Annotated in this window: 94 protein-coding genes, 1 tRNA gene and 3 pseudogenes (1 of these 98 running past the window's edge); 45 read left to right on the top strand and 53 right to left on the bottom strand. The window is 70.6% G+C overall.

What is annotated here, in order from left to right; all coding sequences use genetic code 11:
• A protein-coding gene (locus tag ACIBJB_RS04945) for a hypothetical protein (RefSeq protein ID WP_398926520.1) crosses the window boundary here: on the top strand, positions 1 to 291 show its 3' portion. Its footprint begins 162 nt before the window's first position; the window shows 291 of its 453 coding nt (coding positions 163–453); its start codon lies off the left edge, out of view; the stop codon is at positions 289 to 291.
• Positions 292 to 562: 271 nt separating this feature from the next.
• Entirely contained in the window at positions 563 to 1330 is a 768-nt protein-coding gene (locus ACIBJB_RS04940; protein ID WP_398926518.1) for a hypothetical protein, read from the top strand.
• A gap of 713 nt (positions 1331 to 2043) precedes the next feature.
• Here ACIBJB_RS04940 and ACIBJB_RS04935 read toward each other — a convergent pair.
• Positions 2044 to 2358: a hypothetical protein gene (locus ACIBJB_RS04935; protein ID WP_398926516.1), complete on the bottom strand. Its 315-nt coding sequence runs from the start codon at positions 2356 to 2358 to the stop codon at positions 2044 to 2046.
• A 211-nt stretch (positions 2359 to 2569) separates the two neighbouring features.
• Complete coding sequence (locus ACIBJB_RS04930; protein WP_398926514.1) at positions 2570 to 2899, bottom strand: hypothetical protein; 330 nt, start codon at positions 2897 to 2899, stop codon at positions 2570 to 2572.
• Between the two features lie 108 nt (positions 2900 to 3007).
• Here ACIBJB_RS04930 and ACIBJB_RS04925 point away from each other — a divergent pair, with 108 nt between their 5' ends.
• Positions 3008 to 4390 (top strand): HEPN domain-containing protein, encoded by a 1383-nt coding sequence (locus ACIBJB_RS04925; RefSeq protein ID WP_398926512.1) that lies wholly within the window; start codon positions 3008 to 3010, stop codon positions 4388 to 4390.
• A 107-nt stretch (positions 4391 to 4497) separates the two neighbouring features.
• Here the strand turns inward: ACIBJB_RS04925 and ACIBJB_RS04920 are convergent, their stop codons facing one another.
• Positions 4498 to 6105 carry a hypothetical protein gene (locus ACIBJB_RS04920; RefSeq protein WP_398926510.1) on the bottom strand — a complete coding sequence of 536 codons (1608 nt, stop codon included), beginning with the start codon at positions 6103 to 6105 and terminating at the stop codon, positions 4498 to 4500.
• Between the two features lie 357 nt (positions 6106 to 6462).
• Between ACIBJB_RS04920 and ACIBJB_RS04915 the strand changes: the two genes are divergently transcribed.
• Entirely contained in the window at positions 6463 to 6978 is a 516-nt protein-coding gene (locus ACIBJB_RS04915) for a hypothetical protein (protein ID WP_398926508.1), read from the top strand.
• A 218-nt stretch (positions 6979 to 7196) separates the two neighbouring features.
• Here ACIBJB_RS04915 and ACIBJB_RS04910 read toward each other — a convergent pair.
• Positions 7197 to 7269 (bottom strand) — tRNA-Arg (locus ACIBJB_RS04910).
• Between the two features lie 322 nt (positions 7270 to 7591).
• Here ACIBJB_RS04910 and ACIBJB_RS04905 point away from each other — a divergent pair.
• Together ACIBJB_RS04905 and ACIBJB_RS04900 are read left to right on the top strand one after the other, a co-directional pair.
• Positions 7592 to 9199, top strand: coding sequence for a dynamin family protein (locus tag ACIBJB_RS04905; RefSeq protein ID WP_398926506.1), 1608 nt, complete (start codon positions 7592 to 7594; stop codon positions 9197 to 9199).
• A gap of 3 nt (positions 9200 to 9202) precedes the next feature.
• The gene (locus ACIBJB_RS04900) at positions 9203 to 11248 is read left to right on the top strand and encodes a GTP-binding protein (protein ID WP_398926504.1); all 2046 of its coding nucleotides are present in this window, start codon (positions 9203 to 9205) and stop codon (positions 11246 to 11248) included.
• An 80-nt stretch (positions 11249 to 11328) separates the two neighbouring features.
• Here the strand turns inward: ACIBJB_RS04900 and ACIBJB_RS04895 are convergent.
• Positions 11329 to 12140, bottom strand: a pseudogene (locus ACIBJB_RS04895) (transposase family protein).
• A 289-nt stretch (positions 12141 to 12429) separates the two neighbouring features.
• On the opposite strand from ACIBJB_RS04895, the gene ACIBJB_RS04890 reads away from it, so the two are divergent.
• The 3 genes from ACIBJB_RS04890 to ACIBJB_RS04880 all read left to right on the top strand — a co-directional run bounded on the left by ACIBJB_RS04890 (position 12430) and on the right by ACIBJB_RS04880 (position 14976).
• Positions 12430 to 12897: a single-stranded DNA-binding protein gene (locus ACIBJB_RS04890; RefSeq protein WP_398926502.1), complete on the top strand. Its 468-nt coding sequence runs from the start codon at positions 12430 to 12432 to the stop codon at positions 12895 to 12897.
• A 267-nt stretch (positions 12898 to 13164) separates the two neighbouring features.
• Complete coding sequence (locus ACIBJB_RS04885; RefSeq protein ID WP_398926500.1) at positions 13165 to 14577, top strand: TQXA domain-containing protein; 1413 nt, start codon at positions 13165 to 13167, stop codon at positions 14575 to 14577.
• Positions 14578 to 14610: 33 nt separating this feature from the next.
• Positions 14611 to 14976: a hypothetical protein gene (locus ACIBJB_RS04880; RefSeq protein WP_398926498.1), complete on the top strand. Its 366-nt coding sequence runs from the start codon at positions 14611 to 14613 to the stop codon at positions 14974 to 14976.
• 158 nt (positions 14977 to 15134) lie between these two features.
• Here ACIBJB_RS04880 and ACIBJB_RS04875 read toward each other — a convergent pair whose 3' ends face one another.
• On the bottom strand, positions 15135 to 15962 hold the full coding sequence (locus ACIBJB_RS04875) for a hypothetical protein (RefSeq protein WP_398926496.1): 828 nt from the start codon (positions 15960 to 15962) through the stop codon (positions 15135 to 15137).
• A 464-nt stretch (positions 15963 to 16426) separates the two neighbouring features.
• Here ACIBJB_RS04875 and ACIBJB_RS04870 point away from each other — a divergent pair, with 464 nt between their 5' ends.
• Complete coding sequence (locus ACIBJB_RS04870; RefSeq protein WP_398926494.1) at positions 16427 to 16963, top strand: hypothetical protein; 537 nt, start codon at positions 16427 to 16429, stop codon at positions 16961 to 16963.
• A 1249-nt stretch (positions 16964 to 18212) separates the two neighbouring features.
• Here ACIBJB_RS04870 and ACIBJB_RS04865 read toward each other — a convergent pair.
• Positions 18213 to 18632: a hypothetical protein gene (locus ACIBJB_RS04865; RefSeq protein WP_398926492.1), complete on the bottom strand. Its 420-nt coding sequence runs from the start codon at positions 18630 to 18632 to the stop codon at positions 18213 to 18215.
• On the bottom strand, positions 18632 to 19147 hold the full coding sequence (locus tag ACIBJB_RS04860; protein ID WP_398926490.1) for a hypothetical protein: 516 nt from the start codon (positions 19145 to 19147) through the stop codon (positions 18632 to 18634). The genes ACIBJB_RS04865 and ACIBJB_RS04860 overlap by 1 nt, the downstream gene beginning before the upstream one ends.
• 529 nt (positions 19148 to 19676) lie before the next feature.
• Here ACIBJB_RS04860 and ettA point away from each other — a divergent pair.
• Genes ettA through ACIBJB_RS04845 form a run of 3 tightly spaced genes read left to right on the top strand, consistent with a single transcriptional unit; the run spans position 19677 to position 22422 of the window.
• A complete protein-coding gene (gene ettA / locus ACIBJB_RS04855; protein ID WP_079162876.1) occupies positions 19677 to 21341 on the top strand; it encodes an energy-dependent translational throttle protein EttA in 1665 nt (554 codons plus the stop codon).
• A gap of 2 nt (positions 21342 to 21343) precedes the next feature.
• Positions 21344 to 21757: a thioesterase family protein gene (locus ACIBJB_RS04850; RefSeq protein ID WP_057609559.1), complete on the top strand. Its 414-nt coding sequence runs from the start codon at positions 21344 to 21346 to the stop codon at positions 21755 to 21757.
• Positions 21754 to 22422 (top strand): hypothetical protein, encoded by a 669-nt coding sequence (locus ACIBJB_RS04845; protein ID WP_398926487.1) that lies wholly within the window; start codon positions 21754 to 21756, stop codon positions 22420 to 22422. The genes ACIBJB_RS04850 and ACIBJB_RS04845 overlap by 4 nt, the downstream gene beginning before the upstream one ends.
• Before the next feature lie 11 nt (positions 22423 to 22433).
• Here the strand turns inward: ACIBJB_RS04845 and ACIBJB_RS04840 are convergent, their stop codons facing one another.
• The 4 genes from ACIBJB_RS04840 to ACIBJB_RS04825 all read right to left on the bottom strand — a co-directional run bounded on the left by ACIBJB_RS04840 (position 22434) and on the right by ACIBJB_RS04825 (position 30107).
• Positions 22434 to 23396 (bottom strand): ABC transporter ATP-binding protein, encoded by a 963-nt coding sequence (locus ACIBJB_RS04840; protein WP_398926485.1) that lies wholly within the window; start codon positions 23394 to 23396, stop codon positions 22434 to 22436.
• 139 nt (positions 23397 to 23535) lie between these two features.
• Positions 23536 to 26310 (bottom strand): ABC transporter permease, encoded by a 2775-nt coding sequence (locus tag ACIBJB_RS04835; RefSeq protein WP_398926483.1) that lies wholly within the window; start codon positions 26308 to 26310, stop codon positions 23536 to 23538.
• Entirely contained in the window at positions 26303 to 29527 is a 3225-nt protein-coding gene (locus ACIBJB_RS04830; RefSeq protein WP_398926854.1) for an FtsX-like permease family protein, read from the bottom strand. Before ACIBJB_RS04830 ends, ACIBJB_RS04835 begins: the two co-directional genes overlap by 8 nt.
• A gap of 166 nt (positions 29528 to 29693) precedes the next feature.
• Positions 29694 to 30107, bottom strand: coding sequence for a globin (locus ACIBJB_RS04825; protein WP_398926481.1), 414 nt, complete (start codon positions 30105 to 30107; stop codon positions 29694 to 29696).
• Between the two features lie 68 nt (positions 30108 to 30175).
• On the opposite strand from ACIBJB_RS04825, the gene ACIBJB_RS04820 reads away from it, so the two are divergent.
• Entirely contained in the window at positions 30176 to 31162 is a 987-nt protein-coding gene (locus ACIBJB_RS04820) for a methyltransferase domain-containing protein (protein WP_398926479.1), read from the top strand.
• A gap of 13 nt (positions 31163 to 31175) precedes the next feature.
• Here ACIBJB_RS04820 and ACIBJB_RS04815 read toward each other — a convergent pair whose 3' ends face one another.
• From ACIBJB_RS04815 to ACIBJB_RS04785, 7 genes are all read right to left on the bottom strand, one after another.
• The gene (locus ACIBJB_RS04815; RefSeq protein ID WP_398926477.1) at positions 31176 to 33014 is read right to left on the bottom strand and encodes an FHA domain-containing protein; all 1839 of its coding nucleotides are present in this window, start codon (positions 33012 to 33014) and stop codon (positions 31176 to 31178) included.
• 49 nt (positions 33015 to 33063) lie between these two features.
• Positions 33064 to 34410 (bottom strand): VWA domain-containing protein, encoded by a 1347-nt coding sequence (locus ACIBJB_RS04810; RefSeq protein WP_398926475.1) that lies wholly within the window; start codon positions 34408 to 34410, stop codon positions 33064 to 33066.
• A gap of 110 nt (positions 34411 to 34520) precedes the next feature.
• The gene (locus ACIBJB_RS04805; RefSeq protein ID WP_398926473.1) at positions 34521 to 35822 is read right to left on the bottom strand and encodes a PP2C family serine/threonine-protein phosphatase; all 1302 of its coding nucleotides are present in this window, start codon (positions 35820 to 35822) and stop codon (positions 34521 to 34523) included.
• A complete protein-coding gene (locus ACIBJB_RS04800; protein ID WP_398926471.1) occupies positions 35823 to 38354 on the bottom strand; it encodes a tetratricopeptide repeat protein in 2532 nt (843 codons plus the stop codon).
• A 25-nt stretch (positions 38355 to 38379) separates the two neighbouring features.
• Positions 38380 to 39711, bottom strand: coding sequence for a hypothetical protein (locus ACIBJB_RS04795; protein WP_398926469.1), 1332 nt, complete (start codon positions 39709 to 39711; stop codon positions 38380 to 38382).
• 66 nt (positions 39712 to 39777) lie between these two features.
• Entirely contained in the window at positions 39778 to 40842 is a 1065-nt protein-coding gene (locus ACIBJB_RS04790) for a glutamate ABC transporter substrate-binding protein (protein ID WP_398926466.1), read from the bottom strand.
• 14 nt (positions 40843 to 40856) lie between these two features.
• Complete coding sequence (locus ACIBJB_RS04785) at positions 40857 to 42266, bottom strand: hypothetical protein (RefSeq protein ID WP_398926463.1); 1410 nt, start codon at positions 42264 to 42266, stop codon at positions 40857 to 40859.
• A 272-nt stretch (positions 42267 to 42538) separates the two neighbouring features.
• Here ACIBJB_RS04785 and ACIBJB_RS04780 point away from each other — a divergent pair, with 272 nt between their 5' ends.
• Entirely contained in the window at positions 42539 to 43108 is a 570-nt protein-coding gene (locus tag ACIBJB_RS04780) for an AAA family ATPase (protein ID WP_398926852.1), read from the top strand.
• Here the strand turns inward: ACIBJB_RS04780 and ACIBJB_RS04775 are convergent.
• The 8 genes from ACIBJB_RS04775 to ACIBJB_RS04740 form a co-directional block, all read right to left on the bottom strand.
• The gene (locus tag ACIBJB_RS04775; protein WP_398926461.1) at positions 43096 to 44067 is read right to left on the bottom strand and encodes an N-acetylglucosamine kinase; all 972 of its coding nucleotides are present in this window, start codon (positions 44065 to 44067) and stop codon (positions 43096 to 43098) included. The genes ACIBJB_RS04780 and ACIBJB_RS04775 overlap by 13 nt on opposite strands.
• Positions 44058 to 45323: a 6-phospho-beta-glucosidase gene (locus ACIBJB_RS04770; RefSeq protein ID WP_398926459.1), complete on the bottom strand. Its 1266-nt coding sequence runs from the start codon at positions 45321 to 45323 to the stop codon at positions 44058 to 44060. Before ACIBJB_RS04770 ends, ACIBJB_RS04775 begins: the two co-directional genes overlap by 10 nt.
• A 6-nt stretch (positions 45324 to 45329) precedes the next feature.
• Positions 45330 to 46223 carry a carbohydrate ABC transporter permease gene (locus tag ACIBJB_RS04765; RefSeq protein WP_398926457.1) on the bottom strand — a complete coding sequence of 298 codons (894 nt, stop codon included), beginning with the start codon at positions 46221 to 46223 and terminating at the stop codon, positions 45330 to 45332.
• Positions 46224 to 46225: 2 nt separating this feature from the next.
• A complete protein-coding gene (locus tag ACIBJB_RS04760) occupies positions 46226 to 47167 on the bottom strand; it encodes a carbohydrate ABC transporter permease (protein WP_398926455.1) in 942 nt (313 codons plus the stop codon).
• Between the two features lie 2 nt (positions 47168 to 47169).
• Positions 47170 to 48513, bottom strand: coding sequence for an ABC transporter substrate-binding protein (locus tag ACIBJB_RS04755; protein ID WP_398926453.1), 1344 nt, complete (start codon positions 48511 to 48513; stop codon positions 47170 to 47172).
• 55 nt (positions 48514 to 48568) lie between these two features.
• Positions 48569 to 49762 (bottom strand): ROK family protein, encoded by a 1194-nt coding sequence (locus ACIBJB_RS04750; protein ID WP_398926451.1) that lies wholly within the window; start codon positions 49760 to 49762, stop codon positions 48569 to 48571.
• A 193-nt stretch (positions 49763 to 49955) separates the two neighbouring features.
• Positions 49956 to 50795 carry a hypothetical protein gene (locus tag ACIBJB_RS04745; RefSeq protein ID WP_398926449.1) on the bottom strand — a complete coding sequence of 280 codons (840 nt, stop codon included), beginning with the start codon at positions 50793 to 50795 and terminating at the stop codon, positions 49956 to 49958.
• A 144-nt stretch (positions 50796 to 50939) separates the two neighbouring features.
• Positions 50940 to 52043, bottom strand: coding sequence for a mechanosensitive ion channel family protein (locus tag ACIBJB_RS04740; protein WP_398926447.1), 1104 nt, complete (start codon positions 52041 to 52043; stop codon positions 50940 to 50942).
• Positions 52044 to 52325: 282 nt separating this feature from the next.
• Here ACIBJB_RS04740 and ACIBJB_RS04735 point away from each other — a divergent pair, with 282 nt between their 5' ends.
• The gene (locus ACIBJB_RS04735) at positions 52326 to 52862 is read left to right on the top strand and encodes an HNH endonuclease (RefSeq protein WP_020116449.1); all 537 of its coding nucleotides are present in this window, start codon (positions 52326 to 52328) and stop codon (positions 52860 to 52862) included.
• A gap of 88 nt (positions 52863 to 52950) precedes the next feature.
• Here ACIBJB_RS04735 and ACIBJB_RS04730 read toward each other — a convergent pair whose 3' ends face one another.
• Genes ACIBJB_RS04730 through ACIBJB_RS04720 form a run of 3 tightly spaced genes read right to left on the bottom strand, consistent with a single transcriptional unit; the run spans position 52951 to position 55576 of the window.
• Complete coding sequence (locus ACIBJB_RS04730) at positions 52951 to 54351, bottom strand: ABC transporter permease (RefSeq protein WP_398926445.1); 1401 nt, start codon at positions 54349 to 54351, stop codon at positions 52951 to 52953.
• Entirely contained in the window at positions 54348 to 55046 is a 699-nt protein-coding gene (locus ACIBJB_RS04725) for an ABC transporter ATP-binding protein (RefSeq protein WP_398926443.1), read from the bottom strand. The genes ACIBJB_RS04730 and ACIBJB_RS04725 overlap by 4 nt, the downstream gene beginning before the upstream one ends.
• Positions 55043 to 55576: a PadR family transcriptional regulator gene (locus tag ACIBJB_RS04720; protein ID WP_398926441.1), complete on the bottom strand. Its 534-nt coding sequence runs from the start codon at positions 55574 to 55576 to the stop codon at positions 55043 to 55045. Before ACIBJB_RS04720 ends, ACIBJB_RS04725 begins: the two co-directional genes overlap by 4 nt.
• Positions 55577 to 55743: 167 nt before the next feature.
• Here ACIBJB_RS04720 and ACIBJB_RS04715 point away from each other — a divergent pair, with 167 nt between their 5' ends.
• From ACIBJB_RS04715 to ACIBJB_RS04705, 3 genes are all read left to right on the top strand, one after another.
• Complete coding sequence (locus ACIBJB_RS04715; RefSeq protein ID WP_398926439.1) at positions 55744 to 55956, top strand: hypothetical protein; 213 nt, start codon at positions 55744 to 55746, stop codon at positions 55954 to 55956.
• Complete coding sequence (gene malQ / locus ACIBJB_RS04710; RefSeq protein ID WP_398926437.1) at positions 55957 to 58011, top strand: 4-alpha-glucanotransferase; 2055 nt, start codon at positions 55957 to 55959, stop codon at positions 58009 to 58011. It abuts the gene before it with no gap.
• A gap of 101 nt (positions 58012 to 58112) precedes the next feature.
• Complete coding sequence (locus tag ACIBJB_RS04705; protein WP_398926435.1) at positions 58113 to 58409, top strand: hypothetical protein; 297 nt, start codon at positions 58113 to 58115, stop codon at positions 58407 to 58409.
• An 81-nt stretch (positions 58410 to 58490) separates the two neighbouring features.
• On the opposite strand, the gene ACIBJB_RS04700 is transcribed toward ACIBJB_RS04705, so the two are convergent.
• Complete coding sequence (locus tag ACIBJB_RS04700) at positions 58491 to 59084, bottom strand: TetR family transcriptional regulator (protein WP_398926433.1); 594 nt, start codon at positions 59082 to 59084, stop codon at positions 58491 to 58493.
• 117 nt (positions 59085 to 59201) lie between these two features.
• Between ACIBJB_RS04700 and ACIBJB_RS04695 the strand changes: the two genes are divergently transcribed.
• Complete coding sequence (locus ACIBJB_RS04695) at positions 59202 to 60641, top strand: FAD-dependent monooxygenase (protein ID WP_398926431.1); 1440 nt, start codon at positions 59202 to 59204, stop codon at positions 60639 to 60641.
• On the opposite strand, the gene ACIBJB_RS04690 is transcribed toward ACIBJB_RS04695, so the two are convergent.
• A complete protein-coding gene (locus ACIBJB_RS04690; protein WP_398926429.1) occupies positions 60638 to 61150 on the bottom strand; it encodes a MarR family winged helix-turn-helix transcriptional regulator in 513 nt (170 codons plus the stop codon). The genes ACIBJB_RS04695 and ACIBJB_RS04690 overlap by 4 nt on opposite strands.
• A 115-nt stretch (positions 61151 to 61265) precedes the next feature.
• On the opposite strand from ACIBJB_RS04690, the gene ACIBJB_RS04685 reads away from it, so the two are divergent.
• The 3 genes from ACIBJB_RS04685 to ACIBJB_RS04675 all read left to right on the top strand — a co-directional run bounded on the left by ACIBJB_RS04685 (position 61266) and on the right by ACIBJB_RS04675 (position 64620).
• A complete protein-coding gene (locus tag ACIBJB_RS04685) occupies positions 61266 to 62219 on the top strand; it encodes an EamA family transporter (protein ID WP_398926427.1) in 954 nt (317 codons plus the stop codon).
• 247 nt (positions 62220 to 62466) lie between these two features.
• A complete protein-coding gene (locus ACIBJB_RS04680) occupies positions 62467 to 63777 on the top strand; it encodes a sigma-70 family RNA polymerase sigma factor (RefSeq protein ID WP_398926425.1) in 1311 nt (436 codons plus the stop codon).
• Positions 63778 to 63861: 84 nt separating this feature from the next.
• Positions 63862 to 64620, top strand: a complete 759-nt coding sequence (locus ACIBJB_RS04675; protein WP_398926423.1) for an SDR family NAD(P)-dependent oxidoreductase — start codon at positions 63862 to 63864, stop codon at positions 64618 to 64620.
• Between the two features lie 153 nt (positions 64621 to 64773).
• On the opposite strand, the gene pepN (ACIBJB_RS04670) is transcribed toward ACIBJB_RS04675, so the two are convergent.
• Positions 64774 to 67350 carry an aminopeptidase N gene (pepN, locus tag ACIBJB_RS04670; RefSeq protein ID WP_398926421.1) on the bottom strand — a complete coding sequence of 859 codons (2577 nt, stop codon included), beginning with the start codon at positions 67348 to 67350 and terminating at the stop codon, positions 64774 to 64776.
• Between the two features lie 108 nt (positions 67351 to 67458).
• Here pepN (ACIBJB_RS04670) and ACIBJB_RS04665 point away from each other — a divergent pair, with 108 nt between their 5' ends.
• Positions 67459 to 67689: a ribbon-helix-helix domain-containing protein gene (locus ACIBJB_RS04665; RefSeq protein ID WP_398926419.1), complete on the top strand. Its 231-nt coding sequence runs from the start codon at positions 67459 to 67461 to the stop codon at positions 67687 to 67689.
• Complete coding sequence (locus ACIBJB_RS04660; RefSeq protein WP_398926417.1) at positions 67676 to 68023, top strand: type II toxin-antitoxin system PemK/MazF family toxin; 348 nt, start codon at positions 67676 to 67678, stop codon at positions 68021 to 68023. The genes ACIBJB_RS04665 and ACIBJB_RS04660 overlap by 14 nt, the downstream gene beginning before the upstream one ends.
• Before the next feature lie 61 nt (positions 68024 to 68084).
• On the opposite strand, the gene ACIBJB_RS04655 is transcribed toward ACIBJB_RS04660, so the two are convergent.
• Positions 68085 to 69104: an aspartate-semialdehyde dehydrogenase gene (locus tag ACIBJB_RS04655; RefSeq protein ID WP_398926415.1), complete on the bottom strand. Its 1020-nt coding sequence runs from the start codon at positions 69102 to 69104 to the stop codon at positions 68085 to 68087.
• 206 nt (positions 69105 to 69310) lie between these two features.
• Between ACIBJB_RS04655 and ACIBJB_RS04650 the strand changes: the two genes are divergently transcribed.
• Positions 69311 to 69832, top strand: a complete 522-nt coding sequence (locus tag ACIBJB_RS04650; RefSeq protein WP_398926850.1) for a sigma-70 family RNA polymerase sigma factor — start codon at positions 69311 to 69313, stop codon at positions 69830 to 69832.
• Position 69833: 1 nt separating this feature from the next.
• On the top strand, positions 69834 to 70529 hold the full coding sequence (locus tag ACIBJB_RS04645) for a hypothetical protein (RefSeq protein WP_398926413.1): 696 nt from the start codon (positions 69834 to 69836) through the stop codon (positions 70527 to 70529).
• A gap of 90 nt (positions 70530 to 70619) precedes the next feature.
• On the opposite strand, the gene ACIBJB_RS04640 is transcribed toward ACIBJB_RS04645, so the two are convergent.
• Complete coding sequence (locus ACIBJB_RS04640; protein WP_398926411.1) at positions 70620 to 73913, bottom strand: S8 family serine peptidase; 3294 nt, start codon at positions 73911 to 73913, stop codon at positions 70620 to 70622.
• Positions 73914 to 74141: 228 nt separating this feature from the next.
• The gene (locus ACIBJB_RS04635) at positions 74142 to 74684 is read right to left on the bottom strand and encodes a CGNR zinc finger domain-containing protein (protein WP_398926409.1); all 543 of its coding nucleotides are present in this window, start codon (positions 74682 to 74684) and stop codon (positions 74142 to 74144) included.
• A gap of 123 nt (positions 74685 to 74807) precedes the next feature.
• Between ACIBJB_RS04635 and ACIBJB_RS04630 the strand changes: the two are divergent.
• From ACIBJB_RS04630 to ACIBJB_RS04605, 6 genes and pseudogenes are all read left to right on the top strand, one after another.
• Positions 74808 to 75246 (top strand): annotated as a pseudogene (locus ACIBJB_RS04630) (VOC family protein).
• Positions 75247 to 75266: 20 nt separating this feature from the next.
• The gene (locus ACIBJB_RS04625; RefSeq protein ID WP_398926407.1) at positions 75267 to 76166 is read left to right on the top strand and encodes a pyridoxamine 5'-phosphate oxidase family protein; all 900 of its coding nucleotides are present in this window, start codon (positions 75267 to 75269) and stop codon (positions 76164 to 76166) included.
• Between the two features lie 9 nt (positions 76167 to 76175).
• Complete coding sequence (locus ACIBJB_RS04620; RefSeq protein WP_398926405.1) at positions 76176 to 76622, top strand: NUDIX hydrolase; 447 nt, start codon at positions 76176 to 76178, stop codon at positions 76620 to 76622.
• 231 nt (positions 76623 to 76853) lie between these two features.
• Positions 76854 to 78617, top strand: a complete 1764-nt coding sequence (locus tag ACIBJB_RS04615) for a TIGR03767 family metallophosphoesterase (protein WP_398926403.1) — start codon at positions 76854 to 76856, stop codon at positions 78615 to 78617.
• A 99-nt stretch (positions 78618 to 78716) separates the two neighbouring features.
• Entirely contained in the window at positions 78717 to 79859 is a 1143-nt protein-coding gene (locus ACIBJB_RS04610) for a serine hydrolase domain-containing protein (RefSeq protein WP_398926401.1), read from the top strand.
• 143 nt (positions 79860 to 80002) lie between these two features.
• Complete coding sequence (locus ACIBJB_RS04605; RefSeq protein WP_398926848.1) at positions 80003 to 81187, top strand: glycosyltransferase; 1185 nt, start codon at positions 80003 to 80005, stop codon at positions 81185 to 81187.
• Between the two features lie 86 nt (positions 81188 to 81273).
• Here ACIBJB_RS04605 and ACIBJB_RS04600 read toward each other — a convergent pair whose 3' ends face one another.
• Together ACIBJB_RS04600 and pepN (ACIBJB_RS04595) are read right to left on the bottom strand one after the other, a co-directional pair.
• Complete coding sequence (locus tag ACIBJB_RS04600) at positions 81274 to 82332, bottom strand: hypothetical protein (RefSeq protein WP_398926399.1); 1059 nt, start codon at positions 82330 to 82332, stop codon at positions 81274 to 81276.
• 206 nt (positions 82333 to 82538) lie between these two features.
• Positions 82539 to 85127 (bottom strand): aminopeptidase N, encoded by a 2589-nt coding sequence (gene pepN / locus ACIBJB_RS04595; protein WP_398926397.1) that lies wholly within the window; start codon positions 85125 to 85127, stop codon positions 82539 to 82541.
• Between the two features lie 136 nt (positions 85128 to 85263).
• On the opposite strand from pepN (ACIBJB_RS04595), the gene ACIBJB_RS04590 reads away from it, so the two are divergent.
• Positions 85264 to 85926 carry a DsbA family protein gene (locus tag ACIBJB_RS04590; protein ID WP_398926395.1) on the top strand — a complete coding sequence of 221 codons (663 nt, stop codon included), beginning with the start codon at positions 85264 to 85266 and terminating at the stop codon, positions 85924 to 85926.
• On the opposite strand, the gene ACIBJB_RS04585 is transcribed toward ACIBJB_RS04590, so the two are convergent.
• The 3 genes from ACIBJB_RS04585 to ACIBJB_RS04575 form a co-directional block, all read right to left on the bottom strand.
• The gene (locus tag ACIBJB_RS04585) at positions 85927 to 86133 is read right to left on the bottom strand and encodes a hypothetical protein (protein ID WP_398926393.1); all 207 of its coding nucleotides are present in this window, start codon (positions 86131 to 86133) and stop codon (positions 85927 to 85929) included.
• A gap of 85 nt (positions 86134 to 86218) precedes the next feature.
• On the bottom strand, positions 86219 to 87643 hold the full coding sequence (locus tag ACIBJB_RS04580) for an FGGY family carbohydrate kinase (protein ID WP_398926391.1): 1425 nt from the start codon (positions 87641 to 87643) through the stop codon (positions 86219 to 86221).
• Positions 87644 to 87661: 18 nt separating this feature from the next.
• The gene (locus ACIBJB_RS04575; protein WP_398926389.1) at positions 87662 to 88705 is read right to left on the bottom strand and encodes a 2-hydroxyacid dehydrogenase; all 1044 of its coding nucleotides are present in this window, start codon (positions 88703 to 88705) and stop codon (positions 87662 to 87664) included.
• A 97-nt stretch (positions 88706 to 88802) separates the two neighbouring features.
• Between ACIBJB_RS04575 and ACIBJB_RS04570 the strand changes: the two genes are divergently transcribed.
• The 3 genes from ACIBJB_RS04570 to ACIBJB_RS04560 all read left to right on the top strand — a co-directional run bounded on the left by ACIBJB_RS04570 (position 88803) and on the right by ACIBJB_RS04560 (position 91896).
• Positions 88803 to 90233, top strand: coding sequence for an FGGY-family carbohydrate kinase (locus ACIBJB_RS04570; protein WP_398926846.1), 1431 nt, complete (start codon positions 88803 to 88805; stop codon positions 90231 to 90233).
• A 244-nt stretch (positions 90234 to 90477) separates the two neighbouring features.
• Positions 90478 to 91107 (top strand): histidine phosphatase family protein, encoded by a 630-nt coding sequence (locus tag ACIBJB_RS04565; protein ID WP_398926387.1) that lies wholly within the window; start codon positions 90478 to 90480, stop codon positions 91105 to 91107.
• Between the two features lie 12 nt (positions 91108 to 91119).
• Positions 91120 to 91896, top strand: a complete 777-nt coding sequence (locus ACIBJB_RS04560; protein WP_398926385.1) for an SAM-dependent methyltransferase — start codon at positions 91120 to 91122, stop codon at positions 91894 to 91896.
• Positions 91897 to 91961: 65 nt separating this feature from the next.
• On the opposite strand, the gene ACIBJB_RS04555 is transcribed toward ACIBJB_RS04560, so the two are convergent.
• The 6 genes from ACIBJB_RS04555 to ACIBJB_RS04530 form a co-directional block, all read right to left on the bottom strand.
• Positions 91962 to 92858 (bottom strand): TauD/TfdA dioxygenase family protein, encoded by an 897-nt coding sequence (locus tag ACIBJB_RS04555; RefSeq protein WP_398926383.1) that lies wholly within the window; start codon positions 92856 to 92858, stop codon positions 91962 to 91964.
• A 24-nt stretch (positions 92859 to 92882) separates the two neighbouring features.
• Entirely contained in the window at positions 92883 to 94256 is a 1374-nt protein-coding gene (locus ACIBJB_RS04550; protein WP_398926381.1) for an LLM class flavin-dependent oxidoreductase, read from the bottom strand.
• Positions 94253 to 94978 carry an ABC transporter ATP-binding protein gene (locus ACIBJB_RS04545; protein WP_398926379.1) on the bottom strand — a complete coding sequence of 242 codons (726 nt, stop codon included), beginning with the start codon at positions 94976 to 94978 and terminating at the stop codon, positions 94253 to 94255. The genes ACIBJB_RS04550 and ACIBJB_RS04545 overlap by 4 nt, the downstream gene beginning before the upstream one ends.
• Entirely contained in the window at positions 94954 to 95802 is an 849-nt protein-coding gene (locus ACIBJB_RS04540) for an ABC transporter permease (protein WP_398926377.1), read from the bottom strand. The genes ACIBJB_RS04545 and ACIBJB_RS04540 overlap by 25 nt, the downstream gene beginning before the upstream one ends.
• Positions 95799 to 96866 (bottom strand): ABC transporter substrate-binding protein, encoded by a 1068-nt coding sequence (locus tag ACIBJB_RS04535; protein ID WP_398926375.1) that lies wholly within the window; start codon positions 96864 to 96866, stop codon positions 95799 to 95801. The genes ACIBJB_RS04540 and ACIBJB_RS04535 overlap by 4 nt, the downstream gene beginning before the upstream one ends.
• Before the next feature lie 169 nt (positions 96867 to 97035).
• A complete protein-coding gene (locus ACIBJB_RS04530) occupies positions 97036 to 98259 on the bottom strand; it encodes an ROK family protein (protein ID WP_398926373.1) in 1224 nt (407 codons plus the stop codon).
• Positions 98260 to 98678: 419 nt separating this feature from the next.
• Here ACIBJB_RS04530 and ACIBJB_RS04525 point away from each other — a divergent pair, with 419 nt between their 5' ends.
• Entirely contained in the window at positions 98679 to 99254 is a 576-nt protein-coding gene (locus ACIBJB_RS04525) for a biotin transporter BioY (RefSeq protein WP_398926371.1), read from the top strand.
• Here the strand turns inward: ACIBJB_RS04525 and ACIBJB_RS04520 are convergent.
• On the bottom strand, positions 99244 to 99537 hold the full coding sequence (locus ACIBJB_RS04520) for a hypothetical protein (protein ID WP_398926369.1): 294 nt from the start codon (positions 99535 to 99537) through the stop codon (positions 99244 to 99246). The genes ACIBJB_RS04525 and ACIBJB_RS04520 overlap by 11 nt on opposite strands.
• Positions 99538 to 99755: 218 nt before the next feature.
• Positions 99756 to 100484 (bottom strand): LPXTG cell wall anchor domain-containing protein, encoded by a 729-nt coding sequence (locus ACIBJB_RS04515; protein WP_398926844.1) that lies wholly within the window; start codon positions 100482 to 100484, stop codon positions 99756 to 99758.
• 239 nt (positions 100485 to 100723) lie between these two features.
• Between ACIBJB_RS04515 and ACIBJB_RS04510 the strand changes: the two are divergent.
• A pseudogene (locus ACIBJB_RS04510) lies at positions 100724 to 101482 on the top strand (serine/threonine-protein kinase); the annotation flags it as partial.
• 2577 nt (positions 101483 to 104059) lie between these two features.
• On the opposite strand, the gene ACIBJB_RS04505 reads toward ACIBJB_RS04510, so the two are convergent.
• The gene (locus ACIBJB_RS04505) at positions 104060 to 105472 is read right to left on the bottom strand and encodes an amino acid permease (protein ID WP_398926367.1); all 1413 of its coding nucleotides are present in this window, start codon (positions 105470 to 105472) and stop codon (positions 104060 to 104062) included.
• Positions 105473 to 105677: 205 nt separating this feature from the next.
• Here ACIBJB_RS04505 and ACIBJB_RS04500 point away from each other — a divergent pair, with 205 nt between their 5' ends.
• Positions 105678 to 106163, top strand: a complete 486-nt coding sequence (locus ACIBJB_RS04500) for a ribose-5-phosphate isomerase (protein ID WP_398926365.1) — start codon at positions 105678 to 105680, stop codon at positions 106161 to 106163.
• Between the two features lie 197 nt (positions 106164 to 106360).
• Positions 106361 to 107170: an Fpg/Nei family DNA glycosylase gene (locus ACIBJB_RS04495; protein ID WP_398926363.1), complete on the top strand. Its 810-nt coding sequence runs from the start codon at positions 106361 to 106363 to the stop codon at positions 107168 to 107170.
• A 41-nt stretch (positions 107171 to 107211) separates the two neighbouring features.
• On the opposite strand, the gene ACIBJB_RS04490 is transcribed toward ACIBJB_RS04495, so the two are convergent.
• Positions 107212 to 108441 carry a GNAT family N-acetyltransferase gene (locus ACIBJB_RS04490; protein WP_398926361.1) on the bottom strand — a complete coding sequence of 410 codons (1230 nt, stop codon included), beginning with the start codon at positions 108439 to 108441 and terminating at the stop codon, positions 107212 to 107214.
• Between the two features lie 168 nt (positions 108442 to 108609).
• On the opposite strand from ACIBJB_RS04490, the gene ACIBJB_RS04485 reads away from it, so the two are divergent.
• On the top strand, positions 108610 to 109791 hold the full coding sequence (locus tag ACIBJB_RS04485; RefSeq protein WP_398926359.1) for a PP2C family protein-serine/threonine phosphatase: 1182 nt from the start codon (positions 108610 to 108612) through the stop codon (positions 109789 to 109791).
• A 173-nt stretch (positions 109792 to 109964) separates the two neighbouring features.
• Complete coding sequence (locus tag ACIBJB_RS04480) at positions 109965 to 110423, top strand: HD domain-containing protein (protein ID WP_398926357.1); 459 nt, start codon at positions 109965 to 109967, stop codon at positions 110421 to 110423.
• Here ACIBJB_RS04480 and ACIBJB_RS04475 read toward each other — a convergent pair.
• Positions 110420 to 111538: an acyltransferase family protein gene (locus ACIBJB_RS04475; protein WP_398926355.1), complete on the bottom strand. Its 1119-nt coding sequence runs from the start codon at positions 111536 to 111538 to the stop codon at positions 110420 to 110422. The two genes, ACIBJB_RS04480 and ACIBJB_RS04475, sit on opposite strands and share 4 nt — an antisense overlap.
• A gap of 365 nt (positions 111539 to 111903) precedes the next feature.
• Here ACIBJB_RS04475 and ACIBJB_RS04470 point away from each other — a divergent pair, with 365 nt between their 5' ends.
• Positions 111904 to 112098, top strand: coding sequence for a hypothetical protein (locus ACIBJB_RS04470; protein ID WP_020136157.1), 195 nt, complete (start codon positions 111904 to 111906; stop codon positions 112096 to 112098).
• A 31-nt stretch (positions 112099 to 112129) separates the two neighbouring features.
• On the top strand, positions 112130 to 112540 hold the full coding sequence (locus ACIBJB_RS04465; RefSeq protein ID WP_398926353.1) for a hypothetical protein: 411 nt from the start codon (positions 112130 to 112132) through the stop codon (positions 112538 to 112540).
• 18 nt (positions 112541 to 112558) lie between these two features.
• Here the strand turns inward: ACIBJB_RS04465 and ACIBJB_RS04460 are convergent, their stop codons facing one another.
• Positions 112559 to 112879, bottom strand: coding sequence for a DUF6083 domain-containing protein (locus ACIBJB_RS04460; RefSeq protein WP_398926842.1), 321 nt, complete (start codon positions 112877 to 112879; stop codon positions 112559 to 112561).
• Positions 112880 to 113165: the final 286 nt, after the last annotated feature.

Genomic DNA, 113165 nt, shown 5'->3' with positions numbered 1-113165 from the left:
GAGCGCGTCGCGGACACGTACGTGAGCCTCTACTTCGGAGGGGCCGGGGAGGGGGCGTACGCCTTCCTGTCGAAGCGCTGCCGCGCCAAGGCAGACCCGGCCACGTACGCGGCCACCGTGGATCAGACAGCGAAGGACTACGGGCCCGACCATCCGGCGACGGATGTGCACGCCACCGTCTCAGGGGCCATGGGCCGCGTCTCGTACAAGGTGAAGGGCCTGCCAAAGTTCGACCAGCAGGGACAGCCGTGGACGGTTGAGGGCGGCGCCTGGAAGTACGACGCTTGCTGACGCCGCGCCCCCCGGGCACCGTCGACCAGCGTCGGCGGTGCCCCTATCGTGCCCGGCGGATTGCAGCCCTCAAGATCCTGCCGCGCCCGGCCCACCGACGACAGCCCGCCACGACGGCGGGTGCGCCGACGGACAGGCGGGCCCGTATGTCTCGCTGCACCCCCACCGGCCTCAGCCACGCTGTACCCCATCAACTGACCGGCGTAGCGGACCTGTTGTCAGTGCCCATCTCTATCGTTCCGAGTAGTTCCGTCGACTAGAGGGGGGCACCATGGCCGAGGAGACGCACAGGAAGTACGACAACACCACCATCGCCGCGCTCATGACCTTAGCGAGGGGCGGCTGCTACGCCCCCAGGTGTGGGGCACCGACGGTACGCATCATCGACGGCAAGCCCGTTCTCAACCTGGACATTGCCCATATACGCGCTCTGAAAGCTGGCGGGAAGCGGTACGACCCCTTGTGGAGCGTGGAAGAACGGAACAGCTTCGCCAACCTGCTGTTGTTGTGCAATGTGCACCATAAGCGCGTAGACGGTGTGGACGGCGACAGGTACACCGTAGACATCCTTGAGGGATGGAAGCGTGTTCGCGAAGCCGAGGGGCAGGACGCCCTTGCAGGACTAAGTGGACTGACCGAAGCTCGGCTAGTCAAGATGATCCAGGAAGCGCAAGATCAGTATGTTGATCGGCTTGCTCCGGTGTTGGGCACTCTCGCGGAGCGAGTGCCGGAGCTGTCGTCACTCCTCAGGGTCCTCAAGTCAGATCTTGAGCGCACACAGGGCCGGACTCCCGGCATCTCAGAAGACATGGCCTGGATGGTCTACGAAGCCAGCCGTAACCTGGCGCATCTCCGGGACAACGCACCGCTACTGATGGAGGCGGGAGACGATCTTGCGCACCTGCAAGACAACGTCAGCCTGTTGGCCTCAGCCGCTCAGGCGTTGATGCGTGTGGCAGAACTGCCGGCCCATCTGCACGACGCCGCTGACGACCTCAGGAGTGCTGCGGCTTCCCTCTCGGACGCAAGGAGGTTCTGAGCGAGGCAAGCGCCAACTGGCTGGGCCAGAGCTCCCACTTGGACCCGCAGCTGAGACCCAGGTGGATCAATCAAGGTCGTTACGAGGAGGTTCGCCTGTCAGGGCTGGGGAGTTTGAACCGATGACCTCTTCGTCCCGAAGCAACTTGGGTGGGGGCTTTGCCTGGGGCTGGTGCGCCTCTCGCCTGCCCTGATGGTCCGCAGGCGTCCGTGCTTGTTCGCCGTTGTGCGTGGGCGTTGTCACGCAGTTAGACACTCACCGCGTGACTGCGAGACACAGGTTGCCGTCGGCCCACCTAAGTGACTGGACAGTCGTGGCGCTTGCAGAGTTACCGCTTGCAGTGTCCACAGGCTGTGAGCTCCTGCTTTTTGGCCTCCTCCTCGGGCATCGACTCCTGACCCGCGTAGGTGTCCCGCTTCCCGTTCAGTGACGGACAGTCAACGTCCGTGTGATAACTGGTCCGGTGGTCCCCGATGCGTACGTAGACGGTGCTCATACAGTTCCTCGGTTGGCTTGCCTCGGCGACAGGTGATCTACTCACGGTAAGAAACACCCCATCTTGCCTGACGTCCACCCTCGGGTGGTAACCCGTTTGGTCGGGGGGCTGTGACCTGGGGGTTCGTCGTCGGCGGCTGTAGATCGACTGTCACTGCCGGTTGTCGTCGAGTGACCTCGGGGGGCGTCGGACGGCCCAGGGACGGCCCAGGGAACGATCACTCCGCAGACGTCCGCCACCCATCCAGCCGGACCCTCACCTGGTGGTTGTGGGCGTGCCAGAAGACTTCCCCCTCGACGGAGGCCCCGAGAGCGGGCAGCTCCATCCCCAGTGGCATGGCCGTGATCTCGGCCAGCGCCACGGCGTTGGGCACACCGTCGATGCGCATGAAGACGCCAAAGGGCTGGCGGCCGATGACCTCTCCGGTGATGTGGGTTCCGACTGGCAGAGCTGCGACGATTGCCGCCCAGCTCCCGAGAACTACGTCTGCGGCCGGCAGGTCCGGGCCCGTGGGCCACGCGTACTCATCCATCAACAGATCATGACCTAGTGAGCGACCTGAGGCTTAGAAGGCGCCTGGTGTTTGGGGGGCAGCAGGCTTCTGACCTGCGGGGCTGTTCGCGGGCAGCCCTACGATCGCCAACTTCGACACACATTCGACAGCGGCAGCCGACTGACGCGTTGTAGTGGTCCCCTGAACTGGCGGGCCACGGCGGGACCTTGGTGGCCTCGGCCAGGTCTTCCTAACTCTCGGGCGACCCGCAGCGCCAGCACGGCCGATAACCCACCGCCTGAGCGTCGCCCACCAGCATCCAACTGGCGTCATCCAATCGCCGGCCTTCGCCGACGATCAGCCCGCACTGTTCGTCGCTGTGGAACACCGCGCGGTTACCTGGAGCGCTCGCGCGCACCAGCACTGCGGGCTCCTCGGAGCGGTCGACACCCTCATCCGCGAAACACTCCTGCATCCACTGCGCCGCGTCCTCCTGACCGATCCCGTCTGGGTACGGCAGCTCTCTACCGCGCATCTCTGTCCCCAACTCCTCGGCCCAAGTGCTGTCGTGCTCGCTCAAGCAGGTGTACATGAAGGAGTGCCTCTCGCCAGCCGTTTCCGCGAAACTGAGTAACTCGAAGGAGGCTGCCTCTTCTGCTCTGGCTCCAGTCTCGGGCAGACTGCCACGATGGACTACCGCGAGATAGAGGGTTCCTGGTGGCTACCAGGGAATTCGAACAAAATACCGGGGGCGCTGGTGTACTCCGCAGAGGGGATCTCTCTGAGGGTTTTTGGGGCACTGCGGCCGATGGAAGAAGATAGTTCCGGGATAACCCTCGGATTCGCTAAATGGGTCATCACGCCTTTGGTTTACGGAGAGTCTAGAGATGGCAAGGAAATCACTCTAGTTGAAGTAAGCGGACTTTCCACAACGCTGCCCCCGCGGGAAGAGACGCATCGAGTGGGTCTGGCGGTCCTAGGGCAGCACCTTTCAGAGCCGAGTTTCACCGGGATTAGAGTTAACTTTGATTACCTGGCGGAATGGGCAGGAGCGCCATCGATTCACACCTATTCCAAAGCGGCAGATCCAGTACTGCATCCGAATACTGTTGAGCTCGCAATTGGTTCATGGGGTAACGTCGAACTGGCAATCAAGAGTGGCGCAGAGGGGCGCATGAATGAATCTAGTGTCCACTTTGAGAGGTGGTGTTCATTTTACGCTCAAAGTCAACATGTATGCGAGTGGCGTGAGCTGTTTGAGCGGTATGCGCGGCCGTTCCATGATCTGTTGATTGTCTCCCTGGGGAGGCCGCTCTCCATGACGAAAGTTGCTCTCAAGCCGTATGGCTCGGTTGAATGGTGTGAGGCTTATTTCGAAACTCGGCAGTCAACTGCCCCGGTAAATGAACACAAAATCCACAGCTACAGCGCGCCGACTCTACTGCTTCTCCATACTGCGACCATGCTCGCCGGTGAATTGCTGCCTAAATGGTTTGACCTTCGGCAGGAACTCCGCGAGAGTCTAACGCTGCTCTTGGCACCGTTCTATGCTCCATTCACGTACGAGGAGCACCGGTTCGCCTCCTACTTCCAGAGCATGGAGGCATATCATGGGGCACGCAAGGCGACATATGGTAGCGCAGAATTGCCGAAAGCTGACCATAAGCAGCGTGTTGCAGCGGTCGTTTCTGCGCTTGAAGATGCCCACCTGACCGATGATGTGACGCAGTGGGCGAAAAATGTGATCCAAGGGAGAAACGATAAGCCGCTATCGAAGCGCGTAGAAGATGTGGTGCGCTCGACAGGGTCGCTGGGGCAGGAGCTCTTGAGTGCGGCTCCAGACTTCTGTAAGAATGTCGTATGGGCTCGAACAGGTGTCTCTCATGGTGGGGCGAACGGAGGCCTGAGCTCGGCGAGTCGTCATTGGCATGGCGAGATCCTCTTGTGGATTATGAGGGCGCGAATCTTGCAAGATCTCGGAGTGCACGATGCGTGTGACCGAGTCAGAAAGCGCGACGCGTATCAATTTGCCCTCAAGCAAATTCGAGATGAGGAATCCCCTACGGGGTAAGTTGGGCGCTAACTGGCGTTCGCAGGTCTCTGGAGTGTCAACGTCAGATTGAAGCTAGCGGGGCGCCGTTCATCGATTGAGAACAGCGTCCCGCATGTAGGATCGGTTCACGTCCATCCGTCGGCACGTCGTCGGCCAAGCGGAGGACCTGCTGGGCGAGGCTTCATTATTCTGATGGTTCGCACATGGATTAGATGCTGGCCAATCCTTACCTTTTCCCACCCGAGCCGAAAATCCTCGCCTTCCCGAGGCAGCGTAAGGTTTTCCAATGCATCGAAAAATTCTTGCAATGAGTTTACAGGTAGGAGTGATTCGACTAGGCGCAAGCTGGTGGAAGGGACGGTCGATTTGATTCGTCGCGAATCCAGAAATCGAGCTGTCCCGACAATCCATTTCCACTGAACATCGTGGAAGTTAGGCCATCCGGGGGGAAATCTGACTTTGACGTCGCTTCCCATCTGTGCCTGAAGCCTTTCGATTTGCAGCCGCCCTTTGTCTATGGCGTCTTCTTGCTTTCGGGCATCATTCAAGGTCCTGGCGTCGACGGGCCACTTGGCCTCGACAATCAGTCCCTGCATTTTGCTTCTGTCGAGCACGACGATGTCGAGGTCGCCCAACTTCTTGTTTCCAGCGTCGGAGATTTTTACCTCTTCCCTAACCTCGACGCCTGGGATATCGCGCAAGCGAACTGCCCATCGACTGCATAGATCACCAAGAGCTATGCCCAGCTTTCCGGAAGTGGCAGGGTCTGCCGACGCGCCACGAAGGACCAGTCGCTCCGTCAAAGAGTCGTGTAGCAAATGCGGAGTTACGATCAGCAAGCCATTCCACTCGATGAGTGGTGCTGAGAGTGGAGATCTGCCGTTCTGGCCGCGATAGATGAAAAGTTCCAGGAAACGTTCGATCTTGTCGCAATCCGGATTGTAGCGAGCGATCATCTGGGCGAGATCACTCCGTTGGAAGGTTGGATTGGCCATGGTCAGGCTTGGAGAGCGGATGAACACTTCCCAGCTAACGTGGGAGATTCCACGCAGGGTCCCGAACAGAGGGATGACTTCATCGAGAGTCATGCCTCCGATATCGGTAGATCCTGGTATCTCCCAACGCTGGGCGCGCAGCTGGTTTTTCGAATGCTGCACGAATAGGCCAACTACCCATTTGGGGACTGCGGCCGATTCATCGGGGCCTGAAACGCATATGGAATTGAGATGAGTAATTGCAGGGCTCAGATCAGGACCCACGGTAAGATTTGGCTCGGCGAGAGTGTCGACCCCCTCCAAGAGGATATCCAAGACTTCCATTCGTGGATCATTGAAGGGATCAACCCAAAACCCTCGCTTCGGCTGTGAGATCTTCGCGCGATCTGCCTTCCCGGCGTTAAGGGCGATATCAAGCGCCTTCCACTTCTCGGCTAGGTTGACGGCAGCGACTGCGTCTTGTTCGGTCGGCTCTCTTCCCTCTTCAGCCTGATCGCCATAACGGAAAGCCCACTCCGTCAAGTGGCTCGCCGCTGAGGCCCACTTGCCTCCGATCTCCCCATCGTCATCCGGGGAGCCACCGGCTTTGATTCGCTTGAATTTATCGGAGAGTCGCCGTTTGGAAACCTCAAACAACGCGATGGGCAGCGCAAACTGTCCTGATTTCCATATCGCCAAATCAGATGGAGCTGAAGTCGCGATCTTCCGGAGGTGCTGATACGGGCTTTCCTGCGTCATCTTGGCTCGGAACCTCCCCCAACGGCATGTAAGTCACTAGCGGGAAAGCCTAGCTGTGGCCACAGGTCGGTGTAGCGACTTTGGCCGGGAGCTGCTTTGGCGCGAGTGATCATGGCCCCGTAAGCTTCCGGCGCGTCGGGCAGTCTGTGGACCTGCCCAACCCCCTCCCCAAGGGCAAAGAGGTGACGACTGCTACCAAGACGAGCAACGCCGTGGACAAGCGCAGTTTGATGAACTCCGAGCAGGCAGCGGCGCTCCTCGACTGGATTCGCCGGCGTCCCCGGGGAGGAAAGCGACTGCACGCCTTCTTCGCCACGCTGTACTACTGCGGGCCGCGCCCCCGAAGAGGCTGTCGCCATGCACGTGCGGGATGTGCACCTGCCCGACATCGACGCTGACGACCAGTGGTGCGAACTGATGATCCACACCGCGACACCCGAGGTTGGCAAGCAATGGACCGACACGGGTGAGATTCACGAACGGCGCGATCTCAAGGGCCGCGCTGAAGGCGACACACGATCCGTGCCGGGGCATCCCGCCCTGACTCGCGTCCTGCGGCAGCACATTGAAGACGAAGGGCTCAAGCCGGGTGAACTGCTGTTCCAGGGCGAGAACGGCGGCATCCTCGCTGGCTCCGTGATCCGCCGTGCCTGGCGTAGTGCTCGTCAGGCGGCCTTGGCTCCGCACGTCTTCGACTCGCCGACCGGGAAGCGGGTGTACGACAACCGGCACACCCGCCTCACCAAGTGGCTCAACGACGGCTTCCCGCCCGCCCAGGTGGCCGAGTGGGCCGGCAACAGCGTGCCCGTGCTGCTTGGCCACCTACGCCCGGTGCGTCGACGGGCAACTGCCGGACCTGAAGAAGCGGCTTGAAGCCGCCGGAGACCTCCCCGAGCCGCCCGACTCTGGTTGATCTTCAGCCAAAGAACTTCGACACGTATTCGACACAGCCACCCGCAAAACCCCGGTGACAGCCGGACAGCCCCGGAGTCCTCCCTTGATCGTCAGGGGAGTGTCCGGGGCTTCGTCGTACCGAGCGATCCCCGCTCTGAGCAGCAAAAACGCCCTCCCGAAGGAGAGCGAGGAAAGAGCGCCCCCGGCAGGACTCGAACCTGCGGCCAAGCGCTTAGAAGGCGCCTGCTCTATCCACTGAGCTACGGGGGCCGGGTGTGGTGGCCTCTGTCTTGGGTGCCCGGGTGTGGGCCGGTCCGTGACGTTGCCGGGGACAAGGATAGGGCTCCCGTGTCCTCGTCCCTGTTGCTTCGCCTCCGTGGCTCGATGTGGAGGTTCGGTGAAGCGGTCCTGATAATCGCAGGCAGGTACGAATCGTGCACCGATTTTGGCCGCTTGCGCCCCGGGTGTTGTGCACTCGTTATGCCTGGACTGTGCCCGTGTCCCAGTCGCCCCTTCCGTCCGATGTGTTCCGTCGGCGCGCAGACATGCTCATATGCTTCAGAATTCCCCTAAAATTGGGCATTCTTCACATGTGGTGACCTTGGACGTACGGCCTCAGCTGCTCGACGCACTCTCCGCCCTGCGCGACCGTGTCGCCGCCGCACGCTTTCCGCTGCCCCTGCCGGGGGCCCCACGCGCGCGTGCCAACCGCGACGAACTGCTCGCCCAGCTCGACGACTATCTGGTGCCCCGGTTGAGGGACCCCGAAGCGCCGCTGCTGGCCGTGGTGGGCGGTTCCACCGGGGCCGGCAAGTCGACCCTCGTCAACTCCCTTGTGGGACGGCGGGTGAGCGAGGCGGGTGTGCTGCGGCCGACCACGCGGACACCGGTGCTGGTCTGCCATCCGGAGGACCATCACTGGTTCAGCGGAATGCGCGTACTGCCCGACCTCACGCGCGTGTGGGTGCCTCAACAGGAGGCGGGGGACGAGCTCCTGCTGCCCGGCGAGGACCCCACGCGCGTGCTCCGCATCGAGACCGCCGACACCCTCCCGCCGGGTCTCGCGCTCCTGGACGCCCCCGACGTCGACTCCCTGGTCGCCGACAACCGCTTCCTCGCCGCCGAACTGATCTGCGCGGCCGACGTCTGGATCATGGTCACCACGGCCGCCCGCTACGCCGACGCCGTCCCCTGGCATCTCCTGCGCACCGCCAAGGAGTACGACGCCACGCTCGTGACCGTGCTCGACCGGGTGCCGCACCAGGTCGTGTCCGAGGTCTCGCGGCAGTACGGCGCCCTGCTCACCAAGGCCGGCCTCGGCGACGTGCCCCGGTTCACGGTGCCGGAGCTGCCCGAGTCCGCCTGGGGCGGCGGGCTGCTGCCGGCCACCGCCGTGGCCGCTCTGCGGACTTGGCTCGTCCACCAGGTGCAGGATCCCGCGGCCCGGCAGCACGCCGTCGCCCGTACGGCCCGCGGGGTGCTTGCCTCCCTCAAGTCCCGGATGCCCGAGCTGGCCGCCGCGGCCGCCGCGCAGTACGCGGCCTCCCTGCGGCTCACCGCGGCCGTCGAGGGGGCGTACGACAGCGAGTACGCGCGCCTGCGGGGGCGGCTCCAGGCCGGTGCCGTGCTCGCCGGTGACGCCCTCAAGCGTTGGCGGGCCTTTCCCCTGGACTGCACCGCCGCCGAGCTGCTGGACGCCCTCGTGGAGAGCCTGGGCGCCCTGCTGCTGTGCTCGGTGACCGCCGCCGACGAACGCGTCGACGAGGCCTGGCGGCGCGAACCGGCCGCGGCCGCGCCGGAACTGACGGACCGCGATCCGACCCCGGAGAGCGCCGAGCACCGGATCGGGATGGCCGTACGGCGCTGGCGGCGGGAGCTGGAGGAGTACGCCGAGGAGGAGATCCGCGACCTCGACCGCGGGGTCGCGCCCGACCCGGAGACGGTCGCCGCCCTCGTCGCCACCGCGCTGCTCGGCGGACGCCGGGCGCGGGTCGCCGGTGAGGGGCTCGCCGAGCGGATCGGCGCCCACGGAGCCCTGCGACTGCGCGACCGGGGCGGACGGCTGCTCGCCAAGCACCTCGACCGGGTCGTGCACACCGAACGCGAACGCCGGCTCGCCCCGCTCGACGCACTCGACGTACACCCCGAGCCCCAGGCCGAACTCATCGCCGCGCTGTCCGTACTGCAGAAGGAGAGGTGACCGATGACCGCCGTCACGGATCAGGACCACACGGAGCAGGCGGGGGACGCCGTATCGGGGGAATCGAGGGACGGGCAGAGAGACGGGGAGAGGCCGGTCGAGGAGCCCTTGCCCGAGGCCGAGGTGGAGGCCGAGGTGGAGGCCGAGGTGGAGCCGGAGGGCGAGGACGAGCACGCGCGCGTGGAGACGGTGTCGGGGTCGGAGAGCGGTCCTGAGCGGGACGAGGAGGGGAACGTGAGCGAGGCTCCGGGGCGGGCGCCCGCCGACGGCCACGCGCGTGCGGGGGCGGGGCGCGGGCGCAGGGACACCGGCAGCGGCTCCCCGGAGCCGGTCGGTGCCGCTGCACCCGCTGACGACGACTCCGGGGACGCCTGGGACGACGGCCTCATCGCGCGCCGGGTCACCGCCGAGACCGAGCAGGCCGCCGCCATGGAGGCCCGTGGGCACAACGCACCGCCCGCAGCCCCGCTCACCTACGACGGCCCCCTGCGTTCCCGTCTGGAGGCGCTGCGGGAGCTGGTCGGGCTCTCGCGGGCCCGGCTCGACAGCCGCACGCTCGCCGAAGCCGGCCAGGTCCTGGACGAGGCGGCCGCACGGCGCAGGCTCTCCGGGCAGCACACCGTGGTCGCCATCGCGGGTGCGACGGGCAGCGGCAAGTCACAGCTGTTCAACTCGCTCGCCGGAGTGGCCATCTCGGAGACCGGCGTACGACGGCCCACCACGGCCGCGCCGGTCGCGTGCAGTTGGAGCGACGGTTCGGCCAGTCTCATCGAACGTATGGGCATCCCGCCCCGGCTGCGGCGGCGCCCGCTGCAGAGCGCCGAGTCGGAGGCCCAGCTGCGCGGGCTCGTCCTGGTCGACCTGCCCGACCACGACTCGGCCGCGGTCCAGCACCGCGAGCACGTGGACCGGATCCTCGCGCTCGTCGACGCCGTCATCTGGGTCGTCGACCCCGAGAAGTACGCCGACGCGATCCTGCACGAGCGCTATCTGCGGCCCATGGCGGGCCACGCGGAGGTCATGTTCGTCGTGCTCAACCAGATCGACCGGCTGCCCGGGGAGGCCGCCGAGCAGGTCCTCGACGATCTGCGGCGACTGCTGGACGAGGACGGGATCGCCCTCGGGGAGTACGGCGAACCGGGCGCCACGGTGCTCGCGCTGTCGGCGCTCACCGGGGACGGTGTCGGTGAACTGCGGGAGGCACTCGGCCACTTCGTGACGGAGCGCGGCGCTCCCGCGCGGCGGATCGCGGCCGATGTGGACGCGGCGGCGTGGCGGCTGCGGCCTGTCTACACGACGGGCCGCCGCACCGGGCTGAGCGAGGAGGCGCGCGACGACTTCGCCGCCCGGCTCGCGGACGCGGTCGGTGCCACCGCAGCGGGCGAGGCGGCCGAACGCGCCTGGCTGCGCAACGCCAACCGTGCGTGCGGTACGCCCTGGTTGCGGCTGTGGCGCTGGTTCGAGGACCGGCGCGAACCGTCCACGGGACGACTGCCGGTGCGTGCCCAGCCCGACGAGGAGGCCACCGCGCGCCAGCGGGTGGAGCAGGCCGTACGGACGCTCGCCGACCGGGCCTCGGCGGGGCTGCCCGCGCCGTGGGCACAGGCGGTGCGCGAGGCGGCCGTACGCGGCTCCCAGGGACTGCCCGAGGCGCTGGACCAGTTGACGGCCCGAGCCGGGCTGCCACCGGGCCGTCCGCCGCGTCCGGGCTGGTGGCCGGTGGCCGTACTGGCGCAGGCGTCCATGACGCTCCTTCAAATCATCGGCGGGCTCTGGCTGGTGGGCCAGATCGTCGGGGTCATGGCGCCGAACCTGGGGGTCCCGGTGCTGCTGATGGTGGCCGGCATCATCGGCGGCCCGATCGTCGAGTGGAGCTGCCGGATGGCGGCACGGGGGCCCGCGCGGCGGTACGGCGTGGAGGCGGAACGGCGGCTGCGGGAGGCGGCGTCCGGGTGCGGGCGGGCGCGGGTGCTGGACCCGGTGGCGGCGGAACTGCTGCGCTACCGGGAGGTCCGGGAGCAGTACGGCAGGGTCGTCGGGGTGGGGTGAGGAGCGTGACGGCGGTGGGGTGAGGAGCGTGACGGCGGTGGGGTGACGGGCGGGTCCGTGGAGCCGTTCACTGAGCTTCTTCAGCGTTGCCGCTCCAGTGTGAGGATGGCCTTGGCGATTGACGTCATTCGATTCGGGCTGCACCGGGACCTGCGGAAGATGCGCCAGGACTTCAAGCGCGCGACGCCGCGCTCGACCGGCGCTCGTGCAGCGGCCAGCGCCCGGTTGAGGGTCTTTCCGGTGGCGGTGAGTGTAGAGATGGCGGCCGATCATGTCGATGTCGACGGCCTCGGCGAGCTCCTCCATCGAGGTGTTCCTGCAGGGGCTTGCGTTTGATGCCGGTGGTCAGCCAAGGGCCGCCGCCCTGGTAGGCGAGATCGGCCAGGATGGGAACACCCTGGCGCTCGCAGGTCCGGATGATCCGGTGGGTGCGGGCGGCGGTCAGGTCGTGAGTGCGGCCCGGCAGAGCGGGCGAGAGCCACAGCAGCCGGCCGCCAGGGTCGGTGACGACCTGCACGTTCACGCCGTGGCGCCGGTGTTTGTGGGAATAGTCGGCCCGGCCGTCGCCGACCCGGTCGCACTCGGCGAGCGTGCCGTCCAGCAGGACGAAGTCCGCCTCGGTCTCGCGCAGGACCTTCAGCAGACCCGGTGCTCGTTCGGCGAGCAGGTGGACGACCCGGCTGGTGTAGGCGTGAGCGGTGGACTCGCTGATCCCGAACCCGGAAGCGATCTTCGCCAGGGTGGTGTGCTCCCGCAGGTACACCAGTGCCACCATCGCTCGCTGGGACGGGCGGAGCTTGCAGCGCCGGTCGCCCTCACGGGTGACGATCAGTATCGTCACCCACTCCACGAGCGCATGCGGCAGGTCGAGTGCGGCAGGATAGATGACCAACGAGGCCCCCGAGCAACGTGATTGAGGCGTCAGACATCTCGATCAACAGCCCGGGGGCCTCGCCCGTTGCGCTTCGCCGGCCGTCACCTGATCGGTGGCCAACTCGAAGAAGCTCACTCATTCGGGTGGCGGAGTTCTCCACAACCCGTGGACCGTCCACAGGGCCCAGCGGGCTCGGCCCGGCGGAGGCAGTCTGGCTTCGCGGCGATCGCGGTGACGCGGTCGGCACGCAGACAGCAGCAGCCGTACGGGACGGGCCCGTACGCATGTCCGGGAGGGGATCCCAGCGATGAACGAGACGATGATCTGCGCGGTGGGCAACGTGGCGACACAGCCGGTGTACCGGGAGTTGCCGACGGGCGCATCGGTGCGGTTCCGGCTGGCGGCGACCGCGCGCTATCTGGACCGCGAGAAGAACGAATGGACGGACGGGCACACCAACTTCTTCACGGTGTGGGCCAATCGCCAGCTCGCCACCAACGTGTCGGGGTCGATCAACGTGGGTGATCCGGTGGTCGTCCACGGCAGGTTGAAGGTGCGCTCGGAAGGGCGCGAGGGGCAGCCGGCCTGGACCTCGGCCGACATCGACGCGGTGGCGATCGGCCACGACCTCGCGCGCGGCACCTCGGCCTTCCGCCGCACACAGCGGCCGGAGAACACCGTCGCGGGTTCGTCCGCCCAGCCCGAGCCGTCCTGGGAGACACCGCCGCGTGAGTCCGAGTCCGTGGACCGACAGGAGGCCGTCGCGGTGACGTGACGTCGGCCGGGGGCGCGGCGCTCCTGACCGAAGTGCGGCTTATCGGCGAATGTGTTCCGGATGCCTCTGGTCGATTTGTCGATAAGCCATGCGCGTTGACCTGTCTCGCGATAACGATTCCGAGTCGGATCGATCTTCCGACCGCATCCCCGGGAGGAGGGGGGTGGCCGCGTCCCTAGGATGCCGAACACAGCTCCCGGGGCTACTGATTCTGCTGGTGGGACCGCCACCCCGCTGGTCAACGGGTCCTGTTCGAAGGGGAATTCCGTGTTTTCTGCGTTCTCTGCGCTGTCCGTGCGCGGACGGGGGGCGGCTCGCCTCGCGGCCGTCACGTTCGTCTCCGGCCTGCTCGCCGCCGGTGCGACGGTGGCCGTCGCCGACACGGCGTCCGCGGACGAGGCGGCGCCGAACCAGAGAGGGGCGACGGCCACCATAGGGGGCCTGAAGACCTACGGCGACGCGGTGATACACGACACCGACAGTGATCTGCGAGTGCCGGCCGGGCTGTTCGAGATGTCCGTCGAGGGCGGCGGAACCCTGCAGACGTACTGCGTCGACCTCTACAACCCCACGCAGAAGGACGCCAAGTACCACGAGACCGACTGGAGCGGCACCTCACTGGGCGCCAACAAGGGAGCGGGCAAGATCCGTTGGATCCTGCAGAACTCCTATCCCCAGGTCAACGATCTCGCGGCGCTCGCCGCCAAGGCCGGTATCGCCTCGGGCCTGACCGAGCAGGACGCGGCGGCCGGCACCCAGGTGGCGATCTGGCGCTACTCGGACCACGCCGACGTCGACGCCGTCGACCCGCAGGCCGAGAAGCTCGCGGACCACCTGGAGAAGAGCGCCCGTGACCTCGTGGAGCCGGCGGCGTCGCTGACGCTCGACCCGCCCGCGGTCTCCGGCCACCCCGGCGAGCTGCTCGGCCCGGTCACGGTGCACACCAACGCGGCCGGCGCGACGGTCACCCCGCCGGCCGACGCGGCCACGAGCGGCGTGCGGATCGTCGGCAAGGACGGCAGGCCGGTGACCTCCGCGAGCAACGGCAGCGAGCTCTACTTCGACGTTCCCGAGGACGCGGCGGCCGGCTCGGCCGACCTCACCGTCCAGGCCTCGACCACGGTGCCGGTCGGCCGTGCGTTCGCCTCCGAGAGCCGGAGCCAGACGCAGATCCTCGCCGGCTCCAGCGAGTCGACGGTCTCGGCGACGGCGAGCGCGACCTGGGCGAAGGAGGGCGCCGTACCGGCCCTCTCCGCGGCGCGGAACTGCACCGAGGGCGGCCTGGACATCACCGCGGTCAACCAGGGCGACGAGGAGTTCGCGTTCGAGCTGATGGGCACGGAGTACGCCATCGCGGCGGGCGAGTCCCGCACGGTGACGGTCCCGCTCCAGGAGGACCAGGCGTACGACTTCACGATCACCGGCCCCGGCGGTCTCGCCAAGCGCTTCACCGGCGTCCTCGACTGCCGCACCCGCAGCAGCGAGACGGGCGCCACGACCCAGACGCTCAGCGAGCCCAGCCCCGCCACGGTGGCCGTCCCCACCACCGACGTCAACCTCGCCGAGACCGGCGGCTCCGCCACGACCCCGCTGATCGCCGGTACCGCCATCGCCCTGGTGGTGATCGGGGGCGCGGCCCTGGTCCTCACCGGAAGAAAGCAGAACGGGGCACAGGACTGACCGCGGCGTGTCGGTGACGGGCACAATGGCGTCATGACCAAGCCATTCGCGTCACCGGCGCGTCACACCCCCTCTGACTCGGTGCTGTCCCTGTGGTCGCAGGACTCGGTGCTGTCGATCGGCTCGGTGGGCTCGGTCCTGTCCATCGGTTCCGTGGGCTCGGCACTCTCGGTCGGCTCGATCGGCAGCGCCCTGTCCGTCGGCTCGATCGGCTCGGCCCTGTCCCTGATCTCGGCGGGGTCCTGGCTGAGTACGGGGTCGCTGCTGTCGGCACAGTCGAAGTGGTCGGTGCTGTCGTGGCGCACGTCCCACGGGCCGATGCGGTCCGCGGGTGCGGTGGGGGCGGTGGCGATTGGCGCCGCCGTGTTGCTGGCGGCGCGGCGCGGCTCCGACGCCTAGGGGCGGCCCGGCGGGGTTTCCGGGGCGGCTCGCGTGTCGCGGCGAACCGGGTTACCAGATCTGGGCGGCGCGGAAAGCGACGGCCCAGGCGGCGCGCTGCGGGGCGGCGTCGAGATCACTCGGACCGGGAATGAGCGCGTCCCTGATGAGCAGGCGCGTCAAGAATGATCGTTCAGGAGGTCGGCGTAGCCGCGGGCCTGTTCGGAGGCGTTGCGGTGCCAGTCGGACTGGGTGCGGTGTTCCTCGGCCAGGGAGGGCTCGGCGGTGACGAGCTGGTCGTAGACGGTGGCGATCTCCGCGTGTACGGCCGCGATGGCGAGCCGGTTGGCGCGGACCGCGTCCGCATGCCCGCGGTGCGTGTCGATGGCGCGGGGATCGTCACCGATGGGCGCGTTGGCAGGGCCGTGCGCATGCAGCGCGCTGTACGCCTCGTTGAGCTTCGTGGCCCGCGCGTCCAGTTTCGTGCGCCGGGTGTGCAGGGCGGAACCGCGGACCCGCAGGCTGGCCTCGTAGGCGTGGGAGCCGGGAAAACGGACGGCGTCCAGCCCTGAGGTCACCGCGTGCGGTCGGTCGGGACGCAGCCCGGCGTACCGGGCGTCGGCCTCGGCCGCCACCTCGAGTGTCTTCAGGTGCGGCGGCAGGGCGCTACGGCCGATAGCCGCCCAGGCGTGCACATCGCCGTACCACTTCTCGTGGGCGGACTGCCGGGTGATACCGGCGACCTCCCCGATCTCGGCCCAGGTGGTCCCACGCTCCCGCTCGGCGACCACGGCCTCCCGCACCACGTCCTCCGTCCGGCGCTGGAGCTTCAGCGCGGTACGCAGCAGATCCCCGGGCTCGGTCTCCGGTTCGACGGGTACGGCGTCGAGTACGGCATCGGCAGCCCCGGCTGCGCTCCGCTCCGCCGGGCGCGCTTCCCGGCTCCGCTGCGGGCGCCGCTCCTGCCTTCGGCCCGCTCGGCGCTGCCGCCGCCGACGCGCGCCCACATGTGGATAGGACCGGTGGCCATGAGTCGATCACCGCATTGCACGGCCCACGGTCAAGACGATGCCTCCGGCGGGGGATCGGCCGGCACCGGGATGGAGGGGGCGCCGTTCCCGACCGCGAGTCCGTAGTGGCGTGCGCGGGGTACTCCCATCCCGACCACCATCGACCCAGGCAGAGCCGAGCAGACGCGGCCCATGGCGTCCAGGTCGTTCGTACAGTGGCGCGCTCCACCTGGACGCCATGAACCACGCCCGCTCCACGGTGTGTGGGTCGACGGCGGACGGGATGGGAGCTGGGCAGAGTGGTGGGTTGAGGTTGTGCATGGGGAGGCTCCGCTTCACACCGATCCAAGCAAAAATCACGAAATCGCAAGAAAGTCATGAGAGATGCCGTCCGGCACCTAGTCTCTTTGGGTGAGGGGGAGGCGTGCAGCGACGATCCCACCGGTGCGCGACCTATAAAGATGATCAATTTGCTGATAGCGGCATTGGCTGGGGCGTTGAGCACCATCCTTGTGTCCGCCTGTGCTGCGTGTACCCGTAGCGGACAAAAACTCTTGACCTCGTTACTGTCCTATCCGGAACGGCGGCGAGTAAAAACCGAAGCTCAGGCAGGGTCGGGACAAGGGAGCCGGGCCTGGCTCACCGGCCCGATCGAGGGCGATACCTTCGACACTGAGATCAATGTCGAAGGCAGAGCCCTTGACCTGCCTCAAGATCATGAAGTGTGGATCGTTCACCGCATTCCCAACGGCACTGAGATCTGGCCGAAGGAGAAGCTGACCTTGGACGCCGGTGGGTGGTTCAAGGTGACCACGTTGGAAGGCGGAAGGTCCCGTTCGATGACTGTGGTTGTGTTGCTGACGTCGAAGCAGGTGAGCCAAGAGTTCGACGCGTGGTTTCAGCGAGGACGACGAACCGGCCGTTTTCCGAGCGTTCAGCTTCCGTCCTCTGCTCGCGTGCTGGCCAGCGCTATCGTTCGCAGCCAACCTGTGCGATAGCGTGCTGAGCCGAAGCTGTCAAGGGCGGCCCTGGTTCCTGACACCAATGCTTGACACCAACAGAGGCGTACGCCAGCGATCGAAGCCGCATCGCGGCGAACGACCTGCACTGCTCTGGAGCGGGTTGTGCGAGGGCAACGGTGTCCCATGATCGACCTGATAAGGATGAGGCCAGATCGCAAAGCCTGTGCATCGCGCGGGGCGCCGTTTCCGGCTGCGGACTCATCGTGGCGTGCGCGGGGAGCTCGGCGCGAGGCTTGAGGAGGGGGGTGGATGCCGCGGCCTTAAGCTCACAGTCCCGAGGCGAACCCGGGGACCTTTGTGCCCACCCCCCTTAACCGCGGACCTCAAGGGTTCTCTGACCGGTCTTGACGAGCAAGCTAGCAAGAGGCACTGACAGTTCGGGTGTGGCTGATCAAACGGGAATCCAGTCAGGCCACTGTGGAGGGACGTTACTCACGGGGCATAGTCCGGAGTCGCCGGGATAGCCGTCCAGCGTCCCTCGGGTCGTGAAGAGCCACCATGCCAACGACACCGTCGCGACGACCACCAGCAGCGTCGGCAGTGAGACGCGGACCGTCGTTGGCGCGCGAACCACCAGGCGTCGACCAATGGCCCGCGCCACGAGTCCAACGAGTGCTTCGCCTCCCACGACAAGAGGGAGCAGGAGGTTGAGTTCCAAGCGTCCGCCGGCGTCGTAACCCGCGTCGCAGTATGCGCGCGCCCAGACGGTCAGCGACCAGGCGACGCAGCCCATGGCAGCTCCAAACAATGCGGAGCCTGCCCAGGGGAGACAGGAGGTGGATCTCTGCTCGGCTATGTGCACGACATGACACGACATCGAACGCACCATCCACGGTTCCGAGATGGGCGGGTGAGTGTCTCACTGCGTGACAATGCCGACGGGCAGCAGCGAACAAGCGCGGACGCCCACGGACCATCAGCACAGGTGAGAGTCACGCCAGCCCAAGGCAGCGCCCCCACCCCAGTTGCTTCGGGGCGAAGAGGTCTCTCGACCAGGCGGATGCGCAAGCAGTACAGCAGCCAAGTGCAGCAACCACAGCAACCGACCCCGCCCGGCAGCGTCCTTGAAGGGCCCAAGCGCAACCGGTATGACCGCCACTGACCGAGCCGCATAGAGCTACGGATCAGAAGGTCTCTGGCATCCACGGCGCCGGATGGCGGCGTACCCCAGCGTCGTGTCGGTGAGCGATGGCAGCCGGCCCGGACCAGACTCTTAATGCGGTGGTCACTGACCGTTTTGGAGGCGCTCGCTTAGTTCGCACTCCCGCAAGATGCGACGCAGCACCGACGGATACTCTTGCAGGTTCGGATACTCAGTGATCGCGTTCCTGCCGAAGGCTTGATGAACATTCGTGCCAGCTATGGCGATCAGGGCTACACGGACGCCCAGAGCTTGAGCGAGTCCAAGTTCGTAGTAGCAGCTCGGCCGTTCAAGCGATAGGTCTGCGATTACCAAGGCTGCTTGTTTCATCTCGCCAACAACTCGTGCCAGGTCGAACTCCTCACCGGGGTTCGGCAGGCCGCGATCCAGGGGAAAATGAACCGTCAAATTGAATTCGCTAGACACGGTGCTCATGCCAGCCCGCTTTTGCGTGAATTCCTTATCGGAAGACACGGGCATGATTGAATAGATGTAGCCTTCCATTATTTAGTCTTCTTTTCCACTTGTTCTGACTTGCTGAAGGGGGATGGGTGATCGGTTACGTCTCCCCAGCTCAGTATTGAAAACGTTAGTACAGAAATGAAAACCAAGGCGAAAATTAAGCCGAAAGCCCTTGGGATAAAACGCTCCGCGCCGGAAGATCGTAGGCCGCGCACAAATGTGCGCGATGAAGCGGACTGGAGGGCGTGAGCGGCGGATAGCTCCCGCCACTCTTTGTCGAAACAGTTGTAAGATTTAGCTTGAGATGGCCCGTTTGGTCCTTCGAATGTTACCAACGGTGCCATTTTGTTCAATACTGCGAATTTTGCTGTATTTAGCGCCTTGAAGTCGTCGATCTGCTTTAGCCAGTAAAAGCACATGAAGCAGGCAACGGCACTCAAGACAAGTATTCCCACGATTCCGGCCAGCAGGAAAGTATCGTGCGACGAAGCCCACCCTAGGATGACTCCGATCGCCAAAAGGCTCGCCGTTAGAACCGAGTAGTTCCAGCGATTCATGGCCAACCGACGCTCCGTAACTCTTTCGGTCGATTCGTAGTAGAGGCGGTACTCCTCAAACGAAACGGACGGCTGACTCGGCGGAGAGGACATGTTGACCTCGTCATCGAAGGGCGGTTGCTAAGCGTGACCGGTCGAAGACTACTGACGGTTGTCGCTGGGTGCTCGGCTGTTGCCAAAGATCGTGACCGCCGCCCGCTCCTGAGGCTGCGTCCGGGACAGAGGCGGGTACGCCGGGAGAAACATGGACGTGCCGGTTTGCTCCGAAGGCCACGGTCTGCTGCCCAACCGGGCGCGTGGCTGATGATCGCGCGATCCCTTGGCGGCCATTCCTGGGCCGTCCCTGGGCCGTCCGAGGCTGCCCGAGGCCACTCGACGACGACTGGCAGTGACAGTCGAGCCACAGCCGCCAGACACGAACCCCCAGGTCACAGCCCCCCGACCAAACGGGTTACCACCCGAGGGTGGACCTCAGGCAAGATGGGGTGTATCTGCCCACTCCAGATCTCAAGTTGCCGGACGGTTTCTCTTGGCTGAGTACATCTACACCATGCGCAAGACGCGTAAGGCGCACGGAGACAAGGTGATCCTTGACGACGTGACGCTGAGCTTCCTGCCCGGCGCGAAGATCGGTGTGGTCGGGCCCAACGGTGCCGGTAAGTCCACCGTTCTCAAGATCATGGCGGGTCTGGAGCAGCCGTCCAACGGTGACGCGTTCCTGTCGCCCGGCTTCAGCGTCGGCATCCTCATGCAGGAGCCGAAGCTCGACGAGTCCAAGACGGTCCTGGAGAACGTCCAGGACGGCGCCGCCGAGATCATGGGCAAGCTCAACCGCTTCAACGAGGTCGCCGAGCTCATGGCGACCGACTACTCGGACGCGCTGCTGGACGAGATGGGCAAGCTCCAGGAGGACCTGGACCACGCCAACGCCTGGGACCTGGACGCGCAGCTGGAGCAGGCCATGGAGGCGCTGGGCTGCCCGCCCGGCGACTGGCCCGTCACCACCCTCTCCGGTGGCGAGAAGCGCCGCGTCGCGCTCTGCAAGTTGCTGATCGAGGCCCCGGACCTGCTCCTCCTCGACGAGCCCACCAACCACCTGGACGCCGAGTCGGTGAACTGGCTGGAGCAGCACCTCTCGAAGTACGCGGGCGCTGTCGTCGCCGTCACTCACGACCGGTACTTCCTGAACAACGTCGCCCAGTGGATCCTCGAACTCGACCGCGGTCGCGCGATCCCCTACGAGGGCAACTACTCCACGTATCTGGAGAAGAAGGCCGCTCGCCTCAAGGTCGAGGGCCGCAAGGACGAGAAGCGCGCCAAGCGCCTCAAGGAAGAGCTGGAGTGGGTCCGCTCCAACGCCAAGGGCCGTCAGACCAAGTCCAAGGCCCGCCTGGCTCGCTATGAGGAAATGGCGGCCGAGGCCGACAAGATGCGGAAGCTGGACTTCGAGGAGATCCAGATCCCGCCGGGCCCGCGTCTGGGCTCCATCGTCGTCGAGGTCAACAACCTCTCGAAGGCGTTCGGCGACAAGGTCCTGGTCGACGACCTCTCGTTCACGCTGCCGCGCAACGGCATCGTGGGCATCATCGGCCCGAACGGCGCGGGCAAGACCACGCTGTTCAAGATGATCCAGGGTCTTGAGCCCGCGGACTCGGGCACGGTCAAGATCGGCGACACGGTCAAGATCAGCTACGTCGACCAGAGCCGGGCCAATATCGACCCCAAGAAGACCCTCTGGGCCGTGGTGTCGGACGAGCTGGACTACATCAACGTGGGCCAGGTCGAGATGCCGTCGCGGGCCTACGTCTCCGCCTTCGGCTTCAAGGGTCCGGACCAGCAGAAGCCGGCCGGCGTCCTGTCCGGTGGTGAGCGCAACCGCCTGAACCTGGCGCTCACGCTCAAGGAGGGCGGCAACCTGCTGCTCCTCGACGAGCCCACCAACGACCTCGACGTCGAGACCCTGTCCTCGCTCGAGAACGCCCTGCTCGAGTTCCCGGGCGCGGCTGTGGTCATCTCCCACGACCGCTGGTTCCTGGACCGGGTCGCGACCCACATCCTCGCGTACGAGGGCGACTCCAAGTGGTACTGGTTCGAGGGCAACTTCGAGTCGTACGAGAAGAACAAGATCGAGCGGCTCGGCCCGGACGCGGCGCGTCCGCACCGCGCCACCTACAAGAAGCTGACCCGGGGCTGATCTTGCGGCACATCTACCGCTGCCCGCTGCGCTGGGCGGACATGGACGCCTACGGCCACGTCAACAACGTGGTGTTCCTCCGCTACCTGGAGGAAGCCCGTATCGACTTCCTGTTCCGCCCGGAGAAGGACTTCAAGCAGGGGTCCGTGGTGGCACGCCATGAGATCGACTACAAGCGGCAGCTGGTCCACCGGCACGCACCCGTGGACATCGAGCTGTGGATCACCGAGATCCGGGCGGCGTCCTTCACCATCGCCTACGAGGTGAAGGACGGCGACGACGTCTACGTCCGGGCCTCGACGGTGATAGTGCCGTTCGACTTCGAGGCCCAGCGCCCGCGCCGGATCACGGCGGAGGAACGGGAGTTCCTCGAGGAGTACCGGGACGACGACGAGGAGGAGGCCGTCGCCGCATGACGGTGCTCCACCTCGCCGACGAGGGGGAGGCCGCGGACCTCGCCGCCTTCCTCTCCCGGCTGCTCCACTACGACCGCTCGGCCGCGGTACGCCTCCAGGGGGCCGGGACCGCGCTCGCCGTCTTCGGGCGTCCGCCGTCCTTCGAGGTGCTGGCGATCCGGGCGGTGCGGCTGGCCAAGCCGTACGAGAACGGGCTCGACGTCATGCTGGACGTGACCGTGTCCGCCGGGGAACTCCTCGAGTCCCTCGACGAGGGCGCGGGCACGGCTGTCGTGCCGCCGGAGGTGACCGGCCCGCCGTGGGCCGGAGTACTGCCGCCGCGTGGCGGGTGGCAGCCGGTGGCCGGGTTGCCGGGGCCGGAGGCACTGCGGGCGCTCGTCCACGCCGGGGTCGCCGAATTCCGGTCCCGTACCGAGGAGTTGGGCCCCGAGGCGCGTACCCGGGCCGAACTCGACCGGATCGGGCGGGAGATCTGGTCCCGCACCGTGGCGGACACGCGGCTTCCCGTGCGGGCCGTGCACGCGGCCCAGTCACTGGGATTCCTGCGCTCCGGCGGGGAGTTGGCGCTCTTCTCGTCCGGTGCGTGGCTGCGGCTCCGTACGCCGTACGGCTCGATCGCCGTGCGGCAAGGGGGACTTGGGGCGCTCGGCGTCAGCGTGCGCTGAGCTGCCGGCCGTCAGTCCCGGTCGCTGTCGCTGTCGTCCGGCCATACGCCGATGTGGTCCGGTTCCAGTTCCAGCGCCACCCTGTCGCGCATGCCCAACGCCTCGGTGTACTCCTTCGGGAGCTGGAGGCGGCCCGCGCGGTCCAGCATCGCGTACTCACGGGCGACCAGGGTCTCGTGGCCCGTCGTCGCGTCCACCTCGCTGCGGCGCAGGACCTCCGTGGACGTACGGCCGTCCCTGATGGCCACCGTCCGGCGGACCTCTCCGGCCACCGCCTGGTCGTGGGTGACGATGACGATCGTCGTGCCGAGCTGTTCGTTGGCGGTGCGGAACGCGGCGAAGATCTGTTCCGCGGTGTGGGAGTCGAGTTCGCCCGTCGGCTCGTCGGCGAGAAGGACCGCGGGGCTGTTGGCCAACGCCACCGCTATCGCGACGCGTTGCTGCTGGCCGCCGGACATCTGGTGGGGGCGGCGGTTGCGGCAGTCGGCCACCTCCAGCAACTCCAGGAGTTCCAGGGCGCGTTCGGTGTGGACGCGGCGGGGTGTCCTGACGCCCGAGAGCTGGATGGGGAGGGTGATGTTCTGGGCCGCGGTGAGGTAGGGGAGAAGGTTGCGGGAGGTCTGCTGCCAGACGAAGCCGACCGTTGCCCGGCGGTAGGCCAGGCGGTCCTTCGCGGTCATGGTGAGGAGGTCGTGGCCCGCGACTCTGGCCGCGCCGGCGGTGGGGGTGTCCAGGCCGGCGAGGATGTTCATGAGGGTGGACTTGCCGCTGCCGGACGCGCCCACGAGGGCCAGGAGTTCGCCCTCGCGGACGAGGAGGTCGAGGCCCTGGAGGGCTTGGACCTCCACGCCGTCCGTGGTGAAGATGCGGACGAGTCGGTCGCAGGTGATCAGGGCGTCGTGGCCGTAGACGGGACGGTTGCGGGCCTGGGTCGCCTTGTGGGCGAGGTCGGTGAGGGTGGGGTTCGTGGTCATCGGCCTTCTCCTGGACTGCGGTCCGGCGTGCGGGCTGGTCGACGGTGGGGTGCGCCCGCCGCCGGTCGGGTGCCTCCCTCTGCGGGTCGGGAGCGGTGCCGGCGGCACGACCGCCCGCAGCCGGGTGCGACGAGGTCGTTCATCTCGCGTCCCCTGCCCTGAGCTCCTGCACCGACCCCCGTCTCCCCGACCACCATGCCTGCCCGACCCCCGTCCCCACCGCGAGGAGCAGCACAGCCGCCGCCGGTATCACCAGGGACAGCGCGTCCGTGCGCAACTCGGCTCCGGCCGAGGTGTGGTCGGACGACGGGAGGGCGATGGCCGTCAGGTCGATCCCCGGGGACAGGAGGTGGATCGTGGCCCAGCCCGTGAGGGTGCCTCCGACAGCGGCCAGGACGGCCTGGGGGAGGGATTCGAGGATCAGGAGGCGGCGGCCCGCGGCCCGGGTCAGGCCCATCGTGCGGAGGCGGGCCAGGAGGGCCGTACGGTCCGGGGACGTGCGCAGGAGGGACAGGAAGAGGGCCAGGACCGCGTATCCCGTGCCGGCCGCCACCGCCGTCGCGTAGACGCCTTCCGCGCCGGTCTGGAGGGGGGAGTCGACGTAGCGGCTGCGTTCCTCGGACCTCAGGTGCACGGACGCCGCCTTCGGGGCGGCCTTCCGTATCGCGGCCCCGTCCAGCGACGTGCCTGTCAGCAGCACCGTCGTCGGCCGCGCCGCCGCCGGGCTCAACGCCTTCCGGTTCACGACCAGGAAGTCCGGCCCCAGCACCGCGGGCGTGCGGTCGAGGACGGTGGTGATGCGGACGGTGAGCGTGCTGCCGTCCGGGAGGAGGACCGGGAAGGGGCGGGTGCCGTACATCCGGGCGGTGGCCGTGGAGGCCAGGGCCGGGACCGCCTCCCCGGCGGTCCCCTCGCGCAGCCGGGCCGCTTCGAAGGCGCCCAGGTCCGTCCGGGACGACAGCGCCGCGTAGTCCGCGGGGTTCACCCCGACCAGCGGTACCGACAATGCTCCGTTCTCCGGCTTCGCCTCGGGGGTGACGCTCACCGCCGACAGCGCGCTCACCCCCGGCGCGTCGCGCAGCCGGTCCGGCAGCCCGGACGGGAGCGGCGCCCCCGTCTCCACGCGCGCGTCGGCGCCGACCGCGAGGAGGGCCGCGTGGTCGCGGGCCTCCTGTACGCCCGCGAGGACCGAGCCGCCGAAGGCCGCCGTGGTCAGGGCGGTCAGCAGGGCCAGCAGGGGCAGCACCGCCGAGGCGGAGGTGCGCCCCGCCCGGGCCAGGGACAGGTGCGCCACCGCGCCCCGCAGGCGGGCGGCCGGACGGGCCAGACCCCGCAGCGGGAGCGGGTACAGACGGACCAGGACCAGGGCGGCGACCACGCCCACCAGCACCGGTGCCAGCGAGACGAGGTCGTCGGCGGAGCCCGAGGTGCCACGGCGACGCAGCGACTCCACCGCTCCGGCCGCCAGTACCAGCAGCGTCAGCTCGGCGACCGTACGGCGCCGGGACGGTCGTACGGACGAGATGTCCTCGCGGCCGGTGTGGACGCGGACCACACGGTGGACGGCCGCCGCGCGGAGGGGGAGGGCCACGCAGGTGACGGCGGTGACCGCCACGGCGGCCGCGATCGCGTACGGGAAGCGGCCCTCGGGGACCGTGAGCAGCGCGGCGGCCAGCCCCAGGGCGCCCGCGGGGACGGCCACGACCGCCGTCTCGGCGAGGAGGCGGGCGGTGAGCCCCGTCAGGGAGGCGCCGCGGGCCCGCAGCAGGGCGAGTTCGCCGCGCCGGCGGTCCGCGGTGAGGCCGCCCGCCATCAGGAGGACGACGACGGCGACCGTGCCGGCGCCGGACGCGGCGACCGCGACGAGCGGGGCGACGCTCTCGCGGAGCCGGTCGTAGGAGATGAGGACCTCGTCGAGGTCGGTGCTGATCTCGGTCTGGCCGTCGAGCGCCGTCAGCTCGGTCACCGGACCGTCGATCTCCAGGCGCAGCTTCCGCAGTGCCGGACCGGCCTCCAGGGAGGCGAGCGCGGACCGCAGGGCCGGGGCGTCACGGGCCCGGAGCGTCTGCTCGGACGGCGCCAACTGCCAGTACCGCTCCGGGCGTCCCGGGGTGGCCAGCAGGACCGGGGCCGCCTCGGGGGCGACGAGCAGGGCGCCGTACCAGTACATGTCCACGGACGGCGCGGGCTCGTGGATCAGGGCCGGGGTGCGCAGGATGGAATGGGTGGACCAGTAGGCGCCCTTCGGGTCGTGCGGGGTGACGATGCCCGTGACGCGGATGGGGAGGGTACGGCCGGCGGCCGGTGAGTGGATCACCGAACCGACCTTGATGTGGAGGGCCTTGGCGGTCTCGACGGTGACCGCCGCCTCCAGCTCCGGTGCGGTGGCGGTCACTTGGTCGTCCGCACGCGGCAGACGGCCCTCGGTGACCGAGGAGTGGGCGCCGAGGCCCGCCTGGGCGACCAGGGTCACCTGCGCGGGCTTGCCGGTCGGCCTCGGCAGCCACGGGTCCGGTACCGGGATGTTCAGGGTGGTGCGCACGCCGTACGTCGACTGGCCCGGGTCGAGGACGAGCGGGCGCGGGATGCCGGCGCGGACCTTGGCGTACTGCCGGGCCAGCACGTCGGGGCGCAGGACGTCCTCACGGTCCCTCGGCGCCAGCATCATGGACGGCTGCGGGGCGTACACCTCTATGCCGGTCCGGTCGGGGCGGGCCTGCTCGGCGGCCCGGCGCAGTCCGGCGTCCTCGTAGCGGTCCACCGCCCGTGGGAACGCGGCCGCGAGGCACGCCGTCAGCGCGACCAGCACCGCGAGTGCGCACGCGGCGCCGGGCGCGGTCCGCAGCCGGGTGCGCACCCAGGACACGGTCACCGGGGGGACCCCCGTCCCGTTGAAGCGTCTCACTTCACTCACCCCCCTCACGCAACGCCCGCGCCGGATCCGCCCGCCGGAGCGCCAGCGCCGCCGTGACCAGGAGCGGGGCGAGGGCCACCGCCGCCAGCAGTACGGCCGCCTGCGACAGCGGGAGTTGCACCAGGACCCGCGGGACCGGTCTGGTCGCCTCGTCCGTCAGCACGATCAGCGGGACCACCGCCCGGGTCAGAACCGTGCCCAGCAGCGCGCCCACCAGCAGCGCCAGCACCACCAGGACCCCCTGCTCCACGGCGACCGCGCGGGCCAGCCGGCGGCGCGGAGCCCCCAGGGCGCGCAGTACGGCGAACTCCGCGCCCCGCTCCCGCAGCGACCCCGCCGCGCTCACCGCGAACCCGACCGCGGCCAGCGCCGCCGCCACCCCGGCCGCCGCGGCGAACGCGGCCTCGGGGCCCGCCCCGAAGGGGTCGTCGCGCAGCTGCCCGGCGAGCTCGTCCCGCACCACGACCTGCGCGGGGTCCATGTCGGGCCGGGCCCGCAGCGCCGCCGCGACCTTCTCCGACCCGCCCGGCTCCGTCATCAGCCACCACTCGGTCGGCTCCACGCCGCGGCCGTACTGCGCCTGCAGCTCCCGGTTCACGGACCGCAGATCGACCAGCAGGGCCCCACCGTTGTCCGTGGCCGTGGGCAACTCCCGTACGGAACGCACGATCTTCACCGACACCGTCTCGCCGCCCAGCGGCACATCCAGCCTGTCTCCCGGGGAGGCGCCCGCCGAAGCGAGGAAGCGCTCGGTCGCGACGGCGGTGACCTCGGCCGGCTTCGGCTGCGGGGCCTGCATCCGGACCGTCAGGGTCCCCGTGCTCCAGGTGTCGTCGGAGGGGATGTACCCGGTGCCGTAGTCCACCGTCAGCCGACCGGACCCCGAACTCAGGCGTGGCGGGGTCGGCTTGGGCCTCGGGTCCGGTGTCGAGGCGACCCCGTCGCTTTTCGATTCGACCTGCCACGTGGTGGGCAACGGCAGCCGCCGTACCGTCCCTTCGGAACCCGTGGCCGTCAACTCGGTGAGACTGAAGCGATGTTGCTCGGCCGCGCCGCTCGGCACGGAGACGATCAGTTCCAGGTCGGTGAGGGTCAGCGGACCCCCGGACACATAGACGTCCAGCGCGTGGGCGCGGCCGTCGGAGGGGAGTTGGCCGGCCGGGACCCGATAGGGGGTGCCGTAGCGGTCCTCCAGGGTGAGGGTGACCTGTGCCGTCTCACCCGGGACGGAACTGCGCAGGGTCGCCGTCAGCCGCAGCCGGGCCGTGCCCGCGGGCACCTTCACGCCCGCGACCGAGCCCTTGGGACCGAGCCCCTGGAGGAAGGGTCCGGAGTGCAGGTCGGGACGGATCAGCATCGAGGCGCGCGAGGTGTCCAGGGCCAGCACCGTCGCCACCTGGCTGCCGGACAGCGGCAGTTCGGAGCGGGCGGCGGGGGCGGTCCGCCGTACGCCCGGGACGGCCGCGTACTCCTCGGTGCGGCCGAGCCCCGCGTCCCCGGGGGTCAGCACCCGCACCGGCGCCCCGGCCCGGAAGTCCGCCTGATCGGACTGCGAACGGTCCCAGGAGGCGCCCTGTCCGATCGCCAGCATGCCCAGTGCCATGGCGAGGACCAGCAGCAGCACCGGGCCCGCCCCGCGCATCGGGCGGCGGGCGATCTGCCAGCCCGCCAGGGCCGCGGTCAGGCCGCGCCCGCCGGTCGCCCGGCGTTCGGCGAGCCGGGCCAGCGGCGGCAGCAGCCGCAGCGTCAGGACGGTCCCGGCCAGCAGCGCGAGTGCGGGCGCCGCCACCAGCAGCGGGTCCACGCCCAGCGTGCCGGAGGTGTCGTCGGACACGGCACCGGAGGTCTGACGGCTGAGCTGGAAGTACGCCACCGCGGCCACGGCCAGCAGCCCGAGGTCCGCCCCCGCGCGCACCGCCCCGGGCAGCGCCCGGGACCGGCCGCGTGCGAAGGAGGAGGTCAGCGCGGGCAGGGTCACCGCGAGCGCACACCCGAGGGCCACCGCCGCCGCCACCAGCCACACCCCGGCCCGTCCGCCCGACGGCACCTCCAGGTGCAGCCCGATCCGGGCCAGCGGGCCCCGCCCGGCCAGCGTCCGGGTCAGCGGGCCCGCCAGCAGCGGCGCGCACAGCAGCGCGGGCAGCGCGAGCAGCGCCGCCTCCAGGGCGGCGAGGCCGGCAATCCGGCCGCGGGAGGCGCCCCGCGCCATCAGCAGTCGGCTCTCGCCGGTGCGCTCACTGCTCAGCAGCCCCGCCACCAGCAGCAGGGCGCAGCCCGCGAGGAGCACCAGTTGCAGGGCGACGATCAGCAGGGTCGAGCGGGAGACGAGCAGCGAGCGGTCGGTGCGGTCGAGGACCTCCGGGAGCGAGGTCGACGCGGTCGTGGCGCCGCCGAGGGAGGACTCCTTGCGCAGTGCCGCGTTCCCCGCGGCGGCCGTCTCCCGCAGCGCGTCCGAGCGCGCGGTCGTCACCGTCGCGAAGTCGGCCGACGCCAGCCACCCCGACGCCCCGACGCTCACCGTCCCGTCGGCCAGCACACCGGGATCGGCCAGCAGGGGGCCGTACGTCGTGAAGTCGAGCTTGTTGATGCCCCGCCCGTGCAGGTCGTCGAGAAGCCAGTACGGCTCGTCCGCGCGGAGGGGCCGGTACAGGCCGGTCACCGTCACCCGCACCGCCGGGCCGCGCAGCCGGTCGGTGAGGGTGAAGCGGGCACCGGGGCCGAGATCGAGGGCGCGGGCGGCGGCCTGCGGGAGCGCCACCTCGACCCGCCCGTCGGCCGGCCGCGGCAGCCGCCCCTCGACCAGCCGCAGCCGGCTCCGGTCCAGGGCCGCGAAGTGGGTCAGATCCGGGTCCCCGGAACGGTCCCGCTCGGGCTGCAGCGACCGCGGCAGCGCGTACGGACCCGACCGCAGGAACGTCCGCACGGTCACCGGCAGCCCGTCGAACGTCTGCCGCGCCACGTCGCGTACGGCGGTGTCGGCGGCCGTACGACGGTCCTCGGGTACGTCGGCCTTGACGACCAGCGCGGTGTCGGCGGCGTTGCGCGGGTCCTGGAGGGCGTGGCGCAGGGCCGCGTCACCGATCGCGCCGGAATAGGCGGTGAGGGTCGCGAGGACCGCGGTGGTGAGCAGGACCGTGAGCAACGCGGCGGCGAGCAGCAGCCGGTGTGCCCGCGCACGCAGGAACACAAGGCGTGCGATTCCCCCGAACCCCGTCACCCGGCCCCCCGCCGTGTCGTGTCTCCGGGCGAGGATGTCAGAGGTGGTGGTCACGGGTAAGCGCTTGTAGCGCGGGCTTGACCGGATTGTGACCGGATTTCGGTGCCGGTCGACCGGAAAGCGACCGGAATCCGGCGCTCAGTGAGGGGTGATCAGTCGGCGGTGGTCAGTCGGCGGTGTTCACCATCGAAGCGGCCGCGTAGGTCAGGTAGTTCCACAGCTGTATCTCGTGCTCCTCGGACAGGCCGAGTTCGTCCACGGCGTCCCGCATGTGCCTCAGCCACGCGTCGTGCGCCTCGCGATTGACGACGAAGGGCGCGTGGCGCATCCGCAGCCGGGGGTGGCCGCGGTTGTCGCTGTACGTGGTGGGGCCGCCCCAGTACTGCATCAGGAACAGCGCGAGGCGCTCCTCGGCCGGGCCGAGGTCCTCCTCCGGGTACATGGGGCGCAGGACCGGGTCCTCGGCGACTCCCTGGTAGAAACGGTGGACGAGGCGGCGGAAGGTCTCCTCCCCGCCGACCTGCTCGTAGAAGGTCTGCGTCTGCAGCGTGCCGCGCCGGATCTCTTTCACGTCAACCATGGTCTCAGACGGGGTGGAGGAGGACTCAGGGCTTAGGACCTCCGGCGCTCAGGGTGCAGAGTGGAGATATGGGCGCGCACGCTGTCGGCAACGACAAGGAACTCGCCGAACTCGCCGCCTCGGCGCGGGCCGCGCTGGTGCGGGAGATCGACGCGAGCGGGGCCTGGGCCGCCGACCCGGTGTGGCGGGAGGCCTTCGAGGCGGTGCCCCGGCATCTGTTCGTGCCGTACTACTACGTCGGCGTCGTGGGGGGCTACGAGCGGCGCTGGGGCGAGAGTCCCGACCCGCGCGCCCGGGAGAAGTGGGTACGCGGGGCCTACGCCGACGCGCCGCTGGCCACCCGGCTGCGCGACGGCGAACTGGTCTCCTCCAGCAGTCAGCCCTCGCTCATGGCGATGATGCTGGCCGCACTGCGGGTACGGGACGGCGACCGGGTCCTGGAGATCGGAGCCGGCACGGGCTACAACGCGGCCCTGCTCGCGCACCGGCTCGGCGACGAGTGCGTCACCACCGTCGACCTGGAGCCGGAGATCACCGAGGCGGCACGCAGGCATCTGGCGGCCGCCGGGTACCACCCCGTCGTCGTCACCGGTGACGGCGCGCGCGGGGTGCCCGAACGCGCCCCCTTCGACCGGATCATCGCCACCTGCACCCTGTCGTCGGTGCCGGTCGCCTGGCTCGCCCAGTGCCGCCCCGGCGCCCGGATCCTGAGCCCGCTCGCCACCGGGCTGATCGCCCTGACCGTCCGGGACGCCGGGCACGCGGAGGGACGGTTCCTGCACACGCCCGCCTACTTCGTGCCGTTGCGCGGGGCGGACCGGCACGAAGAGGGGTTCGTCGAGTGGGACGGGGTGCCGCGCCGGGCCCGGCAGAGCGAGCTGTTCCGCTTCCTGCTGGCGCTGACCCGGGACACCCTCGAACCCCGGGACGCGTACGCGCTGTGGGAGCGCGAGGGACAGCCGCGCCGTGAGCGGTACGGCATCACGGTCAGCGGAGAGCGGGAATGGGCGTGGCTGGACGACCCGGAGGGACCGTACACCTGGCCCCTCCGGTGACGTGGCCGGTGCGTTAGCCGCGGCGGATCGTGATCGTCGTCCAGGCGCCGACGTGCACCCGGTCGCCGTCCTGGAGCGGCACCGGCACGAACGGCGTGATGGGCTCCTCGGCGCCGTTCACGGTGGTGCCGTTCGTCGAGTTCTGGTCGACGACCGCCCAGGAGCCGTCCGGTTGCTGGACCAGCACCGCGTGCTGGTGCGAGACGCCCGGGTCCTCCGGCGGCACCGACAGGTCGACGTCGGGGGTGTCGCCGGTGGAGTGCCGACGGCGGCCGATGGTGACCTGGTTGCCGGTGAGCGTGCGCTGCTGCTCGGGGGAGTACGCGGGCAGGTTCAGGCCCGCGGCCTCGGGGCCGGAGCGCTGCATCATCGCCAGGAAGTAATCGCGGTCCGGGCCGATGGTGGCCGTCCAGGTCGCCGGCTGCTGCGGGAAGGACGGGCCGGGGGGCGCGGGCGGGGCCTGGGTGGAGCCGGGCTGCGGGTAGCCGTAGCCACCCGGTCCGGGGTTCCCGGGACCGCCGGGGGCGGTGGAGGACGGCGGGGAGAGGACCCAGTCGTCGGCGCCGCCGCCGAAGGACTGGCCGCCCTGCTGGGACCGGTTGGTCTCCTGCGGGAAGGCGGGCGGCGCGGATGCGCCCTGCGCCTGGAAGCCCTGTGGGGCGCCGCTCGTGGCACCGGGGCCGGCGGGCGGGGTCGGCCCGGGAGGCGGCGGGACCGGGCGGGAGGGGTCGGCGCCGAAGTTCGGCGGACCGCCGGGGCGGCCGCCCTGGCCGGGTCGGGAAGGGTCGCCGGGGTAGCCCTGCGGGCCACCGGGGCCGCCCGGGCCGGGCTGGGTGGGGGGGCCGCCGAAGCCCTGCGGACCTCCGGGGCCTCCGGGGCCGGGCGGGGCCTGGGGCGAGCCGGGCTGGGGGTAGCCATAGCCGCCGGGGCCATCAGGTCCAGCGGGGCCGCCGGGTCGTGACGGGTCGCCTGGGAAACCGGAGGGTCCGGGGCCGCCGGGGCGTCCGGGGTCGCCCGGGAAGCCCTGCTGACCGCCGGGGCCGGAGGGTCCGGGACCGCCCTGCCGGGAGGGGTCGCCTGGGTAACCGGAGGGACCGGGGCCGCCGGGGCGGGAGGGGTCACCGGGGTAACCGGAGGGTCCGGGGCGTCCGGGGTCGCCCGGGAAGCCCTGCTGACCGCCGGGGCCGGAGGGTCCGGGACCGCCCTGCCGGGAGGGGTCGCCGGGGAAACCGGAAGGACCGGGGCCGCCCTGCCGGGAGGGGTCACCGGGGTAACCGGAGGGGCCGCCCTGCCGTGAAGGATCCGGGGGGAAACCGGACGGACCACCGGGACCGCCAGGGCCGCCGGGTCCACCGGGGCCGCCCGGGCCCGGACGGCCCGACGGCTCCGAGCCGAAGGGGATCGGTTCCGCGGGGCGGTTCACCTGGGACGGGCGTGAGCCCTGGTACTCGTACGAGTCACCGCCGCCGAAGGACGGACCGGGCCCCGCCTGCTGCTGGAAGTGCGAGGGCGGGCCGCCGGAGCCGCCCGGCGGGCGCGGGGCGGCCGGGGTGTACGAGGTCGCCGTGTTGGTCAGGAAGTTCCACCGGCACTCCTCGCAGAAGGGCGCACCGCCCTCACGAGGGGTACGGCACTGCGGGCAGAGTTCCGGCTCGGCGTCCGGTACGGCGGACAGATGCGGACGTCCACCGGGCTGGCCCCCGGGGCCACCGGGCGGCGGGAAGCCGTATCCGCCTCCACCTTGACCGGGCGGCGGCGGAGGGGGCGGAGGTACGGCACCGGCCATGCGGTGACCGCAGACCTCGCACCAGTCGTCGGAACCCGACTGGTGTCCGTTCGGGCAGGTCGGCATGTCGGCGCTTCCCCCTCTCGGATCAGGGAACTACTACGTCGGTAACTGTCTACTTCTTTACACGAACAGTCTTTGTCGACCGTGTCTCGAGAGTCATCTCGTCGGCCTCCTCGACCTTCGCCTTCAGTCGCACAGTACCTGTCGTGGCGTCGACGACGTCGACCACCTTCGAAAGCAGTTTCGCAGTATCGGCGTTCCCGGAGTTGTTCGCGAGCTGGACGGCCCGGCCGAGTTTGGCCGTTGCTCCATCGATATCGCCCGCCTTGCGCAGATCGAGCCCTTGCTGGATGGCTTGTGCCAGTTCGGCCTGGCCGGTGTAGTGGGCGACTTGGGGGTTGATCGACGTCGAGGCGACCATGTCGTCGGTCCACACGGCCCTCACGAGACCCTGCGCGCCCAGGTTCTGCGTCGAGCCGTCGGGCTGCGGGACGACCAGGGAGACCCGGGCCGCGAGCATCTCCTGGCCGATGTTCGCGGCCGGGACCTCGACGCAGACGTGGTAGTCACGGGACTCGTCTCCCCAGGAGCCGGTGGGATAGTCCCCGGCACGCGGACCGGCCTCGGTGCGGCGGCCGGTGAGCTCCTCGACGGTGGGCGCGACCTGCTTGACGAACTTGATGGCGGTGCCGACCGGGGTCCACACCCTCAGGGCGACGTCCGCGACCTCCTTGCCCATGGCCGCCTCCATCATCTGCGTGAAGTCCGCGGCGAGTCCCGCCGGGTCGGCGACGATGTCGGCGGTGCCGAGCAGGGCGGAGGCGATCCCTGTGACTTCTTTCACTTCCCAGTCGGTGCCCACGCCCCGGGCGTCGCAGGTGAAGCGCCCCGCGCAGGCGTCGAGGGCGGCCTTGAGGTCCTCCGGCGACTCGTGTTCGTTGCGGCCGTCGGTGAGCAGGATGCCGTGCCGGATGGCGACCTCCGCCGAGGACAGCAGCCGGTCGGCGAGGCGCAGCCACGTCCCGATGGCCGTACCGCCGCCCGCGCTGAGCTTGCGCAGCGCCTGCTTGGCCTGATCACGGGTGGTGGCGTCGGCGACCGCGAGACGGCCGTTGCCCGGATACATCTCCTTGGCCACGTGCGTGCCGCCGATCACCGCGAAGTGCACACCGTCGCGCAGGGTGTCGATCGCGGCGGCGGTGGCGTCGCGGGCGTTGCGCATCTTGGTCGGCGGGTAGTCCATGGAGCCGGAGCAGTCGACCATGATCGCCACCGCCGCCGAGGGCCCCTGCTCCGCCGACCAGAGATGCGGGGCCGCGACCGAGCTTCCGATCGTGCCGCCGCCGGTCGAGGTCACCGTGACGATCGCGTTGACCTCGCGGCCGCCCTCCGGCAGGTACTCGTTCTGGTAGACGTCCATCGAGAACTGCGGCACGTTCGACTTCGAGAAATTGGCCATGCCTACTCAAATCCCCCTCGCGAACCCCACATGCGTGAGGCGATGACTGATTTCGGACCGGTCCCCTCCGGTCCGGCGCCGCTGCTGCGGCGCATTCCCCGTGTACGGCCTCAGGCCGATCCTGCCCCCTGCGGAGGGGTCGGGAACGGCACGACGGCCACTGTTACGTTGTCGTGGCCCCCGCCGTCCAGGGCGTGGCCGACCAGGACCCGGGCGGTGTGCAGCGGGCGCGCGGCGGCGTCGGCCGGTACGGCCTCCGCCATCTCGTCGGCCGCCTCCGCGTAGTTCCACAGGCCGTCGGTGCACACCACCACCACACCAGGCCGGTCCGGCTTGAAGGAAGCGGTGTGCGGGTCGAGTTCGTAGGCGTCCGCGCCGAGCCAGCCGGTGATCGCATGGGCGCGCTCGTCGGCGTACGCCTCGGCCTCGTTCATCAGGCCCGCGGCGACCATCTGGGCGGCCCAGGAGTCGTCCTCGGTGAGCCGGGCCGGGGGTGAACTGCGGTCCGTCGGCACCCAGTAGACCCGGCTGTCGCCGACCCAGCCGACGACCAGCAGGCTCGGGGTGACGATCGAACCGACGATCGTGCACGCCGGGGCGTTCTGGTGCGGCTGGTGCTCGCGGGCCGTGGCTGGCTCCGCGGCGAGCGAGTTGACCGCGCGGGAGGCGGCGACGATCGACTCGTGCATCGCCTGTTGCGGGTGTGTGCCCTGCGGCAGCGCGGCCAGCAGCGCGTCGGCCGCGGCCCGGGACGCGGCCAGGGAGGCGTCGTCGGGGCGGGTCGCGGAGGACACGCCGTCGCAGACGACCGCGAAGGTGGCCGGCGAGCCGTCGGGCAGCACGCTGGTGCCGAGGGTGAAGGCGTCCTCGTTGCGGTGGTGGCGCAGGCCGCGGTCGCTGACGGCGGCGATCGGGCCGGCCTCCTGCTCCATGTGGTCGCGCTCACGTGGCTGGGCGTGCCCGCAGTTCTCGCAGTAGCCGTCGTCGTCGACCCGGCCCGCGCGGCAGGCCACGCACACCTTGGTGCCCTCGGCCGGGGTGGGCGGTCCGGCGGCCACCCGGGGGTCGGGCGCCTGCAGGACGTACTCGTCGGGCTCCGGTGAGCGGTCGAAGCGCACGCCGGAGACGGGGGAGACGGGCGAGCCCACGACCGGTCCGGACGGAGGCGGTTCGTGCCCGCCCGACTCGGTGCCCCGCAGGTCGGCCGGCAGATGGACCTCCGCCGGCGGGTGCGGGACCTCGGGCCAGGGGCCGCCGGGGGGCGCACCGTTCATGGCGATGGTCGGGCTGTCGTCCGGCCGTGCCGGCACGGCGGACAGGTCGTATCCGCACGCACCGCAGAAACGGTCGCCCGATTCGAGCGGCCACTCGCAGCTGGGGCAGGCGGACAGCTGGGGCATCTGCGACATCAACTACACCCACGTCCGGGGGCGGTAACGGTTGGCTCGTTCCACCAGGTCGATCCTCTCCTCGCCGCCCTGCGCGAGCCGGGCCAGCGTGCGGTACGAACGCTCCAGGCCGAAGCGCAGTCCTCGCTCGTCCAGTCCGCTGCCGAGCAGCGCCCGTCCCCCGGCGGCGGGGGTGACGGAGTCCTGGCCACCGGAGAGTATCCAGTCCAGGGCCGCGCCCAGCACCTCCGCCGACAGCTGCTCGCGGCGCGCCGGATCCAGACCGTACGCGTCCAGCGCCTCGACCTGCCCGGCGGCGGCGGTCAGGTCGTCCAGGAAGGGTACGTCGCCCGCGGTCGCCGTGCGTCCACGCAGCCGCGCGCGGACGGCGGCCACGCGGGCGGCGGTGTAGTGGATGGAGGACTCCGGCACCGACTCCAGCGTGTTCACCGCGCTACGACGGTCCCCGGTCGCGAGTTGCACGCGCGCGAGGCCGAACGCGGTGCTCACATAGCTGGGGTCGGTCGACCAGACCAGGCGGTAGTACTCGGCGGCGTTGTCGAGCTGTCCGAGCACCTCCGCGCACAGGCCGAGGGCGAGCTTGGGGGCGGGTTCGCCGGGAAAGGCGTCGTAGATCGCGTCGAAGGCGAGCGCGGCGGCCTCGTGGTCGCCGGTCACCAGGGCGGCGACGCCCCGGTACCAGACCACCCGCCAGTCGTCGGGCCGCTCCTCCTCCAGCCGCCGCAACGACTCGTCCGCGGTGTGCGCGTCGCCGTTCTCCAGCCAGGCCCGCACCTGCCGCAGGCGCGTCTCCGCGGATGCCGCCGGTGCGGCCGCGAGGGCGCCGAGCAGTTCGGCGGGCGCGGTGGTCATGAGCCCGGCGAGGAAACCGGCGTTGGGGTCGGAGGGGTCGACGTGGGGGACGGGCAGTGCAAGGGCGGCGGCGGGGGCGTCGGCGGACTTGACGAGGGTGCTGACGGCGCCGCCGGGCCGCTCGGGACCCGGGGTGCCGACCGGAAGAACAGCGGACGAGGGGGCGGCCGTCCTGGGCCTCCGCCGCCCCGCCGCAGGCACCCGCGTCCCCAGCCGCGACACCTCACCGTCCAGCTTCGGGAACAACTCCGTGTCGGTGACGCGGACTTCGGGGCCGAAGAGCGTCGACAGGGAAGGCCTGGCACGGCCCGTCTGCAGGGAGACGACCTCGCGCAGGACCCCGGTCAGCTGTTCCGACATCTCCTGCGCGGAGGCGAAACGGCGGGCCGGATCCGGGTCGGTCGCCCGGACCAGCAACCGGTAGAACGACTCGTACTGGCGGAAGACCTCGATGTGGTCGGGGTCGGGCAGCGAGTCGACGAAGACGTTGGTGTAGCCCTGGAAGTCGAAGGTCAGCACCGCCAGGGTGCGGGCGACCGTGTACAGGTCGGAGGCGACCGAGGGGCCCACCTCCGCGACCTCAGGAGCCTGGTAGCCCACCGTGCCGTAGATGGCCGACTCCTCGTCGTCCATCCTGCGCACCGCACCCATGTCGATGAGCTTGAGCTGGTCCTCGGTCTGGATGGCGTTGTCGACCTTGAAGTCGCAGTACAGGAGGTTGCGGCTGTGGAGGTGGCCGAGCGCCTCCAGGGCCTCGATGCCGTACGCGCACGCCTGCTCGACCGGCAGCGGGTCGCGCTTGCCGCCGGATGTGCGGCGGTCGTTGGCGATCTCCTTGAGCGACTTGCCGCCGACGTACTCCATGACGATGTAGCCGTCGAGCGAGCCGGTGCGCTGGTCGAGGTGTTCCACGAAGTTGTAGATCCGCACGATGTTGGCGTGCTCGATCTCCGCGAGGAAGCGCCGCTCGGAGATCGCGGCGGCCATCGCGTCCTGGTCGCCGGTGTCCAGCAGACCCTTGAGGACCACCCAGCGGTCGGACACCGCGCGGTCCACGGCGAGGTAGACCCAGCCGAGGCCGCCGTGCGCCAGACAGCCCGCGACCTCGTACTGGCCGTGCACCACGTCACCGGACTTCAGCTTCGGCACGAACGAATACGGGTGACCGCACTTCGTGCAGAAGCCTTCCGTGCGCCCGGACTTCTCCCCGCGCGAACGCCCCACCGGGGCACCGCAGTCGGAGCGCGAGCAGAACCGCTTGCGCTCGGGCACCTCGGGGTTCTCCAGGACCATCTCGCGCGGGTCGGGCCGCGGCACCCCGGGCACCTCGACGAGGCCCGCTCCGAGCCGGCCGCGCCCGCTCGAACCGGCGGAGGAGCCGGAGCTGCGCACCGACACCGAACGGCCCGTGGACTTCCCGGAGACCGAGCGCGACAGCCGTCCCGACACCGAGCGCCGGGACTTCGACGACTGCGAGGACGTACGCGAGGAGGCACGCCCGGTGGCGCGCGACGTGCCGCTGCCCTGCGAGCCCCTGCCGGTGGACGCCGAGCCGGCCCGGCCTCCCTCGGCCGAGACGACCGGCGCGAGGCCGCAGGTGTCGCAGTACAGCTCGCCGCCGCCCATGTCCTCGTACGTACCGTCGCAGCCGGGCCGCTGGCAGGGCTGCTGTTCCTGACTCATGACGTCGCCGCACCCCCTTGGTCACTCATGTTCCGGGCCCCCCACGGTCTTCGGGACCGCTCTGCTGCGGTACTCGCGGGGCTCCCAGCAGTTCGGCGGCCGCGTGCTGGTAGCGCAGCACGGCCTGTTCGGCGACCCGCAGGTCGCAGGGCGCGCTCCACAGCATCCGCCGGGCCGCGTCGTAGCGCTCGATCAGGAACGGGTCCTCGGCCAGTCCGTGCCGGGCGACCTTCGCCTTGTACGCGTCGAGACGGCCGCGCAGCTCCGCGCGGACCGCCAGCGGGGCGGTGACCGCGGTCAACGACTCGCGGGCGCGCAGCAGTTCGTCCTCCGCCTTCTCCTCCAGGGACTCCAGGAGCGGGGACAGGCGGTGCCACTGGGCGTGTCTGCGGTACTCGGCGGCCGTCGCCAGCTGCTCCTGCAGCACGGTCGGCGGTCCGCTGACGACCGGCACCTCCGTGGCGGCGATCTTCGCGAGGACCTCGCCGCGCGCGGTGCGGGCCTCGGCGAGCGTACGGTCCGCGCGGGAGAGCACGTCCCGCAGTTTGACCAGCCGGGCCTCCGCGTCCTGCCGGACGGTGAGCACGGCGTCGATCTCCCGGCGCACGTCGTCCAGGGCGCGCGCCTCACGGTCGTACGCCGTGGTGTCCGGCTTTCCGCCGCCGGGCGCCGAACTGCCCTGCGCCTGCCGCCAGAAGGCGAGCGGGTCGGAGATCACCTGCTCGCGCAGTGAGGTGAGCGCGTGGGTGATGCGCTCCAGGTCGTCGCCGGCCGGGTGTTCTCCGGGGCGGACGCCGACGGAGTGCGCGAGCCGGCGGGTGCGCTGGAGTTCGGCGGCCAGGAGATCTATCCGCGCGGGCAGCGCCGACCACACCGCGTCGGCGGCCACGACCATGTCCAGGCTCGACGCGTACAGGTCGTTCATCCGCTCGACGAGCGTCACCAGCGAGAACCGCTCGCTCAGCTTTCCCGAATTTCCGTGCAGGGTGGGCGCGTTGGCCGTGGCGGTCGCCGAGCCCGCGACGGTGACCGACTCGCCGCGCAGCAGCTCGGTCAGCTCCACCAGGTCCTCGCGGCTGGACCAGCGGCGGCGGGAGCGGATCTCGCGGGCCGAGCGCAACGCGTCCGAGTACGCGTCGAAGTACGCCCACAGCAGGGTGATCGAGGCGTCGGCGGACGTCCAGCGCTCCTTGGTGACGCCGGTGAGTTCGGCGCCCTCCAGGAGCCGTCGGCCCGCGTGGTCCTGCAGGGCGAGGAGCGAGGTCTCGATCGCCTCGTGCTCCGCGCCGAGCCGCGCCAGCGCACGGTCCACCTCGTCCCGGTCCATCACCGGCTCGGGGGGTCCCGTGACGCCCATCGATCACCTCTCGCTGCTGAAGGGTTGCTGGGTGGTTGTTCGTCGTTCGTCGTCTTTGAGGATCCGTCAGTTCTTGCGCAGGTACTTCGGTGGCGGCGGTTCCGACTTCGCCGAGCTCTCGTTCAGTGTGGCCGACAGCCACCTGTCGTACGACGCCTGCCAGCCGTCGGTGGTGTCCTTGCGGTAGTCCACCAGAATCTGGTTGACCCGGCGTACCAGATCGTCGGCGTCGCTCCTCATCGCCACGCCGTAGTACTCGGTGGTGAAGGGGGAGCCCTTCAGTTCGACCGTGGGGTCCTGGGCGGCCTGGCTCGCGGCGAGCGCGCCGTCGGTGACCACGGCGTCGACCTCGCCGAGCTGAAGCCTGACGAGACAGTCGAGTTGGTTGGGGACGGTGGTGCTGATGTCCGCGGAGGCGACGAGCTCCCCCGACTTCTTGTCCTCGTCCAGCTGGCTGAAGGCGGTCGAACCTTCCGCCGTGCAGATCTTCTTCTTCGCCAGCGAGTCGTCGTAGCCGTTGATGTCCGAGGACTTGGGGGCGAGGACCTGCTGTCCCGTCTTGAAGTACGGCGCGGAGAACGCCACGTCGGCCAGGCGCTTGCAGTTGATCGTCATCGTGCGCACCACCATGTCGACCCGGCCCTTCTGGATCGCCGGGATGCGCTGGTTGGTGGGGATCGCCTTGAACTGCACGGCGTTCGGGTCACCGAGGATGTCCTGCGCGATCCGGTGCACCAGGTCGATGTCGAAACCCTCCAGGTCGGCCGTCGGGCCGCCGTTGGGGTTGCGGTAGCCCCAGCGGTAGCTGTTCTGGTCGACGCCGACGATCAGCTTGCGCTTCTCGCCCTGGCGGGCCTTGATCTTGTCTATCGTCGGGCCGTCCGCGCTCGACGGGGACAGCGTCTGCTCCTCCGGGTGCGTCTTGATCGCCGGGTTCAGACAGGGGTTGTCGTCCGCGACCTGATCGGCACGCGTGACGCCCGGCCCGCCGGTGCCCGTACTGCCGTCGCCGTGCGACCGGGCCACCGGCAGGAGCAGCGCGAAGGCGAGCACCAGGCCGCAGACGACCGCCATCGCCCCGACGCCGCCCCAGCCCCTGAGACCGGCCCGCACACGTCCACGCATCCGCATCGTCACGCCCCCTCTCACCGGTACTCCGACAGCCTGCGCCCGATGCCGAGCACCGCGCCGGCCGCGCCGAGGACGGCCAGCACGGCGGCGCCCGCCGACAGGCCGGTCATGGCGCCGAGACCGTCACCGGCCGACCGCGCGAACTCGGTCTCCTCGTGGGTCAGGGCCGTGGCGAGGTTGCGGTCGACGCTGTCGAAGCACTCGCCCGTGGCGCCCTTGTCGCCTATGACCCGCTTCAGGGCCTCTTCGTAGTTGCCGTAGTCGTCCTGCTCGCGGGCCGCGGTGTGGCGCTGCTTCCACACCGTCATGTTGCCCTCGGCGGCCGTCACCGGCTTCTTGCCGCTGCTGTCGTCGGCGAGCTTCGACGCCTCGGCCAGGCCCTTGCCGAGGGTGTCCATGTCCTTGTCGAAGTCGAAGTCGTAGGCGTCGTAGGTGACGTCCACGCCCTGGGCGTTCTTCTTGGTGACCGTCTCGGCGCCGCGGGCCACGAGCGTGAGGTTCTCGTTGCCGCGGGCCTTGAGGGAGGCGATCCGGGCGTCGTGGAGCACGTTGAGCGAGCGCACTCCGTGATCGTAGGAGTCGTTGAGCCCGGCGCGCGCGACGGTGTGGCCGACGACCAGCCACAGCAGCACCACGGTCGCGGTCGCGGTGGCCGCGACCAGGCCGTGGTTGAGAACCCGGTTGGTGCGCCGGTAGTTGCGGTGCTGGGCCCAGGCGAGCCCGGCGAGGGCCAGGACGCCGAGGCCGATCGCGGCCCACGGGTAGGGCGTGGCGTCGGCGTAGTCGGCGCGCAGCCGCTGGTTCTCGCTGGTGTAGAGGTTCTGCGCCTTCGGGAGCATCTCCTCCTGCATCTTCTCGTTGGCGTACCGCAGATAGGCGCCGCCGACCGGGAAGCCCTGGCGGTTGTACGTACGGGCCCGCTCCACCAGGCCCTTGTACTCCGGCAGCAGGGTGTTGAGCTCGGCCACGGTCCTCGCGGCGGGGGAGTCCGGGTCGGAGTTCGAGGCAGCCTTGACCAGACCGGCCGCGGCCAGGTCGATGTCCTTCTCGTAGCGCTCGCGGGAGTCGGCCGTCTCCTGGCCGCCGGCGAGGAAGCCGCTGGAGGCCGCGGTGTTGGCGTCGGCCAGGTAGCGGTAGATGTCGGCGGCGGCGCTGCTGAGCGGCTGGCTCTTGTGCAGCACGTCGTCCGCCGCGGCGGCCCGGTCGTTGGTCTGCCAGGCGGTCACCGCGCCGAAGAGGACGACGAGCAGGGCGAGCGCCGCGCCGATGATGCGCAGCCGGCCCGGTTCGGTGGTGGCGGCCGCGCGCACCTGGTCGAGACCTTCCGCGAAGGCCGTACGACGGGCGGGCCCCGCGGGGGACACCGGGACGGGCGAAGGTGGTGGCTGGGCCGGGGGTCCCGGCTGCGGTGGTACGGCCGGCATCGTGGGCACCCCGGAACCCGGTGGTGCCGTACTGCTCTTCGGCGGGTGTGTCACTGCTTGACCTCCCCCATGGTCATCCCTCGCCGCAAGTATCGCTGCCGGGACCGACATCCGCACCGGGCTTCACTGGATCTTGATCGAACCGCAGCGGATCGCCTGCCGGCCCGGCCATGCCCCCGCACCACCCCTTGCCCATGAATACGCCACCGGAATCGGTTCGGTTCCCCCCTGGGGCGCGTAGGGTCGCCCTCGTGCGCGGGGTGCGAGTGGTGATGATCGGCGGAACGTCGAATACCGGCAAGTCCACGGTCGCCGCGGCGCTGGCCGGCCGGCTCGGCTTCGAGCACCGGTCGACGGACCTGCTGGCGAGACATCCGGGACGCCCCTGGCGCACGCCGGAGCGGGAGGTGCCGCCGCATGTGGCCGAGCACTACGCGACGCTCGCCGTCGACGAGTTGATCGACTCGGTCCTCGCCCACTACGAACGGCTCTGGCCCCGCATCGAGGAGTTGGTCAGGACGCACGCCACCGGACCGGGCCTGGTCCTGGAGGGCTCGGCGCTCTGGCCGGAGCGGGTCGCGACACTGGACGTGCCGCACACGGCCGCCGTATGGCTCACCGCCGACGAGGACGTCGTACGCGCCCGGATCCGTGCGGGCGGGCGCTACGACGCGGCGACGCGGGAGGAACGGTTCCTGATGGACAAGTTCCTGGCCCGCAGCGTGCGTTACCAGTCGCTGATGGTGGAGGCCGTGGACCGGCTGGGGCTGGCCCGCGTCGACGTCGGGAAGGACAGGTCCGTCTCCGAGGTGGCCGACGCGGTGCTCGCTCAGGCCTCGTAGTACGCCCGCGTCCTCGCCTGCACCTCCGCGGACGCTCCGGCACGGTCGAGGCCGAGGAGTGCCGCGCCCAGGACCGGACGCGCCGTCACCACCCGTGGTACGGCCTTCGGGGCGCGCGCGGCCAGGAGTTCCCGCACGCCGTCGTCCAGTTGGGGGTGCCGAGCGGCCAGGACGCTGCCGCCGAGCAGGACCGGAGTCTCCTCGTCGAGGAGGTCGAGGCGGGTCAGGGCCACCGTCGCCATGGACACCACCTCGTCGGCCAGGCGGTCGACGAGCGAGCGGGCCACCGGGTCGCCGGCGGCGGCCGTGGCGAAGAGCACCGGCGTCAGCTCGTGGCGGCGGGCGGGGGCGATGTCCTCCAGGTGCAGGGCCTCGATGAGGGCGTACATGGACGGCAGCCCGAAGTGCCGCGGGAGCACGCGCGCGAGGTCGGTGTCGACGCCCCGCCCGTCCTCCGCGCGGGCCGCGTGCCACAGGGCCTCCTCCGCGAGACCCCAGCCGCCGCCCCAGTCGCCGGAGATCCGGCCGAGCGCGGGGAAGCGGGCGGTACGGCCGTCGGGGTGCATGCCGACGCAGTTGATGCCCGCGCCGCAGACCACGGCGACCCCGCGCGGTTCGGTGACGCCGGCCCGCAGGATCGCGAAGGTGTCGTTGCGGACCGCCACCTCCGCGCCCCACGCGCGCGCGTGCAGGGCGGCCGCCAACTGCTGCTCCTCGACGGGGAAGTCGGCGTTGGCCAGACAGGCCGAGACGTGGTCCACCGACCCCACCCCGGCCGCGGTGAACGCCTGTCCCACCGCCTCGGCGACCACGTCCACCGCCGCCTCGACGCCCACCACCGGCGGCCGGAACCCACCGCCGCGGGCAGTGGCGAGGACGCTGCCGTCGGCCGCGACGACCGCGACGTCGGTCTTGCTGTTGCCCGCGTCGACGGCGAGGACACTTGCGGTCAGGCCCACGCGAGATGCTCCCGGTTGTGTGCGATCAGTCGGTCGGTGAGGCCCTCGGCGTACGCGTACTGGCCGACGAGGGGGTGGGCGAGCAGCGCCTTGAAGACCCGGTCCCGGCCACCCCGCAGGGCCGCCGTCAGCGCCAGGTCCTCGTACGCCGTCACGTTCGCCATCAGGCCCGCGAACAGCGGGTCCACGGCGGGCACCGCCAGCGGGGTCGGCCCCTTCGGGCCCACCGCCGCCTGCACCTCGATCACCGCGTCGTCGGGCAGGAACGGCAGCGTGCCCCGGTTGAGGGTGTTGACCACCTGGTAGGGACTGCCGCCCCCGCCGAGCAGCCCGGCGGCCAGGTCGACCGCCGCCTCCGAGTAGTAGGCGCCGCCCCGCTTGGCGAGCAGCTCCGGCTTCTCGTCCAGGGCCGGGTCGCCGTACATCGTGAGCAACTGCCGTTCCATCTCCGCCACTTCGGCGGCCCGGGACGGCTTGGTGCCGAGTTCCCGTACGACCTCGTCGTGCGCGTAGAAGTAGCGCAGGTAGTACGACGGGACCACGCCGAGCCGGTCCAGCAGGGGGCGCGGCAGGTGCAGGTCTCCGGCGATCGTGTCGCCGTGCTCGGTGAGCAGCTCGGGCAGGGCGTCCTCGCCCTCGGGGCCGCCGAGCCGTACCGCGGTCTCCCAGGTGAGGTGGTTGAGGCCCACGTGGTCGAGGTGGATGTCGGAGGGGGCGACGCCGAGCAGCCCGGCGAACTTCCGCTGGAAGCCGATCGCCACGTTGCACAGGCCGACCGCCTTGTGCCCGGCCTGGAGGAGGGCGCGGGTGACGATCCCGACCGGGTTGGTGAAGTCGATGATCCAGGCGTCCGGGTTGGTGCGGCGGACGCGTTCGGCGATGTCGAGGACCACCGGGACCGTGCGCAGCGCCTTGGCGAGGCCGCCCGCGCCGGTCGTCTCCTGGCCGACGCAGCCGCACTCCAGGGGCCAGGTCTCGTCCTGCTCGCGGGCGGCCTGGCCGCCGACGCGGAGCTGGAGGAGCACGGCGTCGGCGCCGTCCACGCCCGCGTCCAGGTCGGACGTGGTGACGATACGGCCGTCGTGGCCCTGCTTGGCGAAGATGCGCCGCGCGAGCCCGCCGACCAGCTCCAGGCGCTCGGCGGCCGGATCGACGAGGACGAGTTCCTCGACGGGCAGGGTGTCGCGCAGGCGGGCGAAGCCGTCGATGAGTTCGGGGGTGTAGGTCGAGCCTCCGCCGACCACGGTGAGTTTCATATGTCCTTAACCCTTCACTCCGGTCAGCGTGACGCCCTCGACGAACGCCTTCTGCGCGAAGAAGAACACGAGGATCACGGGGGCCATGACCAGCACGGTCGCAGCCATGGTGAGGTTCCAGTCGGTGTGGTGCATGCCCTTGAAGGACTCCAGGCCGTAACTGAGCGTCCAGGCGTTCTGGTTCTCCGAGGCGTAGATCTGCGGGCCGAAGTAGTCGTTCCAGGCGTAGAAGAACTGGAAGAGGGCCACGGCCGCGATCCCGGGCTTGGCCATGGGAATGACGACCTTCAGCAGGGTGCGCAGATCGCCGCAGCCGTCGACCTTCGCCGCGTCCACGTACTCGTTGGGGATCGTCATCAGGAACTGCCGGAGCAGGAAGATCGAGAACGCGTCCCCGAACGCCATCGGGATGATCAGTGGCCACAGGGTGCCCGACAGGCCCAGCTGCTTCGCCCAGAAGAGGTACATCGGGATGATGACGACCTGCGGCGGCAACATCATCATCGAGATGACCAGCATCAGGGAGAGATTGCGGCCCCGGAAGCGGAACTTGGCGAGCGCGTACGCCACCGGGATCGACGACACGACCGTAAGGACTGTTCCCAGTCCCGCGTAGACGAGCGTGTTGCGCCACCAGGTCAGGAAGCCCGGGGTGTCGAAGACCCGCCGGTAGTTGCCCCATTCCCAGGTGTGTGGGATCAGATCGCGGCTGAGGGCCTGGGTGTCGCTCATCAGCGAGGTCAGGAACACGAACACGAAGGGCAGCGTGAAGAAGAGGGCCGCGGCGAGGCCGAGGGAGTGGATCGCGACCCACTCCAGCAGCGCCTTGCGCCGGGCGGTGCGCTCGGCGGGCGAGGCCGGGGTCTTCAGCTCCACCGGCCGGTCCAGTACTTGGGTCATGGTCAGTCACCTGCCTGGATGAGACCGCCCCGGCGCCGCATGAGGAACGCGGTGAACACCATCGACAGGGCGAAGAGGACGAGGGCGACGACACACGCGGAGCCGTAGTCGAAGCGCTGGAAGCCGAGGTTGTAGACGAGCTGGGGGAGGGTCAGCGTGGACTTCTCCGGGTAGCCCGGCTCGAACTGGGTGCCCGCCCCCTGGATCACACCCGAGGCGACCTTTCCGGCGATGAGTGGCTGTGTGTAGTACTGCATCGTCTGGATCACGCCGGTGACCACGGCGAACATCACGATCGGCGAGATGTTGGGAAGGGTGACGAACCGGAACCGCTGCCAGGCGGACGCCCCGTCCAGCTCGGCCGCCTCGTACTGCTCTGTCGGCACGTCGAGCAGCGCGGCCATGAAGATGACCATCAGGTCACCGATGCCCCACAGGGCGAGCAGGGTGAGGGCAGGCTTCGACCAGGTGGGGTCGTTGAACCAGCCGGGGGCGGGGATGCCGACCTTCTCCAGGACCGAGTTGACCGGTCCCGTACCGGGGTTGAGGAGGAACGCGAAGGCCATGGTGGCCGCGACGGGCGGGGCAAGATACGGCAGGTAGAAGAGCGTCCGGAAGACCCCCGTACCCGTCTTGATCTTCGTGATGAGCAGGCCGACCCCGAGGCCGAAGACGACCCGGAGGGAGACCATCACCACGACCAGCCACAGGGTGTTGCGCAGGGCCGGCCAGAAGTAGGGGTAGTGCTCGAAGACGTAGGTCCAGTTCTTCGTCCCGCTCCAGGTCGGCGGCTTGAAGCCGTCGTAGTGCATGAACGAGAAGTAGACGGTCGAGAGCAGCGGATAGGCGAAGAAGACCGTGAAGCCGATCAACCAGGGCGACATGAAGGCGAGGGTCCGAAGCGCCGACCGGCGGCGCTTCGACGCCAGTGTGACGGTGCTCATCGCTACTTCGCCTGCGCGATGTCCGTGTCGATCTGCCGGGCCGTGTCGGCGAGGCCCTTGTCCAGGTCGGTGGCCTTGCCGCTCTCGTAGTCGTAGCCGAAGTTCTGGATCGTGGCGAGGTAGACACCGCCGTTGATCGACGCCGGGGACGAGGACGAGTTCGGGTTCGCCGCGATGTCCAGGAACGTCTTGAAGCGCGGGTCGTACTTCAGCTTGGGCGACTTGAGGGCGGCGAGCGTGGACGGCACGTTGTGGATGTCGTTCGAGAAGCCGACGACCGCGTCCGTGTCCGTGGTGATGTACTTGACGAACTCCCAGGCCGCGTTCTGCTTGGTGCTGTTCGCCGCGATGCCGGCGATCGTGCCGGTGATGTAACCCTTGCCGTACTGGTCCGCCTGGTCGTCGGGGACGGGCAGCGGGGCGACACCGATCTCGAAGCCGGGCTTGGCGTCCAGGGCCATGCCCAGCCGCCACTCACCGTCCAGCTGCATGGCGACCTGGCCGGTCTGGAAGGGGTGCTTGGGACCCCACTCGTCGCCCAGCGTGGCGCGGTACGTCTCCAGCTTCTTGTAGCCGCCGAGCTCGTCGGCGAGCTTCTTCTGGAGGGTGAACGCCGCCTTGAACGCGGGGTCCTTGGCGACGTTCGACTTGCCGCCGGCGTCGAAGTACTTCGGCGAGAACTGGCCGAGGTAGTGCTCCGTCGTCGTCTCCCAGCCGTGGTAGTTCGGCATGAAGCCGAGCTGCTTGTAGGTGCTGCCCTGTGTGATCGTCAGCTTCTTGGCGTCGGCCTCGAACTGGGACCAGGTCTTGGGCGGCGAGGTGATGCCGGCCTTCTCGAACGCGGTCTTGTTGTAGTAGAGCCCGTACGCGTCGCCCAGCAGCGGCACGGCACAGCGGTCGCCGTCGAACTGCGTGTACTCGTTCATCGCGGCCGGGAAGGTCTTCTCCGGGTCGACGCCCGACTTCTTGAAGAACGGGTTGAGGTCGACCAGCGCACCCGAGGAGCAGAACTTGCCCACGTTGTTCGTGGTGAACGACGAGATGACGTCCGGGGCCTTGCCGCCGCCCGTGCGCAGCGCCTGGTTGATCTTGTCGTCGGTCATGTTGCCGACGACGTTGACGTGGATATTGGGGTGCGCCTTCTCGAACCCGGCGACCAGCGTCTTCACGGCCTTGACCTCGGAGTCCGCGCTCCAGGCGTGCCAGAAGTTGATGGTCGTCTCCTTCGAGGCGTCGTCCTCGGCGCCGGAGGAGGACTGGCCGGTACAGGCGGTGGTGACGAGCACCGCGGACACGGTCAGGGCAAAGGCCGCTTTTCGGGCGACTGAGGGTATGGCTGTGCGCATGACGGGGTCTCCCAGGGACGGGACGGCGTGGAAGAGGGGGGTGGGGTACGGGGGTTCAGCGCGAGGTGTCGAAGACCTCGTCGCGGGTGGCCGCGAGCGCGCTCTCCAGCGCGCCGCGCAGCACGGGATGTTCATGGACGGCGCCGACGACCAGCCGGGGGCGGGAGGCTGCCAGTTCCTCCAGCTCGGCCTGGACGAGGGCGCGCAGGGTGTCGCCGCCGGCGGTGAGCGAGGCGCCGCTGAGGACGACGAGTTCGGGGTCGAGGACGGAGACGAGGGAGGCGAGACCGGTGGCCAGGCGGGTGGCGTAGGTCTCCAGGAGCAGCCGGTTCAGGACGGTGTCCTCGGTGGCGGCACGCTCGACGAGGGCGGCGGCGACCTCGGCGTACGGCCCCGAGGGGATGTCCGTCATGCCGAGCTCGCGGGCGAGGTGGGGGATGGCCTGGGAGCCCGCCAGCTCCTGATAGCCACCACTGTTGGCTTTCCTCACCTGCCGCACCAGGGGTGCTCCGGGAACCGGCAGGAAACCTACCTCTCCCGCGCCGCCGGTCCAGCCGCGGTGCAGCCGTCCGCCGAGGACCAGGGCGGCACCGAGACCGCCCTCGTTCCACAGCAGCACGAAGTCGTCGTGCCCGCGGGCCGCCCCGAGCCGTTGTTCGGCCACGGCCACCAGGTTGACGTCGTTCTCGTACTCGACCGGCATGGGCAGGGCGGCGGCGAGTTCGCCGAGGAGGGCGGGGGTGTGCCAGCCGGGCAGGTGGGAGGCGTAGCGCAGCCGGCCCGTGCCCGGGTCGAAGGCGCCCGGGGTGCCGATGACGAGCCGGTGGACATCGGCGCGGGCGAGTCCCGCCGCCTTGACCGCGCCGTCGAGGGCGTCGGTGACCTGCTGGACGACGGGCTGGGCGGGTCTGCGTCCAGGGGTCGGCAGTTCGAAGGAGCCCACCGTGCGGCCGGTGATGTCGGCGACCGCGGCGAGGATGCGTTCGGGGGTGACGTCGAGCCCGGCGGCGTACGCGGCGGTCGGGTCGACCTCGTACAGCTGGGCGTTGGGACCGGGCCTGCCCTCGGTGGTACCGGTGGCGAGGACGAGTCCCGACGTCTCCAGGCGGGCCAGGAGCTGGGACGCGGTCGGCTTGGAGAGGCCGGTGAGCTTGCCGATCCGCGTACGGGAGAGGGGGCCGTGCTCCAGCAGGAGGTCGAGCGCGGCACGGTCGTTCATGGCGCGGAGTGTGCGTGGTGTGCCTGCCATGGGTGCCCCTCTCCGTGACTGCCGGACGACTGTACTGTCCGGCGACTGTTAGGAAGGTTTCCTATCGGATGCACCGGAACTTAGGTCTGGACCACCTGTCCGTCAAGAGGGGAACGACAAACCGCCCCCGCAGGAAACGGAGTCGTTACCTGCGGGGGCGGCCGAGGGGTGATCGGGAGGCGGCAGCGAGCGCCTACGTCACGTCGATGTAGTCGCCGGCGGCCGTCGCCTTGCCGGTCGTGGTCGTACCCGCGAAAACGTAGCGGTAGTAGCCGTCCTTGGTGGCCTTCGTCGTCGTCTTCAGCGCGCCGCCGGTCCCGGAGGTCACCGTCTTGACGGTGGTGTAGCTGGTCGAGCTCTTGGCGCGGAACTGAAGGATGGCCTGCTGGGAGGTGTAACCCGTGTATGTGCCGGTGTCCCAGTTCGCCCGGGTCAGTTTGCCGGTGACCGTGATGGTCGCGCCCTTCCTGACCGGCTCGGGCGACGCGTTGGCGGTGAGCTTCGCCGCGCGCTTGACCTGGACGCCGCTGCCGAGGGGACCCCAGGCGTCGAAGTCGTAGCCGAGGTGGATGTGGCCGTCGGAGCCGTCCTCGTCCTGGTCCATCCTGCTGTAGAGGCCGGCCGCCTTCCAGGTGGTGGCGTCCGAGGCCGAGTACAGGGAGTCCTCGGGGCTGATCACCAGGGTCTCCTTGCACGACTCGGTGACGGTGGTGTCCGTCGTCGCGGCCGGGATGCAGGTGGGCAGGGCCTCGGGCTCGACCTCGTTCGTCATCCTGCCGAGCGTGCCCCGGTAGAGCAGGACGCCGACGAAGGTGGTCTTGTAGTCGACCGTCAGGTCGGAGGGGCGGGTGAGGGTGTACGTCACCGGCACCTTCACGGTGGCGGTGGTGCCGACGACGATCGCCTTGCCGCTGTTGACCGTGACGGCGGAGAAGACCAGGTCGGGCGAGTCGGCCGCGGACGCGACCGGCGCGACCAGACCGGTCAGTGCCAGGGCACCGGACGCGGCGATGCCTATGGCGAGCTTTCTCATGCGTTTCCCCACATTCGAAGCGGGCCCCTGGGCGTTGCGCTCCAGAACAAGGGCCCGCTGTGGGGGTGACGGTAGACGATCACATCCGTGACCGGAACGTGGGGTTCACGTGAAGACGGTGAGAGTTCGCTGCTTCACCGTCGGCTACTTCGCCGCGGGACGCTGAGCCGGTGCCGGAGTGAGCGGGGAGGCCGCCGCGGCCTGCGGGGACTCGGAGTTGGAGAAGACCGACGGGGCCGCGACCGCCTCGGTCGGGTCTGCGGCCTCCGCGTCGGTGAGGCCGCCCGCGCCGCCTACGATGCGGATGTCCGCCGCGTCGAAGGCGCGCTTGATGCGCCAGCGCAGCTCACGCTCGACCGTGAGGGACTTGCCGGGCATCGTCTTGGCGGAGACCCGCACGACCATGGAGTCCAGCAGGACGCTGTCGAGGCCGAGGACCTCGATCGGGCTCCACAGGAGCTCGTTCCAGGGCTCCTCCTTGCTCATCTTCTCGGCGACCTCGCCCAGCACCCGCTTCACGTTGTCGAGGTCCTCGGAGGCCCGCACGGTCACGTCCACGCCGGCCGTCGCCCAGCCCTGGGAGAGGTTGCCGATGCGCTTGACCTCGCCGTTGCGGACGTACCAGATCTCGCCGTTGGCGCCGCGCAGCTTGGTCACCCTGAGGCCGACCTCGATGACCTCGCCGGAGGCCACGCCCGCGTCGATGGTGTCGCCGACGCCGTACTGGTCCTCAAGGATCATGAACACGCCGGAGAGGAAGTCCGTGACGAGGTTGCGGGCGCCGAAACCGATCGCCACACCCGCGACACCGGCGGAGGCGAGCAGCGGGGCCAGGTTGATCTCGAAGGCGCCCAGGACCATCAGGGCGGCGGTGCCCATGATGATGAAGCTCGCCACCGAGCGCAGCACCGAGCCGATGGCCTGCGAGCGCTGCCGGCGGCGCTCGTTGTTGACGAGCAGACCGCCGATCGCGGTGCCGTCGACCGCCTGGGCGGTGCGGTTCATCCGGTCTATGAGCTTGGTGATGGCCCGCCGCACGACCATTCTCAGAATCCCGGCGATCACCAGGATCAGCAGGACCCGCAGACTGATCGCCAGCCAGGTCGACCAGTTCTGCTCGACCCAGCTCGCGGCGTTCGTCGCGCTCTCCTGGGCGTCCTGGAGACTCGGCACGGCCGGCGTCGAGGTGTCCGAGGGGGACGGCGACGGCGACGGACTCGCGGCCAGTAGGACGGCGGACAAGGACACGGCAGGTACCTCCAGGTGCTGCGTCTGCCTTCCGGTACGGCGGTCAAGGTCACGAAAAGGTCACCGGTAAAGCAGGCTCACCACACTAACGGTGCATCGTGTGGGGATCGTTGCAAGGTTCGGGGGAGAGACGGCTCTCACCTGGGGATGAAGAAAGGTGTGGTCGAAAACACTCCCAGCCCGTTACCGGGAGATGGTGGCGTTTCTCCCGGCCCAGAGGGGAGACTGACCTCAGATCGTCCCGGCGCGAGCCACGTGCCGCCGACGCCCAAGGAGGCATCCGTGCCGCATGTCCTGGTACTCAACGCGTCGTACGAGCCCCTCGGCGTCGTACCGCTCCGACGCGCGCTCGTCCTCGTCCTGGAGAACAAGGCGGTCTCCCTCGAGGAATCCGGCGCCTTCATGCACAGCGCGACCGTCACAGTCCCCGCACCCAGCGTGGTCCGGCTCAAGCGATTCGTCCGGGTTCCCTATCGGGGACCCGTTCCTCTCACCCGCAGGGCGCTCTTCGCCCGCGACGGGGGCCGGTGCATGTACTGCGGTGGCGTCGCAACCAGCGTCGACCACGTCATCCCGCGCAGCCGCGGGGGCAAGCACGTCTGGGACAACGTCGTGGCGTCCTGCCGGCGCTGCAACCATGTGAAGGCCGACCGACACCTGTTCGAGATCGGCTGGCGGCTGCGCCACAAACCCGCCCCGCCCACCGGTCTGGCCTGGCGCATCATCGGCACCGGGCACAGGGACCCACGCTGGCTGCCGTACTTGCAACCGTACGGCGCCGAGGACGCCATGGCCCGGATCGACGGCATCTCTGCCTGACGACGATCCGGGCCTTTGTGTTGCCGCACGCGGCGGCTCGGACCGGCCCCGGAGGCCCCCGTACCTCCGGGACCGGAGCATCACCCGGTCATGTGTGCCTGAGCTCCGCCGGGCGGACCGAGCGGCGCAGCAGCGGCAGGGACGTGGCGGCGGCCAGGAGACAGGCCGCGTACACCCCGAGCGGGACCACGAGGGCGGCGTACGGCGTGACGGGTCGCCCGTCCATGGTGAGCCGGGCGTACCAGACGCCGATCGCCATGCCTCCGGCCCCGCCCAGCAGGAGCGCGGGGGCGAGCGGCAGGGCGGTCTCCAGGAGCAGCGCCCGGCCGAGCACCGCGCGCGGCACCCCGGCGGCCGCCTGCGCGGCCAGGCCCCGGCGCCGGGTGGCCAGGGACTCGACGGTGCCGACCGCGAGGCCGCCGAGGGTGATCGCCAGGGCGACGAGGATCGCGGCGGCGGTCAGGTCCAGGCCCGCGGTGTAGAAGGAGCGGTCCGCCGCGAGGTACCGCGTCTGGTCCAGCTCGGCGTTCAGTGCCTGACGGACGCCCACGAAGCCCGTCCCGACGGCCGTCACCAGGAGCACCGCCGCATGGGTACGGGCCGCCGCCCACGGGTCCTCGCGCAGCCGCTCCGCCGCGATCAGCGTCGCCGCCGTACGGGCCCGGCGCGCGAGCACCCGGCCCATCAGCCCCGCCGTCCCCCCGACAAGGCCCACCGCGGCCGCGCCGACCACGACGAGCAGGCCGGCCACGATCAGCGGTCCCCCTTCGAACGGCGAGCTGCTGCCGCGCGGGCCGCCGCTGGAGGTCACGGCCACGGCGACCGGAGCCAGGGCGGCCACGAGCAGCACTCCGCCCGCGAACAGCAGCCCCGACGTCCGTCGCGAGCGCGACGGCACCCGCCGCACCCATCCCAGCGGCGAGGCGACCACCCGGCGCAGTGCCAGCGCACCCGCACTCGCGCCCAGCACCGGCACGCCGAGGCCGATCACCGCGAACCCGGCCCAGGCGAGGGCGGCCGGGCTCTGCCACCGGCCCAGCAGCACCACCACCGAGACGGCCGTCGCGAGCACCGAGCCGAGCAGACAGGCCAGGCCCGTCTCCAGCGCGGCGATCCGCCGTACCTGGGCGGAGGACGCGCCCGCCAGCCGCAACCCCGCCAGGCGCCGGTCGCGGTGCACGGCTCCGATCCGGGCGCACTGGCCGAGGAAGCCGAGGACCGGCACCAGCAGGAGCAGCAGGGCGACGATCACGCCGGCGCGGGTGCCGGGCTCGTCGAGGAGGCCCGCGCCCACGGGGATGTCGTACTGCCCCCGGAGCGAGGCGAGACAGACGGCGGCCAGCGCGAAGCCGGTCGCGAGCGCCGCGCCCAGGGCCGTGAGCCCGACCCGCCACCACTCCCGCCGGTCGGAACCGCGGGTGAGCAGCCAGGCCAGGCGGAGATCGGCGGTCAGCGGGCTGCCGCTCCGCGCCTCGAGAGCGGTCGTCATGCCGTCACCCCCACCGGGACCACGGCCCCGTCGGCCATCCGCACCTCGCGGTCCGCGTACGCCGCCACCTGGGCGTCATGGGTGATCAGCAGGACCGCCGTGCCGGCCTCGCGGGCCGTGCGGACCAGGGCCGTCATGACCTGCTCGGTCGCCAGGGAGTCCAGCGCGCCGGTCGGCTCGTCCGCGAAGACGACCTTCGGCCCGGTGATCAGGGCGCGGGCCAGCGCGGTCCGCTGGGCCTGGCCGCCGCTCATCTCGCCGGGCCGGAGACCGGCCTGGCCGCGCACTCCGAACCGCTCCAGCCACTCACCGGCCCGGGTGTGGGCGTCGGCGCGGGAGAGGCCCGCGAGCAGCAGCGGCAGCGCCACGTTGTCGACCGCCGTCAGTTCGGGGATGAGCTGCCCGAACTGGAAGACCACGCCGAACTCCGTCCGGCGCAGCTCGCTCAGCCGCTTTTCGGGCAGCTCGTCGAGGCGCTCACCGCCGTAGGACACCGAACCGGCGTCCGGTCGCACGATCCCGGCCAGGCAGTGCAGCAGCGTCGACTTCCCGCTGCCGCTGGTGCCGGTGACGGCGAGGATCTCGCCGGCGTCCAGCCCCACCGAGGCGCCCCGCAGGGCCTCGGACCTGCCGTACGCCTTGACGAGGTCGCGGGCCGCGAGAAGCGGCAACGGGTTCTCCCCCGATGTGTTCATGCTGAGTCGACCTCCGCGGTCAAAGGGGTGAGCCGGGCCGCCGTCGTGTGCATCCAGCGGAGGTCGGCGTCGAGGTGGTTGAGGGCGTAGTCCGCCGAGAGCACGGTCGCGAGGTCGGCCCCCGGAGCCGTCTTGACCGCAGTGAGCTCCCGCATCCGGGCCATGTGCGCGGCCCGCTGGGCCCGGAGATAGGCGGCCGGGTCACCGCCCGCCAGGATCGAGACGACGACCTTGGCGAAGATCTCGTTGGTCACGAAAGGCGCGGGCGGGGCGATCTGCCCGGCCCACTCGGCCAGTTCACGCGCGCCCGCCTCGGTCGAGCGGTACCTGGTGCGCTCCGGGCCGCCGTCCGAGTCGGTTCCGTCGACCTCGGCGAGGCCGTCCCTGACCAGGCGCTGCAGGGTCGTGTAGACCTGCCCGTAGGCCAGTGGACGGGCCTCGGGGAAACGGTCGTCGTGGCGTCGCTTGAGGTCGTAGCCATGGCTCGGCCCTCCGGCGAGCAGCCCCAGCAGGATGTGGCGGGTGCTCATGGCGATCAGTATGCATCACGTATATGTACCGAGTGAATAGTGATCAAGTGATGAGTGGTCGGCGCGCCATGACGAAAAGCACGTTCTCCCCTCCGGGACGTCTGGCGTCGCGTCCTGTGGGTAGGGCTGCGATAACCCCCGTCGTCGTACTCGACAAGGAGGCCCCCGTGGCCGCATCGGCACCCCTTCTGCTCTCGGCCCTGTCCAAACCCGAGGCGCCCGCTGAACACTTCTGTGTCTTCAGCGCCGAGGGCGCCTGCACGGAGACCCCGCTCACCAGCGAACCGCCCCTGCCCGACGCCGAGCCCCTGACCAGCGAACCGCCGCTCGCCGACGCCGCCCACCTGATCAGCGAGTCCGACGCATACCTGGAGCCGTAGATGACGGCGCCCCCCGGTCCGGAGCTGTCCCGCCTCGCCGAGTCGTACGGCGTCGCCACCTCCTACCAGCCCTCCCCGGACCGTACGGTCGCCGCCTCCGCCACCGCCGTCACGCTGACCCTGGCCGCCCTCGGCGTCGACGCGGGCGACCCGGCCGCCGCGCTCGCGGCCCGTGAGCGCGAGCTGCGCGAGCGCCTGCTGCCGCCGACGGTGGTGTGCTGGAGCGGCAGCCCGCCCGCCTTCGTGGCCGACCTGCCCGAGGGCACCCGGCTGCGCATCGCGACCGAACAGGGCGAGACCCGCTCCGCCGCCGACCAGCTCCCGCCCGGCGTCCACCGGCTGACCGCGACCGCCCCCGACGGCCGCACCGCCGACGCCCACCTGATCGTGGCCCCGCCCCGGCTGCCGGCGCCGCCCGGGCGGTCGTACGGCGTGCTCGTCCAGCTGTACTCCCTGCTCTCGCACCGGTCCTGGGGCATGGGCGACCTCGGCGACCTCGCCGAACTGACCTCCTGGGCGGGGCGCGCCCTCGGCGCCGGCTTCGTCCAGGTCAACCCGCTGCACGCGGCCGTGCCCGGCGCCCCCACCGACCCGTCCCCCTACCGGCCCTCCTCGCGCCGCTTCCCCGACCCCGTGCACCTGCGGATCGAGGACATCCCCGAGTACGTCCAGGTCGCGGACCCCGACCGGCTGCAGGCCCTGCGCGAGCGGGCCGAGCGGCTGCGGGAGGCGGTGCTGGGCAAGGGCGCGCTGATCGACCGGGACGCCGTGTGGGAGCTGAAGCGGGAGGCGCTGGAACTCGTCCGCGAGATCCCTCTCGGACCCGGCCGCCGCGCCGCCTACGCCGACTACCTCGCCGAGGGCGGCGAGGCCCTGGAGGACCACGCGACCTGGTGCGCGCTGGCGGAGGTGCACGGCTCGGACTGGCGCAGCTGGCCGGCCGGACTCCGCGACCCGCGCTCGGCCGAGACGGCCCGTGCCCGCGGCGAGCTGATGGACCGCGTCGACTTCCACTCCCGCCTCGCCTGGCTCACCGAGAGCCAGCTCGGCGCCGCCCAGCGGGTCGCGCGGGAGGCGGGGATGCCGGTGGGTGTCGTCCACGACCTCGCGGTGGGCGTGCATCCCGAGGGCGCGGACGCGTGGGCCCAACAGGCGTACTTCGCGGCCGGGATGTCCGTAGGGGCGCCTCCGGACGCCTTCAACGCGCGCGGCCAGGACTGGGGGCTGCCGCCGTGGCGCCCGGACCGCCTGGCGGAGTCGGGGTACGCGCCGTACCGGCAGTTGCTGCGGGCCCTGTTCCGGTACGCCGGCGCGCTGCGCATCGACCATGTCATGGGCCTGTTCCGGCTGTGGTGGGTCCCGCAGGGGCGGCCGCCGACGGAGGGCACCTACGTCCGCTACGACGCGGAGGCGATGCTGGCCGTGCTCGTCCTGGAGGCGTCGCGGGCCGGGGCGGTGGTGATCGGGGAGGACCTCGGCACGGTCGAACCCGGTGTCCGGGAGGTGCTGCGCGAGCGCGGGGTGCTGGGGACGTCGGTGCTGTGGTTCGAACGGGACTGGGAGGGCGACGGGCGCCCGCTGCCGCCCGAGCGGTGGCGGGCGGACTGTCTGGCGACGGCGACCACGCACGACCTGCCCCCGACGGCGTCCCGTCTCACCGGTGAGCATGTCGAACTCCGGGACAGTCTCGGCCTGTTGACCCGGCCGCTGGACGAGGAACGCGCGGAGGCCTCGGCGGACATCGGGGAGTGGCTGGAGCTGCTGGCCCGTCTCGGCCTGCTGCACGGCACGGGGGGCGGCGCCGACCCCTCCTCGGAGGAGGCCCAGATCCAGGCCGTCCACCGGTTCCTGCTGCACACCCCCGCCCGGATGGTGGGCATCTGGCTGCCGGACACGGTGGGGGACCGCCGGCCGCAGAACCTGCCGGGGACGTGGGACCAGTATCCGAACTGGCGGTTGCCGATCGCCGACGGGGAGGGGCGGGTGGTGACGCTGGAGGACCTGGCGGCGTCGCCGCGGTTGCATGCGTTGGTGGAGGTGCTGCGGGCGCCGTAGGGGGCTGTCGGTGCCGTGGGGGGGCGGGTGCTCGCACGGCCCGGGCGCTTCTACGGCACCCCGGGCGCGCGGCCCCGACCGCGGTTGGATACTTTGACTCCGTGGACAAGAAGAACGCCCTGCGCGCCGGCGCCCTGGTGGCCGGTACGACGCTGATGATGCTGCTCATGTCGTCCCCCGCCTCCGCGCTGTCCCGCGACGACGGTGACGACCCCGGCTCGGGCCTGAGCGTCATCGAGACGCTGGGCCTCTACGTCGTGGCCCCGCTCGCCCTGTTCGCGGTCATCGCCGGCCTCGTGATGGTCCTGGACAAGTCCAAGGAAGAGCACCGGGTGACCAGCCGCAACATCAAGACCAGGCCCGCCGATGCCGAGGCCAAGGCCGGATCGAAGGCCTGACCCGACTTTCCCGGGGCGCCGGCCCCGCCACACGTACGCGCGTCAGCCGTACGTGGGCGGGGCCGGCGCCCCGGCGCGTTCTCAGGGGCTCGGCGCCGTGAGGTACCGCTGCAGAGTCGGGGCCAGCCACGCGACGACCTCCTCGCGGGTCAGTGCGACGACCGGCGGGAAGCGCAGGACGTACCGGGTGAGCCCCAGCCCGAGCAACTGCGTCGCCATCAGCCCGGCCCGCGCCGGAGCCTGCTCGGGATCCGGGCACACCTGACGGGCGACCGGCAGCAACTGGTCCCGGAAGACGCCCTGGGTGCGCTCGGTCCCGGCCTGATTGGTCACACCGACCCGGAGCAGGGCGGTGAGCACCTCGTTCTCCTCCCACATGGTGAGGAAGTGCGACACCAGCACCCGGCCGACGTCGTGCCGGGGCAGCGCGGCGAGGTCCGGCAGCTTCAGGTCGACGGCCACGACCGCCGCGAACAGGCCCTCCTTGCTGCCGTAGTAGCGCATCACCATCGACGGATCGATGCTCGCGTCCTTGGCGATGGCGCGGATGGTGGCGCGCTCGTATCCGTCGGCGGCGAAACGCTCACGGGCCGCGGCGAGGATCGCGGTGCGGGTGGCGTCGGAGCGGCGACGCACGCTGGTGGAACCGGAATCCGGGCTCTTGCTGCCGTTCATGCCGGTGAGCTTAAGCCAACACGCGTTGGCCAACAAGTGTTGACCCGCTCGGAATGCCGCGCTACCTTCGTCAACGAGCGTTGGCAAACAAGCGTTGGCAACAGCCAGGAGGTCGGTATGAACAGCACCGTGATCGTTGTCGGCTCCGGTCCCACCGGCCTCCTTCTGGCCGGTGACCTCGCCACCGCCGGCGTCCCCGTCACCCTCGTCGAGAAGCGTCCGCACGAGATCAGCAACCTCTCCCGTGCCTTCGTCGTGCACGCCCGCACCCTCGAACAGCTCGACGCCCGCGGCCTCGCCGACGAGCTGGAGGCGGTCGGCCGCACCCTCGACACCCTCGGCCTGTTCACCCGCCTCACCGTCGACCTCACCACCCTCCCCTCCCACTTCAACCACCTCCTCGTCATCCCGCAGTACGAGGTCGAGAAGGCGTTGGAGCGGCGGGCCGTCGCGGCGGGCGTCGAGTTCCGGTACGAGTCCGAGATGACCGGCCTGACCCAGGACGCGGACGGCGTCACCGTCGAGGTCCGCACCGCCGCCGGAGCGCAGCAGGAGCTGCGTGCCGCGTACGTCGTCGGCGCCGACGGGATGCGCAGCGCCGTCCGGAACGCGCTCGGGCTGCCCTTTCCCGGCCGCTCCGTGATCCGGTCCGTCGTGCTCGCGGACGTGAAGCTCGCCGAGGAGCCCGGGTCCCTGTTCACCGTCAACGCCGTCGACGGCGCCTTCGCCTTCCTCGCCCCCTTCGGCGACGGCTACTACCGCGTCTTCGGCTGGCAGCGCAGCCGGAACGTCTCCGACAGCGAGCCGCTCGACCTCGACGAGATCAAGGAGACCGCACGGCTCGCTCTGGGCAGTGACTTCGGCATGCACGACCCGCGCTGGATGTCGCGCTTCCACAGCGACGAACGCCAGGCGCCCCGCTATCGCGTCGGACGGGTCTTCCTCGCCGGGGACGCCGCCCACGTCCACAGCCCGGCCGGCGGACAGGGAATGAACACCGGCCTGCAGGACGCGGCCAACCTCAGCTGGAAGCTCGCCCAGGTCCTGCGCGGCCACGCGAGCCCCGGCCTGCTCGACACCTACCAGGCGGAGCGGCACCCCGTCGGCCGGTCCGTGCTGCGCAGCAGCGGCGGACTGGTCCGGCTCGGCATGGCCCGGCGCCCCTGGACCCGGGCACTGCGGGCGGGAGTGGCCGCCTTCCTCGACAGCGTCGGCCCGGCCCGGCGCAGGGCGGTCGGCCGGATCACCGGTGTCGGCTACCGGTACGCCGCCCCCCATGGGGCCCACCGGCTCACCGGCACCCGGGTCCCGGACGTGGCCCTGCGGGGCACCCGCCTCTACGAGGCCCTGCGCGGCGGCCGCTTCGTCCTGATCACTCCCGAGCCCGAGGCGTACGGCGACTGGGGCGCCCACAAGGACCGCCTCGCCGTGGAGCGCTGGGCGACCTCCAGCCGTACGACCGTCCTGGTGCGGCCCGACGGATATGTGGGGTGGGCGGCGGAGGATGCGGACGAAGCGGCCGTGAAGGCGGCGTTGGCCGCCCATGTGGGTGACTAATGCTGCTGTGATCCCTCTGCGCCCGCGAGCAACTCCCGCAACAGGTCGGCCAGTTGGCCGGCCTGTTCGTCGTCGAGGTAGGACAGGGCCGCCGTCTGGGCCGCCAGGCCCGCTCCCACCGCCTCGTCGATGACCGCCAATCCCTTCTCCGTCAGGGTCACTTGGAGGCCTCGGCGGTCGTGGGGGTCGGGGGAGCGGCGGAGGAGGGCGGCGCGTTCCAGTTTGTCGAGGCGGCCGGTCATGCCGCCCGTGGTGAGCATCAGCGTCGAGGAGAGCTGGCGGGGGGAGAGGGTGTACGGCTCGCCGGCGCGGCGGAGGGTGGCGAGAACGTCGAATTCGCCACGGGAGATGCCGTAGGGGGCGTACGCCTTCTCCGCGCGGTCGCCCATGGTGCGGGAGAGGCGGTAGATCCGCCCGAAGACCTCCATGGCCCTGGTGTCGAGGTCGGGCCGCACGGCCGCCCACTGGTCGATGATCGCGTCGACGGCGTCCTTGCGCTGTGCACTCATGTGCCGAGTATCCGCAGGCGTCGGGTCACCCGCAAGAAAGTTGCTTGCGGAAAAGTAGCTTGCGGGAAAGTAGCTTAGAGGTAAGCTTCTACCGAGCCAGCTACGAGGGGGACCCATGAGCACGCCGACCATGAACCGCACCGCCACCGTCCTCCTCACCGCCCTCGCTCCCGCCTCCTGGGGCACCACCTACGCCGTCACCACCGAGTTCCTCCCCGCCGACCGTCCGCTGTTCACCGGGATGATGCGCGCCCTGCCCGCCGGACTGGTGCTGCTCGCCCTCGCCCGGGTGCTGCCGCGCGGGGTCTGGTGGGGGAAGGCGGCCGTGCTCGGGGCGTTGAACATCGGGGCTTTCTTCCCGTTGCTGTTCCTGTCGGCGTACCGGCTGCCGGGTGGGATGGCCGCGGTGGTCGGGTCGGTCGGGCCGCTGATCGTCGTCGGGCTGTCGGCGGTGCTGCTGGGGCAGCGGCCCACGGCCAGGAGTGTGCTCACCGGACTCGTGGCGGCGTTCGGCGTCAGCCTGGTCGTGCTCAAGGCGGCCGGGGCGCTGGACGTGGTCGGCGTGGCGGCGGCGTTCACCTCTGCCGCCTCCATGTCCGCCGGCACCGTGCTGACCAAGCGCTGGGGCCGTCCCGACGGGGTGGGCCCGCTCGCCCTCACCGCCTGGCAGCTCACCGCCGGCGGCCTGCTCATCGCGCCCCTCGCCCTCCTCGTCGAGGGCGCCCCGCCCGCCCTGGACGGCGGTGCGGTCGGCGGTTACCTCTACCTCGCGCTGGCGAACACGGCGGTGGCGTACTGGCTCTGGTTCCGCGGCATCGGCCGCCTCACCGCCACCCAGGTCACCTTCCTCGGCCCACTGTCCCCGCTGACCGCCGCGGTCGTCGGCTGGGCGGCGCTCGGCCAGAGCCTGACGCCGGTGCAACTGGCGGGCATGGCCCTCGCCTTCGGCGCGACGGTGGCGGGGCAACTGGGGGCGCGGCCCACTGCCGGCCGGACGTTCGGCCCCGCTGTGGGCAACCGCCGAGGGGCCTCGGCTGACGTGACGGGTGCGGCGCTGCGGCAGACCTGACGGGTCCGGCGCCACGACGGCTGGGGCGCGAGGGTGCTGGAAGCGCTGCGGTTGGGGGGCGGCCCGCTGTCGGCCGGTGGTTCGGGCCGGGGGGAGGCAATCGCCGAGGGGTTTCGGCTGACCAGACGGGTCCGGCCGCCACGACCTTGGGGGCACGAGGGCGCGGGAAGCCGGAAGCGCTGCGGGTGACGTCGGGGGCGTTATAACGTCACCCCGGTCCGGCGTTACGCAATTCCCGGAGGCGCATGTGTCCGAAGACGTCTGTCCGGTGTGCGGGAAGCCGCTCGCCGCGCGAGCCGGGCGTACGGGCCGCGGGTCCGTGTACTGCTCCGCCGCCTGCAGGCAGAAGGCCTACCGGGAACGGCGGCAGCCGGAAGGCCTCACCGTGCAGGGACTCATCGACGACATCGGGCGGCAGGCCGGACGGCTGGTACCGCAGCCCGCCGACACCCTCTACTCGACCGTCGCCGAACTGTCCGCGTCCGTTGCGCGGTTGAGGCGCGTGGCCCGTACCGCACGCGACACCACCGAGGACTCCGGGGATTCCGTCACACCCGCCCCCGTGACGGAACTCGCCGAAACCGACTTCGCCGCCCTCACCGAGCAGTACCGCCGTGAGATCCAGGTGCACTGCTACCGCATGACGGGGTCGTACGACGAGGCCGAGGACCTCGTGCAGGAGACCTTCCTGCGGGCCTGGCGGGCCCGGGACGGGTTCCAGGGGCGGGCGAGTGCGCGGACCTGGCTGTACCGGATCGCCACCAACGCCTGCCTGGATCTTCTCCGGCGGACCGCGCGCCGCCCGCAGCGCTATGAGCCGGTGCCGGGGATGAACCACGGCGCCGGTGAACCACCCGCCCGTATCACCTGGTTGCAGCCCTATCCCGACGATGAACTGCCCGTCGCCGAAGGGGAGTTGCCGGAGGCCTCCGCAGTCTCCCGGGAGACCCTGGAGCTCGTCCTCCTGGCCGCGATCCAGCATCTGCCCGCCCGGCAGCGGGCCGCCTTCATCCTGAGGGACGCGCTCGGCCTGACCGCCGCGGAGACCGCCGAGGCCCTGGAGATGAGCGTGGCCTCGGTCAACAGCGCACTTCAGCGGGCCCGGCCGACCCTGCGCGTGCACCTGCCACGGGAGCGTGCCGACTGGCGGCCCGTGGCCCCGACCGGAGAGCAGCAGGCCGTGCTGGAGCGGTACATGGCCGCCGTCGAGCGCCTCGACCTCGATGCGATGGCCGCACTGCTCGCCGAGGACGTCGTCCTCACCATGCCGCCCAACCCGTTCTGGTTCACCGGCCGGGACGCGCTCGTCGACTTCGTGCGGGTCAGTCTCGACCCCGCCTCACCGGCCTTCCTCGGCCACTGGCGCAGCCTGCCCACCCGCGCCAACGGGCAGCTCGCGGTGGGGAATTACGTCCGCCGACCCGGGACCAGCGTCTACCGCGCCCAGGTCCTGGACGTCCTGCGCTTCGACACGGCAGGACCGGGCGACCGGATCGCGGAGATCACCTCCTTCGAGCCGCATCTCTTCCCCGCGTTCGGGCTGCCGCTGCGGCTGTGACCTCCCGACTCCCGACCGATGAGCATCCGCGGAGTCATACGTCTGCATGAACGTCACGTACGAACCACTTCCAAGGAGCTCATCATGCTGCTGACCGACAAGACCGCGATCGTCTACGGCGCCGGCGGTTCCATCGGCGGGGCCGTTGCCCGCGCCTTCGCCGAGCAGGGCGCGAGGGTCCACCTCGTCGGCCGGACCCGGCAGACCCTGGAGGCCGTGGCCGCCGACATCAAGAACGCCGAGGTCGCCGTCGTGGACGCGCTGGACGAGGCGGCCGTGGAAGCGCACGCCGAGCAGGTCGGGGACATCGACATCTCCATCAACCTCGTCACGCGCGGCGATGTGCAGGGCGCGCCGCTGGTCGACATGTCCGCCGAGGACTTCCTGCGGCCCGTCACCGACGGCCTGCGCGCCAACTTCCTCACCGCCCGCGCCGCGGGACGCCGGATGGCCGCACGCGGTTCCGGTGTGATCCTCGCCCTCAACAGCGGTTCCGCGCACGGCAGTCCGATGATGGGCGGCACCGGGCCCGCGGACGGGGCGATCGACACGCTTGTGCGGAACCTGGCGATCGAGCTGGGGCCGAGCGGGGTGCGGGCGGTGGGGCTGTGGGTGGCCGGGGTGCCGGAGACCTTCACCGTCGAGAAGCTCGCCGCGGTCAACCCGGCCATCGACGAGAGCGCCGTCCAGGGAATCATCGACCACCTCGCCGGGATGCGCATGACCCGCCGCAACCCCACCCTCGCCGAGGTCGCCGCCACCGCCGTGTTCCTCGCCTCCGACCACGCGGGCGGCATCACCGGCACGTTCGTCAACGCCACCGGCGGCATGGTCAGCGTCTGAGCCGGCGACCCCGCCACCACGTGCGCAGCCACAGGGTGTGCAGCCCGCCGAGCGTGACGACGACGGCGATCGCATGTGCGGACGACGCCGTACATGGCCCGGCGGGTGTGCGGGGGAGGCGGATGACCGGGGCCGCCCGCCTCCCGCCGCGTTCTACTGCCCGGCCCGCGCGTCCGCCGCCTGGGCCTTCAGCGCCCGCTCCACGCCCGCGCGGGACTCGGAGACGAGCCGCCGCAGGGCCGCGTTGGGCTCGGCCGAGGCCAGCCAGGCGTCCGTCCTGTCCAGGGTCTCCTGGGAGACCTGGAGCGACGGGTAGAGGCCGACGGCGATCTGCTGGGCGATCTCGTGCGAGCGGGACTCCCAGATGTCCTTGACCACCTCGAAGTACTTGTCCGTGTACGGCGCGAGCAGCTCACGCTGATCGGTCTGGACGAAGCCTCCGATGACGGCCTCCTGGACGGCGTTGGGCAGCTTGTCGGACTCGACGACCTGCGCCCAGGCCTCCGCCTTCGCCTCCTCGGTCGGCCGCGAGGCACGGGCGGTCGCCGCGTGGCGCTCGCCCGCCGCCGTCTTGTCCCGCTCGTACTCGGCGGCGATCTCCGACTCGTCGTAGCGGCCTACGGCGGCCAGCCGCTGGACGAACGCCCAGCGCAGCTCGGTGTCGACGGCCAGGCCCTCGACGACCTGCGATCCGCCGAGCAGCCCCTCCAGGAGGTCCAGCTGCTCCGGCGTACGGGCCGTCGCCGCGAACGCCCGCGCCCACGCCAGCTGGTGGTCGCTGCCCGCCGCCGCGGACCGCAGATGGGCCAGCGTGGCGTCGGTCCAGCGGGTCAGCAGGGCCTCACGGGCGGTGGGAGCGGCGTACAGCTCGATCGCCAGCTTCACCTGCCGGTGCAGCGACTGCACGACACCGATGTCGGACTCCTTGCCGATACCGGAGAGGACCAGGGCGAGGTAGTCGCGGGTCGCGAGCTCCGCGTCCCGCGTCATGTCCCACGCCGACGCCCAGCACAGCGCGCGCGGCAGCGAGGACTCGAAGTCGCCGAGGTGCTCGGTCACGAAGGCCAGCGACTGCTCGTCGAGGCGGACCTTGGCGTACGACAGGTCGTCGTCGTTGAGGAGCACGACCGCCGGACGGCGCTTGCCGACCAGCTGCGGTACGGCCGTCAGCTCACCGTCGACGTCCAGTTCGACGCGCTCGTCACGGACCAGCTTGCCGCTGTCGTCGTCGAGTTCGTACAGACCGACGGCGATCCGGTGCGGGCGCAGCGTCGGCTCGCCCTTGGCGCCGGCGGGCAGCGCGGGGGCCTCCTGACGGATCGAGAACGAGGTGATGACACCGTTCGCGTCCGTCTCGATCTCCGGGCGCAGGATGTTGATGCCGGCCGTCTGCAGCCACTTCTGCGACCAGGTGCCCAGGTCGCGGCCGGACGTCTCCTCCAGCGCGCCCAGCAGGTCGGACAGCCGGGTGTTGCCGAACGCGTGGCGCTTGAAGTACGCCTGCACGCCGCCGAAGAACTCGTCCATGCCGACGTAGGCGACGAGCTGCTTGAGAACCGAGGCCCCCTTGGCGTACGTGATGCCGTCGAAGTTGACCAGCACGTCGTCCAGGTCGCGGATCTCGGCCATGATCGGGTGCGTGGACGGCAGCTGGTCCTGGCGGTACGCCCACGTCTTCATGGAGTTGGCGAAGGTGGTCCAGGAGTGCGGCCACCGGCTGTCCGGGGCGTACGCCTGGCAGGCGATGGAGGTGTAGGTGGCGAACGACTCGTTCAGCCACAGGTCGTTCCACCACTCCATGGTGACCAGGTCGCCGAACCACATGTGGGCCAGCTCGTGGAGGATGGTCTCGGCGCGCATCTCGTACGCGGCGTCGGTCACCTTGGACCGGAAGACGTACTGGTCGCGGATGGTCACCGCGCCGGCGTTCTCCATCGCGCCCGCGTTGAACTCCGGCACGAACAGCTGGTCGTACTTCTTGAACGGGTACGCGTAGTCGAACTTCTCCTGGAACCACTCGAAGCCCTGCCGGGTCACCTCGAAGATGGCGTCCGAGTCGAGGTGTTCGGCGAGCGAGGGGCGGCAGTAGATGCCGAGGGGGACCGTCTGGCCGTCCTTCTCGTACACGCTGTGCACGGAGTGGTACGGGCCGACGATCAGGGCCGTGATGTACGACGAGATCCGCGGGGTCGGCTCGAAGACCCAGACGTCGTCCTTCGGCTCCGGCGTCGGGGAGTTGGAGACGACGGTCCAGCCGGTCGGCGCCTTCACGGTGAACTGGAAGGTGGCCTTCAGGTCCGGCTGCTCGAAGGAGGCGAAGACGCGGCGGGCGTCCGGCACCTCGAACTGCGTGTACAGATAGGCCTGCTGGTCGACCGGGTCGACGAAGCGGTGCAGGCCCTCACCGGTGTTGGTGTACGCGGCGTCGGCGACGACACGCAGGATGTTGCGGCCCTCCAGCAGGCCCGGCAGGGCGATACGGGAGTCCGCGAAGACCTCCGCCGGGTCGAGGGCGTCCCCGTTCAGCGTCACCTCGTGGACCGTGGGGGCCACCAGGTCGATGAAGGACTCGGCGCCGTTCTCGGTGACGTCGAAGCGCACCGTCGTCACGGACCGGTAGGTACCGCCCTCCTGCGCGCCGGAGAGGTCGAGATCGATCTCGTAGGACTCGACGCTGAGCAGCGTCGCCCGCTGCCGAGCTTCGTCGCGAGTCAGGTTTGTGCCAGGCACGCGTTCATCTCCTCGTTATGTCTAGGTTCGGCGGTGCGGTCATCCTTCCATGAGTACGGGGCGGACTGGAGTGGCTGTCCTGGTGCGATTCTGGGTAGCATTTGGGGTATGAAGATCAGTGTGAGCCTGCCGCAGGAGGATGTTGCCTTCGTTGACGAGTACGCCTCGCGTACGGAGGCCGAATCCCGATCGGCCGTGATACACGACGCCATCGAGCTGCTTCGGCAGGCGCAGCTGGCGGAGGAGTACACGCAGGCGTTCGCTGAATGGGATGCGAGTGAGGACGCCGCCCTCTGGGACAGGACGAGCGGAGACGGGATCACCGATGAGGCGTGGTGACATCTACATGGTGAACCTGGAGCCGGCTCGCGGCAGCGAGGCCAACAAGGTCAGACCTGCGGTGATCGTGTCCAACGACGGCGCCAACCAGTCGGTGGAGCGGAACGAACGAGGCGTCGTCAGCGTGGTGCCGCTGACATCGAACACCGCGCGGGTCCTGTCGTTCCAGGTCTTCTTGCGTGCCGAGGAGAGCCGTCTGCCCAAGGACTCGAAGGTGCAGTGCGAGCAGGTGCGTGCCGTCTCCTTGGAGCGGCTGCTGCAACGGGTCGGTGTGGTCCCGCGTCAACGCATGGCCGAGATCGAGGTGGCCCTGCGACGGCATCTGGCGCTCTGAGCGTCATGCAGAGGGGGCGCCCGCCGGTCGCGGTGGGCGCCCCCTCTGGTGTACCGCCTGCTTACTTCGCGCCCAGCTCCGCCGCCACCAGCTCCGCGATCTGGACCGCGTTCAGCGCGGCGCCCTTGCGGAGGTTGTCGTTGGAGATGAACAGGGCGAGGCCGTTGTCGACCGTCTCGTCGCGGCGGATGCGGCCGACGAAGGAGGCGTCCTGGCCGGCCGCCTGGAGGGGGGTCGGGATGTCGGAGAGGGTCACGCCGGGCGCGCCCGCCAGGAGCTCCGTCGCGCGCTCCGGGGTGATCGGGCGGGCGAAGCGGGCGTTGACCTGGAGGGAGTGGCCGGTGAAGACCGGGACGCGCACACAGGTGCCGGAGACCTTCAGCTCGGGGAGCTCCAGGATCTTGCGGGACTCGTTGCGGAGCTTCTGCTCCTCGTCGGTCTCGTTCAGGCCGTCCTCGACGAGGTTGCCCGCGAAGGGCAGGACGTTGAAGGCGATGGGGCGCTTGTAGACCTGCGGTTCGGGGAAGTCGACCGCACTGCCGTCGTGGGTGAGCTTGTCCGCGTCGGCGGCGACCTTCTGCACCTGGCCGTGCAGCTCCGCCACGCCCGCGAGGCCCGAGCCGGACACCGCCTGGTAGGTGGTGGCGATCAGCGTCTGCAGGCCCGCCTCCGTGTCCAGCACCTTCAGGACCGGCATCGCGGCCATGGTGGTGCAGTTCGGGTTGGCGATGATCCCCTTGGGGCGGTCCGCGATGGCGTGCGGGTTCACCTCGGAGACGACCAGCGGGACCTCGGGGTCCTTGCGCCAGGCGGAGGAGTTGTCGATCACTACCGCGCCCTGCGAGGCGACCTTCTCGGCCAGCGCCTTCGAGGTCGAGCCGCCCGCCGAGAACAGCACGATGTCGAGGCCGGTGTAGTCGGCCGTCGCCGCGTCCTCGACCGTCACGCCGTCCAGGACCGACCCCGCCGAGCGCGCGGAGGCGAACAGGCGCAGCTCCGTGACCGGGAAGTTCCGCTCCTTGAGGATCCCGCGCATGACCGTGCCGACCTGTCCGGTGGCTCCGACGATTCCGACCCTCACGGCGACTCCCTATCTCTTCACACTTGACCGAGGCTTTTCCATCATGCGGCCGACCCGGGTCTCCCTGTCCAATTCTTTGCGCTCCATGCCCGAGGAATGGACTGCCGAACGGTGTGACGTACACCTCTCAGCGATTTTCCACGGGATCCGGCGAACGTTTCCGTGCGCTGCGGCGTCGTAGAGGAAACGCGGTGAGGGGGTGGCTTGTGCTGCGCAGAAGGGCACGCCGGGTCCACGAGGGGGACGATCCCCTGGACGCGGCGCAGGAACGCCGGGTCCGGGCCGTGCTCGCCCTGGGCGGGGTGCCGCAGGCGGACCTGCCGGACGGGGTGCAGCAGGTCCGCCTGCGGTTGCTGGAGCGGGCGGCGAAGGGATACGAGGCGCCACGGGACGTGTCCGCGTGGGCCGCGGTCGTCGCCTCCAACCTCGCCATGGACTGGCACCGGGCCAAGAAGCGCCAGGATCGGCTGGGGGAGCGGCTGGCCTCACTGCGCCAGCACGAGCACCCCTCGGGGGAGGACACCAGCGTGCTCTCCCTCGCCGTCGCGCAGGGCCTGGACGAGCTGCCCGACCAGCAGCGCCAGGTCCTTGTGCTGCGGTTCTTCGCCGACCTGCCGGTGCGCTCGATCGCCCAGGAGCTGGGCGTCCCGGAGGGCACGGTCAAGAGCCGCCTGCACACCGCGGTCCGGGCCCTGCGCGCCCGCCTGCACGAGGACGAGGTGGTGTGAGATGACCGCGGAACACGACGGTCTCGATGCCTTGATGGCCGCCATCACCGACGAACCGCTGCCCGGGAGCGCCGCCGCCGACCCGGCCTTCCTCGCCGAACACCGCTCGGCCCAGGACGATGTCGCCGTCCTGCGCGAGCAGCTGCGGATCATCGGAGAGACCCTGACGGAGGCCGCGCCGGCCGCGAAACCCGTTCCCCCACGACCCTCCCGGGCCCGGCACCGCGCCCGCACCGTCGCCTTCGGCACCCTCGCGGTGGCCGCCGTCGCGAGTGTGGTCACCGGCCTCGGCTGGCTCCTCGGGCACAGCGGTGCGGACAGCCTGAGCTCGGCCGACTCGGGGTCCTCCAAGGCGGAAGCCGGCGTCCGCTTCGGCAGCCCGTCCTACCTGGCCTGTGCCACCACGGTCGCCGAGGGCGAGGTCACCGCGGTCAAGGAGCTCCCGGCCACCGGGGAACTGCAGGTCACCGTGCATGTCACCCACTCCTACAAGCCGACCCGGCCAGTGCCGAACCTCACCTATGTGATCGGCGAGTACGACCTTCCCGACCCCCTCGTCAAGGGCACCCGCGTCCTGTTCGGCGTGACCGAGGGCTCGCCGAGCCCCGACCACTGGGTGGTCGGGGAGCAGCAGATCGCCCGTGAGCGGGCCTGGATCACCGCCTCGCTCCCGGCCTCACGCGGGCTCACCTGCTAGGCCCCGTCGCCCGGGGCACGAGAGTCGCCCAGGGCACGAGAAGGGCGGGCGCCCATCGGACGCCCGCCCCTGTCGCCGTACGGAGAAGTGTTACGGCGTGACCTTCTCGATCTTCACGTTGCCGACGCCCGCGACCGTGCCGCGCGCGGTGACGAGGCTGACCTGGCCGAAGAACTCACGGCCCGCCGGGGCGGCCGCCAGGGCGGTGACGCTGCCGGAGACGGTCGTCGAGGCGCCCGTGGCGAGCTTCACCGGCGCGTCGGAGACGGTGACGGTGCCCAGGGTGCTCGAGAAGAACACGTCCTGGTAGTCGTACGCCGTGGAGCCGGCCGGGACCGCGTAGCCGGCGACCTCGATGGTGTACGTGCCGGCGGCGGGCGAGGCGACCGAGACGGCCTCCTCCGAGTCGCCGTCGGCGGACTGGCCGACCACGGCGCCCGAGGCGTCGTAGACCGTCAGGTCCAGGTCGGCGGAGACGTCCGAGACGTTGCCGATGGCGACGTCGAGCGACTTCGCGCCCGCGGGCACCTCGACCGTGGTGGTCTGGGTGGCGCCCTCGGCGATGGTCGGGCGGGCCGTCTTGGACGAGCCGAGCGGGCCGCCGGCCAGCTTGCCGTCGATCGCGGCGAGCGTGTTGGTCACCTTCCAGGAGGCGGTGGCCGGGGTGCCGACCTTGGCCTCGGGGACGGTCACGGTCTCCGGGTCGAAGAGCGCGCCGTAGACGGCGACGTCCAGCTTGTACGGGTTGTCGAGCAGCGGCGAGGTGCGGCGCGACTCGACCTCGATCTCCCAGACACCGGCCTGCGGGTCGGCGTAGGAACGGGCGTCCGGCTTGCAGCCGTTGCCGTCGAGGTAGTTGTTGTAGCAGTACGGGGTGCCGGTGTTGTCCACCGGGACGCCGTAGGGGTGGATGGCGATGAAACGGGTCTGGCTCTTGTCCTTCAGCCCGCCGATCGCGACCTCCAGCGACTTGGCGCCCGCGGGCACGGTCACGAAGTACGACTGGGTGCTGTTGCGCTGCACGGTGTTCGACGCGGTGTAGGTGTACTTCACCGGCGCCGAGACGACGACCGTGGTGAGGATCTGCTCGTCGACACCCTCGGTCCTCGGGTCGTCGACCTCCAGGATCGCGCTCTTGACGCCCGCGGACCTCGGCTGGGCCTGGACCTTGACGGTCACCGGCTGGTTCAGCGGGAGCGTGACGTCGCCCTTACCGATGATCTTGAAGGTGTCACCGGCGTTGTTCTCGAAGCGCAGCTTGTGGCGGATCGCCTTGTCCGCGCCGGACGTACGGGTGACGGTGACGTCGTACGTCTTCTTCTGACCCGCCTTCAGGCCGCTCTCGCGGTCGTAGAGACCGGTGCCGTAGCCCGGGGTCTTCAGGAGCTGGTCGATCGCGGTGTCGACCGGGGCCTTGACGGTGTAAGTGTGGGCGGTGGCGCCGTCCTTGATGGCGTCCCAGGCGTCCACGATGTCGATGAGGCCCGCGCCCTCCTCGTACGCCTGCACACCCTTGATGTGGTCGGCGGTCGAGGTCAGGGCGGTGCGCAGGGTGGCCGGCGTCAGCGCGATGTGCTTCTGCTTGGCGGCCGAGATCAGCAGCGCCGACGCGCCCGTGGCCTGCGGGGAGGCCATCGAGGTGCCCTGGAGCATCGAGTAGCCGGCCGGCAGCGGGTAGCCCGACTCGGCGACCGGGGCGCCCGGCAGCCAGGTCTGCGTGGTGTTGATGGCGGCACCCGGGGCGGACAGGGTCGGCGTGAAGCCGCCGTCCTCACGCGGACCGCGCGAGGAGAACGGCATCATCGCGTACTTCTTCTCCACGGCCGAGCCGTAGTTGGCGGCCCAGGTCGCCTTGGAGATGGTCGCGCCGACCGAGATGACCTTGTCGGCCAGGCCCGGGTCACCGATGGTGTTCACGCCGGGGCCGGAGTTGCCCGCGGAGATCACCAGCTGGACACCGTAGGTGTCGATGAGGCGCGTGTAGAGCTCGGCGCGCGCGTTGTTGCCGTCGTTGAGCGCCGGCAGGCCGCCGATCGACATGTTGACGATGTCGACGCCGCGGTTGACGACGAGGTCGATCATGCCCTCGGTCAGCGCCACGTTGGTGCAGCCGCCGGTCCAGGTGCAGGCACGGGAGGAGACGAGCTTCGCGCCCGGGGCCGCGCCGTTCATCTTGCCGCCGAACAGGCCGTTGGCGGCGGTGATGCCGGCGACGTGGGTGCCGTGCTCGGACTCGATGACGCCGATGTTGACGTAGTCGGCCTTGCTGCCCGCGGCGTCGTAGACGACGTCCTTGCGGATCTCGACGACGAACGGCTGGCGCTCGGCCACGTCGGTCGACGGGTCGTCCGTGCCGAAGTAGCCGACCTGGTAGCCGTCCTTGTACGGCTTCATCGGCGTGTCGTCGGCGAAGTTCTGGTTGTTGTTCAGGTCGACCCGGACGGTCCCGGCGGCCTTGTCGTACAGCACGCCCCAGGTGTCGGTGGTGTCGCCGTCCCGGTTCGCGTCGCCCTTGGCGTCGCCGCCCGTGGTCGCGGACTCGCGGAACAGGTTGACCTGGTAGGACCCGGCGGGCGCGGTCCAGGTGCGGCCGTCGAAGGTGAAGCTCGGGCCGGAGACCGCGGTGGTCATGCGCCGCCAGGTGGCGTCACCGTCGGAGACCGGGTCGGTCGCCGTCACCCAGTCGACGATCTTCCGCTCACCGGTGGTGGTCTTCTGCAGCGCCGGGTGGCCGAGGTCCACACCGGAGTCCAGGATGCCGATCGTGACGCCGCGGCCGTCCGCCTTCGGGTGGTCCTCCACGAAGTCGACGGCGCCCGTCTCGAAGGACGGGTTGTACGGGTTCTCGGCGGGCGTCTTCGCGCTCGGCGCCGGGTAGGTCTTCGCGGCCTTGTGCGCGGCACCCTTGGCGGTGTCGGCGCTCGGCGTCGGGTCGTCCAGCGGGATGTCCTGCTTGACGTCGATGCCGTGCACGGAGGAGAGCTTCGCGGCGGCGGCGATGGCCGAGTCCGCCTTCGCGGTGGGGACGGTCGCCCGGACGTAACCGAGCTTGTCGTACGTGAGGCCCACCAGGCCGCCCTTGACCGCGTCCAGCTCCTCGGCGACCTGCTCGGTCTTCCCGGGGGCGGTGGCGACCATCAGCGTGATGTTCTTGGCGCCGTCGGCCTTGGCCTCGGCGAGCGCGTCCGCGTCGTCCGAACCGAGCTTCTCGTCGGCGGACTTCAGGCCCGGGTCGGAGGCGGCGGGGGCGTCGTCCGCGGCGGCGGAGAAGGCCATGGGTATCGGCCCCGCCGCGGAGAGCGCGGCGACCAGACCGGCGGCCACCGCTATGCGCGCCACACGTCTCGCGCCCGATATCGGAGGGTGCTGGGGGGTGAGGGTCATCGGCATCCCTTGTAGGTAAAGGAACGAGCGGGTTGGTGACCGGGACCGATCGGTCCTGGTCACGGTGATCCGGAAGAAGACCCCGGATGACCGCACAGCTTTACGCATGGGAAGGATGTTTAGGGAGAGTTGACCGAATCGATATGGGTGTATGGGGAAAACCCGCGATGCCCTTTGGGGACATCGGCGAAGTACCTTGAAAAAGCGGGCAATTCCCCTCAGTGACCCTCAGGCGTCCTTGGTGCGCGCGTAATGCCGGGACGCCTTCGCGCGGTTGCCGCAGGTCGCCATCGAGCACCAGCGCCGGGTGCCGTTCCTCGAGGTGTCGAAGAAGTGGAGCACGCACGCGTCGTGGGCGCATGACCGGATCCGGTCCGGCGCGGCGGTGAGCAGCTCCAGGTAGTTGCGCGCGGCGAGCCAGGCCGGTCCCCAGTCGGGGTCCCTCAACTCGGGTCGCTCGACGGGTCCTTGAGGGGTGAGCGCGACCCGGACCCGCCCGTGCTCCAGGACGGCGTCGACCAGCGGTGCCCCCTTCTCCAGTGACCCGTCCACCGCCGTGCGCAGGGCCTCCCGGGCCTCCAGGACGTGCCGCAGCATCCTGCCGTCAGCGACGTAATCACCGCTCAGTCCGGTCGAGTCGAGCCACACCGCCAGCCCGTCGACGTCGGCGAGAAGGTCCTGGAGGGTCCCCTCGCTCATCCACCGCGTGTTGAGCAGGTCGAGCGCGAGCGGCTCGCCGGTGAGTGGGCGGGGGTCGCGGGTGGCGGGCATGTGGGGGCTCCCTTCCGTACTAACCGGTCAAGAGTACGTGACTGGTTGCATCCGTCGCTCCTAACCTCTAAAGTCGCTAACAAGGGTTAACCAAGCGGGTTGGCCAAGCTGAAGGGGACAGCCGTGACCTTGCGCACCGGCCACATCGGCCTGAACGTCACCGACCTCGACCGTTCGCTTCTACCGGGACGTCCTCGGCTTCACACCACTCGCCGAGGGCAAGGAGGAAGGCCGCCGCTACGCCTTCCTCGGCGACGGCGAGACCCTCGTCCTCACCCTCTGGCAGCAGGCCGAGCAGTCGTACGCCGCCGAGCGCGCGGGCCTGCACCACCTCGCCCTGGAAGCAGACACGATCGAGAAGGTGAGGGAGTACGAGGAGGCGCTGCGGGCGTACGGAGTGGACTTCGCCTACGAGGGCGTGGTCGCCCACCGTGAGGGCGCGGGGTCGGGCGGCATCTTCTTCCACGACCCCGACGGCACCCGCCTGGAGATCTCCGTGCCGAGCGGCGCCGAGGAAGCCCCGGCACCCTCCGGTACGGCTCCGACCTGCGGTTTCTTCTAGCCATGGGAGCCAAGGGAGCCATGGGAGCCACAGGAGCCGCGGGGGTCTATCACGCGGGCTCGCGGGCCGTGCAGGACCGGGTGGGGGTGCGCGAGCAGGCGGATCACGTGGGCCGCTCGATCGGCCGGGGCATCCGGGAGGTCGCGGCGGCCTTCCTGGAGCTCCAGCCGCTGCTGGTGGCCGGCGCCGCGGACCCCTCGACGGGCCGGGTCTGGGCGTCGCCGCTCACCGGGGCGCCGGGCTTCGTCCGGGCGACGGGCCCGCAGCGGATCTCCGTCACCGGCGGCTGGTCCCCGGCCGACCCCCTCGCCACCGCCTTCGCCACGCCCGGCACACCCGTCGGCACGATCGCCCTCGACCCCCGCACCCGTCGCCGTATGCGCCTGAACGGCCGACTCGGGCCCACCGCACGGGGGTTCGCGATCGAGGCCGACCAGGTGTTCTCGAACTGCCCGAAGTACCTGCAGAGGAGGACGTCGTACGAGGTCGTGGCCGACCGGCACCGAGGGGCTGCGCGGTACGGCGCTGAACTCACCCCGGAACAGGCCGAGTTCGTGTCGGCGGCCGACACCTTCTTCCTGGCCTCCGTGCACGGGGGCGGAGCCGACGTCAGCCACCGGGGCGGCAACCCCGGTTTCGTGCGCGTCGATGGGCCGGGTGAGCTCAGCTGGCGCGACTACCCGGGCAACTCGATGTTCCTGACCCTCGGCAACCTCGCCGCCGACCCCCGGGCCGGCCTGCTGTTCCTCGACTGGACGACTGGCACGGCCCTCCAGCTGACCGGCGAGGCGAGCACCGAGTTCGGCGAGGATCGCAGGGTCCGCTTCACCGTACGGGAGGCCGTCGAGACCCCGTCGGCGCTCCCCTTGCGCTGGTCCGCGCCCGAATACTCACCGGCCAATCCGGACCCGGCGCACTAACTTCCTCCTATGCGCAAGACGTTGAGGGTGGCGGCCTACGCCATATGCGTCCGCGACGGACAGATCCTGCTCGCCCGTTGGATCGACGGCGACCGGCGGGAATGGACGCTGCCGGGCGGCGGCATGGACCATGGCGAGGATCCCCACGACACCGTCCTGCGGGAGGTGGAGGAGGAGACGGGCTACCGCGTCGAGGTGACCGGCCTGCTCGGGGTGCGGTCCGTGCGCTTTCCGTCCCGGCGCCGTTTCGGCCGCACGGTCGACCGGCACCACGTGGGGCTCGTGTACGAGGCCCGAGTCACCGGCGGCGAACTGCGGTTCGAGGTCGGCGGCTCCACGGACATGGCCCAGTGGCACGACCTCGACGCGGTACCGGGGCTGAACCGGGTGCCGCAGGTCGACTTCGGCCTGCGGCTGTGGCGGGAGCGGCCGGTGGCCGGACGGCCCGCGGAATAGGTGTCCTACCCAGAAAGATGAACACGGAGTGACCGCCCCCCGGCCGTTCGACGAGGGCTCCTGAACGCGCAGGGTGGCCCAAGATCGACGTACGGTGATCGGCGTTGCGCGTTGCCGTCTCGTTCACGCACAGGTCATCCCCGGTGCCAAGCATCCGGAGTGAGCGGGAAGTTCGCACCAGCGACTCCCGCGACCACTGCCGACGCAGTTCGCACTCGGGGAGATCGCGCCATGTCGCGCATACGCTCTGTCGCCAGCACCACGCCGGCGGTCCACCGCCGTACCGTCCTCGCCGCCGCAGGCGCGGTCGCCGTCTCCGCGGGCGTCGGCTACGCCCTGCGGCCCACCGACAGCCAGGCCGCCACGACCGCCGGTCCCGCCGAGGCGCCGGTGGCCCAGTCCGTCCACCAGGCCGCTCCGGTCGAGGCCCCCCTCGCCCCGTACACCCGCGGCACCACCGTCGCCTCCATCGCCGCCCCGCGTACGAGCTCCGGCTACCGGCGCCTCGGCGACGGCGCCGGCTGGAGCCGCAAGGTGCGTTCCGACCTCGCCGCCCCGAAGGCCGGGCGGGCCGGCCGCCGTACCCCGCTGGCCGCGTTCGTGCAGCTCACCGACCTGCATCTGATGGACAGTCAGCACCCGATGCGCCTGGAGTACCTGCGCTCGACCGACGTGCACGCCTGGCGGCCCCAGGAGGCGCTGACCGTGCCGGGCGCGATCTCGCTCGTCGAGCGGATCAACGCGCTGCGCGGCGCCCCTGCCACCGGCGCCCCGCTCCAGTTCGCCATGACGACCGGCGACAACACCGACAACAACTCCCGCACCGAGCTCGACTGGTTCCTCACCGTCATGAGCGGCGGCCGCATCACCCCCAACTCCGGGGACCCGCGCCACTACGAGGGCGTCCAGAACAGCGGCCTCAAGCAGTACTGGCAGCCCGACTCGACCACCCGCGACGCCGACAAGCAGCTGGGCTTCCCGCACCTGCGAGGCTATCTCGCCGCCGCGATCCGGGAGCTCAACAGCCCCGGCCTCACCATCCCCTGGTACTCCACGGTCGGCAACCACGACAGCCTGCCGCTGGGCTGCTACGGCCACGGCGACTCCTGGCTCGCCGAGTACGCCGTCGGCGGCAAGAAGCTCATGTCGCTGCCCGCGTCCGAGGCGAAGAAGCTCCAGGACATGATCAGGAAGGCCAACGACCCCCAGGGCCACGCCTTCCGCGACCTGCTCAAGGCGCACGCCCGCAGCATGCGCTCGGTCACCCCCGACGAGCGGCGCGCCCCCTACACCGCCCGCGACTACGTCACGGCCCACCTCGACCCCGCGCACCGGGGCGTGGGCCCGGTCGGCCACGGCTACTCCACCGCCAACCTCGACGCGGGCACCCAGTACTACAGCTTCCGCATCGCCGACGACGTCGTGGGCGTCAGTCTCGACACCACCGACCCGGGCGGCCACTACCAGGGATCCATCGGCGCCAAGCAGCTGCGGTGGCTGGACCGGACGCTGCGGGAGAACAAGGACTCCTACGTCGTCGTCTTCAGCCACCACACCAGCGACTCGATGGACAACACCCGCCCCGACCCGGCCCACCCGGGCGAGCGGCGGTACGGCGGCCAGGACGTCGTCGCCCTCCTCGCCAGTCACCGCAACGTCCTCGCCTGGGTCAACGGTCACATCCACCGCAATGTGATCACCGCCCACTCCGCCCCCGAGGGCCGTTCCTTCTGGGAGATCTCCACCGCCTCCCACATCGACTTCCCGCACCTCGCCCGGGTCATCGAGCTGACCGACAACAAGGACGGCACGATCTCGGTCTTCACCACCCTGGTCGAGTCCGCGGCCCCCCACCGCACCGACTTCGCCGACCTCTCCCAGACCGGCCTCGCGGCCCTGTACCGCGAACTGGCCTACAACGCCCCCGGCTCCAGCAACAAGCTCGGCGGCGGCTCGGGGGACCGGAACACGGAGCTGGTGCTGCGGAAGGGCTGAAAACGGATCAACCCTTCTGATCCACCTCAACCTTCCCTCACCGGCGTGGGTCTCTCCCGCCGATCACGCTCGCCGAGCGTGTCCGGACAGGGGGAAGACATGACGGTACGTACGACAGTGGTGGTGGCGGCGACGGCGGTGGCGCTCACGGCCGGCCTCGCGGCGCCGGCGATGGCGGCCGGAGCCCGGGACGGCGGCCATGACGCCACCCGGAAGGCCGTCCGCGCCGCCGTGCAGGACGGCGTCCCGGGCGTGACGCTGACGGCGAAGGACGGCGGGAGCACCTGGTCGACCACCGCCGGGGTCGGCAACCTCAGGACGCACACGCCGCGTTCGGCCGACGACCGCTACCGCGTCGGCAGCATCACCAAGACCTTCGTCTCCACCGTGCTGCTCCAACTGGAGGCGGAGGGACGGCTGTCGCTCGACGACACGGTGGAGAAGTGGCTGCCGGGCGTGGTTCACGGCAACGGACACGACGGCAGCCGGATCACCCTGCGACAGCTCCTCAACCACACGAGCGGGATCTTCAACTACACAGCGGACGAGACGTTCGGGCGCACGTACTTCCTCAAGGACGGCTTCCTCGAGCACCGGTACGACACGAAGACGCCCGAGCAGCTCGTCGCGATCGCCATGGCCCACCGGCCGGACTTCGCGCCGGGCACGTCCTGGAACTACTCCAACACCAACTACGTCGCAGCCGGCATGGTGATCCAGAAGGTCACCGGACGGTCGTACGGTGAGGAGATCCGCCGCCGCATCATCGACCCGCTGCACCTGACCGCCACCTCGGTGCCGGGCACCCGGGTCACCGTCCCGCAGCCCAGCAGCCGGGCCTACTCCAAGCTGGAGCAGACGGCGACGGGACCGACGTACGACGTCACGAGGCTGAACCCCTCCCTCGCCTCCTCGTCGGGCGAGATGATCTCCGACTCGGCCGACCTGGACCGTTTCTACGCGGCCCTGCTGAAGGGCCGGCTGCTCCCGCCGAAGCAGCTGAAGGAGATGAAGACCACGGTGCCCGTCGAGGGCATCCCGAACGCCGGCTACGGCCTCGGTCTCATCGACCGCGAGCTCAGCTGCGGGGTGCACGTCTGGGGTCATGACGGCGGCATCCACGGCTCGAACTCCGTGGCCGTGACCACGGCCGACGGCCGGCACTCCGTCGCCTTCAACTTCAACGGCGACTGGTCGGGGGACACCGACGCGATCGTCGAGGCGGAGTTTTGTGGCGGGTAGTCGCGCCGACCCGGACACGAAGCACGCAGTTCATCCGGACGTAATGTCCGTACCGCCTCATATCGGCTAACCCGCTCTTCACGGGGATGGCTCGATCTGTGTGCAAGGCGGGTGGTCGTGTGCGTACGGGAACCGAACTGCGAGTGCTGTCGGTGTACGAGGGTTTCTTCTCCGGTGGGGCCCGGATCGTGCACAGCGACATCGTGCTGGGCCTCACCGAGGGCGGCCAGCACCATCGGGTGCTGAGCCTGTACGGCGAGGTCCACCGGGAGGCGACCCGGCAGCGGATGGAGGACGACACCTGCTACCGGGCGCTGACCGCGGCCGGAGTGGGCGTCACCTCCCTCGGGCGCACCTTCCCGAGCACCGGCGTTTCGGTCGGCTTCACGGGGCCGGAGCTGGCCGAAACGGCCCGGGCGACGGCCGGCGCGGACGTCGTCCTCTCCCTCAAGGAACAGCCCCTGGCGCTGCTCAACCAGGCGGGCCTGCCGCGCCGCCCGGTCGTGGTCTGTCTGCACCGCTCCGACCCGGAGAACCAGGGTGCCGCCCTCGGCGAACTGAAGGCGGCCATCGCCGACGGCACGGTCGTCGCCTGCGTCTGCTGCGCCGAGTCGACCCGGGCCGCGTACCGGGCCGCCGGGATCCCCTCCGACCTGCTCCATGTGATCCCCAACGGCGTCGACCTCTTCCGCTTCCGCCCCGACGCGGCCCGCCGCCTCGCGGTCCGCACGGAGCTCGGCATCGATCCCGCGGCCCCCGTGGTCGTCTTCGCCGCCCGTTACGACGGCATGAAGAACGTCCCCCTGCTGCTCGCCGCCGCCCGCGCCTGGCTCGGCCGGGTCCCGGACGGGCAGGTGCTGATGTGCGGGGCGGGCATGACGGCGGAGAACCCCGGGCTCACCACGGACCTCGCGACGGCGTTCGAAGGGGCGACGGCCCTGGCCGACCGGGGGGTGCGCCTGCTGGGCGTCCGACGCGACATGGAGATGCTGTACGCCGCCTCCGACGTCGTCGCCCTCACCTCCGCCTGGGGCGAGGCGGCCCCGCTGTGCCTGATCGAGGGCATGATGTGCGGCGCGGTCCCGGTGGCGACGGACGTCGGCGACAGCGCGGCGATCGTGGCGGGCCACGGCCTGGTCACGGCCCCGGACCCGGAGGTGATCGCGGCGGCCTGGTCGCAGGCGGTGGCCGCACGCGCCGACCTCGCCCCGGCCCTCGCGGCGAGCCGCGAACGCTTCAGCCGTACGAGGATGATCGCGTCGTACGCGGCCCTGCTGGACCGCGTCGCCGCGGGCACCCCCCGCCCCGCGCTGCCCGAGCTGTTCTAGTGCCGCACGCGCGCGACGAGGAGGGGCCCCGGCTCCCTGGCGCCGTGGCCCCTCCTCTCCCCTCCTGGTCCCGCCCCGGTCCGTCACTAACGGGGCAGCACCACGACATACGCGGCGGGATCCCGGTCGCCGGAGGCCATGAGGGCCGTACGGACCACCGTCGCCTGTTGTTCCATCGCGTCGCGGAGTTTGCGGGGGGTGATGTGGACGACCGTGATGCCGAGGCGCTCCAGGTGTTCGCGCTTGCGGGCGTACTCGGACCAGAGGGCGTCGTCGTCCTGCCGGTGGCCCTGCCGGGGCGCGCGGGTGTCGAGCTCGACCGCCACCGCCTGCTCCGGCCAGTACGCGTCCAGGCCGCCCAGGTGCGGCCCGCCCGGCAGCCTCAGGTCCACGTTCCACACCGGGTCCGGGAGGCCGTACTCCTGGACCATGCGGTACAGGCGGTCCTCCGCGATGGCGCGGCCCTCGGCGAGCAGGGAGTCCACCGCGTCCACCACGTGCGGGCGGCTGAGCAGCCTGGCCTCGTTCAGCTCCCGGACGACGGCGGCGGGTTCGCAGTGGCCGCCGCGGACCGCCTCCGTCAGCAGCCGGCGTACCGCGCCCGCGTCCGTCAGTTCGGTGACCGCGTCGGCGAGGGCGCGCGGGACCGGGGCGACCGGGACGCCGGTGACCTGTTCGGCGGCCGGGAGCGCCGACGTGCGGACGATCCGCGCACCGCGCGCCGAGCGCAGCCGGCGCATCCTCGGGACCAGGACGTCGATCCGGTCCAGGGAGAGCAGCGGCGGGGCCGAGCTGAAGCCGTGCAGCGTCAGCGCCGCGAGGCCGGTGATCATCGCCTCCGCGTACACCGGGCGGTGCGGGTCCTCCGCGCCCGGCTGCGCCGGGACCCCGGCGGTGGTCTCCCGTGCCGCGTACATCAGCACCGCGTGCAGGCGCTCCTCACTGGTCGGCGGGCCCGGGTGGAGCAGGAAGACACCCGGGAGGATCTGCTGCCAGGGGCCGCCGGGCCGGCACTGCTCGTTCGCCTCGGCGGCCGAGACACCGCTCGTGCGGAGCCGGCCGGCCGTCACGACACGGCGGTGCACCTCGGAGAGGTGACGCAGGGGGCGGGGGGAGAGCGGGGGGAGCGGGGCGTTGTGGTTCATGCAGCGGAGATTCCCGCGTCCGGTGCGCCCGATAACCGCTGTTACACGCCTGTCGACAAATACGGACAAGGCAGTACTAAAGGACGGATGTTCGGATGCCGAGTAGGGAGCGAAAACCCCTGGTCCATTCGGGTGGGACCAGGGGTTACGGCTGCTATTGAACGGATTTCGTAACGGCTACCGGACGCCCAAGCTCAGGCCAAAGGTCATCCGTGGTTGACGGCCTGCGCATCGCACTCCTGCCCCCGCAGCGCCCGCGCCAGATCGTCCCGCCCTTCCAGCACCAGCCTCCGCAGCGCCGGCGCCGCGTCCTCGTGGGCCGCGAGCCACGCGTCGGCCGCGTCCAGCGTCGGCCGCGGGTCCTGGAGGGAGGGAAACAGCCCGGAGACGGTGTTCATCGCGATCTGGATCGAACGGTCCTGCCAGACCCGCTCGATCACGGCGAAGTACTTCTCCGTGTAAGGAGCGAGCAGCTCCCGCTGGGTCGGCTGTCCCCAGCCCGCGATCGTCGCCTCGGCCAGCGCGTTGGACAGCGCGTCCGACTCCACGACCTGTGCCCAGCACTGTGCTTTCACAGCTGCGGACGGCCGCGCGGCAAGGCAGCGCACCTGATGGCGTTTGCCGGACGCGGTGTCGTCACGGGCCAGTTCGGCCTCCAACGCCTTCTCGTCGGCGAACCCGTGCACGACGAGCGGCTCGAGGAACGCCCACCGCAGCTCCTGGTCGACCTCCAGACCCGGGACGGTCGTCGTGCCGTCCAGCAGCCCCTGCAACATGTCGAAGCCGCCCGGGTCCTCGGCCGTGCGGGCGAAGAAGCGCGCCCACGCCAGCTGGTGCTGGCTGCCCGGCTCGGCCCGCTCCAGCAACTCGCGCTCGGCACATTCGGCGAGCAGTGCCGCGCCGTGCAGACGCCAGTCGGGGGCCGCATAGTGCGTGACCGCAGAATCGGCCCATGCGTGCAGCATCTGCAGCACACCGATGTCCGACTCGCGCCCCGCGAACCGCGTCACCAGCTCCACGAAGTCCCGCGCGGGCAGCAGCGCGTCCCGCGTCATGTTCCACAGCGCCGACCAGCACAGGGCGCGGGCGAGCGGGTCGGTGAGGTCACCGAGCCCCGCCTTCAGGGTCTCCAGGGATCCCGCGTCGAAGCGGGTCTTGCAGTACGTCAGGTCGTCGTCGTTGACCAGCACGAGCTCCGGCGCCTCGGCACCGGCCAGTTCCGCCACGACCGTCCGCGGGCCGTCGACGTCCACCTCGGCGCGCGCGTACCGCTCCAGAGCTCCTTCGGGCGTACGGCGGTACAGGCCCACCGCCACCCGGTGCGGCCGCAGCTCCGGGTAAGACTCGGCTGCCTCCTGCACGACCGCCAGCTCGTCGACCCGCCCCTCGGCGCTCAACAGGACCTGCGGGGTGAGGGAGTTGACCCCGGCCGTCTGCAGCCAGGACCGCGCCCACGCGCCCATGTCCCGCCCGCTGGTCTCCTCGAGCACCGACAGCAGATCGCCCAGGCGCGTGTTGCCGTACGCGTGCCGCTTGAAGTAGCGCCGCGCGCCCTCCAGGAACGCGTCCTGGCCGACGTACGCGACGAGCTGCTTCAGTACGGAGGCGCCCTTGGCGTACGTGATGCCGTCGAAGTTGAGCTTGGCGTCCTGGAGGTCGCGGATGTCGGCGGTGATGGGGTGCGTGGAGGGCAGCTGGTCGGCGCGGTAGGCCCAGGCCTTGCGGCGGTTGGCGAAGGTGATCCAGGCGTCCTTGAAGCGGGTCGCGCCGACGTTCGCGAAGGTGCCCATGAAGTCCGCGAAGGACTCCTTCAGCCACAGGTCGTCCCACCAGACCATGGTGACCAGGTCGCCGAACCACATGTGCGCCATCTCGTGCAGGATGACGTTGGCCCGGCCCTCGTAGGACGCCCGGGTGACCTTGCCCCGGAAGATGAACTCCTCGCGGAAGGTGACGAGCCCCGGGTTCTCCATCGCGCCGAGGTTGTACTCGGGCACGAACGCCTGGTCGTACTTCCCGAAGGGGTACGGGTAGTCGAAGTGGTCGTGGAAGAAGTCCAGGCCCTGCTTGGTGACCAGGAAGACGTCGTCGGAGTCGAAGTGGGGGGCGAGCCCCTTGCGGCACAGGGCGCCGAGGGGAATCTCCAGCCGCGTGCCGTCCTCGAGGACGCGCTCATAGGAGTCCGTCACGTAGTGGTACGGCCCCGCCACCACACAGGTGATGTACGTCGAGATCGGCTTCGTCTCCGCGAACCGCCACACGCCGTCGCTCTCCGAGCCGACCCCGTTGCTCCACACCACCCAACCCTGCGGCGCCCGCACCTCGAAGCGGAAGGGCGCCTTGAGGTCCGGCTGCTCGAAGTTGGCGAAGACGCGGCGCGAGTCGGCCGGCTCGTACTGCGTGTAGAGGTAGACCTCGCCGTCCTCGGGATCGACGAAGCGGTGCATGCCCTCACCGGTGCGGGAGTAGGCGCACTGGGCGTCGACGACCAGTTCGTTCTCGGCGGCCAGGTCCTCCAGGGCGATCCGGGAACCGTCGAAGACCGCGCCCGGGTCGAGGTCCCGGCCGTTCAGCGAGAGGGCCGTGACGCTCGGCGCGATCAGGTCCGCGAAGCTCGTCGCCCCCGGCTCGTTGCACCGGAAGCGGATCGTGGTCACCGACCGGAAGGTGCGCGGGCCGTCCCCGGCCTGGTCGCCGACCGCCGAGCGCAGGTCGAGGGACACCTCGTACCCGTCGACGGACAGCAGGGCGGCCCGCTCCCGGGCCTCGTCGCGGGACAGGTTCTCACCGGGCACGGGCGGTACTCCCTCGGGTGTGTTCAGCATGCGGACAGGCCCGATCCTGCCATGTGCTCCTGACATCGGTCAGCCGGGAATGGGGTGGGCGACGAGCGGTGTTGCGGGTTGTAACGAACACTTTTCTAGGAGACCCATGTCCGAGACCTCGAACGCCTCCGGCAAGACCCCCGTCGACTTCTGGTTCGACCCGCTGTGCCCCTGGGCCTGGATGACCTCCCGCTGGGTCCTGGAGGTGGAGAAGGTCCGGGACATCGAGGTGCGCTGGCACATCATGAGTCTGGCGGTGCTGAACGAACCGAAGATCGACGAGCTGCCCGAGGAGTACCGCGAGCTGCTGGAGACCAAGGCCTGGCAGCCGATCCGGGTGGTCACCGCGGCCTGGCAGAAGCACGGCTCCGACATCCTCGGCCCGCTGTACACCGCGCTCGGCACCCGCATCCACAACGAGGGCCAGGGTCCGACGCGCGAGGCCGTCGAAGGCGCCCTGGCGGAGGTCGGCCTGCCCGCCGACCTGATCGAGTACTTCGACCAGAAGGACTTCGAGTTCGACGCCGAGCTGCGCGCCTCCCACAAGGAGGGCATCGACAAGGTCGGCCAGGAGGTCGGCACCCCGGTCATCGCGGTCCCCGGCGCGGACGGCGAGCAGATCGCCTTCTTCGGCCCGGTCGTCACCCCGGCCCCCAAGGGCGAGGACGCGGCCAGGCTGTGGGACGGCACGCTCGCGGTGGCGTCGGTCCCGGGCTTCTACGAGATCAAGCGCACGCGTACGAAGGGACCGGACTTCAGCAATCTGTGATCACTTCTCCGGCTCGGGGAAGGAGCCACCGTCGTTCTGATCCCCGAGCCGCTGATACCGCAGACAGCCTTCACGGGCACACCGGAAGTACGAGCCCAGGCGGGTGTGCCTGGGCTTGTGCTCCCGTACGAACTTCTGCTCCTCGCCGGTGAGCGCCCGGAACTCCTGAAGTGACCCACCGCAGTTGGTGCACCGCATGGACACCATGGCGATCAGCGCCCCTTCAGGGGCGCGGGGAACTGCGCGACAAGCCACAACGAGCCCGCACCCGCCGGACGGCATCTCGCGGCACTCACAGAACGCGTCCTCGAGCCACTTCAACCCGCGCCACATGCTCCTGGAACCCCTTCGCGTAGTACGAGACCCGCCCCGGATCCGGCTCGACGATCGCCGTAGGTTCGGTCCAGACCCCCGCGTCCAGCGAAACCCCGTACCGCTCAGCCGCCGCCAGCACCGCCCCCCTGGCCCCCACCTCGCCCTCCACGACCCTGAGCGGCCGCCCGAGTACGTCGGCCAGCAGCTGCATCCAGGCGGGACTCCGCGTCCCCCCGCCGCACACCGCCAAGGACCCCGTCAGCCCGGCCGCCTCCAGACAGTGCCGGGCCGCGTACCCGATCCCCTCGCAGGTCGCCCGGACCAGATCCGCCTTGGACGTCTCCAGCGACACCCCGCTCAGCTCGGCCCGCAGATGGGGCTCGACGAAGGGCGCCCGCTCCCCGGAGGGGGCGAAGTACGGCAGCACCCGCACCCCGTGCGCCCCCGGCGGAGTCGACGCCAGCAGCCCGTCTACCTCCGCGTGCGTGACGCCCGTGGTCGACAGCACCCAGTCCAGCGCCGCCGTCCCCACCATCGCCGGCATCGCCCGCAGCCGGTGCCCGGGCCGGTCGGTGGAGATGTACAGGCCGGCCGGTTCCCCGGTCAGGTCCAGCTCGGTGGTGGCGACGAGCGCGGCCAGACAGGTTCCGACGATGAGGAGTCCGTCGCCCGGGGCGGTGACCCCGGCCCCGAGCGCACAGGCCGGCAGATCGTACGGCCCGTTCGAGAGCCGCGTCCCGGACGGCAGCCCCTCGCCCCGCGCCTCGCCCGTGGCGATCGGGTCGCCGATCGGGGGGAGCAGCCGCCGGCGACGGGTGAGTCCCAGCAGCTCGACCACCCGGTTGTCGTACGTCCGGGTCCGGGGATCGAGGAAGGGCATGGACGCGTCCGACACGTCCGTCGTCGCCCGCGCGGCACCCGTCAGCCGCTGGAAGACCATGTCCTTGCAGTACACGGCGGTCGCGGCGGCATCCAGGGACTTCGGGTCGTACCGGTCAAGCCAGGCCAGCAACGGCCCCGGCGAACCCGGGAACATCGCGCCGCCGGTCCGCCGGAACACCGTCTCGAACGTGCCGTCCGCCAGCCACTGGTCGAGCAGTTCGTGGGCCCGGCCGTCCATCCAGGACAGCGCCGAACGCACCGGCCGCCCCTCCTCGTCGACCAGCCACACCCCGTCGCCCTGACCGGTCAGCCCGGCCAGCTCCACCGGCTCCGGCACCCGCCCGGTCAGCTTGCCGAGGACGTCGACGACGGCGTCGTAGACCTCGTCCATGTCCTGCTCGACGAACCCGCCGTGCAGGGAGAGCTCCACCGGGCGCGACTCGACGGCCAGTTGACGGCCCTCGGCGTCGAAGGCGGCGGCCTTGACGACGGACGTGCCCACATCGATACCGACGTACATGAAGAAAACCCTCCTAGGTCACGTCAAGCAGTGCGCCAACGGCTCCCCCCGCACCCAGCGGCCCACCTCCTCCGCCGCGATCCTCGCCGCCTTCTCGGCCACCGCGCGGCTCGCCCCGCCGAGGTGCGGGGTCAGGACGACCCGGTCGGCCAGGGCGTGCAGCCGGGAGTCCGGGGGCAGCGGCTCGTGCTCGTAGGTGTCGAGGGCCGCCGCCGACAGCCGGCCGGCCTCCAGCGCGTCGCACAGCGCGGACTCGTCGACCAGCGGGCCGCGGGCCACGTTCACCACGACCGCCCCCTCCGGCAGCAGCGCCAGCTCGCGGGTGCCGATCAGGCCGCGGGTCTCGGCGGTGAGGCGGGCGTGCAGGGTGATCACCCGGGAGCGGGTGAGGAGCTGGTCCAGCGAGGACACGCGCAGGCCGTGGATCTCGCCGCGCACATAGGGGTCGTACACCATGACCTGCGCACCGAAGGCGCACAGCACGCGCGCGACCCGGCTGCCGACGGCGCCGTAGCCGACGAGTCCGACGGGCAGGTCCTCCAGCTCCAGGCCGCTGTGCTCGTACGTGTAGTAGGCGGCGCCGCCCTCCCAACTGCCCTGGCCGGCCAGGAGGTCGTGGGCCTGCGGGATGCGGCGCACGGCGGCCAGCAGCATGCCGACGGTGAACTCGGCGGTGGCGGCGGCGTTGCGGCCGGGCGCGAAGCACACCCGTACGTCACGGGCCTTGGCCGCGTCGAGGTTCACGTTGACCGGGCCGCCCCGGCACACGACCACCAGCCGCAGGCTGTCGGCGGCGTTCAGCACCCGCTCGGTGACCGGGCCCATCTGGGTGACGAGGACCTCCGCGCCGTCCAGCGCCTCGATCAGCTCGTCCTCGGCGTCGCTCGCCTCCACCACCTCCGCCACCGGCCCGAAGGGTTCCAGCGGCCAGCCGAGCCGCACCTCCTTCGTCTCCGCGGCGATCTCGCCCAGCTCGGCCTCGACGGCCCCGGCGATCAGCCCCGGCAGTACGAAGTGGTCACCGGCCGCCACGACACGGACGGGATCGGTCCTCTGGGTCATCGTCGACCTCCGGATCGTCGCTTCACTGTCACGATGTTGAGCCGCGGGTCCGGGGTACGCATAGACCCCGTGCGGGTGGGAGGCCCCGATGACAGAGATGACAGACGAGAACGAGACGGTGTGGCTGGGGATCGACCTCGGCACCCAGAGCGTCCGCGCGCTGGCGGTCACCGCCGGCGGAACCGTACGGGGCCGGGGCTCTGCCCCGCTCGGCGGCCGGCGCGAGGGCGGGCGGCACGAGCAGGATCCGGGGGAGTGGTGGGAGGCCGTGCGCACGGCGTCCCGTTCCGCGCTCCTCACTCTGACGGGCGTACGGATCGGCGGACTCGCGGTGTGCGGGACGTCCGGGACGGTGCTGCTGACGGACCCGCAGGGCCGGCCGACGAGCCCGGCGCTGATGTACGACGACGCACGCGCGGCGGGTGAGGCGGCGCGGCTGCGGGAGGCGGGGCTCGCGGTGCAGGACACGTGGGCGCTGCCGAAGGCGCTGTGGCTCGTCGGCGCGCACGGGAAGGGCCGGGTCACCCACCAGCCCGACACCGTCACCGCCCGGCTGGTCGGCAGGCCGCTGCCGACCGACTCCAGCCACGCCCTCAAGACGGGCTACGACCTCGAACGCGACGCCTGGCCGGACATCGCCCTGGACCTCCCCGACGTCGTCCCGCCCGGCACCCGGCTCGGTGAGGTCTGCCCGGCCGCCGCGGAGGCGACCGGCATCCCCGCCGGGACCCCCGTCATCGCGGGGATGACCGACGGCTGTGCGGCCCAGATCGCGGCGGGCGCCCTGCGGCACGGTTCCTGGAACTCGGTACTCGGCACCACCCTCGTGCTCAAGGGGGCCACCCCGGACCCGGTGCGCGACCCCACGGGCGTGGTCTACAACCACCGCGCGCCGGGCGGCACCTGGCTGCCCGGCGGGGCGTCGAGTGTGGGCGCGGGGGCGCTGCCGGCGGACGTGGACCCGGTGGCCATGGACCAACGGGCGGCCGCGTTCGAGCCATCCGGCGCGGTCGCGTACCCGCTGGTCTCGCGGGGCGAGCGGTTCCCGTTCCTGGCCCCGGACGCCACCGCCCTCCTCCTCGGCACGCCCGCCGACGACGCCGACCGCTGGGCCGGGCTCCTTCAGGGCGTCGGGTTCGCGGAGCGCCTGTGCCTGGACTACCTGCACCACCTGGGCGCCCCGCTGGACGGCCCCCTCACCTTCACCGGCGGCGCGGCCCGCAGCCCGTACTGGAACCAGCTCCGCGCCGACATCCTCGGCCGCCCGGCCCGCGTACCCGAACAGACCGAACCGGCCCTGGGAATGGCCGCGTTGGCGCTGCACGGCACCACGGGGACCCCGCTGGCGGAGGCCGCCGAGCACATGGTCCGCATCCGCACGGTCGTGGAACCGCGCCCCGGCCGCACCGCCCTCTTCGCCGACCCCTACGCCCGTCTCGTCGGCGAACTCACCGAGCGGGGCTGGCTCCCGGTGGCCGTGGCGGCCCACGCCCGCGGCCGGCTTGCCCGGGACACCGCAGCGTCATGACCGCGCCCTGCCCTCTGACGGGCCCCCCGGCCGACAGCGCCTTCGCGCGGGCGCCTGCGGAGCGTGCCCGGGCGGGTGGCGGTCCCCGGCCGGTGGCGGCCCCGCGCGGCACACATGGCCGCCCCTCGACCACGGCCACCCGACCCCGCTGCCAACCCCATGCCCTGACACCGCCCCGACCCCGACCTCGACGCCAACCCCAGACCTCTGACACCGCCCCGACCCCGACCGAGCGGACCGTTTCATGAGCACGAGCACCACCCTGCTGCTGGCCCGGCACGGACAGACGATCTGGCACGCCGAGAACCGTTACGCGGGGGTGAGCGACATCGGGCTCACCGACGAGGGCCGCGCCCAGGCGGAGGCACTCGGCCGGTGGGCCGCGGTACACCGCCCCGACGCCATCTGGACGTCCCCCCTCTCCCGGGCGATCGCCACCGCCGACCCCGCCTGCCGAGCCCTCGGCATCACCCCGCGGCGCGAACCGGACCTCAGGGAGTGCGACTTCGGGGTGGTGGAGGGCCGTACCCTCGCGGAGTTCGCCGCGGAGGTGCCCGACGCGGCCGAGGCGTTCCGGGCGGACCCGGTGACGTATCCCTTCCCCGGCGCGGAGGACCCGCTCGAAGCCGCCGCCCGTGGAGCCGGCGCCCTGCGCCGCATCGCCGCCGCCCACCCCGACGAGCGCGTCCTGGTCGTCGCCCACAACACCCTGCTGCGGCTGGTGCTGTGCACACTGCTCTCGATCCCGCCGGCGCGGTACCGCAGAGTGTTCCCCCGGTTGCGCAACGCGGCGATCACCGAACTCCGCCTCGACAACCACGGATCCGCCGCACTTCTCTCGCTCAATGTGCCGTGCGAGCCGGACAGGTCGTAGCACGATGGGCCCATGACGGAGATCGACACCTCGGTGCCGCATTCGGCCCGGATCTGGAACTACTGGCTCGGCGGCAAGGACAACTACCCCGTCGACGAGGCGGCCGGTGACGCGTACACGGCCGTCTTCCCCGGCATCGTCACGATCGCCCGGAGCAGCCGCGCCTTTCTCGGCCGCAGCATCCGGTACCTGGTCGAGGAGGCGGGCGTCCGCCAGTTCCTGGACGTCGGCACCGGGCTGCCCACGGTCGACAACACCCACGAGGTCGCCCAGCGCTTCGCCCCCGAATCGAAGATCGTCTACGTCGACAACGATCCGCTGGTCCTCGCGCACGCCCGCGCCCTGCTCACCTCCACGCCGGAGGGCGAGACGGCGTACGAGGACCTGACGCTCTACGAGCCGGAGAAGATCCTGGAGGCGGCCTCCCGGACCCTCGACCTCAGCCGCCCGACCGCCCTGATCCTCAGTGGCATCCTCGGCCATGTCACCGACTACGACCTGGCCCGCGACCTGGTCCGCCGGCTGCTGGCGGGCCTGCCCTCGGGCAGCTATCTCTGCGTCAACGACGGCTCCCGCGGCACCGATCCGGACTACGAGCAGGCCCAGGACGCCTACAACGAGACCGGCGCGGTGCCCTACCTCCTGCGTCCGATCGACAGGATCGAGGCGTTCTTCGAGGGCCTGGACCTGGTCGACCCGGGCGTGGTGTCGGTCCCGCTGTGGCGCCCGGACGGCGACGCGGCCCCGGCGCCGATCGGCCAGCACGGGGGCGTGGGACGAAAGCCCTGAGCCCCGCGGTCACCTGGGGAAGCCCCCGCGCGTCACGTCCTCGCGGGGGCTTCTTTTCTCTGTGACTACGCCGCCACGGCCGAGTAGTGCGAGGCGTCGCCCTCGATCGAGTAGCTCTCCTTGCCCTCGATGCCCACCGGCACGTCCCCGGCGACGGTCACCCGGTGCAGCCGGCGCGGCAGACCGTCGTAGTTGTCGACGGCGTAGTGCTGGGTGATGCGGTTGTCGAAGAGCACGAGCTGGTTCTCCGACCAGCGGTGCCGCAGCAGGTTCTCCGGCCGGGTCACATACGCCTGGAGCAGGTCGAGGACCTTGCGGGACTCGCCCACCGACAGGCCCACGATCCGCTGCGCGAACCCGCCGATGAACAGCCCGCGTTCACCGGTCAGCGGGTGCACCCGGACCACCGGATGGGCCGTGCGGAACTTGATCGAGGTGAACTGGGCGCGCCGGGCGGCCTGTTCCTCGTCCACCGTCTCCTCCGGTACGGCGTAGTCGTAGTCGTTGGTGTGCTCGGCCCACAGACCGTCGGCCAGCCGGCGCAGCGGCTCCGGCAGGTTCCGGTACGCGGCCGCCGAGTTGGCGATCAGCGTCTCGCCGCCGTACGGCGGGATCGTCAGGCTGCGCAGGGTGCTGGCCTGCGGCGGGTTGAGGACGAACGTGACGTCGGTGTGCCAGTTGTTGGCGGCGCGTCCCCCCTCGCTGTCGACGGGCAGGACGTTCGGGGCGCCGTCCACGGCGGGCACGGTCGGGTGGGCGGTGGTGAGCTCGCCGAAGTGCCGGGCGAAGGCCTGCTGGCCCTCGTCGTCGAGGTTCACGTCACTGAAGACCAGCGCCTTGTGGACGTTGAGGGCGTCCCGGAGGGCGGCGGCCGTCTCCTCGTCGAGGGGGCTGGAGATGTCGACGCCGGAGACGTGGGCGCCGATGCGGGCGGTGACCTTGTGGATCTCGATACCGGACATGGGAGGGTCCTTTCTGGGCGTGGACTAGGCGTGGACGGACTGGGCGTGGACGGGCTGGGCGTGGACGGGCTGGGCGTACTGGTTCGCGGGGCGCGGAAGGCCGTAGCGCTCCCGCAGGGTCTGGCGCGGGCGGCCGTCGTACTCGGTGCGGAGCAGACCGCGGGTGCGCAGGATCGGGACGACGTGGTCGACGAACGCCTCGAGGCCGGACGGCAGGACCGGGGGCATGATGTTGAAGCCGTCGGCGGCGCCCTGCGTGAACCAGGTCTCGATGGCGTCGGCGACCTGCTCGGGCGTACCCGCGAAGGTGAGATGGCCGCGCCCGCCGCCGAGCCGCCCGATCAGCTGCCGCACGGTGAGACGGTCGCGCCGGGCCAGCTCCACGACGAGCGTGTAGCGGCTCTTGGCGCCCTCCACAGCGGACTCGGGCGGCAGGTCGGAGGGGAGCAGTCGGTCCAGCTCCAGGGTTCCCGCGGGCACTTGCAGCAGCCGTTCCAGGTTGGCCACTCCGTGCCGGTGCACGATGTGGTCCTCCAGCTCCCGCTCCTTCGCGAGCGCCTCGGCCTCCGTGGCGCCGATGACGGGGACGATGCCGGGGAGCACCTTGATGTGGTCGGGGTCCCGGCCGGCCGCGGCGGTACGGGACTTGAGATCGGCGTAGAAGGCCCGGGCGTCCTCGATGGTCTGCTGGGCGGTGAACACCGCCTCCGCGTACCGGGACGCGAACGCCTTGCCGTCCTCGCTGGAGCCCGCCTGCACGAGCAGCGGGTAACCCTGGGGCGTGCGGGGAACGTTGAGCGCGCCCTCGACGCTGAAGTACGTCCCCTGGTGCCGGGGTGGGTGGATCTTCGTGTCGTCGCCCCAGACACCGGCGGCCTTGTCGCCGACGATCGCGTCGTCCTCCCAGCTGTCCCACAGCTTGAGGGCCACGTCGAGGAACTCGCCGGCCCGGGCGTACCGGTCCGCGTGCGCGGGCTCGTGCTCGAGACCGAAGTTGCGGGCGGCCTCCCTGCCCGCGGTGGTGACGATGTTCCAGCCCGCCCGGCCACCGCTGATGATGTCCAGCGAGGCGAACTTCCTGGCCAGGTTGTAGGGGGAGTTGTAGGAGGTCGAGGCGGTCGCGATCAGCCCGATGTGCTCGGTGGCCGTCGCCAGCGCGGTCAGCAGGGTGAGCGGCTCCAGCGCACCGGCGGGCCGCTGGGCGAGGTCGCTCCACAACTGCGGCCCGTCGGCCAGGAAGAGCGAGTCGAAGGTGCCGCGCTCGGCGATCCGCGCGAGGCGGACGTAGTGGTCGAGCGAGACGTGCGCGAACGGGTCGCTCTCGGGGAGGCGCCAGGAGGCCTCGTGGTGGCCGGTGTTCATCAGGAACGCGTTGAGGTGGAGCTGTCCGGTGGTCATGCGTGGTCCTCCGTCACACCGAGGGCGGCCAGCAGCCGCTCCCGGTACTCGCCCAGCAGGGGGTCCCGGTACGAACGCGGGTGCGGGCGGTCGATGGTCAGGTCGAGTCCGATGCGGCCCTCTTCGAGAACGAGCACCCGGTCCGCGAGCACGATCGCCTCGTCCACGTCGTGGGTGACGAGGAGGACGGACGGCTGGTGGCGCTTCCACAGCTCCCGCAGCAACGCGTGCATCTTGATCCGCGTCAACGCGTCCAGGGCTCCGAACGGCTCGTCGGCCAGCAGGAGTTCGGGTTCGCGGACCAGTGAGCGGGCGAGGGCGGCGCGCTGCGCCTCGCCGCCGGAGAGCTCGTTGGGCCAGGCGCGTTCGCGGCCCTCGAGACCCACCTCGGCGAGCGCCTCCCGGCCCCTGTCCTCGCCGTCCGTGCCCAGCAGGACGTTGTCCAGCACCCGCCGCCAGGGCAGCAGCCGTGAGTCCTGGAAGACCACGGACACCCTCTCGGGACCCGTGAGCCGGCCGCTTCCCACGACCTCGTGGTCCAGCCCCGCCACCGCCCGCAGCAGCGTGCTCTTGCCGGAGCCGCTGTGCCCGAGCAGGGCGACGAACTGTCCGGCCGGGATGTCCAGATCGATGCCGTCCAGGACCGTACGCCCGTCGAACGACCGGGTCAGGCCCCGGAGTTGGACGGCGACCCGGGTCAGCTGCTCAGTGTGCGTCGCCATGACAGCACCCTTCGTTCGACAAGACGGACCGCGCTGTCGGAGACCAGGCCGAAGACGCCGTAGACGACGAGACCGACGAGGATCACATCGCTCTGGCCGTAGTTCTGGGCCTGGAACATCATGTAGCCGAGTCCGCTGGTGGCGTTGATCTGCTCCAGGACGACCAGGCCCAGCCAGGAGCCGGTGACGCCGAGCCGCAGGCCCACGAAGAATCCGGGCAGCGCGCCGGGGACGACGATCTGCCGTACGAAGGCGAACCTCGACAGCCCCTGCACCTCGGCCAGTTCGACGAAGCGGTGGTCGATGCCGGACAGCGCGGCATGGGTGTTCAGATAGATCGGGATGTAGACGACGATCGCGATGATCGCGACCTTGAAGGTCTCGCCGATGCCGAGCCAGAGGATGAACAGCGGGATCAGACCGAGGGTCGGGATCGCCCGGTTGAGGTTGACCGTGCCGTCGATCAGTGCCTCGCCGGTCCGGCTGAGCCCGGAGGCCAGGGCCAGCGCGACGCCGGCGACGAGCCCGATCGCGAAGCCGGTCGCGGCCCGCTGGAGCGAGGTCAGGATGTCGGTGGGCAGGGTCCCGTCGGTCCACAGATGGGCGCCCGTTCTCACCACCGTCCAGGGTGCCGGGATCGCGGCCGGGTCGAGCTGTCCGGCGGCGGAGGCGGCGGCCCACAGCGCGAGGACGAGGACCGGTCCGGCGAGCCGGGCGGCGGGCAGCCGCCTGCCGGGGGAGAGCCGGCGGCGCCTGCGGACCTGGGGCGTGTCCTTCGCCGGGACGACCGTGACGGCGGCTTCGGTCGTGGTCACGGCGCTCACCTCCGGTACTCCGCGGCCACGGCCTTCGCGGCGATGCCCTCGAAGCGGTGGTCGAAGAGCGAGCCCACGTCGAACTTCTTCACGAAGCCGCCCTCCGCCAGCAGATCCGCGGTCTCCTGCTCCCACTTGATCGCCTCGTCCCAACTCGGCGGGAACAGCGGCTTGTTGGCGAGCGCGGTGACGGCCTTGGCCTGGGCGAGGGTCAGGTTCTGCGTCTTGACGTAGAACTGCTCGTTCCAGATGTCGGGGTTCTCGTACGCCCACACCTGGCCCTTGGCCCAGTACGGGATGTAGGCGGCGACGGCGGCGGCCTTCGCGGAGTCGGCCAGTACGGAGGCCGGCGCCCACAGCAGGGTGAGCAGGTCGACCACGTCGGTGGTGACGGCGTGGGCGCCCTTGGCCTCGTACTGCGACAGATAGGAGGGCGCCTGGCTGTTGGCGAGCGGCGCGATGTCCACCTGGCCCGACTGCAGGGCGGTGAAGAACTGGTTGCTGGTCAGCGGGACGAGCTTGACGTCGTCGTACGCGATGCCGGCCTTCTTCAACGCCCGCAGGAGGACGACGCCTTGGGCCTGGCCCTGGGAGAAAGCGAGCCGCTTCCCCTTGAAGTCCTGGACCGTGCGGATGTCGCTGCCGGGCTTGGTGGCGAAGACATAGCTCGGTTTCCGGGTGATGTCGATGGCGACGATCTTCGCGTCGAATCCCTGGTAGTGCGCCTGGATAGGCGGAATTCCCGCGTTGGTGGCGACATCCAGGGAACCCGCACGGAAGGCGTTGATGACATCGGGCCCGGCGGCGATATTGGCCCAGCTCGACACCTTGAACGGAAGCGCCCCCAACTTGCCCAGTTTCAATTGGAGTTGCTGGGTTCCGAGATACGAGGCGATCTTCAGGCTGGTGCCCGCCGGGACCTTGGCGGCGAGCGGGGCGGACAGGGCTTCCTTGCTGTCTGCGGCGGCACTGTTTCCGGCGCAGCCGCTGAGCCCGGCGACGCCGGCCGCGGCACCGAGGATCGAGGAGAGGAACAGACGCCGGTCGATGCCGGACGTACGGGAAACAGGCATGGGAGAGCTCCCGGAATCAGCGCCGGAACAGCGCAGGGGAAAGCACGAAGAAGGAAAGTCGACGCAGAGGGAACGAGCGCAGGGGAAATGAGCGCGTCACGCGGGGCAGCGTGTCAGCAACAAAGGGTGCGACAGTACAGGTGCGGGCTCATGAACAGGATGTTCGCGGTCATGCGGAGGCCCTGTCAACATTCGGAGTTTCTGAATTAATTCCGCTCAGGTGGGAGAGGGTGAGCGGATCCCGGTAGAGCACGTCGAGGGCCACCGCACCGCCCGCCACGGCGAGTACGGAATCCGGGAAACCCGTCGGCAGCACGGAAGACGCGCGTTCGCTGCCGACCCCCTCGCGCAGGGCGGCGAGGCAGTCCTGCCGGTGGATGACACCGATCTCGGTCACCACGACCGTCTCCGGGTTCAGCACGTCAAGGAGCAGCCGTACCGCCCGTCCGACGGCACCCGCACGCTCCACCAGCAGTCGTACCGCCTCCGGATCGCCCGCGGCCGCCGCCGCGACCACATGCATCGGGTTGTCGCCCTCGACGACCCCCGCCCGCCGGGCCCGCCGGCACAGCGTCCGCTCGCTCAACTCGGCCTGGAGGCAGCCGGTCCGGCCGCACTCGCAGGGCTCGGTGCCGCCCGGCACCGGCAGATGGGCGATGGTGCCCGCCTGGGAGCGCGGCCCGTGGTGCACCTCGTCGTTGGTGGCGAACGCCGCGTCCACCACGTTGCCGACGAACAGATGCAGCACGCTCCGGCTGCCGCGCGCCCGCCCGAACAGCCGCTCCGCGTTGACCAACGCCCGCGCATGCCCGTCCACATGGACCGGCAGCCCGGTGCGGGCGCCCAGCACCTCCCGTACCGGTACCTCGTGCCAGCCCAGCAGGGGGTGCTCGACGACGGTCCCGGAGTCCCGGTCCACCCAGCCGCCGACGGCCACGCCGACGCCGAGCGGCCGGCAGCCGGGGGCGGAGTCCAGCAGGGCCCGGAGTGCTTCGGCGGCCCGCGCCAAGACCAGCTCCGGAGCGGTGTGCTCGTGCTTCAGCTCGCGGCGCGCCAGCACCCGGCCACGCAGATCGAGCAGCGCGACCGTGGTGTACGGCACGGCCACGTGCACGCCGCCGACCACGAACCGTGAGTCGTCCAGGTCGACGGGGACGTGGGGCCGCCCCACGCCGTTCGACCGCCGGGGTACGGCCGACTCGCGGATCAGGCCGAGTTCGCTGAAGCGGGCGCAGTAGTCGGTGACGGAGGCCGGGGACAGCCCGGTCAGCCGGGAGATGGTGCTGCGGGCCACCGGACCGTGCTCCAGCACGGAGCGCAGGACCACGCTGGCGCTGGTCCGGCGCCGGGACAGGGGAGTCGGGGTGACAGGGGGTGCCTCGGTACGGGGCATGGAAGACCGTCCTCGGGAACGGGGGCCGACACGTCTCGGAGGATGAGGCGCGCCGGAGCCCGCCTCACACCGGACGGCGACAGACAGCCGTGCCCACACGTCGCAGATCGACGTGGCGACGCGAGGAGAAGTACCGGGACTGGGCGACCATGAGTGCAGGGTAGGTCAGAAACGGTGAATCCGACCAGACCACTAGGATTCGTTTGGAGATTCCCCACAGTGGCGTGGACAGCGTCCCTGTAGCCCCGGCCACCTCACCTCAGTGACAGGCGTCACGCCGAACCCGGTGTAACCGACACTCTTTGTCCGGAGCCCACCAAGCCCCCGTTCCCGGCTTTGTCGACCGTTGACGGTGATCGGCCGGAGGACGCCGGGATAGCGTCACCGTGTCCCCTGTCGTTCACACCCGCGGAGTCCCCATGAGCACCGCCGTCGCCCCCCTTCGCACCGGCCAGGTCCTCGCCGACCTGATCCCCGCCTCCCGCGTCCGGGACGTCGCGCTCGTGGTGGGCGGCGCCGCGCTCACCGGCCTCGCCGCGCAGCTCTCCGTCCCCGTGCCGGGTTCCCCGGTGCCGGTGACCGGCCAGACCTTCGCCGCGCTGCTCGTCGGCACCACCCTCGGCGCCCGCCGCGGTGTCGCCTCCCTCGCCCTGTACGCGCTGGCGGGCCTCGCCGGTCTCCCGTGGTTCGCCCAGGGCACCTCCGGGATCTCCGTCTCCTTCGGCTACATCCTCGGCATGATCCTCGCCTCCGCCGCCGTCGGCGCGCTGGCCCGCCGCGGTGCCGACCGGAACGTGTGGCGGACGGCCGGCGCCATGCTGGTCGGCGAGGCGATCATCTACGCGATCGGCGTCCCGTACCTCGCCTACGCCGCCGACATGTCACTGTCCGCCGCCATCGCGGCCGGCCTCACACCGTTCCTGCTCGGCGACGCCCTGAAGGCGGCCCTGGCGATGGGCGTGCTCCCCACCGCCTGGAAGCTCGTCAAGCGCTGACACGCCTCCCGAAGAGGCTCGCCGGGTCGTACCGCGACTCCAAATCGGCGAGCCTCTTTTGCGTTTCGGCGTCGTACAGGCCCTCGGTCCGGTTCCCGGCCCCGAAGACGAAGTTGACGGAACGGCCGAGGGCGGTGGCCTCGAGCAGCCGGAAGGCCGGGTCCAGCAGCTCGCGCGCCCGATGACGCCCGCCGCCGGTCAACAGCCGTAGCAGAAAACGCCCTTCGCGGTACGGCACCGAGTTCGGCGCCGACCGCGGGCCCGGTCCGTTGTAGCAGCTCACCGGCCCGCTCCACATCCAGCCGCGCGTCGGCCGTGTGACGCACGGCGGTGACCACGTCGTCCGCGGAGCGGACGGGGAACACGAGGTCGGGGCGCAGGGCGAACCCGGTCTGGAAGCTGCTGACTTCGTCGTCGGTCGAGGTGTTCATGCCGGACATGCTGGAGGCATAACCTGACACCTTCCGTCAGGTTATGCCTCCATCGGTGTGGCGCTCCGGGTCAGCAGGTGGGGCGCTGCGGCCGCCGCTGCGACCACCACAGCCCGGCCACGCCCGCCGCCATCAGCGAGGCGCCCGCGGCCCCGAGCGGCAGCAGGTCCCGCCCGACACCGGTCTTGGGCAGCTCGCCCGCCGCGTCGCCGCCGGGTGCCACCGGCTTGTTGTCGGTGCCCAGCAGCAGCGGGGTGGCCGGGGCGTTCGGCGACGGGTTCGTCGTACCGAAGGGAACCGGACCCTGCTGCCAGAACGTCTTCTTTCCGTCGCCGGTCTGCACCGGCAGACAGATCTTTCCGGTCTTCTTGAGATCGAATGTCGCGTCGACCGCATACGACTTCGACTTACCGGCCGCGAGATTGTCGACGGGGCAGACAAAACCGCTGTTCGAGCCCTCCGGCAGATCCTTTTCTTCCATCGGAGAGCAGCCTTGAACGTTTTTGACCGTCATGCCGTCGAATCCGACGACCAAAAGCCTGATCTTTCCGCTGTCCTTGCTCCCGTCGTTCTTCACGGTGGCCGTGAGGTCGGTCTTCTGCGAGCTGTTGTCGACGGAGATCGTCCCAGGCAGTGTCGTCGTCAGCTCCACGCCCGCCGGCGCCTCGTCAACGGCCTTTCCCCCCTTACTGCTTGCGGGTCCCTCGTCCGCGCTCGCGGTGACGGAAAAGATCATCACCGCCGAGAAAGCTGCCGTGACCAGCGATCCGGCAATGGTCGTCATACGACGAGAACTCATGTTCGTCCCCCTTGGCTGCGCCTGAATTCGCAGTACTTGAAGAGGTACCACAAGATTTCTCCGCACTATGCTGGTACGGCGCGAAGTGTGACCATTGTGTTCCAGTCGGGGCATCGTTGAGGGGGTGCAGCGGATTGCCGGGGAATACGGGAGACACGGGAAATGCGAGGCGTGGCGGAGTTCCAGGGCTCCTGGTGACTGGACGCTATCGCCTGGTCGAGAGCATCGGTCAGGGGGGAATGGGGCGGGTGTGGCGGGCCGCCGACGAAATGCTCGACCGGCAGGTCGCGGTCAAGGAGATGCGGATCGACGGCCTCGACGCGGAGGACACCCGCACCCGCCGTGAACGGACCCTGCGCGAGGCCAGGGCCACGGCCCGGATCGACCACCCGAACGTCGTACGGGTCTACGACGTCGTGGACGAGGGCGAACGCCTGTGGATCGTCATGGAGTTGGTGGCCGGACGCTCCCTCGAACGGATGCTGGCGGAGGACGGTCCGCTGGCTCCGCGCGCCACGGCACTCCTGGGCCTCGGATTGGTGCAGGCCCTCCGCCAGGTCCACGCCCGGGGCGTCCTGCACCGGGACATCAAACCCGGGAACGTCCTGGTGGAGTCCGCCGACCGCGCCGGGCACCGGATCGTGCTGACGGACTTCGGCATCGCCGCGATGCAGGACGCCAAGGCGCTCACCATGGTCGGCATGCTCGTTGGCTCCCCCGACTACATGGCCCCCGAGCGGGTCTCCGGCCGCCCCCAGGGGCCGCCGTCGGACATCTGGTCCCTGGGAGCGACGCTGTGCGCGGCCCTGGGCGGCCGCTCCCCGTTCTCCCGCGACACCACCCTGGCCACGCTGCACGCGGTCCTCTACGAGGAGCCGGAACTCCCCGCCGCGGCAGGACCGTTGACCGACATCCTGGCGGCCCTGCTGGAGAAGGACCCCTCGATACGCCCGACCCTGGACGACGTGGAGTCGGCCCTGCACACGGTCGCGTTCCCCGCGCCCACGCCGACTCTGAGGATGGGGTCAGGAGACGACGCCGGGACGCCGGAACCGGCTGATCGGCGCGGACGCGAGGCCGGGGCCGCGCGGGGGCCGGCGGCCGGAGAAGAGGGGGACCCGGACCCCCGGCCGGGAGGCCCGGAACGGGTGGACTCCGCGCGGGCGCCGGACGTGGGTGGGGTGGACCCTGCGCGGGCGGCGGGGCCCGGGATGCGGGATGACGGGCCCGGGCGCGGGCCAGTGGCCGGGGGAGAGGGGGACCGTGAGCGTCGGCCGGGAGGCCCGGGGCAGGTGGACCCTGCGCGGGTGCTAGGTGAGGGCCGAGGGGATTCCGCGCGGGCGTCGGATGGAGGAGGGGCGGACCCTGTGCGGGCGGCGGGGGCCGGGCGGGATGACGGGGTCGGGGTCGGGCGCGGGCCAGTGGCCAGAGAAGAGGAGGAGCCGGAGCGTCGGCCGGGAGGCCCGGGGTGGGTGGACTCTGCACCGGCGCCGGGTGCAGGTGGGGTGGACTCTGCGAGGGCGCCAGGTTTGGGCCGAGGGGAGCCTGCGCCGGCGTCGGATGGAGGACGGGCGGACCCTTCTGTGCAGGCGGCGAGGCCCGGCCACGATGACGGGGCGCAGACGTCGGAGACGGCGCCGGTGGCGGAGCGAGTTCGGGCTGTGCGGGATCCGCGGGTGCCGCAGCCGCAGACGGGGCCCGAGGCGGCCGTACGTGAGCCTGCTGTTGCGGAACCGTCAGATGCCGTGCCTGTCGGGCATGCCCTCTCGGGCGCGGCTGATGACGCGGGTTCGGGCTCGCCGCCGGTCGGGGCTGAGCCCGTTACGGAGGTTGCCGGGTCGGCCGTAGGCGAATCGGTACGGGAGCCGGCCGTTGTGGAGCCGTCGGATGCCGTGCCGCCAGGGTTTGTCCCGTCGGGTGGGGGCGGTCACGAGGGCTCGGGCCCGCTGCCGGAGGGGGCTCAGTCCGTTGCCGATGTTGCCGGGGCGGCCGTACTGCCGCCAGGGTTTGCCCTCTCGGGTGGGGCCGGTGACGAGGGCTCGGGCCCGCCGTCGGAGGGGGCTCAGTCCGTCGCCGACGTTGCCGGGGCGGCCGTACTGCCACCAGGGCTTGCCCTCTCGGGCGCGTCGGCGGACGGTTTCCCGGCGGTTGCCGAGGTCGTGGCCGCGGAGCCCGAACCCCCCACCCCTGCCGAGCCGTTCTCGACCGACCGCGTCGCCAGTGCCTCCAGCGAGGCCGCCTCCGAGGAGCGTTCGGAGGTCCGGTCGGAGACGCCGTCCGGGAGCGCGGTGGGAGCGGCACTGCGGGCGGGTGCCCCCACGGCCAGTACGCCCCTTGCCAGCGCCCCCACGCAGGACTCCCTGTCGGCGGGCGCCCCCACGGAGCACTTCCCGATGCCGGACGCACCGACACGGGACACCCCCACGCGCGCGGCCTCCGCCCCGACCCGTGTCGGCCCCGGCATCTCCCTGATCCGAGGCAAGCAGGCCGTACCCGACCAACACCCCAGCCCCGACTCCGGTCCCCGTCCTACGTCCGGGTCGGGAGCCCCGGGCGCCACGGCAGGCACCGGCAGCCCTGGCCCGGCCGGTCGTGGTCCCGGCGTCGGCACCGACGGCCCCGCTGCCAACCCCCGTACCGACCCCGGCGGCGCCGACCGTCCCGACCCCACCTCCACCGACCCTGGCTCCGGCGCCGATCCTCAGCTCCACTCCGGTCAGGATCCCGACCCCGCCCCAGCCCTGATCCTCGGCCCCCACCCCCTCCGCATACCCCCGGGCGAACCCCCCGGCCCCGCCCACCCCACCACCCGCCACCGCGGCCGCCGCCGAACCGCCCTGGTCGCCGCCGGATCCATGGTCGCCGCGGGTGCCGCCGTGGTCGCGATCATCCTCGCCACCAGCTCAGGCTCGCCCGGTGACGACAAGGCGGGCGGCTCCCCGTCCGCCTCGGGCTCCGCTTCCGTCTCCGCCCCGGAATCCGGCGCCTCCACCCCCGCCGGCACCCCGTCCTCCACCGTCGAGGGCACCTCACGCCCCCGTTCGCTCCCGCCCGGCGCACACGAGGAGGCCGGTGGGTTCGCGTGGGCGACCCCCACCGGCTGGCGGCGGGACGTGAAGACCGGGGCGGAGGTCCACTACACCTCGCCGGACGGAAAGCAGGAGCTCGCGGCCAAGTCCTCCCTCGCCCGAGGCGACTTGATGGAGACCTGGAGGACCTCCGAGCAGAACGCCCACCAGGGCCAGGACTACGCCAAGATCCGCCTGGAGGAGACGACCTTCCGCGATCACCCCGCGGTCGTGTGGGAGTACACCTTCACCCTCGGCGGCACCCCCTGGCACGCCCAGCTGCTCGGCTTCAACGTGGGCGACAAGTCGTACCAGATCAACACCTGGTACCGGCCGGACACCGAGACGCAGGCCCTCAAGACGTACGAGAAGGTGAAAGACAGCTTCACGGTCCTGTGAACGCACGACGCACACGCACACGCACACGCACACGCACACGCACAAAGCGCAACGCACATGCGAAGGGCCCCGCGGCACAACGCCACGGGGCCCCGCTCACTCGCCTGTTCAGCTGACGGAAACCTTGTCCGTCACCTCACCGGCCGACGCGGCACCCACCCGCCCGCGCCCGACCTTCTCCTTCACCACGGCGATGACCAGCACCACCGCCGCGACGAGCAGTGACAGCAGCACGGTCTCCCGCCCGTCGTGCTCCGTGTCGGTCAGCATGTACCCGAGGACGAACACGATCAACGCGGCCGTCGCCCAGGTCAGATACGGGTACAGCCACATCTTCACGACCAGCTTCTCCGGCGCCTCGGCCTGGATGATCTTCCGCATCCGCAGCTGCGAGAAGCAGATGACCAGCCACACGAACAGGGCCACCGCACCCGAGGAGTTGACGAGGAAGAGGAAGATCTTGTCGGGGGAGAGGTAGTTGAAGAAGACGGCGACGAACCCGAAGACGACGGACGCGAGGATCGCCGCCATCGGTACGCCCCTGCCGTTGACCTTCGCGAATGCCTTCGGCGCGTCGCCCCGCTCGCCGAGCGAGAAGGCCATCCGGGAGGCCGTGTAGAGGCCGGAGTTGAGACACGACAGCACCGAGGTCAGCACGATGAAGTTCATGATCTGACCGGCGTGCGCGATCCCGAGGGAGTCCAGCGCGGCGACGTAGGAGCCGTTGTCCTGGATGGACTTGGAGTCCCACGGGATCAGCGTGACGACGACGAAGATGGATCCCAGGTAGAAGACCGCGATCCGCCAGATGATGCTGTTGGTCGACTTGGTCACGGCCCGCTGCGGGTCCTCCGACTCACCGGCGGCGAGCGTCGCGATCTCGCTGCCCATGAAGGAGAAGACGACGAGCAGGACACCGGTGAGGATGGCGCCGGGCCCGTTGGGCAGGAAGCCGCTGTGGTCCGTCAGGTTGGAGAGCCCCGCCTGGTCGGCGTCGACGCCGGGCAGGACACCGAACACGGCGAGCAGACCGATGACGATGAACGCCCCGATCGCCACGACCTTGATTCCGGCGAACCAGAACTCGAACTCGCCGTAGGACCCGACGGAGACGAGGTTGGTGGCGGTCAGCACCACCATCACGATCAGCGCCCACCCCCACTGCGGTACGGCGGGTATCCACCCTTCGAGGATCTTGGCGCCGGCGGTCGCCTCGACCGCGAGCACGACGACCCAGAAGAACCAGTACAGCCAGCCGATGGAGAAACCGGCCCAGCGCCCGAGCGCCCGGTCGGCGTGTGCCGAGAAGGAACCGGAGGTCGGATTCGCGGCGGACATCTCACCGAGCATCCGCATCACGAGCACGACCAGCGTGCCGACGAGCGCGTACGACAGCAGGATGCCGGGTCCTGCGGTGGCGATACCGGAGCTGGAGCCCACGAAAAGGCCCGCTCCGATGACACCGCCGATGGCGATCATCGAGAGGTGACGGTTCTTGAGTCCGGCCTGGAGACCAGTCATACGGGGAATTCCTTCGTGCCGGGTGTGGGGGTTCCCGTACGAGCGGTGTACGGGTCGGTCCAGTGAATCGGAGGCGAAGAAGTTCGTGAACCTTTGAATCCAGATTGTTACTTGAGGTTTGCTTGAGCTTCCATTGTCGGGTTCACGGTTTTCCTGGTCGACACCCGGGGCTGCTGCCCTGAAACAGCCGTGTCACACTCATCCCATGCGCGTGTATCTCGGCTCCGACCATGCGGGCTTCGAACTCAAGAACCACCTCGTCGACTGGCTGAGGGCGGCCGGTCACGATCCGGTCGACTGCGGCCCCCACATCTACGACGCCCAGGACGACTACCCGCCGTTCTGCCTCCGCGCCGCCGAGCGCACGGCTGCCGACCCCGACGCCCTCGGCATCGTGATCGGCGGCTCCGGCAACGGCGAGCAGATCGCGGCGAACAAGGTCAAGGGTGTTCGAGCGTCCCTCGCCTGGAGCGAGGAGACCGCGTCGCTGGGCCGTCAGCACAACAACGCCAACGTCGTCGCGGTCGGCGCCCGCATGCACACCACGGAGGAGGCGACGAAGTTCGTCGAGACCTTCCTCGCGACGCCGTTCTCGGGCGACGAGCGCCACCAGCGCCGCATCGACATGCTGTCCGACTACGAGACGACGGGCGACCTGCCCCCGATCCCGGCCCACCATCCTCAGCAGTAGTAGTCGGCCGCGGGCCGGTGGGGGCTGGTCGCGCAGTTCCCCGCGCCCCTGCGTGGGTCACCTGCGCGAAATCCAGCCCCTCCGGCGTTTGAGGAGCGGGGGTCCGGGGGCGGAGCCCCTGGAGGACGGGACGGGTAGGGGCGGCGGGGGCGAAACACCCATGGCCCGCCCCACCTGCAGCCGAAGAAGGAGCCACCGTGCCTGAGGGGCACACCATCCACCGCCTGGCACAGGACCACGCCGAAGCCTTCGCCGGCACGAAACCCCGCGTCACCAGCCCCCAGGGCAAGTTCTCGGACGCCGCCGCCCTCCTCACCGGCTCCGAACTCACCCACACCGAGGCCCACGGCAAACACCTCTTCCTCGGCTTCCGCGACACCGACTGGGTCCACATCCACCTCGGCCTCTTCGGCAAGGTCACCTTCGGCGCGACGCCCGCGCCCCCGCCCACCGACACGGTCCGCCTCCGCCTCGCGAACACCACGGCGTACGTCGACCTCCGCGGCCCCACGACCTGCGCCCTGATCACCCCCACCGAGAAACAGTCGATACACGACCGTCTCGGCCCGGACCCCCTCCGCGAGGACGCCGACCCGCGGACCGCGTACCAGCGGATCTCCCGCAGCCGTACGACGATCGCGGCCCTCCTGATGGACCAGAAGGTCATCGCGGGCGTAGGCAATGTCTACCGGGCGGAGGTCCTCTTCCGGCACCGCGTCGACCCCTACCGCGCGGGCAAGGACATCACGCCCGCCGAGTGGGACGCGATCTGGCGAGACCTCGTCGAGCTCATGCGGGAGGGCGTACGGAACAACCGCATCGACACCGTCCGCCCGGAGCACACCCCGGAGGCGATGGGCCGCCCGCCCCGCGTCGACGACCACGGCGGCGAGGTCTACGTGTACCGCAGGGCCAACCTGCCCTGTCACATCTGTGGCGGCGAGATCCGCACCGCCGATCTCGCCGCCCGCAACCTCTTCTGGTGCCCGACCTGCCAGAAACCCTGAAGGCGGGACTCTGACGGCGAGACCCTGAAGGCAGGGCCGCCCTAGAACCCGTGCGGCAGCCAGGGCGCCACCGCCGACCCGAACCCCACCGCCGCCTCGGCCAGCGCCCCCTGCCGTATCTCCCGCACCAGCCCGGCCCCCGCCAGCGAGGCGAGGCTCACGCCGCCGAGATAGGCCGCCGCCAACTCCCGTACAGACAGGGCGAGATCGGCCGAGTCCGTCGTACGGTCGCACGACGCGCCCTTCGCGTCCCCGCTGAGCCGCCAACGCCCGGAGTTCCAGGGGCAGAAGGAGTCCTCGACCTCCAACACCACGTCCACCGGCGTCTGATACGTCCGCGCCTCCAGCGCGGCCCCGACGTCCACAAGGCGCACATGCAGCGCGTCCCGCACCAGCAGCGAACAGCGCCGGACGTCGGACACGAGGTACTGCCAGGTCTCGTCGACCGGCCGCCGCCGCACGTCGAGCCGCGAGGTGAGGTCGAGGTCGAACAGGAACCGCCACAGCGCGCCGTGCGTGGCCGGATCCAGCGCCTCCAGGTCGGAGACCACCACCGTGCCTTTGGGCCCGGCAGCCTCCCAGTCCGCCTTGACCCGGTACCGCACGAACCCGACGACCTCCCCGTCCCGCTCCGCGACCACGCACTGCAGCGGTGAGGCACCGTCCCGGTCGCTCTCCGGGTCGAGCAGCCACAGCCGCTCCCAGCCGGGGACCCGGGCGATCATCCCGGGCCGCCGCGGCACGAGCCGGGCGTACACCGCCTCGCACGCGTCGAGCACGTCGGCGGGCGCCGCGTACCGCAGCCGTACGTCGTCGGCGCCGGGCGGAAGGGACAGCCGTACCCGGGTCGTGTCGATGTCGGCGTTGAGGTGGTAGGTGCCGACGCCGTACCCGAACCGGCCGTAGATCACCGGCTCGGAGGCCGTGAGCACGGCCAGCGGCTCGCCCCAGGACCGCACGTCGTCCAGCTGGCGGCGCATCATCGAGGTCAGCACCCCGCGCCGCCGGTGCGTGCCCGCCACACCGACCATGGTGACGCCGGCGGCGGCCACGGAGGCACCGCCCGGCACGGTCATCCGGAAGGCGAACGCCCCCGCCGTGCCCACACACCGCTCGCCGTCCCAGGCGCCGATGGAGCGGTCGTGCTCGGTGAGCTCACGCCACAGCTCCCGCTCCTCGGCCGACTCCGGGACCCCGCCGAAGGCGCGGATCAGGTTGCCGTACCACTCGTCCCATTCGTCCCGCCGAAGCACCCGCAAGTCAGTCCCCATGAACCATGCCTACCAGGGCATTGCGGGACGAGCGAGGGATTTTCCCCGGGACCCGTCGCCGGCCGGGCGTGCACGGCCCCACGGAGACTGTGAAGTTGAACCTCGCACGGGGGACAAGTCGTACCTCCTGTGCCAAGCAGGGGGTTCGACGGATAAGGTCCCGAACTAATGGCAGCAGGACGACAGCGGCGCGCGGAAGCCGAGACGTTCACGGCCCGGTTGAGGATGCAGTGGCACCGGGTCCGCGTCGGCCTGCGCAGAAGTGCCGTGGACTACTTCCGCGGCGACGGCTCGGACTGGGTCGCGCTGGCCGGTCTGCTCCTGACCGTCCCGGTGATCGCGGCCATTACTTTGATGAACTCGGTGTGGTGCTCACCGGCCGCGCTGGTCCTGCCGATCGTCGCCGGCGGACTGCTGCTGCGCCCGGCGAGCCTGCTCGGCCTCTACGCGGCGGCGGCGACGGCCCTGATCGTGGAGTCGGTGCGGCTGGGGCCGTACACCGAGGGACCGTCCCGGGTCACCCCGGGCGTGGTCCTGGTCGTGGCCGCCTGTGGTTTCTTCGGCCTGTTGATCGCCCAGTTCCGCAGCCGGGTCGGTGTGCCCTGGCGGCGCGGCGGCACCATGCTGTTCGACCTGCGGGAACGCATCCGCGTACAGAGCAAGCTGCCGCATCTGCCGCAGGGCTGGCACCGGGAGATGGCGCTGCGTCCCGCGGGCGGGCAGTCGTTCTCCGGTGACTTCGTTGTCGCGGCCCGTACCAACGGCGGCCGGACGATGGAGGTCGTCCTGACGGACGTCTCCGGGAAGGGCATGGACGCGGGGTCGCGTGCGCTGCTGCTGTCGGGGGCGTTCGGCGGCCTGCTGGGTTCGCTGCCCCCGCATGCCTTCCTGCCCGCCGCGAACGGCTATCTGCTCCGCCAGGACTGGGACGAGGGTTTCGCGACCTCGATCCACCTGGTCCTCGACCTCGACTCCGGCGACTACGAGCTCTACTCGGCCGGTCATCCGCCGGGACTGCAGCTCAGCGCGGGCAGCGGCCGGTGGGAGGAGAAGGCCGCGGAGGGCCCGCTCCTCGGGGTCTACGACGGCGCCCAGTTCGACCCGGTGAAGGGCTCGCTCCGGCCCGGTGACGTGTTGATGCTCTTCACCGACGGTCTGGTCGAGACGTCGGACCGGGACATAGTGGAGGGCATCGACCGCCTGACGGGCGAGGCCGACCGTTATGTGGCGGGCGGCTTCCACGGTGCCGCGTGGCACCTGATCGAGGCGGTCGCGAAGGACGTCAACGACGACCGCGCGCTGCTGCTGATCTGCCGGGAAGGGCCTACGGCCCAGGCCGTGCCGCGCTGACCAGGGCCCCGGGGTGGGGTTGGTGGGGTTCACTCCCGCCCGCCACCAGCGCGGCGGGCCCTCGGGGACTGGGCACCGTCTGGTGATGACCGTCCCCGGCACGACCATCGTGCCCGGTCTCACCGCGGCCGCCTCCCGGCCCGCGCGGCGCTGCGACGCGACACACTGGAGGAATGACCGACGAGTTGACCCTGGCCGAAGTCGAGACCCTCGCCCGCGCCGCACACGAGGGCCAGACCGACAAGGCGGGACGGCCCTACGCCGAACACCTGCGGGCCGTCGCCGAGGGCGTCCGCGCGCGTGGCGGCGACGACGAGCAGATCGCGGCGGCCTGGCTGCACGACTCCGTCGAGGACGACGCGCTCTCCGCGCACTGGCTCGACCAGGCCGCCCTGAGCCGCCGTACGAAGGACATCGTCCTCGCCGTCACCAAGCGGGCCGGGGAGCCGCCCGAGGCGTACGCCCGGCGCATCCTGGAGACCCCGGGCGCGCTGCTGGTGAAGGAGGCCGACCTGGCGCACAACGCGAACCCGGCGCGCCTGGCGGTCCTGGACGAGCCGACGCGGAAACGACTGACCGAGAAGTACGCGAGGATGCGCGCGCTTCTCGGTCTGAGCCGGGGGTCCGGCTAGGCGTCGACCTTCTCGCGAGGAGCCGCCGCCCGTTCGCGAACCGGGGCCACGTCGGTGGCGTCCTTCTTGAACGCCCAGTTCATGTCGGGCTCCATCGCGAACCGGAAGACCCGGCGCACCGGCGAGGTGCACAGCAGGGTGACGGCGATCGCGGCCACGGCGCTCACGAAGAGCTCGCCGAGCGGCCGGTGCAGCCAGGCGTGGTCGAACCAGCCCGCGAAACCCGCGCCCTTGATCAGGAAGCCGTGCAGCAGATAGCCGTACAGCGTGCCCGCGCCGAGCGCGGTGAACCACATCCGCCGGCCCGGCACCCAGGCGAAGAAACAGGCCGTCAGCAGCAGCGAACTGCCGAACATGGCCAGCACCATGACCGGTCCCGTCCACCAGGGCGCGCCCATCTCCTGGACGGCGTTGCGGTGGTAGAACCACTCGGTGTTCATCCGCGGCACCGCCCACCAGCCGACGGCGAGGGCGGCCGCGAACACCGGCACCGCCGCGATCCGCATCGAACGGCGCCGCACCATACGGAAGTGCTCGGGCTTCATGACCAGGCCCAGCACGAAGTACGGCAGGAACTGCAGCACCCTCTGGAGGTCCAGGTCGTCGCCGATGTCCGGGGTCACGGACGCCAGCATCGCGATGCCGAGGGCGAGCGGCAGCGGCCACCGCACCAGCTTCCAGATCGGCGTGGTCAGCCGCCAGATGAACAGCGCCACCAGGAACCAGGTCAGGAACCACGGGTCCAGGAGGCTGATGTCCATGCCCGGATCGTGGTCGGCGTAGCGCTTGAAGAGGGAGTACGCCGTCTCGAAGAGGACGTACGGCACGGCGACGCCGGTGATCAGCCGCCGCAGCCGGTCCGGGCGCATGTCGAAACTGCGGGAGAAGAAGCCGGAGATGAGGATGAACGCCGGCATGTGGAACGAGTACACGACCGTGTACACGCCCTCCAGGATCCGGCTGTCGCCCTTGAGCGGCTCCCAGGAGTGCGCGACGGCCACCAGGACGATCGCCAGGTACTTGGCGTTGTCGAAGAAGGCGTCGCGCTGCTTGGCGGGCGGCGGGTCCTGCGGCGAGCGCGGACGGGGGACTGCGTCGGCGGCGGCTGGAAACATCTGAGGCACCCTAGCCTCGGCTGTGTGTTTCCGTAAAACCGGTCGTCTCGTGGCCGGTTGTTCACTTCTGAGTCGACTTCAACAGGCGTGAATTGTCAGGATTCATCCACCTGAAATGCCGCATAACGATGGTCTTCGCAGGTCTGTGTCGACCATTCGAATTCCCTGCGAACGGGATGTGCGGACGCGGTGGGTGAACACCGAAAGGAACCGGCCAGGGGGTGCGAAGCGTGTATCGACATGCCCAAACGTTGCCTCAGCGGCCGCATATGCGGGCCGCGTTGGTGGCACGATGGTTCTGGCGGGGGTCGCGGGGTCGCGTCCCCGGGCCGGGAGAGCGGGACCGACCGAGGGTGTGATGAGTTGTGGCCATTTCGCTGTCAGTGGTGCTGCTGTTGGGGATCATCCTGGTGGTGTTGATGCGGGGAGGATCCATCAAGGCCGGCCCCGCCATAGTCGCGGTGCTCTTCGGCTTCTTCCTCGCCTCGACCGGCATGGCCGACGACATCCAACGCTTCCTGGACTCGATAGCGGACACCATCAACTCGATCCAGTTCTAGCCAGGACCCTGATGACGGCTACTCTTCCAGCGTGACCGATGAGAAGGACACCGGGACCGGCTCGATCCGGCACGGGGCGCCGGACCTGGTGCGGTCCACCGTGTTGATGCAACTCGTCGGCCTCGCCTCCTGCGGGGTTGTCGCCCTGGTGGCGTGGCCATTCGGATGGCTACCCGATTCCCAGTTCATCGCGCTCATGACCGCCCTGTTCGCGGCGAAGCCTGCGGGTGATCTGTACCGCGAAGGGCCACCGCGTCGGCTCGCTGCCGCCGGCGCTCTGCTCGCGTTGACGACGGTGGGGTTGCTCGTTGCTGCAACAGCGGACTGGGCCTTTCCGGTGGTGGCTGATCACAACCTCGGTTTGTTCACGGGCTTCCTTGTCGGGACACCCGTTGGCGCGGCCGTGTTCGCTTGGTTCCACAACGGGGCGAACGTTGCCTGATGCGGGACCAGGGCGCACCTAGTCCGGGACGCACATCATGCGATGTGCCGGCACGACAGGCTCGCTGGGCAGTGGATCGACTCCCCGGACCCGCACGGCCACGATGTCGGTGGTGAGGCGGGATGGATCCGGGAGCCTCGTCAAACGCCACCTGAAGGGCTCTGGTACGTCTTTGGCGGGGAGTTCCACTGCGGCGAGGCTGACCCAACGGTCGTAGTTGGTCGGGTATATGCGGACCAACGCCCCGCACTTGGGGCAAACAGGTGGCTCGATCCATGACACGTTGTCGGGGTCGGGCTCCGGCCTCGGTGCGGCTGTAGCTCCATCGGCTTCGGCCATCTCGTTGGCGAAGACGTTCCAGCATGCCTCGCAGAGTCTGCTCATGAGGCTGATCCGCCCGCGGTCGCGCACGGTGGGGCTCGCCTCCCCGCAGCGATGGCACAAGTACCGCTCACGATCCCTTGTCGCCCCCATGTGTTCGAGTGTGAGCGAATCTGACCGGATCCCAATAGGTCGCGATTTGGCCTCATTCGGCGCACCAATCAGACATGCAGAAGGGCCCCTGGAATTCGCCCTGAGCCGGGGCCCTGTCCGCGAGGAACCGCCGCCGCGATCCGGCCCCATC

This window comes from Streptomyces sp. NPDC050759, assembly GCF_044456945.1.
GTDB lineage: Bacteria > Actinomycetota > Actinomycetes > Streptomycetales > Streptomycetaceae > Streptomyces.
This window is presented reverse-complemented; position numbering and strand designations above follow the sequence as displayed.

Coding starts and splice junctions, on each gene's coding strand:
- ACIBJB_RS04940 (WP_398926518.1), top strand. CDS start 563: ATGGCCGAGGAGACGCACAGGAAGTACGACAACACCACCATCGCCGCG.
- ACIBJB_RS04935 (WP_398926516.1), bottom strand. CDS start 2,358: ATGGATGAGTACGCGTGGCCCACGGGCCCGGACCTGCCGGCCGCAGAC.
- ACIBJB_RS04925 (WP_398926512.1), top strand. CDS start 3,008: ATGGACTACCGCGAGATAGAGGGTTCCTGGTGGCTACCAGGGAATTCG.
- ACIBJB_RS04920 (WP_398926510.1), bottom strand. CDS start 6,105: ATGACGCAGGAAAGCCCGTATCAGCACCTCCGGAAGATCGCGACTTCA.
- ACIBJB_RS04915 (WP_398926508.1), top strand. CDS start 6,463: ATGCACGTGCGGGATGTGCACCTGCCCGACATCGACGCTGACGACCAG.
- ACIBJB_RS04900 (WP_398926504.1), top strand. CDS start 9,203: ATGACCGCCGTCACGGATCAGGACCACACGGAGCAGGCGGGGGACGCC.
- ACIBJB_RS04890 (WP_398926502.1), top strand. CDS start 12,430: ATGAACGAGACGATGATCTGCGCGGTGGGCAACGTGGCGACACAGCCG.
- ACIBJB_RS04880 (WP_398926498.1), top strand. CDS start 14,611: ATGACCAAGCCATTCGCGTCACCGGCGCGTCACACCCCCTCTGACTCG.
- ACIBJB_RS04870 (WP_398926494.1), top strand. CDS start 16,427: ATGATCAATTTGCTGATAGCGGCATTGGCTGGGGCGTTGAGCACCATC.
- ACIBJB_RS04865 (WP_398926492.1), bottom strand. CDS start 18,632: ATGGAAGGCTACATCTATTCAATCATGCCCGTGTCTTCCGATAAGGAA.
- ACIBJB_RS04860 (WP_398926490.1), bottom strand. CDS start 19,147: ATGAATCGCTGGAACTACTCGGTTCTAACGGCGAGCCTTTTGGCGATC.
- ACIBJB_RS04845 (WP_398926487.1), top strand. CDS start 21,754: ATGACGGTGCTCCACCTCGCCGACGAGGGGGAGGCCGCGGACCTCGCC.
- ACIBJB_RS04840 (WP_398926485.1), bottom strand. CDS start 23,396: ATGACCACGAACCCCACCCTCACCGACCTCGCCCACAAGGCGACCCAG.
- ACIBJB_RS04825 (WP_398926481.1), bottom strand. CDS start 30,107: ATGGTTGACGTGAAAGAGATCCGGCGCGGCACGCTGCAGACGCAGACC.
- ACIBJB_RS04820 (WP_398926479.1), top strand. CDS start 30,176: ATGGGCGCGCACGCTGTCGGCAACGACAAGGAACTCGCCGAACTCGCC.
- ACIBJB_RS04815 (WP_398926477.1), bottom strand. CDS start 33,014: ATGCCGACCTGCCCGAACGGACACCAGTCGGGTTCCGACGACTGGTGC.
- ACIBJB_RS04810 (WP_398926475.1), bottom strand. CDS start 34,410: ATGGCCAATTTCTCGAAGTCGAACGTGCCGCAGTTCTCGATGGACGTC.
- ACIBJB_RS04800 (WP_398926471.1), bottom strand. CDS start 38,354: ATGAGTCAGGAACAGCAGCCCTGCCAGCGGCCCGGCTGCGACGGTACG.
- ACIBJB_RS04795 (WP_398926469.1), bottom strand. CDS start 39,711: ATGGGCGTCACGGGACCCCCCGAGCCGGTGATGGACCGGGACGAGGTG.
- ACIBJB_RS04790 (WP_398926466.1), bottom strand. CDS start 40,842: ATGCGGATGCGTGGACGTGTGCGGGCCGGTCTCAGGGGCTGGGGCGGC.
- ACIBJB_RS04785 (WP_398926463.1), bottom strand. CDS start 42,266: ATGCCGGCCGTACCACCGCAGCCGGGACCCCCGGCCCAGCCACCACCT.
- ACIBJB_RS04780 (WP_398926852.1), top strand. CDS start 42,539: ATGATCGGCGGAACGTCGAATACCGGCAAGTCCACGGTCGCCGCGGCG.
- ACIBJB_RS04770 (WP_398926459.1), bottom strand. CDS start 45,323: ATGAAACTCACCGTGGTCGGCGGAGGCTCGACCTACACCCCCGAACTC.
- ACIBJB_RS04765 (WP_398926457.1), bottom strand. CDS start 46,223: ATGACCCAAGTACTGGACCGGCCGGTGGAGCTGAAGACCCCGGCCTCG.
- ACIBJB_RS04760 (WP_398926455.1), bottom strand. CDS start 47,167: ATGAGCACCGTCACACTGGCGTCGAAGCGCCGCCGGTCGGCGCTTCGG.
- ACIBJB_RS04755 (WP_398926453.1), bottom strand. CDS start 48,513: ATGCGCACAGCCATACCCTCAGTCGCCCGAAAAGCGGCCTTTGCCCTG.
- ACIBJB_RS04750 (WP_398926451.1), bottom strand. CDS start 49,762: ATGGCAGGCACACCACGCACACTCCGCGCCATGAACGACCGTGCCGCG.
- ACIBJB_RS04745 (WP_398926449.1), bottom strand. CDS start 50,795: ATGAGAAAGCTCGCCATAGGCATCGCCGCGTCCGGTGCCCTGGCACTG.
- ACIBJB_RS04730 (WP_398926445.1), bottom strand. CDS start 54,351: ATGACGACCGCTCTCGAGGCGCGGAGCGGCAGCCCGCTGACCGCCGAT.
- ACIBJB_RS04725 (WP_398926443.1), bottom strand. CDS start 55,046: ATGAACACATCGGGGGAGAACCCGTTGCCGCTTCTCGCGGCCCGCGAC.
- ACIBJB_RS04720 (WP_398926441.1), bottom strand. CDS start 55,576: ATGAGCACCCGCCACATCCTGCTGGGGCTGCTCGCCGGAGGGCCGAGC.
- malQ (WP_398926437.1), top strand. CDS start 55,957: ATGACGGCGCCCCCCGGTCCGGAGCTGTCCCGCCTCGCCGAGTCGTAC.
- ACIBJB_RS04700 (WP_398926433.1), bottom strand. CDS start 59,084: ATGAACGGCAGCAAGAGCCCGGATTCCGGTTCCACCAGCGTGCGTCGC.
- ACIBJB_RS04695 (WP_398926431.1), top strand. CDS start 59,202: ATGAACAGCACCGTGATCGTTGTCGGCTCCGGTCCCACCGGCCTCCTT.
- ACIBJB_RS04690 (WP_398926429.1), bottom strand. CDS start 61,150: ATGAGTGCACAGCGCAAGGACGCCGTCGACGCGATCATCGACCAGTGG.
- ACIBJB_RS04685 (WP_398926427.1), top strand. CDS start 61,266: ATGAGCACGCCGACCATGAACCGCACCGCCACCGTCCTCCTCACCGCC.
- ACIBJB_RS04675 (WP_398926423.1), top strand. CDS start 63,862: ATGCTGCTGACCGACAAGACCGCGATCGTCTACGGCGCCGGCGGTTCC.
- ACIBJB_RS04665 (WP_398926419.1), top strand. CDS start 67,459: ATGAAGATCAGTGTGAGCCTGCCGCAGGAGGATGTTGCCTTCGTTGAC.
- ACIBJB_RS04660 (WP_398926417.1), top strand. CDS start 67,676: ATGAGGCGTGGTGACATCTACATGGTGAACCTGGAGCCGGCTCGCGGC.
- ACIBJB_RS04645 (WP_398926413.1), top strand. CDS start 69,834: ATGACCGCGGAACACGACGGTCTCGATGCCTTGATGGCCGCCATCACC.
- ACIBJB_RS04640 (WP_398926411.1), bottom strand. CDS start 73,913: ATGACCCTCACCCCCCAGCACCCTCCGATATCGGGCGCGAGACGTGTG.
- ACIBJB_RS04635 (WP_398926409.1), bottom strand. CDS start 74,684: ATGCCCGCCACCCGCGACCCCCGCCCACTCACCGGCGAGCCGCTCGCG.
- ACIBJB_RS04625 (WP_398926407.1), top strand. CDS start 75,267: ATGGGAGCCACAGGAGCCGCGGGGGTCTATCACGCGGGCTCGCGGGCC.
- ACIBJB_RS04620 (WP_398926405.1), top strand. CDS start 76,176: ATGCGCAAGACGTTGAGGGTGGCGGCCTACGCCATATGCGTCCGCGAC.
- ACIBJB_RS04615 (WP_398926403.1), top strand. CDS start 76,854: ATGTCGCGCATACGCTCTGTCGCCAGCACCACGCCGGCGGTCCACCGC.
- ACIBJB_RS04610 (WP_398926401.1), top strand. CDS start 78,717: ATGACGGTACGTACGACAGTGGTGGTGGCGGCGACGGCGGTGGCGCTC.
- ACIBJB_RS04600 (WP_398926399.1), bottom strand. CDS start 82,332: ATGAACCACAACGCCCCGCTCCCCCCGCTCTCCCCCCGCCCCCTGCGT.
- ACIBJB_RS04590 (WP_398926395.1), top strand. CDS start 85,264: ATGTCCGAGACCTCGAACGCCTCCGGCAAGACCCCCGTCGACTTCTGG.
- ACIBJB_RS04585 (WP_398926393.1), bottom strand. CDS start 86,133: ATGGTGTCCATGCGGTGCACCAACTGCGGTGGGTCACTTCAGGAGTTC.
- ACIBJB_RS04580 (WP_398926391.1), bottom strand. CDS start 87,643: ATGTACGTCGGTATCGATGTGGGCACGTCCGTCGTCAAGGCCGCCGCC.
- ACIBJB_RS04575 (WP_398926389.1), bottom strand. CDS start 88,705: ATGACCCAGAGGACCGATCCCGTCCGTGTCGTGGCGGCCGGTGACCAC.
- ACIBJB_RS04570 (WP_398926846.1), top strand. CDS start 88,803: ATGACAGACGAGAACGAGACGGTGTGGCTGGGGATCGACCTCGGCACC.
- ACIBJB_RS04565 (WP_398926387.1), top strand. CDS start 90,478: ATGAGCACGAGCACCACCCTGCTGCTGGCCCGGCACGGACAGACGATC.
- ACIBJB_RS04560 (WP_398926385.1), top strand. CDS start 91,120: ATGACGGAGATCGACACCTCGGTGCCGCATTCGGCCCGGATCTGGAAC.
- ACIBJB_RS04555 (WP_398926383.1), bottom strand. CDS start 92,858: ATGTCCGGTATCGAGATCCACAAGGTCACCGCCCGCATCGGCGCCCAC.
- ACIBJB_RS04550 (WP_398926381.1), bottom strand. CDS start 94,256: ATGACCACCGGACAGCTCCACCTCAACGCGTTCCTGATGAACACCGGC.
- ACIBJB_RS04545 (WP_398926379.1), bottom strand. CDS start 94,978: ATGGCGACGCACACTGAGCAGCTGACCCGGGTCGCCGTCCAACTCCGG.
- ACIBJB_RS04535 (WP_398926375.1), bottom strand. CDS start 96,866: ATGCCTGTTTCCCGTACGTCCGGCATCGACCGGCGTCTGTTCCTCTCC.
- ACIBJB_RS04530 (WP_398926373.1), bottom strand. CDS start 98,259: ATGCCCCGTACCGAGGCACCCCCTGTCACCCCGACTCCCCTGTCCCGG.
- ACIBJB_RS04525 (WP_398926371.1), top strand. CDS start 98,679: ATGAGCACCGCCGTCGCCCCCCTTCGCACCGGCCAGGTCCTCGCCGAC.
- ACIBJB_RS04515 (WP_398926844.1), bottom strand. CDS start 100,484: ATGAGTTCTCGTCGTATGACGACCATTGCCGGATCGCTGGTCACGGCA.
- ACIBJB_RS04505 (WP_398926367.1), bottom strand. CDS start 105,472: ATGACTGGTCTCCAGGCCGGACTCAAGAACCGTCACCTCTCGATGATC.
- ACIBJB_RS04500 (WP_398926365.1), top strand. CDS start 105,678: ATGCGCGTGTATCTCGGCTCCGACCATGCGGGCTTCGAACTCAAGAAC.
- ACIBJB_RS04490 (WP_398926361.1), bottom strand. CDS start 108,441: ATGGGGACTGACTTGCGGGTGCTTCGGCGGGACGAATGGGACGAGTGG.
- ACIBJB_RS04485 (WP_398926359.1), top strand. CDS start 108,610: ATGGCAGCAGGACGACAGCGGCGCGCGGAAGCCGAGACGTTCACGGCC.
- ACIBJB_RS04480 (WP_398926357.1), top strand. CDS start 109,965: ATGACCGACGAGTTGACCCTGGCCGAAGTCGAGACCCTCGCCCGCGCC.
- ACIBJB_RS04475 (WP_398926355.1), bottom strand. CDS start 111,538: ATGTTTCCAGCCGCCGCCGACGCAGTCCCCCGTCCGCGCTCGCCGCAG.
- ACIBJB_RS04460 (WP_398926842.1), bottom strand. CDS start 112,879: ATGGCCGAAGCCGATGGAGCTACAGCCGCACCGAGGCCGGAGCCCGAC.